This window comes from Pseudooctadecabacter sp., from assembly GCF_020627745.1.
Classification (GTDB): Bacteria; Pseudomonadota; Alphaproteobacteria; order Rhodobacterales; family Rhodobacteraceae; genus Octadecabacter.
This window is the reverse complement of record NZ_JAHDGE010000006.1, coordinates 54,609-143,427: the sequence shown is the minus strand read 5'-3', so window position 1 is coordinate 143,427 and position 88,819 is coordinate 54,609. Positions and strand designations below refer to the sequence as shown.

The following is an 88,819-nucleotide window of genomic DNA, read 5'->3' as shown; positions in this document are numbered from 1 at the left end:
GGGCGATCAGATAACCGCCTTTTCGCTGAAGGGTTCACCACGCGCGATCCGGTCAAACCCGAACGGGCTAAGGTCAAGGGTCCGGTATGCGCCGTAGACCAACATCTCGGCCGCGCCGCGACCCATGGCGGGGGATTGCTGCAGCCCGTGGCCGGAGAACCCGTTGAGGAAATGGAAATTTGTGATCTCTGGGTGAGGGCCCAGAATTGCATTGTGATCGAAGGTATTAAAATCATAATGCCCGGCCCATTCGGTGATCACCTTGATCGCCTCGAACTGCGGAATGCGGGTCGCGATGGTTGGCCAGATGTGGTTTTCCCATAGCCCGTGATCCATGTTGAAATCGTCAAAATCCACCGCCGGGTCCACATCCGCATGGCCGCCCGCCAGATAGGTCCGCGGCCCGTCTTGCCGGAAATGCACACCCGAGGGGTCAATCGTCAGGGGCAGGTCACGGTCCAAGGGGTGTTCGGCGGAAAAAATCCACGTGAACCGTTTGCGCGGTTCTACCGGAATGGTGATGCCCGCCATCGCAGCCGTCTTCGCACCGCGTGGACCTGTGGCATTGACCACCTGACCGCAGGCAATGACGTCACCCGATGCAAGGGTCACACTTTCGACCTTTGAATTGGCCGTGGTTATATCGACAACCTCTCCGGCCAGATATTCGACGCCCCGTTCGCGCGCGGACCGGCGCCACCAATCAAAGACGGTGCCGCCGTCCCAATAGCCTTCGTCCACAAGGTTGATGGACCCCAGCAGGATGTCGTCCACATTGTAGAAGGGATAAGCGGCCTTGATGTCATCGGGGGACATTAACTGAGTGGCGGCTCCGGCCTGTGCCTGCACCGCATGCGACGCGCGCAACTGATCGGCAAAATCCTCCGTATCGGCCAGATACATGTAGCCGTAGTTCTGGATGGACAATTCAGGGACACGCGGGTCATTGCCCATGAAGTCTTTGAAACCTTTGATGAATTCTGCCCCGAACTGGGAAATCTGGACATTCAGCGGGTTGCTGAACTGTTGACGGATGCACGAATTGGTATGGGCCGTCGCGCATTTTTCATAAGTCGGATCCCGTTCAATCACCAGGATCGAGCCGTCGAAATCGGGATTATCTGTCAAAAACCACGCCACAGCCGACCCGTAGATCGCGCCGCCAATGATGACCACGTCATAACTTTGGCGGCTTGGTGTTGATGTAAATACTGACCGGGCCATAAGACAGTCCTCCCGCATGTGACCAAGCCCAGCCGGCAGCCACGGGTCAAGGAAAATTAATTCCGATAAATTTTGTCAGAATTGCTTGACCAGCTTTACGTGGCCGAGTATCCGACAAAAGAAGTCAGATTTAGTTGGAGCATCAAACATGACACGCCTGACCCTTTCCGCCCTGTTGCTTGCGACCGCAGCACCCGCTTTTGCTGAGGGTGAATTGAACCTTTATTCCTCACGGCATTACGACACGGACGAACGTCTGTATTCCGATTTCGAGGAGATGACAGGCATCACAATCAACCGCATCGAAGGCAATGCGGATGAACTTATCGCGCGGATGCAGGCCGAGGGCCGCAATTCACCCGCCGACATCTTGCTGACCGTCGACACCTCGCGTCTGGAACGCGCCAAGGACACGGGCATTCTGCAGGCCGTTGACAGCAATATTCTTGAGGATCGCATCCCCGCCAACCTGCAAGACAGCGACAACCAATGGTTCGGGTTTTCCCAGCGCGCGCGGGTGATCTTCTTCGACAAAGCGGACGTCAGCAACCCGCCAAGCACCTATCTTGACCTTGCCGATCCGGCTTACGAAGGCATGATCTGCATCCGGTCTTCCACCAACACCTACAACCAGACGCTTCTGGCCTCGATCATCGAAAACCACGGCGAAGACGTGGCACGTATGTGGGCCGAGGGCGTGGTGGCCAACATGGCGCGCGCGCCGCAGGGTGGTGACACGGACCAGCTGCGCGGAATTGTGTCAGGGGAATGCGACATCTCTGTCAGCAATACATATTACTTCGCCCGCGCCATTCGCACCGATGTGGACGGGCTGTCCGACAGCATCGACATGATCGGTTTGCAGTGGCCGTCCCAAGGGGCTGAAGGCGCGCATATGAACCTGTCTGGCGGAGGTGTCGCTGCCTACGCCCCCAACCGCGACAACGCGGTGGCGTTTCTTGAATACCTCGCTTCCGATCAGGCGCAGCAGTACTTTTCCGCCGGCAACGACGAATATCCGGCCGTTGCGGGTGTCACATTGAGTGACGAGGTCGCTTCACTGGGTGAATTTCAGGCTGACGACGTGGACTTGTCCGCTGTCGCCAAGCAACTGCCGCTTGCGTTGACGATCTTCAATGATGTCGGTTGGGAATAAAACGCACGTCCCGACAACCCATGGGGCGCGGCAAAGGCTGCGCCCTTTTGCTATGCGTCGTGCCGCGCAACCCTGCGGCACAGCAAGATGACCGGCAAAAGCCCGATGGCCCCGATCGCAAGGCTGGGCACAGCGGCCCCCGAGAGCCGTTCATCCGAGGCCAAACGGAACGCCTGTACCGCCAGCGTGTCAAAGTTGAAGGGCCGCATGATCAGCGTTGCCGGAAGCTCCTTCATGACATCGACAAAAACGATGAGGGCGGCCGTCAACAGACTGGGCGTCAGCAGCGGCACATGCACGCGCCGGATGGTTCCGACAGACGTTTGCCCCAAGACCCGCGATGCGGCATCAATGTTGCGGCTGACGCTGGCGATCCCGCCTTCGTAAGCCCCAAGGGCCGCGGCAAGAAACCGGATCAGATATGCCCCGATCAACAGCCAGATGGACCCGGTGAACAGCAGCCCGGTGGACACATCAAACGTGTCCCGCATGAAGCTGTCCAAGGCATTGTCGAAGGCCGCAAAGGGCACGATCAGCCCGACCGCGATGACACCACCCGGCACGGCATAACCCACGCGCGCCACATACATCGCCCCCGATGCCGCGCGGGTGTTGCGCAGCCTTGCGAAACTGCCCAGCAGAACAGCCGCGCCGACGGTCACAAGGGCGGCAATCCCCGCCAATGTCAGCGAATTCGCGATGAACCGCAGATAGCGCGGACTGAACAGGTCCTGTTGCGACCCGATCGCCATGACCCCCAGCGCGATGACGGGGATGATGACGCCAAACAGCACCGGCAAGCCGCACAGCGCGAAGGCGGCAATCTTCGCCCCGCCTCTCAGGGGGATGCGGGCGATGGTGTCCTGCCGTTTGCCATTTGAAAACCGCGCGCGGCCCCGATTGGCCCGTTCAAGCATCGCCAGCAACAGCGCAAAGGCCAGCAGCCCCAGCGACAGCTGCGCCGCCGCCCCGCGATCGGCAAGGGAAAACCAGCTGGTATAGATGCCGGTCGCAAAGGTCTGCACGCCGAAATAGGACACCGTGCCGAAATCCGCGATTGTTTCCATCATGGTCAACAGAACGCCTGCCGCGATGGCGGGCCGCGCCAGTGGCAACGAAACAGTCAAAAAAGCGGACAGGGGCGATTTCCCTAAAGACCGCGCCGCCAGAAAGGTCGTGGCGCTTTGACCCAGAAAAGCGGCCCGCGCCAGAAGATAGACATAAGGGTAAAGCACCAGCGACAGCATCGCAGCCGCCCCCCCCAGGCTGCGAATTTCAGGGAACCAATAGTCCCGTGGACCCCATCCCGTCAGATCGCGCAACACCGTTTGCACAATGCCCGGATGATCCAGAACATGGGTATACGCATAGGCCAGCACGTAGGCCGGAAAGGCGAGGGGGATGACCAGCGCGATTTCCAACCATCTGCGCCCCGGAAAGTCGCACATCGTCACCAACCACGCCGCGATGGTCCCGATCAGGAAGGTGGTCAGCCCCACGATCAGAACCAACATCAACGTGTTGCCCGCATAGCGGCCCAATACGGTGTCCGCCAGGTGTCGCAACGTGTCCGTATCGCCGGATATGGAGGCCAGCAAAACCGCAACATGCGGCAGAAGACAAAAGGCCGCGACAAGGAATGCGACCGCGCCGATCGCCTTGTCTGCAAAAAACCACGTCGGCCGGTCCGGCTGTCCGGAAGGGTGAAGGCTGTCGGTCATGCCTGCGGGTTAGCCTATCTGGCGCGACAGGTCCATCTATGGCTGATCGTTTTGGTCGGGATTGCGGCATCTTGCGTTTTCATGTCGCACTGTGCCACCTGAGCCTGACAAGGGGGGAACGTCATGCGCATTGGTCTGGTCTGTCTGGTTCTGGGCTACGTCCTTAGCCAGTTTTATCGTGCCTTTCTGGCCGTACTGACCCCCGCACTCGAGGCTGATTTGGGGGCCACCTCAGCCGATCTGGCCTTTGCCTCGGGCCTTTGGTTTCTGGTCTTCGCCGCCATGCAAATCCCCGTCGGGGAGGCGCTGGACCGTATCGGCCCGCGCATCACGGCAGTGACCCTTTTCGCGGTCGGCGGGGCAGGGGGGGCGATGTTGTTTGCCGTGGCGCAGACGCCCACACATATCACCTTGGCCATGGCGCTGATCGGGGTGGGGTGTTCACCGGTTTTGATGGCGGCCTACTACATTTTCGCCAAGATGTATCCGGCAGCGATGTTTTCGACACTGGCGGGCGCGATGATCGGCTTTGGCAGTTTGGGCAATCTTGCCAGTTCCGCGCCCATGGCATGGGCTGTCGGCGCGCTGGGCTGGCGTGAAACAATGGTCGCATTGGCGGCGCTGACACTGCTTGTATCAGTGGCTTTGTGGTTGACTGTGAAAGACCCGCCCAAGACGACAAGTGGCGCGCCCAAAGGGTCGGTTCTGGACCTTCTGAGGATCAGAGCGCTGTGGCTGATCTTTCCGATGATGTTCGTGAACTACGCCCCCGCCGCAGGCATCCGCGGCCTTTGGGTCGGGCCCTACGGGACAGACCAGTTTGGCGCGGATACCGCGCTGATCGGCACCGTCACATTGGTCATGGGGCTTGCGATGATCGCAGGCAATTTCCTGTACGGACCGGCGGACCGTTGGTTGGGCACCCGCAAATGGGTGGTCTTCGGGGGCAACGGGTTGGGCGCGCTGGGCTGTTTCGCCTTGGTGGTGATGCCCGGCGATGCCTCCATCTGGACGGCCACCGTCTTTTTGTCGTTGATCGGTTTTGCGGGCGGGTCGTTTCCCGTTCTGATCGCCCACGCGCGTCCGTTTTTTCCCGAACACCTGACCGGGCGTGGCGTGACCTTGTTGAACCTGTTCGGGATCGGAGGCGTGGGTGTCATGCAGATCGTCACCGGTCGCCTGTTCACCCTGTGGGAGGACACGACCAACGCCCCGTACGACCTGCTGTTCGGCTTCTATGGCATCCTCATCTGTTGCGGCCTTGCCGTTTACGCCTTCAGTCAAGACAGAACCGACTAGACCCCCTTTCGTTCAGGACGCCCAGCCGCTAAGACGCGCGGGCCTCACCATAGGGGTGAGTCTTGAAAAGGAACCAAGCAGATGGGCTATAAAGTCGTCGTATGTGGTGCCACGGGCAACGTGGGCCGCGAAATGCTCAACATTCTGGCAGAACGCCAGTTTCCAGCCGATGAAGTGGTGGCGCTCGCCTCCCGCAAATCCATGGGCACGGAAGTGACATTTGGCGACACGATCCTGAAAACGAAAGACTTGGACACCTTTGATTTCACGGGCTACGACATCGCGTTTTTCGCAGTCGGGTCCGATGCCACCAAAAAGTACGCGCCTGTGGCCGCCAAGGCCGGTTGCGTCGTCATTGATAACTCATCCCTCTACCGCTACGACCCCGATGTGCCGCTTGTCGTGCCCGAGGTGAACCCCGAAGCCGTCGAAGGCTACCACAAGAAAAACATCATCGCGAACCCGAACTGTTCGACAGCCCAAATGGTTGTCGCCCTCAAGCCGCTGCACGACCGCGCCAAGATCAAGCGCGTCGTGGTGTCGACGTACCAGTCCGTGTCGGGCACCGGCAAGGACGCCGTCGATGAGCTGTGGAACCAGACCAAAGGCGTCTATGTTCCGGGCCAGGAGGTTGCACCGTCGGTCTACCCCAAGCAGATCGCCTTTAACGTGATCCCGCACATCGACGTGTTTATGGAAGACGGGTCCACCAAGGAAGAATGGAAGATGGTCGCGGAGACCAAGAAGATCGTCGATCCGTCGATCAAGGTGACGGCCACCTGCGTCCGCGTGCCTGTGTTCGTGGGCCATTCCGAGGCGATCAACATCGAGTTTGAGGATTTCCTCGACGAAGACGAGGCCCGCGACATCCTGCGCGAAGCCCCCGGCATCATGGTGATCGACAAGCGCGAAAGCGGTGGCTACGTCACGCCTGTTGAATGTGTGGGCGATTTTGCGACCTTCATCAGCCGCATCCGTCAGGACAGCACGATCGAGAACGGCCTGAACCTGTGGTGCGTGTCCGACAACCTGCGCAAGGGTGCGGCCCTGAACGCGGTGCAGATTGCCGAAACACTGGGGGCACGGGTCCTGAAAAAGGGCTAACCCTCCGGACGGTTTTTGATCACGCCCGCCGGGTCCATAACGGGACCGGCGGGCGTTTTTGTTCAGCCCAGGCGATGGTTGATCGCCGCCGCGTTGCGGACCACGGCGTCAAGGGCACCGATGGCGGCATGTCCATTCGGTTGCGCCGGATCAATGTCAATAAAGCGCCCCAGATGCAGGTTGGACCGGATCGCCAGATCCACCGCCTGCGGGTCTTTGTCGACGTTGCCAAGAAGGGTGTTGGCTGATGTGGCAACGGTATTGGCCGCCGCCGCCATATGCGCGGCCTCATCTGTGTCTTGCGTCGCCGAAGCAATAGCGCGCAGGCTGTCCACCAGACGCAAGACGGTTGCCACATGGGCAAAAGCCTCCACTCGGGTATCAAGGTCGCCGATTTGAGCTGCGATCGCGACTTCGGTGTCGGGCATGGCGGGTGTGTCTTCCTTGGCGGTTGACCACGGCGTGTTCCCCAAGGTCTTGATGGTCACCGCGTCGCCGAATGCCTCTGTCCAGGATTGGCAGAAATACTGCGGGCCTCCGCCAACGAGCCACCAGCCCGGGATGGCCTCGCTTTCGTCGTTCATGGCCGGTTGCGATTCGATTTCGCCAAACCACGTCTGAAGGGTGCAGCCTTTCTTGACCGTCAGTTCGGCGACATGGGTGCCTGCATTCCAGACAGGTTCCACTGCGTTGGTGCTGCGCCACTCGCCTTCGGTTTCATCCTTCGCCGGTGCTTCAGGGGCCCAGAACCCGCCTTTCGCCTTGGCCTTGTTCTGGCCGCCAAACACACGGTACAGCTTGTCGCCTTCGGTCAGTGTCATCGCGTGGATCGGGCGCGCTGCCGAATAGGTGACCGTCTGGCTGGGGGCAAGGTCGAAATATCCGGCCTCTTTCAACTCAATGCTGCGCATCCCGATCAGAAGCATCGGGTCCTTCCGCGCACCGGGAAATGGGGGCGTGTCCATCGTCATCTTGTGTCCTTTCAAATCGCAATCCTGAAATCCGTCAGCAGAGTTAACCTGCTCAGACGTCAGAAGACTGTGATCTGGAACACAGACAGTCCGAAGGCCGCGCCATCCCCGACGCGGGCTGCCGCAATGTCAGAACCGTTCGGCGCGCAAAACCTCGACATCGGTGATCGTGACCACGCCGATGTGTTTCTCGACAACTTCGAAAGCGGCCTCAAGCAGGCCGTCAAGACGCTCTTCACGGATGATACAGACCACCTGCACCATCCCTGACGCGCGACTGATCTGGCCCTCGCGGGACCATGCGCCGGACCGGCCAGACCCGCCCAGAACCGGCAGGATGGAGTAGCCCGTGACACCGGCCCCCTCAAGGGTGTCGGTCAGACGTTTCTGCATGATGGCTTCGATGGTGATGACGACCCGTTTTGCCTTATGCGTTTTCATGTCAGCCCCCTGTCACGGCTTGGCTTACCGCCACATAAAGCGGGATACCGATGGTCAGATTGAAGGGGAAAGTGACCCCCAAGGAAAGTGTCAGATACACCGACGGATTGGCCTCGGGCAGGGCCACACGCATGGCTGCTGGCACGGCGATATAGCTGGCCGAGGCCGACAGCACCATCAGCAGGGCCACCCCGCCCGGTGACAGCCCGACCACCATTGCGGCGCCCAGTCCGATCATGCTGCCGATAACGGGCATGATGATACCGAAAGCAACGGCACCCATGTTCAGGATGCCGCGCGATTCCCGCAATCCGCGCCCTGCGACCAGCCCCATGTCCAACAGGAACAGGCACAATACCCCGGTAAAGGGGGCCACGATAAAGCTCGAGATCGAGGCAAGACCCTCCGCGCCGGTGATGGCCCCGATAAAGAATGACCCGACCAGCAGAACGATGGATCCGTTCAACAGAATTTCGCGCATCAATTCGCCATCCATCCGACGGCCCGATCCTCCGGTCGACACCAGCCAAAGGGCAGACAGGATTGCGGGGGCCTCCATCACGGCAGCCACGGCGACCATGTATCCTTCGGACGGTATCGCGCGGCCCTCCAGAACGGATGTGGCTGCCACGAAAGTCACAATGGATATCGACCCGTAGTGACCGGCAACAGCTGCTGCATCTATGCGGCTGAGGTTGGTCAGGATCTGCAACAGAACGAAGGCGACAAATGGCAGAACCGCAGAGAGGACAAACCCCATAGCCAGCGTGGCAATCAGGGTCCCGTCCAGCCCGTTGGCGGCGACAGCAGCCCCCCCCTTAAATCCGATGGCGAACAAAAGGTAGATCGACAACGCCTTGGCGGCCGCCTCCGGAACGCTCAGATCCGACCGTCCGAGCGCCGCTGCAAGGCCAAGCACAAAGGACAAAATAACGGGGGACAACAGGTTCGTTGCTGCCAGATCAAGGATATCAGTCATGGAAACCTCCGGTGATCACGGTAACGCCCTTTTCCATCAGGGGTGACGCAACGGCAAGGCGAAAACGTCAGACTGTCGTAAAGGTCCGTGTTTCGGGATGAAATTGCTGCAACGCACCGCTTGAGATATCGACCCAAAGACCGTGCAGGGAGAGCCGTCCTGCCTCCATGTTTTCGGTCACATAGGGGAAAGTCATCAGGTTGCGCATGGATGTCAGGACCGAACTTTGTTCCAGCTGATGTATCCGTTCGGCGTCATTCCCCTCCGGCAGCGCCTCGTAAGCGGGGCGCAGAATGTCCATCCAGCGCCCGATGAAGCTGTCCTTTTCCTCAAGCTCGGGTGCTTTGCCGGAACACATGTCATAGCACCCTTGCACCCCGCCACACCGCGAATGCCCCAACACGATCAGGTGGTTTATCTTCAAAGCCTTGACCGCGTATTCCACCGCTGCCGATGTCCCGTGGTGGTGCCCGTCCGGATTGTGGGGAGGAACCAGATTGGCGATGTTGCGGTGCACGAAGAACTCCCCCTGATCGGCCCCGAAGATCGGCTCGACATGCACACGACTGTCACAGCATGAAATGACCATGCACCGCGGGTGCTGACCGTCTTCGGCCAGATGCTGATACCACCCTTTGTTCTCCTCATAGGTGGTGGCCTTCCAACCGTGATAGCGGCGCACCAGATATTCGGGCAGCAGTCGGGCAGTCGGCATGGGGCAGGTCCTCTCACATTGTATCAGGCTCCTTTTATTCGATTTTTCATGAATTTCGAGCGATTTGTGCGGCTGCAGATAAACCACTTGGCAATCTTCTGGGCGTAGTCCGTTCGTCGGGGTGCCAAGGAGTGGATGAGATGGATCATCAAAATCAACAAGGGGGTTCGGTTGTCGCGCAACTGGTCCCGAAGGAATCGTTCGGTCAGGATGTCAGGGCATTGTCCCCGTTCGGCATGGACGGCGATGAATTTGACCACAGCGATGTGATCTGTGCCGGGCTTGAGGAAATGTCGCGTCATCTGCGCTGGCTTGATGATGATTATCAGTCTGGGCAATTTGACCGGCTTGAAACCCGTGCCCGCAGTATCGTCCTGCTGGCGGATCAGTTGGGGCTGCGCCGTTTGGGTCAGGTTGCAGCCGATGTTGTCTACTGCATCGACGACCCCGATGAGGTTGCTTTGACGGCCACGCTGTCACGGCTCATGCGATTGATGACCCAAGCGCTGGATCACGCGGCTGGCCCGATTTCGACCTATTGATGCGTGGCCCTTCGTGCGGCCTTGGTCTAGGGTTCGGCTGACCCACAATGCCGAGGCCCTATGTCCCCCACGTTTTCCCCCCCGACGCCTGATGCCATCCCCCTGATTGCGGTCGCATCTGACGACCTGTCAGCGGTCATGGCATCCGCACCCCACGCAACGGCAAGCTGGCTTAAGGCCAACGGCTTTACCGCGGCGATCGGGGCGTGTTGCGTTGTGCCGAAAGACAGCGGTGATATCGACGCGGTCTATGTCGGCCTTGGCGCAAAGGCGCAGACCCGCGCACGGTTCGTGCTGGCAGCCGGTGCTGCAAAACTGCCTGCAGGAACATATCAGCTTAAATCGGACTTAACGGGGTCGGCCCTGAACGAGGCGGCTTTGGGCCTCCTTTTGTCGCTTTACCGGTTCGACCGTTACAAATCGCAGACGTCATCCGGCGTCTCGTTTACGGCACCGCACGGGATCGACGCCCACCGGGTTGAGGCTATCGCCGCAGGGGAATGCCTGACCCGCGATCTGATCAACACGCCGGCGTCGGACATGGGACCGGAACATCTGGCCGCGGCTGCCGCAGACCTGTCGGACACCCATGGCGCATCCCTTCGGATTATCGAAGGCGACGATCTGTTAGATCAAAACCTGCCGCTGATCCACACCGTCGGACGCGCCTCTGCGCGCGCGCCGCGGTTGATCGACATGTCATGGGGGGCAAGCGGTCCGAAACTGACCCTTGTTGGCAAAGGCGTTGTATTTGACACCGGCGGTCTGAACCTCAAGCCCGGCGCGTCGATGGGCCTGATGAAAAAGGACATGGGCGGTGCTGCGAATGTCCTTGGCCTTGCGCATATGATTATGGCGCTGAAGATACCTCTGCGCCTGCGGGTCCTTATTCCGGCGGTTGAAAATTCTGTCGATGGTTCGGCCTTCCGGCCTGGTGATGTCCTGACAAGCCGGAAGGGGTTGACGGTAGAGATCAACAATACCGATGCCGAGGGCCGTCTGGTTCTGGCAGATGCGCTTGCTCTGGCGGAAGAGGACACACCGGATCATATCGTTTCAATGGCAACACTGACGGGGGCCGCGCGGGTCGCTGTCGGCCCTGATCTGGCGCCCTTCTACACCACAGATGACGCCATGGCGCGTGCCCTTCCGCAAGCCGCCGGTGAGGTTGCCGACCCTGTCTGGCAAATGCCGTTTCACGACCCTTACGAGGCCATGATCGAACCGCAAATTGCCGACCTCGACAATGCCCCATCAGGGGGGTTTGCAGGGTCGATCACCGCTGCGTTGTTCCTGCGCCGCTTTGTGACGGACACGCCATACACGCATTTTGACATCTACGGCTGGAATCCCGCTGCGGCCCCTGCGCGGCCCAAGGGCGGTGCCTGCCAAGGCGCACGCGCGTTGCTTGCGGCCTTGCCGGACGTGTTGGGCCTGTGACCGACCGCCGGTTGACCCCTGCCAACGGACGCGTGGCCGCCGCCCATCTGACCGGAAGCATCACGGCCGACGCCTTCGTTGTGGGCGAGGCGGCCAGCGTCGCACAAAGTGTCGTTGATCTTTGCGCGGCCCCTGCAGGCAAACGGGACCGGCAGCTGCTGATGGGGGCGGCTGTGACCGTCTATGAACGGCGCGAAGGTTGGGCCTTTGTGCAGTCCAAACGAGACGGGTATGTCGGCTACCTTCGAGAGGCAGCATTGGGCGCCGACCGTGCGCCGACCCATCGCGTGGCAACCCTTGCCACACACGCCTATGACACCGAAAGTTTCAAATCTGCCGATCTGGTCCATCTGTCCTTTGGATCACAGGTCACCGTCGTGGATGAACGTCACAAGATGTTCGAAACCAATCTCGGGTTCATCCCCAAAAAACATCTGCGTCCTCTTGGACAACCGTTTTCTGACCCCGCCACTGTCGCCCAGCTGTTCTTTGGCACACCCTACCTGTGGGGCGGAAATTCGGCGGTCGGGATAGATTGTTCGGGGCTCGTACAGGCGGGGTATCTGGCGTGCGGGCATGTCTGCCCCGCCGACAGTGATTTGCAACGGGACGGCTTTGGCACCGACGTGGCTGCTGACAGCCCTCTCCAGCGGGGCGATCTGATTTTCTGGAAAGGTCACGTGGCCATGATGGTGGATGCCGAAACCATGATCCACGCCAATGCCCACCACATGGCGGTGGTCTATGAAGGGTTGGCGCAGGCAACGCTGCGGATCAAAGCACAGGGCGATGGGGATATCCTTGCGCGCAAACGTCTGGCTTAATCGACAGCGCGGATCAGTTTGCGTTCCAGCACCCGCAGCACCTGACGCAGGTCGTTGCCCCGTTTGAGGATCTGACCCTCCATTCCCAACACGACGTATTGCCCTTGCTTCATGCGCAAGGCGGGGCGTTTTTCGATCCGGTACATCGGATGCTCTGCAGTGCGCCGAAAGACCGAAAAGACAGCAACGTCTTTCAGATGCGAAATGCCGTAGTCCCGCCATTCACCGGCAGCCACAAAGCGACCATATAAGGACAGGATCACGTTAAGTTCGGTGCGATGGAAAGCGACCTGCGCTGGGGGCTTTCCGGGGAAGGGTGTGGGCGCGTTCATACCACCAAAGTTGCGCCCTTTCCCCGCCAAATCAACCCGCGGCGGTAAATCCGTCCAAAATGGTCACGGGCCGATCCAACAGGTGCCACATTTGCCCGCCACATGTGTCCTATCGCAAGTCCCTCGGGCGCATTCATTAGCCCCCACCCAGTGATGTGCCTGAGGTGACTTCGATGATCTCAATTACAAGAAATTGACGTGATCCGGTTGTCCGGCCCGATAGTGAAATTGATCCGGTCGGGACGGAAATCCATCGTCACAGCCTGCCCGGGACGGATCAGTCGGACAGGCGCCAGGATCAGCACCCGTTCAAGCGCCGTTGCATCCTGACCAACCAGACCCGCGTGCCGACCGGCATTGCAGGTGTCGTCTGTGGCAGCAGGCACCGGCGGCAGCGCAGGCGTTGGCGGAACAGGCGCGGCGCAGGCGGCCAGACCCAGCAAAAGGGCGATGATCAAGGATTGTCTCATAGGGCGAGTATCCACCGTCGCGATTATTGACGCAACGGGGATTGCATGGGTCAGCCGTTTCCCACAGGTTAGCCGCACATACAGGAGGACACATCATGCGTACACGCGCCGCCGTAGCCACCCAAGCGGGCAAACCCCTTGAGGTGATGGAGGTCAATCTGGACGGTCCCCGCGCAGGCGAGGTTTTGGTTGAAATCAAGGCCACCGGCATTTGTCACACCGACGAATTCACCCTGTCTGGCGCGGACCCTGAGGGGCTGTTTCCGGCCATTCTGGGGCATGAGGGCGCGGGCGTGGTCGTCGATGTGGGCCCTGACGTGACGACGCTTAAAAAGGGGGATCATGTCATTCCCCTCTACACCCCCGAATGTCGGGAATGTGACTATTGTCTGAACCCTAAAACCAACCTGTGTCAGTCGATCCGCAGCACCCAAGGTCAGGGCCTGATGCCTGACGGGTCATCACGGTTCACAACCCTCGATGGCGACCCGATCCTGCATTACATGGGCTGTTCGACCTTTGCGAACCACACCGTGGTGCCAGAAATCGCGCTGGCCAAGGTCCGCGAAGATGCGCCCTTTGACAAGATTTGCTACATCGGATGCGGTGTGACGACCGGCATCGGTGCGGTGATCAACACCGCCAAAGTCGAAATCGGCAGCCGCGCGATTGTCTTTGGTCTGGGGGGCATTGGCCTGAACGTCATCCAGGGGCTGCGGTTGGCCGGTGCTGACCAGATCGTCGGTGTTGATCTGAACCCGTCCAAAGTCGAGATGGCGACGCGGTTCGGCATGACCGACTTCGTGAACCCGAAAGATGTGGATGGCGATATGGTGGCCCATCTTGTGGCACTTACCAAGGGCGGGGCGGATTACACCTTTGACGCCACGGGCAACGTCGACGTCATGCGCACGGCGCTGGAATCCGCGCACAAAGGATGGGGCGAAAGCATTATCATCGGGGTCGCGCCAGCGGGTGCCGAAATCTCGACCCGTCCGTTCCAGTTGGTCACAGGGCGCAGCTGGCGCGGCACGGCCTTTGGCGGGGCACGGGGCCGGACAGATGTGCCGCAGATCGTCGACTGGTACATGGAGGGCAAGATCGAGATTGACCCGATGATCACCCACACCATGGGTCTGGACGACATCAACAAAGGCTTTGATCTGATGCACAAGGGCGAAAGTATCCGGTCGGTCGTCCTCTATTGATTGCGGACCTTGATAAACTGGCCCGGTCTGTCCAGCAGTCCGGGCCTTTTGCGTTTTGCGGCATTGCCGTATCCCGTGGCGGCCCGCCCGCCTTTGCCACCGCCTGCGCCGACGGTGTGACCGCCGACGAAAAGACGGTTTTCCGCGTCGCATCAGTGTCCAAGATCGTCACCGCCGCCGCGTTTGAAGTCGCGGCAGGGGGCGCGGGGCTGGATCGCCCCTATGCTGTGGACGCGGGGGAGATACTGGGCCTCGATCTGCGCCATCCTCAGTTCCCCGACACAACGGTGACTTTGGGCATGTTGATGACCCACACATCGGGTCTGTCGGATGCACAGGGATACGGGTTTGACGGTACGCTGGCTGAGGGGTGGGCGGCGGACACGGCCTTTGGCCCGCACGCGCCGGGGTCGTTCTTTGAATATTCCAATCTGGGCTACATCCTGTTGGCCGCCGCAGCCGAGGTTCTGTCAGGGCAGCGTTTCGATCTGTTGGTCGCCGACGTCCTGTCGCCCCATGGGATCGAGGCCGGGTTTAACTGGGTGGGCCTGTCCGACTCGCCGTCTTTGCCGACCTTCCGTCGGGATGGGGCTGAGTTTGTTGCAATGATTGATGCCCCGCCGAACGAAGTGCGTATTGATGACAGCTATGTTCTTGGCCAACACACGGCACGGTTTTCGCCCCAAGGCGGGTTGCGGATGTCCCTTCAGGGCATGTTGACGCTGGCGATGGCCGGCGCGGGCGTTGCGCGCAGGCCCCTGTGGCGAAAGACGGACGGTCCCGGCGCATACGAAAACGGCCTGTTTCAGGACTACGGCGCGGGCGAGCAAATTTTGCCCGACCCGCCGTTCTATCCCCGCCCACTGGTCGGGCACTTTGGCAATGCCTACGGGTTCAACGGCGGGGTATGGTGGGATGCCGAGGCTGATTTGTGCTTCGCCTATGCCCTTAACGGTGTGCCCATGGGGGAGGAAAGCGATGCCTTGTCAGCGGCTGAGCTGGCGATCTTCGATGCGATCGCTCAGCTTCCGTAGCGGGCCATGAACGTGTCGACCGCGCCATCGACGATGCGCTTTTTCTGGGCGTCGTTGAACGATGTGTCCATGCAGAACACCAGACGTGGGAACAGGTCGGCCTTGCACAATTCACCGAATTGATCGGCCGCCAGCGGCAGATCATCAATCACCAACTGACCCCGCGCGATACCGGCTTGCATGAATTCGATCATCCGCTGCCGGGCCAGGGCCGGTCCGCTTTCGTAAAACTCCCGTCCCAGTTCGGGGAACCGGTCGCTTTCGGCCACGCACAGACGAAACACCCGTTGGCCAAAGTCGGACGTAAAGAACGACACCATTTGCCATGCGGCCTCGGTCAGGATTGTGCGCACGTCCTGATCCATGCTGACGGTGTCAAATGCCTCTTCGGCTTGCCGCAGACATTCCGCTTTGGCCACTTCCATGAACAGCAGGCGCTTGTCGGGAAAGTAGGAATACAACGTCGCCTTGGACACGCCAGCGGCGCGCGCAATATCATCGACGCTGGCCCCTTCGAACCCGTCGGACATGAAAATATCCGTCGCTCCGGCCAGCACCTGATCGAATTTGCGCCCACGTTTGACCGTGGGTTGTCCGTCTGCCATGCGTCTCTCCCTGATCCGGTATCTTAAACTGGTCCGTTCAGTGTGGACAAGTCAGGTAGGGTGACATCAGTGCGATACAAGGTCCTTGAACCTTGTCAGGAGCCCTCTACATTAGAAACATTCTAAACTGAGGTGCATTATGATCCCCGGAGTATCCCACCGCCGTCGCTTTGCCGACCTGACCGAGCAAGAGGTCATCGCCCTTGCGATTTCGTCGGAGGAGGACGATGCCCGCATTTACCGCACCTACGCCGACCGGATGCGCGAGGATTATCCCGCGTCGGCCTCGGTCTTTGCGGCAATGGCCGCAGAGGAGGACGAACACCGGCGGCGGTTGATTGACCTGCATCAGGCGCGGTTCGGGGACGTGATCCCCCTGATCCGGCGTGAACATGTGGCGGGGTTCTATGCGCGTCGTCCGGTCTGGCTTATCGAAAACCTCGGCCTTGAGAGGATGCGGGATGAAGCGCGCCAGATGGAGCGCGACGCCCAGCGGTTTTATGAAGCCGCCGCCGCGCGCACGTCCGACGCGGCCACACGTGCCTTGCTGGGCGATCTGGCCGCAGCAGAAGCGGGCCATTCCGACAAGGCCGATTCCCTGATGGACGCCACGGTGACGCCGGACGTTGATCGCGATGAAAAGGACGCGGCCCACCGACAGTTTGTTTTGACATGGGTCCAGCCTGGCTTGGCAGGGCTGATGGATGGATCGGTTTCGACCCTCGCCCCCATTTTTGCCACGGCCTTTGCGACACAGGACACCTGGACGACCTTCTTGGTCGGCCTCGCGGCCTCTGTCGGGGCAGGAATTTCCATGGGGTTCACCGAAGCCGCCAGTGACGACGGACAGATTTCGGGACGCGGATCGCCTGTGAAACGCGGCTTTGCATCGGGTGTGATGACGACTTTGGGCGGGTTGGGGCATGCGCTGCCCTACCTGATCACCGATTTCTGGACGGCGACCGTCATCGCCATCGCCGTTGTGTTTGTTGAACTTTGGGCGATTGCGTGGATTCAGAACCGTTACATGCAAACGCCTTTCTTTCGTGCAGCCCTTCAGGTCGTGGTGGGTGGCGCGCTGGTTTTGGGCGTGGGTATTTTGATCGGCAGCGGTTAGCCGCTTTAGTACGCGGCCTGAGGGTGCTAACCCTAAGTCATGTGGGACATTTTTCTTCAGACGCTGCCGTTTTTTGCCCTGATCGGGCTGGGCTATGGCGCGGGGCGCACGGGCTTTTTCACGCCTGAGGCGACGGCCTATCTGACGAAATTCGTCTTTTACTTCGCGCTTTCGGCCATGCTGTTCCGGTTTTCGGCGAACCTGTCGCTGGCGGCGATTTTCGATCTGCCCTTTGTGCTGGCCTATCTGTGGGGCACGCTGTTTGTGTACCTGTTGGCCACCGGCGTGGCGTTGATCCGCAAACGCGGGATTGAGGAAGCAGCCGTTGAGGCGCAATGCGCGGTCATCGGCAATGTCGGCTTTTTGGGCATCCCGATGTTGGTGTTGTTGCTGGGTGAACAGGCCATCGGACCTGTGATGTTGGTCCTGGCGGTGGACCTGATCGTCTTCGGGTCCCTCATCGTGATCCTGATCACCGGGTCCCGCGACGGGCGCATGTCCTTGGGCGTGCTGCGGACCGTGGGGCTGGGATTGCTGAAAAACCCGATGATCGTTTCGATCTCGCTGGGGTTGATCGTCTCAGGCCTTGGCCTGCCGATCCCCAAACCGGCAAATGAATTTCTGTCCATCCTCGGGGCCGCAGCCACGCCGGGTGCATTGTTTGCGATCGGGGCGTCGCTGGCCACCAAGTCTGCCGAAAAGGTCGCCGTCGCGGGCTGGCTGTCCTTTGCAAAGCTGGTGTTGCATCCGGCGGCTGTGGCCTTTGCCGCTTTGGTGATGCTGCCCGTCGATCCTTATGCCGCCGGTGTGATGATTGCTGCTGCGGCCTTGCCCGTCGCGGGAAATGTCTACATCTTGGCGCAGCATTACGGGGTCGCGCCTGCGCGCGTCTCTGCCTCTATTCTTGTTTCGACAGCGGCCAGCGTTGTGACGGTCTCTGTCGTGATTGCCGCCGTCAGCCTGTAGGACATCACCATGACCGACCAATCCCCCCCAACCTATCAGGCGCTGCCCCTGCCCGACCGTGCCGACTACGACGATGCGCAGATGCAGGCCGAGGCCGAGCGGTTCTATGACCACGTCCGCACCCGCCATTCCATCCGCGACTATATCGACCGCCCCGTTCCACGCGCGGTGATTGAGGCCTGTGTAAAGGCCGCAGGCACCGCCCCCAGCGGGGCCAACCAGCAGCCGTGGCATTTCGTGGCGATCAGTGACCCGGCCATGAAAGCGCGCATTCGCAAGGCGGCCGAGGACGAAGAACAGAAATTCTACGGCGGCGGCGGGGGCGATGCGTGGCTCAAGGCGCTGGAACCCATCGGCACCGATGCCTCCAAACCGCACCTTGATATCGCCCCTTGGCTCATTGTGATTTTCGCCCAACGGTGGGGCATGCGCGACGGGGAACGGGTGAAGCATTACTACGTGCCCGAAAGCGTGGGCATCGCCACGGGCATGTTGATCACCGCCCTGCACACCGCCGGACTGTCGTGCCTGACGCACACGCCCAATCCGATGAAGTTTCTGAATGAGCTTTGCGACAGGCCAGAGAACGAAAAGCCGATCATGATCCTGGCCGTGGGTCACCCAGCAGACAGTGCGACAGTCCCCGCCGTCGCCAAACAAAAGAAACCACTGGATGAAATTATGACCACCTATGATGGGTCCGCCTGATGGAAACCGTATCCGAAAACACCTGTTTTGGCGGCACCCAAGGCGTCTACAAACACGCATCGACCGCCACGGGCACGGACATGACCTTTGGCCTGTTTCTGCCTGCGGAAGCGCAGGACGGCCCCGTGCCACTGTTGTGGTTTCTGTCGGGCCTGACCTGCACCCATGAGAACGCCATGACCAAGGCCGGCGCACAGGCCTGGGCAGCGGATCAGGGCATCGCACTTGTGTTTCCCGACACCTCCCCCCGTGGTGAGGGCGTCCCCGATGACGACGCCTATGATCTGGGCCAAGGCGCGGGATTCTACATCGACGCGACCGAGGCGCCGTGGTCCGAGCATTTCAAGATGTGGACCTATGTGGCCGAGGAACTGCCCGCACTGTTGGGCGCGCATTTTGCCCTCGACATGGATCGACAGTCGATCACCGGCCATTCCATGGGCGGGCACGGGGCGTTGACGATGGCGATGGCGCTGAAGGGGCGGTTCCGGTCTGCGTCCGCCTTCGCACCGATCTGCAACCCGACGGTCAGCGATTGGGGCCGCAAACAATTCGCGGCCTATTGGGGGGATGAGGCGAACTGGGGTCCACATGACGCGACGCTGCTGATGCAGGGCGGGGGCTTCGACGGCCCGATGTTGATTGATACGGGAACCAGCGACCAATTCTGGGACCTGCTGGGCACCGAGGCTTTCGCGGGTGCCTTTGCCGCCGCCAAACAAGACGGCCAGGTGCGTCTGCAAAAAGGCTATGATCACAGCTATTTCTTCATCTCGACCTTTATGGAAGACCACGTGAATTTCCACGCCGAGGCGTTGTGGCGGTGATCTACGTTGATGCCGATGCCTGCCCCGTGAAGGCAGAGGTCGAAAAGGTCGGCACCCGTCATGGCGTGCAGATGTTCATTGTGTCCAATGGTGGACTGCGCCCGTCGCAGAACCCGCTGGTCGACACGGTGATCGTGCCCGACGGGCCGGACGTTGCCGACATGTGGATCGCGGACCGCGCCAAGGCGGGCGACATTGTCATCACCGGTGACATTCCCTTGGCCGCCAGATGTGTCGAGGCGGGGGCGCGGGTCCTCAAACACAACGGGGAGGCGCTGACGGCAGCGAATATTGGCAACGTTTTGGCCACCCGTGACCTGATGGCCGACATCCGCGCGGCAGACCCGTTTCGCACAGGCGGCGGGCGCGCCTTTTCCAAAGCCGACAGGTCGCGGTTTCTGGATGCGCTTGAACGTGAACTCAGGGCGGCCAAACGTCTTTGACATTTGCGTAAACCTGATACCCTGACCCAAACATAAAAGGCTAATGATATGGGCGTGCGCGCTGTTGTTTTTGACATTGGGAATGTGCTGATCGAATGGCAGCCCGAACGGTTTTATGATGCTGCAATCGGCCCCGACCGGCGAAAGGCGTTCTTTGCCGCGATTGATTTGCACGCCATGAACGACCGCGTTGATCAGGGCCAGAATTTTGAGGCCGTGATCCGCGAAACGGCCCAAGCCAACCCTGATTGGGCCGACGAAGTGATGATGTGGCATGACCGCTGGATCGACATGGCCGCCCCCGTGATTGATCACTCCGTCCGTATTCTGCGGGCGCTGCGACGGGCGGGTGTGCCTGTGTTTGCCCTGTCCAATTTCGGCGTCGAAACCTTTGACATCGGCGTGCGGGAATATCCGTTCCTCGAAGAATTCGACCGGCGCTATATCTCCGGCCATATGGGCGTCACCAAACCGGATGCGCGCATTTACGAAATGGTTGAAGCCGATTGCGGCGTGCCCGCGGATGGATTGCTGTTTGCCGATGACCGGCAGGAAAACCTTGATGCCGCCGCCGCACGGGGCTGGCAGGTCCATTTGTTCGAGACCCCGCAGGGCTGGGAGGACCGCCTGATTGCCGAAGGCCTGCTGACGAAAGAGGCCATGACATGACGGTGATGATCCCGTTCGAGGACGGCCAGAAGGGCCTTGACTGGATCGCGCTGACCGATGCGCTGGCAGCGGGGCACGACCTGCCCAAGGGCAAGGTTGAGGACGTGTTTTTGTATCGCGATCCGGACACGTTGCTGAACCGGTCAGCCTGGATTGACGGGATGGGGCTGGCCATCAAATGCGCGACGATTTTTCCGCAAAACCGCGCGTCCGGTCAGCCGATGATCCACGGCGCTGTGAACCTGTTTTCCGACCAGAACGGCCAGCTTGAGGCGATCCTCGATTTCCACCTTGTCACCAAATGGAAGACCGCAGGCGACAGCCTTTTGGCCGCCCGCCGTCTGGCACGACCGGACAGCAAACACATTCTGATCGTCGGCGCGGGCACGGTTGGCCGGTCCCTGTGGCAAGCCTATTCGGCAGCCTTTCCTGACGCGGTCTTTACAGTCTGGAACCGCTCGGCAGAGGGCGCACAGGCCTTCGCGCGTGATTGCCTTGGCGTGTCGGTGGCGGACGATCTGGAAGCCGCAGTCAAAGCCGCTGACATTGTAACCTCCGCCACGATGACGACAGAACCACTGTTGAAAGGCGCGTGGTTCCAGCCCGGACAGCACATCGACCTGATCGGCGCGTATCGGCCGGACATGCGCGAGGCGGATGACGAGGCGCTGCAGCGAACGCGGGTGTTTGTCGACAGTTTCGACACCACGCTGGGTCACATCGGAGAACTTAAAATCCCGTTGTCGACGGGCGCGATTGCCAAGGGTGATGTGCTGGCGGACTACTACGACCTGCCGTCTTTTGTTCGGCAGAAAGATGACGAGATCACTTTGTTCAAGAACGGCGGCGGCGCACATCTGGACCTGATGACCAGCCGCTACATTCTTGATGTCTGGAAAGGGCGGCAGGCATGATGGGGTGGGTCATCCCCTTGATTTTGGTGGGCGGGCTGGCTGCCTTGCCGTGGCTTGCTGAGCGCAGACGCCACGGGGCAGAGGCGTTTCGTGCCAAAGCCCCCGGTCGGTTTGCCAAACTGGGTAGCGGGGTCACGCATTATCAGTGGCTCGGGTCGGGCAGGGGGCCGGTGGTGGTCTGTGTGCACGGGCTGACCACCCCCAGCCCGGTCTGGTACGCGCTGGCCACAGGCATGGGCCAGTTGGGTTTTCGCGTTCTGATCTACGACCTTTACGGTCGCGGATTTTCCGATGCCCCGCGCGGCAAGCAGGATACGACATTTTTTGTGCGGCAGCTTAAAGACCTCCTCGACCACCAGAACTTGAGGGATGAGGTGACGTTGATCGGCTATTCCATGGGGGGCGCCATCGCGACGGCCTTCACCGCGCAACATTCAAGTTATGTCCGCCGCCTTGTACTGCTGGCAAGCGCGGGTATCTGGTTGCGCGAAAGCCGCCTGACCGAATGGGCGCGGGGCGTTCCGGTTTTAGGGGATTGGGTGCATCATGTGATCCTGGCACGGCGCGACCGGCGGGCGCTCAGACAACAGCTGGGTGACAGTTTCGACATCCGTGGGATCATCGAATTGCAGCTTGCGGAATACGAAAGCCGCGGTTTTTTGCGGTCCGTGTTGTCCAGTCGCCGGTATGCCCTTGCCGAACGCCTTGAGGATGCGCACCGCACCATCGGGCGCGAGGGCATTCCGGTTGTGGGATTGTGGGCAGAGCACGATGACATCATCCCCCTCAAATCCTTGGGGACCCTGACGCAGTGGAACAGGTCAGTCCGGCAAGAGGTTATAAACGGGGCCGATCACCGGTTTCCCTATACCCATGCGGCGGAAACGACGCAGGTTCTTGCGTCCGTCCTGAGGGAGGATTTGGGCCGCGGGGTCTGATAAAGATGTCGCGCGTCTGCTAGGCCGTGTTGGCGACAACGGGGGACCGTGTTTCCCGGATCGGCAGGTGAACGACTGCCGAAAACGCCCCGACAGCAACGCCAACCCACCAGACCGCCGTGTAGGATCCATAGGCATCATACAACCGACCGCCCAGCCAGACGCCCAGAAAGCTGCCCAACTGGTGCGAGAAGAAGACGATACCATACAGTGTCCCCATATAACGCAGACCGTAGATATGCGCGACAAGACCGCTGGTCAGGGGCACTGTGGCCAGCCACAATGATCCCATCACGACAGAGAATAGAATGACCGTTGTGGGGGTGATCGGAAAGGCAATGAACACAGCGGCGGCGATGGTCCGGCCCGTATAAATTCCGGCCAGAAGGTATTTCTTCGAATACCTTTTGCCCGCCCATCCTGCCAGCAGCGTGCCCGCGATATTGGCAAGCCCGATAAGCGAAATCGCGATTGCACCCAAGGCCGATGTCGTGGTGATGCCCATGTTGTGCAATGCGCCACCGGGCAGGATCGGGCCGCACATTTCGGTGATCATGGCGGGGAAATGGGCGGTGATAAACGCCAGTTGATACCCGCAGGAGAAAAAGCCCAGAAAGATCAGAGTGTAGGACGGGTCGCGAAAGGCCCGCGTGATGACCTGACCGATGCTCTCCTCCAATTCCTGCCGGTTGGCCGTCGCGGGGGCTTTCATCATCGGCAATGTCATGAGGGACGCAAGGACAAGCCCCGCGAACACCAGAAATACCGATTGCCATGACATAAAGCTCAGCAGGTATTCCGCCAAGGGAGCCCCGAAAACCTGTCCTGCGGACCCCGCAGCGGTGGCGATGGCCAGTGCCATGGACCGGTGCTCGTCCGAGGCGGCCCGTCCGACCACAGCAAGGATCACCCCGAACCCCGTTCCGGCAATGCCGAACCCGACAAGCCAGGCATAGGTCTGGTGTCCGATCGGAGAGATCGAATTGGCGGACAGCACAAGGCCGATGGCATAGATCAGCGCCCCCATGATGATGGCCTTCCGGTCCGTCAGACGTTCCGCCAGCGCGCCAAAGATCGGCTGTCCGATCCCCCACGCAAGGTTCTGGATCGCAATTGCGAGAGAGAATTCTGCCCGCGCCCAACCGAATTCATCGGCAATCGGGATCTGAAACACCCCGAATGACGCGCGCACGGCAAAGCTGACCATGATGATGATACAGCCTGCGACAAGAACAGGGGTGACAAGGTTTGGTGGGGTGGGGCTGGACGTGGTCATGACCGGACTTTGGGCCGGGATCGACCTGCGGTCAATTTGCAAGATGTGATGGCGGGCATCAGAAATCTTGGCCTAACACCAGAATTCCCGAATTTGATGACCTGTAAGTCAAGAAAGCTGTTGCCTCTGGCGGGGATATTTTTGAGACAAAGACAAAGGGGACCCACATGGTATCGGTCATCGAGGAGTATCAGGCACGGGTGGCATCGGGTGCGCTGCACGATGATCCGGTGCAGCGCGCTGCTTTGCCGGCGTTGGAACGTGTGCGCACCGCTGTGCTGGACGCACCCGCCGCGCCAAAATCCGGCTGGTTTCGCAAAGCAGCACCGGTAGACGGGCCCAAGGGGCTTTACCTGTGGGGCGGTGTCGGGCGGGGCAAATCCATGCTGATGGATTTGCTGTATGATCTAATCGAGGTCCCAAAGGAGCGCCAGCATTTCCACGCCTTCATGCAATGGGTTCATGAAGCCATCGCGCAGGCCCGCACCGAGGGGGTGGAAGACGCAATCGCACCGGTGGCGGCGGATTTGGCAGGGCGGGTCCGGTTTCTGGCATTCGATGAAATGCAGATCAGCGACATCACCGATGCGATGATTGTCGGTCGCCTGTTCGAGGCACTATTTGCCGCCGGTGTCACAGTGGTCACAACCTCAAACCGCGTGCCCGACGATCTGTACAAGGACGGGCTGAACCGGCAGTTGTTTCTGCCGTTCATCGCCCTGCTGAAGGACCGGATGCAGGTCCATGAACTGGCCAGCGATGTTGACTACAGACAGGGCAAACTGGATGGGACGCCGACCTACTTCACCCCGCTGACCGCGCAGGCCCGCGCCCGGATCGAGGCCATCTGGACAGATTTGGTCAAGGGGGACGCCGCGCCTTTGACCTTGCGCGTCAAGGGACGTGACGTGGTGCTGCCCGCCTTTTCCAACGGGGTCGGGCGCGCCAAATTCAGGGATCTGTGCGGCGTCTTTCTGGGGGCTGCCGATTATCTGGCGATTGCCGATGCTGTCCGTGTTCTTGTGCTTGAGGACATCCCGCGACTTGGCCGGTCAAATTTCAACGAGGCCAAACGGTTTGTGACCCTGATCGACACCCTTTACGAAGCGAAAGTGCGATTGATCGCCTCTGCCGCCGCCGCGCCTGAGATGCTGTACCTCGAAGGGGAGGGCGTTTTTGAATTCGAACGCACCGCCAGCCGCCTGCGCGAAATGCAAAGCAGCGACTGGGGCCGGACCGGTTAGATCAGACACTGTCGATCTGCGGGATGACCAGACGTTGGCCCACACGAATGCGGTCGGGGCTGGATAGAAGACCGCGGTTGGCCTCGAAGATCGCTTCGTAATGTTCGATGGACCCGAAAAATTTGATCGAAATGGCACCGAGGCTGTCACCACGCTGAACCGTGTAAAACCGTGCCTGAACGGCTTCGGTCGCCTGTTGGACGATGCGTACTTCCATGCCGTCAACTTCATCGGGGGACACGTCAGGGATTGCAGGTGCGGACCCGCCAGCGGCAATCTGCGCCTGAACCACAATGTTGTTCAGCAGAACGTGCGTGTCCACGCGCCCATCTGACGTGACAAGGATTTCCGGCACCGCAACGGTGCCTGCGGCCGCCGCGTCGTTGACCATAGCGTCGATATCTTCGTCCGATGTGCCGGACCGCAATGCGGCAATCACGATCGCCTCAAGCGTATCGCGTTCTTGCAGCACGGACCTCTGGCCTGTTGCGGCCTCGATCCCGGCCAGAATCTCCGACGTTGATTGACGCAGAACCTGACTGTTTGTCGTCACTGGTTCGACCCCCGCAAACCCCAGTTCGGCAAGGACATTGTTTGTCATGTCGGACAGGCGGGTGTCATCGGTATTTGGACGCGGCACATCAATACGACGCGGAGCGTCGATCAGGCCGGTTTCCGGCTCGATGGTCAAAGGGGTTGTCGCCGCCAGCGCATTGTCGACGATGGATGTGATGTCCGGCGTGGCCGCGCGTGTGACGTCTTCGGCCACGGGTGTGGTCGCAGCCTCGACCGGGGTGCCAAGCCGGTCTGCCACATCTGCTGTGTCCCCTGCGAAGGGACGGAAGACAATCAGCGCGCACAGGACAACGGCGAAGGCGGTAAGGGCGACAACAATACGGATCATGGGTCAGGTACTTTCAGTGCGTTAGCCGTTGGGCGACAAAAGGATCGACAGGCCGACAGACAGCCACGCCTGCATTCCGCCGCGATAATAAAACAGTTTTGAGGCCGGATAGCCTGCCTCGATAAGTTGGGTGATGGCGTCGGGTGCATCCGCCGACCAGGTCCCGCCGCTGTAGAACGCAAGGTCCATGGCGTTGGAAAAGTCCAGTGACCCGTCTGACCGGTCCGACGCCCCCAAGGCGCGCAGGATGTCTTTGCGAAAGCGGTTTGTTTCGGACAGGGTCAGCGTGGGGATGTTCACTGAACCCGGGATGGCCCCTGTGGCGTAGTCTTCGGGGGCACGGGCATCAACCAGCAGGCCCCGCCCGTCGGTGACGGTGGTTTCCAGAAACGCCAGAACCTCGAGTTCACCCAACGTCGCCACACCCGTGGCAGCAACCATTGGCTGGATACAATCGGTCGGGCAGGGGCGTGATGTGCGTGCAAAATCGCCCGTAATCACAGCGTTCACATCGGGGTTGCGGAACACCGTGTAGCTTTCGCCATTCAGGCTGAATGTGCTGGATTGTTTGAAGGTCGTGATCCTCACGTCCTGTGCCAAAACCGGTGGGGCCACGACCATCAGACCAGCGCAAGCTGCCGCTTTGATAAACTGTCCCATCTTGCCCTTTCCTCTGATCGTGACGTTGCACGTTTGGCCATTCGGCCTTTGGTATCTCGTGGGGCGCGCCTTAAACTTTTCTGCGGTGGTCCGGACGCGCCCCATAGCGGCCACCGTTGCCTGTTGAAACAGAAGGACGAGCCCAAGGCTCGCCCCCCCGCCCTGCCAAGATCGTATGGCGCACGGCTGCGCCAAATCATGTGCCCTTAGTGCGACGGCAGTGCGCACGTAAAGGAGAGGAACGCGCGCGTGAGGGTCATTGCGCGGTCCCTGCTGTTGTCAGTCCCAAAGTCGTCCAGACCTGCATCCCGCCCCGGTAGTAGCTGATCTTTTCGGGCGGATACCCCGCAGCCAGCATGTCGGTGATGAAAGTCGGGGCGTCTTGTGTCGCGGGTCCATCGTCAAAAATGATCAGGTCCATCGCGCCATCGAAGTTGAAGATGCCTTGATAGTGGTCTGCACCCAGCGCCATCAGGATTTCGTCGCGGAACGGGTTGGTTTCGGCCACCGTCGCGGCCGGAATGTTCACTGACGCCGGGATGTGTGCCGCGGCGCGCGCATCGGGCAGGCGCGCATCCACCAGAAGGCCGTGGCCCTCTTCGATGGCGGTGGACATGAAATTGATCACATCCAGCTCACCCACTGTGGCCACATTTTGCGCGGCCGTCATGGGCGACAAACACGGTTGCACACACTCCGACAAGGCACGGCTGACGACGTCGAAACTGGTGTCGGGCAGGGTCGCCGAGCGGGAAATCGTGATTTCCTGACCATTGAACAAGAAAACCGCATCCTCGGTCACGGGAAGGGATTGCGCCAGGGCGGTGGTTGTCAGTCCTGTGAAAATGCACGCCGAAATTGCGTGTTTCATCCCTCGTCCCCCAACGACATGAGCGCAATATGTGGTGGTTCGGCTGACAGGCCAACGCTCAAATAGACTTAAAAACAAGATATAGAGCGTTTGCGAATCACTCGTCAAAGGAAAAACGAATCTGGTGATTCGTTTTTTTGAGAATGGGGGCTATTGAAGGGCGGCGGGCCGAACCTCTGGCAGACCGCTAAGCAGTGCGGTGCCGCCACAATCCAACACGGTCGTGCCTGCCTCAAACACTGGAAATCGGGTGTAGCGCGAAATCATGCTGTCGGTGCGCCAGACATTATTGACGCAAAGGTCCTGTGCGTTGGTGCCGGAATTGAACCCGAACCCCGGATCGCCGCAATCATCGGCACCACCCCCTGCGTTCCATGCCTGTCCCTTGGGGCTGTCGTGCATCCCGCCTGTGGGAAACACCATGCCGCGTGGATCAAAGCTGAGGTTCCATGACGTCTGCGGTGTCAACTGCGACAGATCCCACGCGCCCAATGGCACGTCGTCCTTGAACCCTTGAATGAAAAAGGCGCTGACATCGTCATGGGTGATCAATGCGCGGTCCATCAGCGCATCGGGGACCGTCATGAACCCTTCCATCCGGTAGCCGTTGTCACCTTCCCAGCAGAATTCGAAATCGGCGGCCTGCGCCGGCAGCGCGAGGGCGGCAACAAAGGCGGCTGTGCGGATCATGTGTTTTCCCGAATGACATGGCCCGCAAAGTACAGCGACCCGCAGATCAGGATGCGCGCATTGGGCGTCTGTGCGGTGATCGCATCAAGGGCCGCATAAAGATCGGACGCGGTTTGGGCAGGAATGCCAGCCTTGGCGGCGGCGTCGGCGGTGTCTTCGGCAGGCAGCGTGTTCTTCTCACCGGGGATCGACACGGCGGTGAGGGACGCCGCGTGGGGCTGCAACGGCACCATGAACCCCGTGACGTCCTTGGTGTTAAGCATCCCGCAGATCAGATGCGTCGGCCTTTCGGGAAGCGTCGCAAGCGTCGCGGCAATCGCATGACCTGCGGCGGGGTTGTGACCCCCATCAAGCCAGATTTCCGCCGCGCTGTACCGATCCACGAGGGGGCCTGACGTGATCCGCTGCATCCGCGCAGGCCATTCGGCCTGCGTCATCGCGGCCTCACATGCGGCCTCATCCGCGCCAAGGTGGGTCAGCGCGGCCAGAACAGCGCCCGCGTTCTGGATTTGGTGGGGGCCGGGCAGGGCGGGCAGGGACAGATCAAGAAGGCGGGTTTCGTCCTGATAGACCAGCCGGTCATGTTCGCGGGTGACGTGAAACTGTTGGCCATAGGCCAGCACCGGCGCGCTTTCGCGCAGGGCTTTGCGTTCAATCACATCCATCGCGTCATCTTGTTGCGGACCAACGATCACGGGCACGCCACGTTTGATAATCCCCGCCTTTTCGCCTGCAATTTCAGCCAGGGTATCACCTAGGAATTGTTGGTGGTCCAGATCGACCGGTGTGATAATCGACAAACGGGGTGTCATGACGTTCGTGGCATCCAGCCGCCCGCCCAAGCCCACCTCAAGCAGGGTGTAGTCAGCAGGTGTCTCGGCAAAGGCCAGAAGGGCGGCGCAGGTGGTAATTTCAAAATAGGTGATGTCCTGGCCGTCATTGGCGGCATAGCAGCGGTCGAGCGCTTCGGTCAGCGCCTCTTCGGTAATCAGCGTGCCTGCCAGCCGGATGCGTTCATGAAACCGCGCCAGATGGGGGGACGTATAGGCGTGGACCTTGGCGCCCGTCGCCTCAAGCCCTGCGCGGATCATGGCCTGCGTGCTGCCTTTGCCATTGGTGCCCGCAATGTGAATGACAGGCGGCAGACGGTCCTGCGGGTTGCCCAAAGCGCCCAGCAGCCGCCACATGCGGTCCAGTGTCAGGTCAATCACCTTGGGATGCAGCGCCATCATGCGTTCAAGGATCAGGTCGGAGGATTGGGGCATCTCGGCGGGCCTTTGTGCAGGGTGGAAAGCGGCCCTCCGGGGGGAGTTTTTCGGGCCAGATGAAACAGGGGACCCGTCAGGCCGGAATCCGCTGGGTTTTGATCAAAAACAAGAGCAGAGCACCCGCGACGACGTCAAGTCCGCCGCACATGGCGGGCCACCAAACAGGGCCGGGGTGGCCTGTCAGCAAGGTTGCGGCGTCAAACAGCCCGTGCGCGATGATGCCTGCGGCGAGCACGGTCGCGCTGGTCTTGAAGCCGTAGGCGGCCAGCGCACTGAAGGCCAGAAAGACGGCGCAGTGCAGGATGATCGTGGCGGTCCCTGCCTCAGCCTGAAAGGCGAAGACGGGCCAGAACAGGGCGATGGCGCCCAGCAAGACGGCGATGCCGCTGCGGTCCTCAAGCGCGCCCAAACGGTAGAGCGTACCGATGAGGACCGCGCCGAGCCCAGCCCCGATCAAAAGGGCGGTCATTCGGTGGTGTCTTCGCCTGTCGCCGCTTCAAGAATGTCCTCGACCTCGGTCTTCTCAGCGGGTGCTGGCAAGTCGCCCGCGACAGCCGGATCAAGGTTCATCAGCATGCGGGTGATCGTGATCAGTTCATCGCGCATCTTGCCGCGTTCTGTGACGCGGTCGAGCATCCCGTGATCCAGCAGGTATTCCGCTCTTTGGAACCCTTCGGGCAGTTTCTCGCGGATGGTCTGTTCGATGACGCGGGGGCCGGCAAAGCAGATCAGCGCGTTGGGTTCTGCAATATGCACATCGCCCAACATGGCGTAGCTGGCGGTGACACCGCCGGTGGTCGGATGGGTCAGGACCACGATGTAGGGCAGGTTCGCCTCTTTCAGCATTTCGATCGCCACGGTGGTGCGCGGCATCTGCATCAGGCTGAGGATGCCCTCCTGCATGCGCGCGCCACCGGCGGCGGAAAACAGGATCAGCGGACACTGGCGTTCGACCGCCTTTTCAGCGGCCGCAATGATCGCGTTGCCCACGTACATACCCATGGACCCGGCCATAAAGCTGAAATCCTGACAGGCGGCCACAATGGGTGTCCGGCCCATGTCGCCGGTGGCCACCAACATCGCCTCTTTTTCGTCGGTCTGTTTCTGGGCGGCTTTCAGACGGTCGGGATAGCGTTTCTGATCCCGGAAGTTGAGCGGGTCAACCGTCGGCGCAGGCACCGCAACTTCAGAAAAGGCGCCGCCATCAAACAGATTCGCGAACCTGTCGCGGGGGCTGATCTGCATGTGATGACCACATGAGGTACAGACATTCAGGTTTTCAGCCAGTTCGCGGTGAAACAGCATCGTGCCGCATTCGCTGCATTTCGACCACAGGTTTTCGGGCACCTCGCGGCGCGAAAAGATCGAATTGATGCGCGGTCGGACGTAGTTGGAAATCCAGTTCATGGGGGCCTCGAATGGTGGTTGTTTTCAGATAAGCCGCCAGCGGGCCAAATGCAATCAGCGGCGCAGGGCCAATCGTGCCGCCAGCCAGACGCAGAGCAGAAACAGCGCCTCATAAGGGACCCACGGCACCCAGGGTGCGCCGTTCGTGGGCCAGACATAAAGCGCTGCGCCGTAAAGCCAGTCATCTGCGGCCAGCACAAATATCGCGAAGAAATTATTGACAGCATGAATGGCCAGGGCGGGGCCAAGGCTGCCGTGCCGCGCTGTGACATCTGCACACACAAGGCCAAGTGCCGTGGCCCAGACGACGTAGGCCCACGCAGAATAGGCCGGTTGCGTCCCGTCATAGTGGATCAGGCCGAACAGCACCGACGGCACAACCATCCAGACAACCGGTCGATGCGACAGCGCGGCCAGATGGCTTTGCAGGTAGCCGCGAAAGACCAGTTCTTCCGCACCAATTTGTACAAACATCAACGGGAGGGTCAGGGGCAGGATACCGATCCAGTCTGCAACAGCCATCTGCTGGATGACCGACGGGTCCCGTATCGACGGGGCAAGGGCAAACACATACAGCGGTGTCAGCCACAGCGCGACCATGACACCCGCCCGAAGCGCGGCGGCCGGAGGGCCGATCAACGGGGCAAGCGTCATCCGGTGCAGCAGGCGCAGGACACCCCAGAGTAGCACGATATAGACTGCGAACAGCGCAAGGTTCCAGCGCACGGCCAACGGGGTTGATCCGGTATAGAATGCATCGGCGATGGCGGGATTTTCGGTGATCCGCGGACTGTAGGCCCAAACGGTGAGAACCGGGGCCACCAGCAGCACAAAACCGAAATAAAGGATCACGGATGCCATCACAACATAGGTCCAGCGCGCGGTGTCCTGAAATGCCGCCGCACGGGTGACCATCGCCGGATAGCTGTCAGACAACGACATGGCCGGCTTCCGTCAAAAGGGAACGCACCTTTGGCAATGTCGCGTGCCGGACCAGCAGGTAGTCGCGCAGATGGGTGGATATGACAAAGACGCCCAGTCCTGCCGCAGCTATCGGGGCCACTGCCGCCATAACCACCCCCGGTTCGTCAAGCGCGGCGAGGGTGTCGACACGCAGGGTCGCGTAGCCCTGCTCTGCTTTGACAGACGGCGGCACGCGGTCTGACGGGCAGACAATCGACACCTCGTCTTCGGCCATGGTGACATTGATTAGCCCCGGCCCCTTGACCCAGGCGGGCGTGAGCGAGGCGGCGGGCAGCCGCACGATAGCGTACAGGTCGGGCAGGGGCGTGAAGGACAGCTGCATCGCATCACCCTGACCTGTCGCTGCAACGATGCCAAGTCACTTGCGACTTGTCCCTACAGCCTTGCCGAATTAGACCGTTGCGCAACGCTTGTTCCTTGGGAGGATGCCGTCATGGCGAAAGATCACAACAACCGCACCGACAAGACCAATCTGCCCAGCCGTCACGTGACAATCGGGCCCGCGCGCGCGCCACACCGGTCCTATTACTACGCCATGGGTATGACCGAGGAAGAGATTTACCAACCGCTGGTGGGTGTCGCCACCTGCTGGAACGAAGCTGCACCGTGTAACATCGCCCTCAACCGTCAGGCGCAATCGGTGAAGCTGGGCGTTAAGACTGCCAAGGGTACGCCGCGCGAATTTACCACGATCACCGTCACCGACGGCATTGCCATGGGCCACGAAGGGATGCGGTCATCGCTTGCGTCCCGTGAGGCGATTGCCGACACGGTTGAACTGACCATGCGCGGCCATTCCTATGACGCGATTGTCGGTCTCGCAGGCTGTGACAAATCCCTGCCCGGCATGATGATGGCCATGGTGCGTCTCAACACGCCGTCTGTCTTTATCTACGGCGGGTCGATCCTGCCGGGTCGTGCGCCTGCGGGTGCTGATGTGCCAGCCGATTTCGCCAATCGCGACCTGACTGTGCAGGACATGTTTGAGGCCGTAGGCCGCCAGCAGAACGGCACCTTGTCCGAGGAAGCCTTGGAAGTGTTGGAACGGGTGGCCTGCCCGTCGGCCGGTGCCTGCGGTGGCCAGTTTACCGCCAACACCATGGCTTGCGTGTCCGAGGCGATTGGTCTGGCATTGCCGAATTCTTCTTCGGCACCTGCCCCATACGAAAGCCGCGATCAGTACGGCAAGGCGTCTGGGGAGGCAGTCATGAACCTGATCGCCAAGAACATCCGCGCGCGGGATATCGTGACACGTCAGTCGCTTGAGAATGCGGCGCGTGTGGTCGCCTGTACCGGCGGATCAACCAACGCCGGTCTGCACCTGCCTGCAATTGCGCACGAGGCCGGAATTGATTTTGACCTGATGGACGTCTGCGACATCTTCCGTGACACGCCCTATTTCGTCGACCTGAAACCGGGCGGTCAGTACGTGGCCAAAGACCTGTATGAGGTCGGCGGCGTGCCCGTTGTCATGCGCGAGCTGCGCAAGGCCGGTCTGGTTCATGAGGATTGCATCACCGCCACGGGCGAAAGCATCGGGCATGAACTGGACCTTATTGAGCGTAACGCCGACGGCAAGGTCATCTATCCGGTCGAGACCCCGATCACTGCAACTGGCGGCGTAGTCGGCCTTAAGGGCAATCTGGCCCCCGAAGGCGCCATCGTGAAGGTCGCCGGAATGTCTGCCGAAGAACAATCTTTCACCGGTCCCGCCCGTGTGTTCGAAAGCGAAGAAGAGGCGTTCGAGGCCGTCAAAAAGCGCGAATACAAAGAGGGTGAAGTTCTGGTCATCCGCAACGAAGGCCCCTCTGGCGGGCCGGGTATGCGCGAAATGCTGGCGACGACGGCGGCCCTGTCCGGTCAGGGCATGGGCAAGAAAGTGGCGCTGATCACCGACGGCCGTTTTTCAGGCGCGACACGCGGGTTCTGTGTGGGCCACGTCGGGCCAGAGGCCGCGCATTGTGGCCCCATCGGTCTGTTGCAGCATGGCGATATGATCACCATCAATGCCGTCACCGGCGAACTTTCTGTCGATCTGACAGACGACGAACTGGCCGCGCGCAAGGCCGATTGGAAAGGCCCGAAAGAGACGATCTATGCCTCGGGTGCGCTGTGGAAATACGCCCAGCTGGTCGGGGGGGCCCAAAAAGGTGCGGTGACGCATCCGGGTGCCAAGGAAGAACGTCACATCTACATGGATATCTAATCCGATGCCGGGTCGGGTGATCGCGATGTGCGCCGCGATGGCGCTGTCGGGCTGTGCGGATATGTCGACAGGTCTGGCCGACACGTTGGCCGGATTTGGGTCCTCCCGCGATGCGACAAACGAAGGCATCCGCACGCTGGCGCTTTTGGGTGGGGATGTGCGGGTGCGCGGCCCCGAAGGCTACTGCATTGACCAAGCCGCCAGCGACGCACGGCGCGGGTTCGCTGTTCTGGCGGGCTGTGCCCTTTTGTCGGACGAAGCGGCGGTCATGCCAAACCCTGACGGATTGATCCTTGTCCAGTTCGGAGACGCGGATACGGCCAGCGTCACGGACAATGAAGAGGTCTTCGCGGCCTTTATTGCATCCGAGCAAGGCCGTGCCATCCTGTCGTCTGATGGTGACCCCGCAAAGATTGCCTCCGTTTCGACCGTGACCGACCGTGCCGGTGTGCTGGCACGGTTCGAGGATACAACCGGCCCGTCCTTTGCAGGCACCAGCGGCGCGCAATGGCGTGGATTTCTGGATGTGCAGGGGCGCCTGACAACGGTGTCGGTCCTCAGCTTTGATCGCAACCCCCTGAGTGCCGCTGCGGGGGAACGCCTTCTGGTGGTGACCATGGCCGAACTGGCCGAGGCGAATACACTGTCCACGGAAGTCGCACTCGCCAACTAATTCCCTGTATTCGCCCGTATAATTGTTTCCTTTTTCGAAACAATTTGTCAGGTATGGTCGCGACAACCGAAACCGACCGGCAATCACTATGGTGCACTACAAAAGCGGGATATTGGAGCGCGTCCTGATGCGTCGCGCGCGGGCCTTTTGGGCGCGTGCGGCCAATGCCGCGCCCACGACCGATCTGGCCGTCCTGCGGCGGCGTCGCAATCAGGCACGGATATTGCGTCAGAAACTGGATGAACTGACACATACGGCGGACAGCCGTCTGGCCTTGCCGCGCATCGGTTCATCGTCGTTTCCCAAGCCGCCCGGCACGGATTGGGCGTGGCGGCCACAACTGTGGCGTGGTGCATTGCCCGTCAAGGGGATGGCGTCGGTCGAAAGCAAAACCATGCTGGGCGATGAGGTGACGGTGTTTCACGATTGCCACATTTCCGAGTTGACCCTGCGCCAGTTGCGCAACATCCGCGAGGCCGATCTGGCCCCTTACGGGTTGCGCATGGATGTGTTCCGGTTTGACGGTTCGTTCCTCAGCCTTGTTCTCAATCTGCCCGACGCCAGCTGCAACGGTCTGCTGCGAACCCATCTTTTGCGACTGGAAGCCATCGTCGAAGTCGAAAAGCCGCTTGAAATTTTCGCGCGTCTGAACGTGCGACACGGGCCCAACACCGAACAGATCGTACGCGAGCTGCCGCTGAATGACGATCATATCATGGTTGAATTCGACCTGGCCTATACAAAGCTGAACGAAAAGCGTGTGGATTCCATGTGGGTCGATTTGATCTTTGAAGGGCCCGAAATGAACCAGGTCACGATCCGCGACGTGACCCTGTCGCGCAATCCGCGCGCCGAACTATAGGGGATGTCCATGTCGAACGATATCGAACTGACAAAATTGCGGCTGGCCGAAGGGGTCTGGACCGGCGCATTGCGCCACACCGGACAGGCGCAGTGGCAGCCCGACATCAAGGTCACCCATCTGGACGAGGTGCTGGACGGCATCGAGGTGACGGAAGATCGCGTCGAGGAACACTGGATCGTATCCGTGCCGGTTCCGGCGGATCGTATAGCCGACGGGGTGCAGACCTTTGTCATTTCCGATGGTGCATCCAACACGGTTCTGGGAAGTTTTTCCATCGTTGCGGGCGATGCTCTTGCCGAAGACATCCGCGCCGAAATGTCGTTGCTGCGGGCCGAGTTGGATATGTTGAAAAAGGCCTTTCGCAGGCATTGTGTCGAAACCTTGGGGTAAGGGTTTCGAATTGGCTGCGCCAATCCGATCCGCGCCGCTGCGCGGCGCAGTGGTCTGACCCGATCACCCGGCGCGTGACGCAATCGAAGAATTTAGGTATTTGAGAACCAGAGAAGAGGGTGACGTCGCGTTTGGGGTGACGTTTGCGTAAAGCTGCAGCACTGTGTCCCGGATTAAGGAGACGTTCCATGACTCACTACCCTCACCTTCTGGCGCCCCTCGATCTGGGCTTCACCACATTGAAGAACCGCGTGTTGATGGGGTCGATGCACACAGGTCTTGAGGAGACACGCGACTGGAACCGCGTGGCGGAATTCTATGCCGCCCGGGCGCGTGGTGGTGTTGCGCTGATGGTGACGGGCGGGATGGCCCCCAACGCCGAGGGCGGGGTCTTTCCGGGCGCTGCCGGATTGTTTTCCGATCGCGATATCGCCAACCACAAGATTGTCACAGACCGTGTACATGACGCAGGTGGCAAGATCGCCATGCAGATCCTCCATGCAGGGCGCTACGCCTATTCGAAAGACTGCGTGGCACCGTCACCGGTTAAATCCCCGATCTCGCCGTTTCCCCCGCGCGCATTGGATGAGGCGGGCATCGAACAGCAGATCACCGACATGGTCACAGCCGCCCGGCGCGCGCGCGAGGCAGGCTATGACGGTGTCGAGGTCATGGGGTCCGAAGGCTATTTCCTGAATCAGTTCCTCGTCACGCACACCAACAAACGCGAGGACCGCTGGGGCGGGTCCTATGAAAACCGGATGCGTCTTCCGGTCGAGGTTGTCCGGCGTGTCCGGGAGGCTGTCGGCCCCGATTTCATCGTGATCTACCGGCTGTCCATGATCGACCTTATCCCTGACGGGTCAACGTGGGAGGAGGTTGTTCAACTTGCGCGCGCTATCGAAGCCGCCGGTGCCACGATCCTCAATACCGGTATCGGCTGGCACGAGGCCCGTATTCCCACCATTGCCACCTCGGTGCCGCGGCGGGCCTTTACGTGGGTCACCAAGAAACTGATGGGTGAGGTGGGCATTCCCGTCATCACCTCAAACCGGATCAATACCCCTCAGGTGGGTGAGGATGTTCTTGCGGACGGATGCGCCGACATGGTCAGCATGGCGCGTCCGTTTCTGGCCGATCCCGATTTTGTGGCCAAGGCGCAGGCTGGTCGGGCCGATGTGATTGCCCCCTGCATTGCCTGCAATCAGGCCTGTCTGGATCACACGTTTTCCATGAAGATCGCGTCGTGTCTGGTCAATCCCAAGGCCGCACATGAAACCGAACTGGTGATGACGCCGTCCTCGAAATCCGTCGGCATCGTCGGGGCGGGGCCGGCCGGACTGGCGGCAGCGCTGGCTGCGGCGGAACGGGGCATGTCCGTGACCGTTTTTGACCGGGAAAAGGAAATTGGCGGGCAGCTTAACATGGCAAAGCAGGTCCCGGGCAAAGAGGAGTTCTGGGGTCTGGTTGATTATTACCGTGCCGCCGTGGCCGAAGCCGGGATCACCCTTGAACTGGGGGCCGAGGCAACACCAGACGATCTGGCAGGCTTTGATGAGGTGATCATCGCCACCGGCGTGATCCCCCGTGACCCGCAGATCGACGGGCAGGACATGCCCCATGTGCTGTCCTACATCGACGTTCTGCGCGGCAAGGCGAAGGTCGGCCAAAAGGTCGCCATCATCGGGGCTGGGGGTATCGGTTTTGATGTGGCGGATTATCTGGTGACAGACGATAGCCCGACCGAGGATCTGGCCGAATGGCTGGAGGAATGGGGCGTCGGCGACCCCGAAGAGGTGCGCGGCGGTCTGCGCCCCGAAGGTCCGCAGCCTGACCCTGCTATCCGGCAGGTGACATTGCTGCAACGCAAGGCGCAAAAGCTGGGCAAGGGCCTCGGTAAGACAACGGGTTGGATTCACCGCGCGGCCCTCAAGATGAAGAATGTCGAAATGGTCGGCGGCGTGAATTACGAACGGATCGACGGGGCGGGATTGCATATCAGTTTCGGGGAGGCGCGGGAGAACCCGACGTTGATCGAGGCGGATACGATCGTGTTGTGCGCCGGACAACTGCCGCAGCGGTCGCTGGCTGATGCGCTTGAGGCAAAGGGCATCAAGGCGCATGTGATCGGCGGTGCGGACGTTGCCGCCGAACTGGATGCAAAGCGCGCCATTGATCAGGGGACGCGCTTGGTCGCAGGTCTCTAGCGGGGTTGACCCGACGGGTGGCGGCCTAGGTCTTGGTGTCAAGGAGCGTACCATGACCGAAGCCGATACATCTGCCGTCATCGAAATGGCATTGAGTGATCACATCCCGTTTTCCACGATCCACGCGGAATTCGGATTGACCGAGAAAGAGGTTGTCGCGCTGATGCGGGCGAACCTCAAACCCGGCAGCTATCGGGCGTGGCGCAAACGGGTGCATGATTTCGGATCGCGCCGGGAACACTATAAATGAGGATTGCAGCGGTTCTGGCCGGTGCGATCCTGACAGGTTGCGTGGTTATAGCGCCGCCGGTTGACACAGATGCGGACGTCTTGGCCATTGGCGACAGCATTCTTGCGTGGCATCGCGGAAAAGGTGCATCCATTCCGGCGGTGGTCGAGGGGCGGACCGGTCAGAACGTCACCAATCAATCCATCGCCGGTGCGACATTTATCGGATCGCGCGGCATCCCGACACAATTTGTCGCCGGCGATTGGGACGTGGTTTTAATCAACGGCGGCGGTAATGACATTGGCGATGTCTGCGGCACCCCTCGTGAGGCCGCAGTGCTGGAACAGCTGATATCGTCGGACGGTCAGCGCGGTGCGATTCCGCAATTTGTCCGCTCTCTCCGGTCTGGTGGTGCCGAGGTCATTTGGCTGGGCTATTACCCCATCAGCGTTGCGGGCGGTCCGTTTTCTCCCTGTCGCGACACACTTGATCTGTTGAAGGCGCGGCAACGCGCCATGGCTGTATCCCTTGATGGGGTGGCCTTTGTTGATCCGGCCCGCGTGATCGCGCCGGATAACCTGACGCTGTACGACAGGGATCTGGTGCATCCATCCGTGGACGGTGCGGCGCGGATCGGGGGACTTGTCGCTTCCGTGATGTCGGGACTTTCGCAACCCTAGCTGGAACATCGTCCGCCAAGTCGCGTTGTGTCTTCAAGCAACTTAAAGGAGATCGAAATGCCGACTATCGACGCATCCAAAATCCTCATCGTCTCGACCCACGGGTTTGAACAATCCGAACTCGAGTTTCCCCGCGACCAGTTGCGTGCCAAAGGGGCCACCGTGCATGTGGCCACACTGGACGGCAACGCCATTAAAGGGTGGGAAGGCGACGACTGGGGTCGGGAAGCCGAGGCAGACCTGAAAATCGCGGACGCGAAGGTCGAAGATTATGACGCCCTTGTGCTGCCCGGCGGCCAGATCAACCCCGACCTTTTGCGGGTCGACAAGGACACAATGCTTCTGATCCGCGCCTTTGCGGACGCTGGCAAGATTATCGCCGCAGTCTGTCATGCCCCATGGCTGCTGGTCGAGGCAGGCATCGCCAAAGGGCGCGAAATGACGTCCTATCACTCGATCCGCACGGACGTTGAAAACGCCGGTGCCAACTGGGTTGATCAATCCGTCGCCATCAGCAACGGGATCATCACCAGCCGTAATCCCGACGATCTGAAGGACTTTGTGTCCAAGATCGTGGAAGAGGTGGAAGAGGGTAAACACCCCCGCGACATCGCGGCCTGATCACCACATCACGACCAACCGCCCCGCCCTCAAAGCGGGGCGGTTTTGCGTTTCCTGCCTCGCAACAGTCGTGCAGAAACCGCGTAATTGTCAGGCCAGCGTCTCAGTCCTGCCCGATTTCGACCCGATAGATGATCCTCGAACAAAGACGCAAACCGAGGACGACGCATGGATCGCCTGACCGAAATGGAAGCCTTTGCCACTGTCGTGGACCAGGGTGGATTTACCGACGCAGCCAAGAAGATGGGGATTTCGAAATCCGCCGTGTCCAAGCATGTGTCCTCTCTCGAAGCGCGCCTTGGTGCCCGCCTTTTGAACCGCACGACCCGTCGGGTCAGCCCGACAGAAATCGGCCTTGCCTATTACGACCGCGCCCGTCGCGTTCTGAATGACGCAGGTGAGGCAGACGCCCTTGTCACGTCAATGCAAAGCGCACCGTCCGGTCTGCTGCGCATCTCGGTTGCCACTGATTTCGGCGTTAATCATCTGTCCCCGGTCTTGGGTGATTTCCTTGGCGAATTTCCTGACATCACGGTCAACATGGTCCTCAACAACCGTTATGTCGAACTGATTTCCGAAGGGTTCGACATGGCCGTCCGTATTGGTGAGCTGGAAGACAGCACCTTGAGGGCACGCAAATTGACCGAAACCTCCCGCAGGATGGTCGCGTCGCCTGCTTATTTCGAACAATACGGCCGCCCCGAAAAGATCGACGATCTGAATGAACACAAACTGCTGCATTATTCCAATCAGGCCAATTCCGCGGTCTGGAAACTGACAGCGCCTTCAGGCGAGAAACGTCAGGTTCGCACGGCTGGTTGGTTGACGGTGAACGACGGTCAGTCCTTGTTGAATGCCGCAATCTCGGGCCTTGGCATCGCCTATCTGCCGTCCTTCCTTTACGCTGATGCAATGGAAAAAGGCCTGATCGAAGAGGCGATCCCCGACCTGCCGGTGGAAACCCAAGGTATTTACGCGGTCTATCCGCCCGGTCGTTTCACACAGCCCAAGGTCCGCGCCTTTATCGACTTTCTGGTGCATGCCTTTGCCGAAAAAGGCCCGGACGCCTGGTAGATCACCAAGCTTTGGTCATGAATTCCCATGGGTGCTATCGCCCGACCTGACGCAGCCTTCGGGCTGCGTTTTTTTTATTCGGTCGATGTGATGATGACCTCGACCCGCCGGTTCGCATCGCGGCCCTCGTCTGTCACGTTCGTGGCCACCGGTGCCAGATACCCCATCCCCTGTGCGTCCAGCTGGCGGCGGGGGATATTGTACCGCGTCACAAGGCGTTCCAGAACCGATCCGGCACGCCGTTTTGACAGCGCGATATTCCCGTCGAGAGACCCGACCGCATCCGTATGCCCCACAAGGGCGACCTGCCGGTCCGGGTTTGCTGTCAGATATTCCGCCAGCCTCTGCAAGCTGTCGAAGGACGCCTCCCCCAACTGCGCCGATCCGGTTTCGAATGTCAGGTCCGACAAGACGAAACGGCCCGTCGTTTCCAGTTCGAGCGCCAGATCACCGGTGACAACCGGTGCCTGCGCCCGGACCGCCGGTGCGCCTGTCGTCGCCAAAGCCTCAGAGATTCCGCCGACGCGGGTGATCTGGACAAATCCCGCCGTTGACGTCCGGCTGGCCAGAAGGCTGACAACCTCGTCCCCGTCGCCCGACACGCGCTGCGCTGCAAGATAGCGGTAGTCGCCGAAATTGACCTGCATATCCGGTGCGGGGAGCACCCGTGTCCCGAACCTGAAATCAAATCCGCCACAGACATCATCGGTGCAGGTAAAAACAACCTCGAAACCGGCCTCAACCAGCTGCGTTTCAAGCGGTTCGATGATCTGGAAAGTGGTCAGTCCCGTAGCCTCGATGCGCCACGCCTGCTGGGTGACAGCCCCGGTGGCCGTGCGTGTCGGCAACCCATCAATCGTCCAGCTGCCAACGGGCATGTCGTAGCTGTCCGCCGCGCTCGCCTCTTCCGCCGTCAGCACCGCATTGGCCGGCATATCGAGCGTGACAGCCAGCGCAGGCAGCGGCAAAAGGGACAGAAGCGCGGCACGGATCATCTGTTTTGCGCGTGATAATCGTCGTTCGGGCGCATGTCAGTCGCCGACGCCATGCGGTTCGTCATGTTGAAAAACCCGACCACTGCGGTGATGTCCCAAATGTCGCGGTCGGTAAATCCGGCGGTGCGCAGGGCGGTGCGATCATCCTCTGTGACCTCCGCGCTGGCCTTGGTGACTTTCTCGGCAAAGCCCAACATCGCCGTTTGACGCCCGTCCAGATCGGCCACCCGCCAGTTCATCACAAGCATCTCCCCCAGCTTGGGATCACCCGACAGGGCGCGCACGGCTTGGCCATGGGCCGTCAGGCAATAGAAACATTTGTTGATGGAGGACACGACCACCGCGATCATCTCCCTCTCCAGCTTTGTCAGGCCCGACTCCGCCAGCATCAGATCGTTGTACATGGCCGAAAACGCATCGAACTTGGCCCCGTCAAAGGCATAGGCCCGCAGGACGTTGGGCACGAAGCCCAGCTTGTCGTCACATACGTCAAAGTATTTCCCGATGTGGTCCGGCAGCGGATCCTGTGCAGGCAGGTTCAGGGCGGTTGGCAGTTTGGTCATCTCAGGCCTCCGGGTGGATGCGGTAGTGGTATCCTCCCACAGGGGTCATGCCGAGGGAAGTGTAGAGGGCATTTGCCCCCACATTGGCCTTTGTCACCAACAGCGCAATCTGGGCAGCTTCGTGGTCCTGCGCCCAGAACGCCAAGGCGCGGATCATGTGGCGGGCAAGCCCGTTGCGGCGAAAGGCGTGGGCGGTTTCAATCGCGTGAAGCATGGCGGTGCCGTCATGGATCGCGGCAAAGGCCGTGCCTGCGGGCGTGTCGTGGATGCGACCCAACACGCATGTCTTCGGGCCAGCGGCACGGGCCATCACGGCCAGCCGCGCGTCATCAACACCGCCTGCGTCCCAAATCTCGGCCTGCGTGGCCAGCGGGGGCCAGACCTGAAAACAGGTGACAGCCGGGGGGCGTTCCGCGGCCAATGTCGCAGTCGGGGCGGTGTAATATGTGACGGGGTCCTTGATGGCATAGCCATCGGCCTCAAGCGCGGCATCCAGCGCGTCTTCGCCGTGGCGGACCATGAACAACGGGCGTTGCCCCAAGGCGCGCATGGAGGCTTCCGCTTGTCCGCGTTCGTTGATCTTGGCCGTGGGCGTCGCCGTGGCCGCCGACACGCGACTGCCGCCGCCCGCGCCCTCACGGATGGTCCAGCCTGCCACGTCCGTCATGGATTTGGCGGGCCAAGTGGCATCAATCAGCGCGGTCAGGGCCTCAGGCGTCATTCGGGAAACGCGGCCCGCAAATCGGCCAGGGCCGCATCAATCCGGGCGCGGTCCTGCCCACGGATCACGATGTTCGCGCCATACTGTCCCGTGCCGCTTTGGAACGGGTAGGAGCCCAGCGACAAATCGGGGTACATGGCGTCAACCTCCCCCAAGGGGCCTGCGATATCGCCCTCACCGCGATCCACACGCAGCGTTTCCGAAATCAGTGGCGCGCCCCCCGTCAAGGTCGGCAGAACCGACGCCACCATGGCGCGGAACACCGACGGCACGCCTGCCATCACATGCACATTGCGCACCGTAAACCCAGGCGCCACGGACACCGGATTGTCGATCAACGTGGCCGAGGCCGGAATGCGCGCCATGCGTTGACGGGCGGCGTTAAATTCTTTGCCATCACGGTCATAGTGGGCCTGCAACAAAGCACGCGCATCATCGCGGATGTCGATGGTGTCGCCAAAGGCCTCAGCGATGCAATCGGCGGTGATGTCATCATGGGTGGGGCCGATCCCGCCAGAAGTGAACACGCTGTCATACCCCGTCGACAGGGCCTGCACGGCGGCGATGATTGCGGCGGCGTCATCACTGACCACGCGCACTTCCTTCAGGTCGATACCATGGGCCGTCAGCTCGTTTGCCAAATGATGCATATTCGCGTCGCGGGTCCGGCCTGAAAGGATTTCGTCGCCGATCACAAGCATCGCAGCGGTTGGGTTTGGCATGGTATTCTCCTGTCCTGTCTGATGGTATATGGGGCGAATATGCGCTTTGCCACTCCCCTTGTGTCCGGTCGTCTGATCCGCCGTTACATGCGGTTTTTGTGTGATGTGGAATTGGAAGACGGGCGGGTTGTAAAGGCCCATTGCCCCAACCCCGGGTCCATGATGGGCCTGAAAGACGAAGGGTTGCGTGTCTGGCTGGAGGGGAACAACGACCCCCGCAAAAAGCTGGATTGGGGGTGGCGCATTGTTGAGGCGGATGGCGCACTGGTGGGCATCGACACAGGGGCCGCCAATGGCATCGTGGCCGAGGCTTTGGCGTCAGGACTGACGGACCTCGACGGTTACGACACCCTCCGGCCGGAAGTGAAATACCGCGACAAAAGTCGTGTGGATTTTCTGCTGTCCGGTGCGGGCCGCCGCGATTGTTATCTGGAGGTCAAATCCGTGACCTTGATGCGCCAAAGCGGTCTTGCCGAATTCCCTGATTCTGTCACCGCACGCGGGGCCAAGCATCTGGGTGATCTGGCGGCCATGGTCGCCGAAGGCCACCGCGCGGTTTTGCTGTTCCTGATCCAGCGCGGCGATTGTGACCGCGTGGCGGTGGCCGCCGACATTGACCCCGCCTATGCGGCGGCGTTTGCAGCCGCCACAGCCGCAGGCGTTGAGGTCATGTGCTTTGATTGCGACGTAACGCCCGAGGGTGTGGCGTTGCGGCGGCCTGTCGCCTTTGGCTGATCGACCCTCCGGGGGGAGTTGTATGGGCCAAGATGAAGGCAGGGGGTTTAGAACCGCCCCGCGATGTCTTATCTGAAGGGCGAGTGAGAAGGATTGAACACGTGAGCACCAACAAAGCGCGCCTGACCAAGGATGGCATTCGACTGTACGACCCGAGCGATTTTGCAGGCATGCACGCAGCAGGGCGTTTGGCTGCCGAAATTCTGGACCGGATAGCCGAGCATGTGGAACCGGGTGTCACGACCGGCCATCTGGATCAGTTGATCACAGACTGGGTGACCGACGCCGGTGCGACCTCTGCCACGATCGGTTACAAAGGGTATCAACATGCCAGCTGCATTTCGATCAATCACGTGGTGTGTCACGGCATTCCGTCCGACAAAAAGCTGAAATCCGGCGACATTCTGAATATCGACGTGACCGTGATTGTTGACGGCTGGTTCGGGGACACCAGCCGGATGTATGTGGCAGGCGGCAAGCCAAACCGAAAGGCCGAACGTCTGATGCAGGTGACCCACGACGCCCTGATGTTGGGGATCGAAGCCGCCAAACCCGGCAATACCTTTGGTGACATCGGCCATGCGATCCAATCTTACGTCGAGGCGCAGCGCATGTCTGTTGTGCGCGATTTTTGCGGGCACGGGCTGGGACTGGTGTTTCATGCGCCGCCTAACGTGTTGCACTACGGGCGTGCGGGCACGGGCCCCGTGCTGGAGGAAGGCATGTTCTTCACCATCGAACCGATGGTGAATCTTGGCAGGCCTGAAACCAAAATCCTCGCTGACGACTGGACTGCTGTGACGCGGGACAAATCCCTGTCGGCGCAGTTTGAACATTCCATCGGGATTACCTCGGGCGGCGCGGATATCTTTACGCTGTCGCCCAAGGGCATGTTCCACCCGACCTACAAAATGACCTAATCGGGCCGGTCGTCCTGATCAAAGCGTTGCCAGAGCAAGGACAGCACCGTTTGCCCGCACAATGACGTGCTGCAATCGCTGATCAACACCGGCAAGCCGAAAGGCTGCGGCGCTGGCAGGGGGATATGTGCCTCCCGCCGGACGTGGTGGCTGTCGGTGATGTCGGAAAAGGTGCTCATCCCCGAACGTTAGCACAGGCGCGCGTTATTGCAAAATCAGGGCGCGGCCATGAGGGTGATGTAGGTGTCGCCGTAGCGGCGCAAATCCACCTGAACAAAGCCCGCCAGCGGCTGCGGCGCATTGTCTTCCACCACAATCAACGCATCAGAGGCCAGCCAGCCGCCGGCCTTGGCGGACGTTACGGCGTTGGCGGCCAGCCCCTTGCCGTAGGGCGGATCGAGAAACACCAGATCGCAAGGCGCGGGTGCCGCTGGTAGCTTGTCCGCCGCACAGGTCAGAAGGGTGGCGTCGTCTTCGCGGCGCGTCTTGGCAATGTTTTCGCGGATCAGTTTTTGTGCGGTGCGGCCGTTGTCGACGAAGGTGCAGTGGGTGGCGCCACGCGACAGCGCCTCCAATCCCAACGCACCGGTGCCTGCGAACAAGTCCAGCACCCGCGCGCCTTGGGGCAATCCATGGCCCATCAGCACGTTGAACAGACTTTCGCGCACGCGGTCGGGCGTGGGCCGCAGGTGGGCCGCTGCATCCCCTTTGCCAACCGAGGCCAGCGTCAAACCGCGATGCTGACCGGCGATGATCCTCATGGGCGCAACAGGGCTTTCATGTCCGTCTCGGGGTCTTGGATCAGCGGTTTGGCGGGGGATTTCCCGGCCTCGATCAACCGCTTTCCGATCATGTAATTGCGCGGGTCGTTCATGGCGTCCACGGCCAGCAACTGATCGCCACGGAAATACCAATGGGATTGCGCGTCGCCGGTCTGGCGCACGACCACATCGTCGTAGCCGAGGTTCAGCCCCGCGATCTGCAGTTTGATGTCGTATTGATCCGACCAGAACCACGGTTTCGGGGCGTAGGGCACATCCGCCCCCAGCATGTTGCGCGCCACGCATTCGGCCTGATCAATGGCGTTGCCGACGCTTTCGAGACGGATCTGTTGCCCGTACCAATCCAGCGTGGCGCAATCACCTGCGGCCCAGATGCCGGGCACGCTGGTCTGGCCGTAAATATTTGTCTGGATGCCGTTGTCACAGGCCACGCCCGCGCCTTCGGCCAAGGCGGTCGCGGGGTAAATGCCCACGCCGACGATGGCGAAATCCACGTCCAGCGTGGAGCCATCTGACAAAACCGCGCCGGTCACGCGGTCCTCGCCCGTCAGCCGGTCCAGCCCCGTGCCTTCGCGAATGTCGACGCCGTGGGCTGCGTGCAGGTCGCGGAAATAGTCCGAGGTTTGGGGCGCTGCGACACGTTGCAAAATGCGGTCCGCCATTTCCACCAGCACCACCTGCAGGCCCAGCTTGGCCGCGACCGCCGCAGCCTCAAGCCCGATATAGCCGCCCCCGATAATCAACAGCCTGCGGCCTGCAACAAATTCGGGCATCATTGCATCCGCATCCGCCAGATTGCGCACCTGATAAACACCGTCCAGATTGCCGCCAATGGCATCGGGCAGCAGGCGCGGGTGTGACCCGGTGGTAAAGGCCAGCTGATCGTAATGCAGCACCTCATCCCCCTCCAGCGTAACGGTCCTTGCAGTGCCATCCACCGCGACAGCGCGGGTGCCGGTGCGAAGGTCAATGTCGTTGCCATCATACCAGTCACGGGGCCGCAGAAAGAGGCGCTCACGCTCCATCTCACCCAGAAGGTATGCTTTGGACAGCGCAGGGCGTTGGTAGGGGGGGCCGTCTTCAGCCCCCAATAGGGTGATGTCGCCGTCATACCCTTCGGTGCGCAATTTCCCGACCAACGACGCACCGGCCTGTCCGGCCCCGATCACAACAATATGGCCCATGATACGTTCCTGTCTGGTTCCCGCCACGCTGGACCCTATATGGTGGGGCGATACAGATGCAAATGCCGAAAGGGGCTGCGAATGACGATTTCAGTGGGTGACAAACTTCCCGATGCGATGCTGGTAAAGATGGGCGATGAGGGGCCGGAACAGGTTTCTGTGTCGACGCTGACCGAAGGCCGCAACGTCGTCATTTTCGCGGTGCCAGGTGCCTACACCGGCGTTTGCACCACGGCCCATGTCCCGTCTTTCATCCGCACCCAGGACCAGTTCAAGGACCGCGGTGTTGAGGAAATCATCTGCGTGTCCGTCAATGACCCCTTCGTGATGAGCAACTGGGGAGAGGCCACAGGTGCCACCGACGCAGGCATCACCATGGTCGGGGATGCCGCTGCCGAATTCACCAAAGCGCTGGGCATGGATTTCACGGCCCCGCCTGCGGGCCTGATCAACCGGTCAAAACGCTATGCGATGCTGGTTATGGATGGCGAAGTGAAGGTGCTGAACGTCGAAGACAGCCCCGGTGAATGCGGTATCTCGGCTGGCGAAGGTCTGCTGGACGATATGGGCTAAGCGCCGCCTGCAAGCGCGTCCATTTTCTGGGCCAGCTTCAAATCAAGATCTGACAACCCGCCTGTGTCGTGGGTTGTCAACTTTACCTCGACGGTTTTGTAGACATTGAACCACTCCGGATGGTGGTTCAGTTTTTCGGCCACAATCGCGGCGGACGTCATCCAGCCAAAGGCCTCGATGAAATTGCCGAAGGTGAAGGTTTTTTTGGCGGAGGTTTCCCCAACCTCCCAACCTGCTGCGGTCAAAGCGTCTTTGCCTGCTTGGTCCAATGGGTCGCTCATTGCTGTTCCTCCACGTCGATTTTCTTGAACGGTCCATAAGATGTCAGGACCTCGATTTCTTCGTCAATGGCCGCGCGCTCGGCCTTGAGGTAATCCGCCACGGCACCACGGAACCCTGCATCGCTGAACCAATGCAGCGAATGGGTTGTGACAGGCAGATAGCCACGCGCGAGTTTATGTTCGCCCTGCGCGCCCGCTTCGACGCGCGCCATGTCGTGGGCAATGGCGTAGTCGATGGCCTGATAATAGCAGACCTCGAAATGCAGGCAGGGGTGGTGTTCTGAACAGCCCCAATAGCGGCCATAGAGCGTGTCACGTCCGATAAAGTTCAGCGCGCCTGCCACGGGCACGCCGTCGCGCATGGCGAACACCAACAGCATGTCATCGCGCAGGGTGTCTTGCGCGATGTCGAAGAACCGCCGCGTCAGATAGGGCTGCCCCCATTTGCGCGCGCCGGTGTCTTGATAGAACGTCCAAAAGGCATCCCAGTGGTGTGGTTCAATCTGATCACCGGTCAGTTGCACGATTTCCCCGCCGAAGTCCTGCGCCGTGGCACGTTCCTTGCGCAGGGTTTTTCTTTTGCGCGACGACAGCGCGGTCAGAAATCCGTCCCAATCTGCGTAGCCGTCATTTGCCCAATGGTACTGTTGCGACGTGCGGTGCAGCAGGCCCATTTCCGCGCCTGCCAATGCTTCACCTTCGGTGCAAAAGGTGGCGTGCAATGATGACAGATCATTGTCAGATGCAATCTGTACAGCCCCCTGCACCAAGGCCCCCATACCGATGCTTTCATACCCCGGTCGGGTCAGAAAACGGCGCCCTGTTGCGGGCGTAAATGGCACGGCAATCTGCAATTTGGGGTAGTACCGCCCGCCCGAGCGTTCAAACGCATGGGCGAAGTTATGGTCGAACATATATTCGCCCTGACTGTGGGATTTACCATATAGGGGGGCCACCGCGATCAGCTGACCGTCTTGCCGTGCGGCCAGATAGTGCGGGTCCCAACCGGTGCCCGCGCCCACGCTGCCACTGTCTTCAAGCGCCTTGAGGAACCGGTAGGTCGTGAAAGGATCAATGGCGCGTCCCTCGCCTGCCTCCGGACAGGCGCAGGCATCCCATTCGGCGGCGTCAATCCGGCCAAGGGTCGTGTGCGTGGTGATTTCGATTGCGCTGCCGTCCATATCCTTCAGGTGGCGCAGGCGCGCGCAAGTTCAAGCACGGTAACCTTCGAAAGTGATGTTATCCGCGATCTTGCGGGCCTCCGCCTCCATCTGTCTGGACCGGATCGTCCAGCACAGGATCGGCACATCGCGCGCCCGCAACTGTGCCACATGGGGCGAATTCAGATCATCCTGCTGGTGGCTGATAAAACAGGCCCCCACGCGGTCGAAATCCGGAATGGCCGCCTGTTCGTGCCGGACCTTGGCAGGAACGGTCGGCCAGTCTTCCGCGGGATAGGGGCAGGTCGTCAGTCCACGTGGGATGTCAGGCGCATATTGCGCGCAGGCAGCCACGGAATGCGGATTGAACGACATCAGCGCCGCATCCCCGTTGTATCCATCAAGAACAGCGCAAACCGCTTCTTCCAAGGGTCCTACGGCAGGGCCAAGGCCCCCGTCCTGATCCTTGATTTCAATTAGCAGGGGAACGGCGCCCGCGACCTCCGCCAGAACCTGTTGGAGGGTCGGAATGGTGCCGCCACCGGTTAAGGCAATGGTGCCAAGTTGGGCTGCGGTCTTGCCCGCGACCGGGCCGGACTGTCCCGTCAGACGGGCCATGTCGTAGTCATGAAACACCATCGGCACCCCGTCCGCCGACGGCTGGATATCGACCTCTATCCCGTACCCGCTGGCAACGGCGGCCCGCACGGCCTCAAGGGAATTTTCCGCCCATTGGCCGTCATGCAGGGCGCGATGGGCGATGGGCCGTTTCAGAAAGCTTCGGGGCAGGGTCATGCGATTTCGAAAATGGCTTCAATTTCGACGGCCACGCCAAAGGGCAGCGATGCGGCGGACACGGCGCTGCGGGCGTGGCGGCCCTTGTCGCCCAAGGCTTCGACCATAAAGTCGGAGGCCCCGTTGATGACCTTTGGCTGGTCGTGAAAATCGGATGTCGAATTGACGAAGCCTACAAGCTTGACCACCCGCACCAGCCGGTCAATCTCTCCGTCGCAGCCTGCTTTGAGTTGCGCCAAAAGGCTGATGGCGCAGGCTTTGGCCGCTTTCGCCCCCGCCTCGGCGTCCATATCCGCGCCCAATTTTCCTGTGATGAACCCATCGGCATCCGCTGAAATCTGGCCCGACACGAACAGTTGGTTGCCGGTCCGGACCCAAGGGACGTAGTTGGCCGCCGGTGCAGGCGCGTCCGGCAGGGTGACGCCCAGTTCGGCAAGGCGGGTTTCGATGGTGGACATAACGCTTCCTTTCGTCGGTTTGCGCCGACGCTAGACTGCCTTGTCCTGCGCCGCAATCATCCGTCGCGGAATGTCCGCGCGATGTAATCGGTCAGGGGGCGCACGAGGTAGTTCATGGGCGTGCGATCTGCGGTGCGGATGAACGCCTCCACCGGCATGCCGGGGATCAGTGTCGCGGTTTCCGGCAATCGGGCCAGTTCTCCGTCGTTGAGTGTGATTTCCGCCCGATAATACGATGCGCGCGTGGCGTCATCCGTAAAGGCATCAGCCGAGACAAGCGCCACGGTGCCGTAGAGTTCCGGCGTCGTCCGCTGATCCAGCGCAGAAAACCGGACGCTGACCTCCTGTCCGATGGTCAGGGCGTCAATATCGGTCGGTTGCACACGGGTCGCAATGACGAGGGGACGGTCCTGCGGGACAATAAACAGCAACGGATCGGCGGGTCGGATAACAGCGCCTGTGCCGAAAACCGTCAGCCCGTAGACAATGCCACCCACAGGTGCCCGAATATCAAGACGGTCAAGCTGCCGCACCAAAGATACCCGCTGTTCGCGCAGTTCAAGTTCATTGAACTGCAAGTCCCGCAAACGCGTGATCGCTTCCTCGCGACGTGTGGTTTGCAGACCCAGAATCTCAAGGTCGATTTCAGTGATCCGTTCGGCGGCACCGGCCATGGCGGCCATCAGTTCCCCGACCTGTCCGCGCAACCGTGCCTGTTCCCGTTGCAGGTTCAGGATCGTTGACGCCTGTGCCAGCCCGCGATCTAGCAGGGACTGCTGGTTCGAAAGTTCCTCTTCGATAAGCTCAAGCTGGGTTTCAAGGGCGGTCAGTTGTGCTTCCACGCCGTTTATCTGTGCGGCGATCTGGTCCTTGCGGTTCAAAAGCTGCTCGGTGCGCTGCTGTTCACTTTCGCGACGCGCCTCGAACAGGTTGATCTGGCCCGCTTTGAGGTCTGAAATCATGTCCGGATCACCGTCTTCAAGAAGCGGATCAAAGGTCAGTTCCGTTGTGCTGTCACGCTCTGCCTCGAACCGTGCGCTGCGGGCCAGAATTTCGAACAACTGCCCTTCGATGACAGATAAAGAGGCTTCCAGATCCTGGGAATCGAGGCGCAACAACAGCTCCCCCGCTTCGACGGTCCCGCCTTCATCAACCGAAATTTCCGTGATCACGCCCCCGTCGGGATGCTGGACGATCTGCCGGTTCTGGTCGACCTCAATCAGGCCACTGGCGATGACCGCACCGGTGATGCGGGCCGTCACGGCCCAGCCGCCAAAGCCGCCCACAAGGATCAGCAAACCCACCAGCCCGAGGGTCAGGGGCCGTCGTGCGGACCAGTCGGTTTTCATGTGACCCCTCCTCCCTTGCCTTTGCCTTTGTCAATCTGCTGACGATTGGCGAGGATTTTGGCCTTCACCTCTTCAGTGGGGCCAAAGGCCTTCAGGATACCGCCGTCAATATACATCAGTTTGTTGCACTGTTCGATCGCCGCCGGACGGTGGGCCATGACAAACACGGACCGGCCTTCGGCCCGCATCATCCGGATCGCCATGTTCACAGCGATAGACCCTTCATTGTCTAGGTTTGAATTCGGCTCGTCCAGAATCAGAAAGACAGGATCACCATAAAGCGCGCGGGCCAGCCCGATGCGCTGCACCTGACCGCCGGACAAACGCCCGCCCGACCCGTCAATCACAGTATCGTATCCCTCGGGCAGTTGCAGGATCATGTCGTGCGCTGCAGCGCTTTTGGCGGCCTTGATCACTGATGCATGATCCGGATCGGTCGCCATGCGCGCGATGTTGTCGCGGATCGTGCCGGACAGCAGCGTCACGGTCTGCGGCAGATATCCGACATAGCTGCCCAGCGTGTCCGCGTCGTATTGATCAAGAGACGCCCCGTCCAGCCGGATCGTCCCGCCGGCGGGATGCCACAACCCGGCCAGTGCCCGCGCGAGGGTGGATTTCCCCGCACCCGATGGCCCGATGACGCCGACTGCATCACCGGGATCAACCTTGAAGGACACCATCCGCAGGCTCGCCTTTGTCTCTCCGGGGGGAAGGATAGTGACCTGATCGGCCACGATCTTGGCGGCGGGGCGGGGCAGTTCCGTGCGCGCCTGCGGCACCGGAACAGCGCCCAGCAATCGGGTCAGGTTGATCCACCCGATGCGCGCACGCTCCAGTATCGCCCACTGGTTGATCAACTGCTCGATCGGGGCGAGTGCGCGGCCCATCAGGATGGACCCTGCGATCATGGCACCCGGCGTCAACTCGCCCTGCAGAACCAGATACGCCCCGACGCCCAGCATCGCAGATTGCAAGAACAGCCGGAATGATTTGGTGATGCTGCCATATGTACCCCCAAGATCACCGGCCTTGATGCCTGCCTTGAGGGATTTGTTGCGCAGATCAAGCCACCGCTGGAATGCCGCGCGGCGCATCCCGAGAGCCTGAATGGTGTCCGCCCCGCTGCGCAACTGCTCCCCCATGGCTTCGGCGCGGAACGTGGCCTCGTTTGCGTTGTCCAAGGGTTTCCGGCTCGTCATCTGGTTCAGCAGTGCCACCGTTATCAGAATGGTGCCGCCGCCCACGGCCAGATAGCCCAGAAAGGGATGGAAAATGAAAATGCCGACCATAAAGATAATGGCCCACGGCAGGTCGAACGGGGCCAATGCCACCGGTGAGGTGATGGCCCGTTGAATAGCCTGCAGGTCGCGCTGGGCAGTTTCGGCCTCGACCGGGGCGCGGCCGGACGCCTTGGCGCGCAGGGCCGCATTGAACACCCGTTCATCCAGATCGGTCTGAAACTGTGCCCCGATCCGCCCCATGATCCGCCCGCGGGCATAATCCAGAATGCCCATCATCAGGTACATAAACCCCACGATGACGGACAGCGCGATCAGCGTCTCCAGCGATCTGGACCCCAACACACGGTCATAGACATTCAGCATATACAGCGGTCCGGTCAGCATCAGCGCGTTCACGAAGCTGCTGAAAATCCCCACAAACCAGTAAAGGGCACGCGATCTGGACCGCACCGCCACCAGTTCGGCGCGGCCTGCTTTAAGTTCTGCCTTCGTCGGCTCCTTTTGCATCATGAGCGCAAAATCGCCTTTCCCTATGCGACGGGCCACAGATGTGGCACCTTGGGGTTGAAAGTGGCACCGGTTTCGATCACGCCATGCCACGCCATTCTAAGTCCTGAGGGCCCGAATAGACCAAAGGATCATTTCATAAGTCTTACCAACAGCTGCACCGGATAGACCATTGCCACGCACATATTTTCTTTTCTTTCGCCCGTTCTGCGTCCTAATCGCCATAGCCGGTCTTGCTGCCTGCACGGTCGGGGATCCGTCACTGTCAATCAATGACCCTTACGAGGCAACCAACCGGCAAATCCACGCTTTCAACAAGGGTCTGGACCGATCGGCGCTGCGGCCCTCCGGTCGTGTGACAGATTCCATTCCGCGTGAATACACCCAGCCGATTACCAACTTCGCTGACAATGTAGGGCTGCCTGCGGCAGTGGCCAACGGACTTTTGCAGGCAGACATCGGCGGGGCTGCGACCAACACGATGCGGTTTTTGATCAATACGACGGTGGGCATCGGCGGCCTGTTCGATCCGGCAGGGGCCATCGGGCTGACCGAACAGAAAACCGACTTCGGGGAAACATTGCATGTCTGGGGCGTGGGCGAAGGCGCCTATATCGAACTGCCGCTTCTGGGGCCCAGCAACCAGCGAGATGCGGTCGGTGAACTGGTCGAATTGCTGTTCGACCCGCTGGATCAAGTGGGCACCGCCCCCCAGATCGCGTACGGCACCTATGCACGCGCCGCCGATCTGGCGGTCAACCGCGGTGATCTGTTCGAAACGATTGACGGCGTTCTTTACGACAGCGCTGACAGCTACGAACAGGCCCGTCTGATCGCCTTGCAAAACCGCCGTTTCGAATTAGGTCAGGCTGCACCGGCGGAGGATGCGATTGATCCGTTTGCCGGTGACGTAAGCCTTGAAGGGTTCGAATAATGACCGCTCTGACCTTTGATCGTCGACGTTTCATCGCCTTGGGCGCGGCACCGTTGATGGCTGCCTGTCCGATGCCGGCGTTTGCGCTGACAGGTGCGCAGGCCGAAACCCTCGTGGATCGCGCCGTGGCTGAAATCAACGGCGTCATCGCCTCCGGTGCGGCTTTGCCGTCCATGATCAACAGCTTCAAAGGTATTTTCGACCGTTACGCCGACACCGCGTATCTGGCGGCCTACGCCTTGGGCAATGACGGGCGTTCGGCCTCGTCTGCGCAAAAGCAGGCCTTCGCCGATGCATTCGGGTTCTACCTTGCGAACAAATATGGCCGCCGTTTCAATGAATTTGTAGGCGGCCAGATCGAGGTTCAGGGATCACAACCGGTGAATTCCTATATCGAGGTGCAGACACGCGCCCTTTTACCAAACCAATCCCCCTTGCAGGTGGATTTTCACGTGACCGACCGTCCGGGCCGCCCGGTGTTTTTCAACCTGATCGTTGAAGGCATCAACATGTTGCTCAGCGAACGCGCCGAAATCGGCGCCATGCTGGATGCACGCGGCGGCAATCTGGACGCTTTGATCAGGGATTTGACATGACACGACTAGCTTTGGCGATGATCCTCGCCCCCGCGATTGCTGCGGCCACCCCCTATGATGGCGTCTACCGTCAGAACGCCAACGCCGAATGTGCGCTGGTGGGGGTCGATGGCGGCGCTCTTCGGATTGAAGACGGAATTTTTTACGGGGTTGAGGTGGAATGCCGGATGACCAGACCCGTCAACGTCGTCGATATGGATGCCACCCTTTATACCATGAACTGCTCCGGCAATGATGAGGTCTGGACCGAACGGGCCATGCTGATGAACGACGCCGAAGAAGGCGGCATCATCATGATCTGGGACGGCTACGCCTTTCGCTATTCTCAATGTCCTGACCCGTCTGCGGCCCCCGTCGATGCCAGCGCCCAAGAAGAGACACCCGCAGACGAAGTGGCCAGCGACGGCTGATCACCTGCCGTTCAGGATAAGTTCCAGAAGCAGGTTTTCGATGATGTCTCCGGCCTCTTCCTCGGAATATCCAAGACCCTGACCATTCTGGCCGGACTGTCCGCCCTGACCGGTCTGACCCTGCGGCTGCTGTGTAACCCCGGCAGGCACCGTCATCGGCAGGGGGGAAACAGGCAAGCCCTCAAGGACGCGCACCATCGTCTCGTGCCAGATCTCGGCGGGAAGTCCGGACCCGGTCACGCCGGTCAGCGGTGTGTTGTCGTCATAGCCCATCCAGACCCCGGCGACGTAATCGCCGGAAAATCCGATGAACCATGCGTCCCGCGCCCCTTGGGTGGTGCCCGTCTTTCCCGCGATCTCCCAGCCGTCAACGGCGGCCCGGCGGCCCGAACCGCCCTCCACGACCTGATACATCATCCACGTCAGCTGCCGCGCGGCGCTTTCCTGAATGACCCGTTCACGAATCCCGCCGGTGGCCTCCAGCACCGGCAAGTCGTCCCCCATCAGGCGCAATTCGACCAGCCCGTAGGGCTTGACCGCCGATCCCCCGTTGAGTATGCCCGCATAGGCACCCGTCATCTCAAGCAGGGTACTTTCCGACGCGCCAAGCGCCAGCGCAGGACCATTCGCCAAATCACTGACGATGCCGAAATTTTCCGCGACCGTGCGGACATTTTCACGGCCCACGGTTTCGGACAGCGCCACTGCCGGAATGTTCAACGATTGCTGCAAGGCTTCGGTCAGGGTCACAGGGCCCTGAAATTCATTGGTGTAGTTGCGCGGACAGTATTCGCCCGATCCGGGCACCGTCCAGCAGCGCGGCTCGTCAACCAGAACGTCCAGCGGCGACATGCCCAGTTCCAGCGCCGTGCCATAGACAAACGGTTTGAACGCCGATCCTGTCTGCCGCAGCGCCTGCGTTGCGCGGTTGAACGCACCGGCAACCGTCAGATCGCGTCCACCGACCATGCCCCGCACGGCACCATCCGCCGACATCACGACAATCGCTGCTTGCGCCTGCGATCCTTCACGGACCTTGTTTTCAAAGACCCAGACCAATGCGGCTTCCGCTGCGTTCTGTATGCGGGGGTCCAGCGTGGTCTTGATGATCACATCTTCGGTCGTCTGTTCGGTAAAGAAATTTGGCCCGCTGTCCATGACCCAATCGGCAAAATAGCCGCCCGCACGGCGGCGCGCCGCCTCGGACAGGGTGGCTGGATTGGCCTGTGCAATGGCCTCCTCTTGCGGGGTCAGATACCCCGCTTCCCGCATCAGGCGCAAAACCGTCGCGCCCCGATCCTGCGCTGTCTGCAGGTTCCGCGTGGGCGAGAAACTTGACGGCGCCTTCAAAAGTCCTGCCAGCATCGCCGCCTGTGGCGGGGTCACCTCTGCCGCCGAAATCCCGAAATACCGCTGCGCGGCGGCCTCGAACCCGCGTGATCCGGCACCCAGATAGGCGCGGTTCATATAGATCGTCAGGATTTCATCCTTGGTATAACGGGTCTCCATCGCCATGGCGTAGGTCATCTCGACGATTTTGCGCCAAAGGGTCGTGCTGCGGCAGTCCTGTTCGTAGGCGGCCTCGTCTTCCCACTGATCGGGGTCAAACGGCTGGCCGAAACACAGCAGCTTTGCCGTTTGTTGGGTGATCGAGGACCCGCCTGCGCCACGGAACGGGTGCCCGTTCAGCCGCTGGTTGCGAACCATGGCCGCGCCGGTCGCGTAGAAATCGACGCCGATGTGATACCAGTTGTAAAACCGCTTGTCCTCGGTGGCGACAATGGCGTTGCGCAAATGGGGGCTGACGGTCTGTGCCGTGACCATCCCGCCAAACTGGTCCCCGCGCCACGCGAATGTCTCTCCGCGCACGTCCAGCAGGGTAACGGACCCGCGGGTCCGGCCATCAACAAGGTCTTCGAACGGCGGCAGGGTCGATGCGTAGTAAAGGACCGCCAGACCCACGATCGCCCCGACAACCAGCGCCCCGCGCCACGCCAGACGCCACAGCAGGATCAACAGCCATTTGAAAGGCCACAGGAGTGTGCCCAGCACCCCGCGCGGCTTTGTCTTGGGACGTCGCGCCGGTTTACGCTTTTTGGGCGCAGCTTTGCTGCGCTTGTCCGCCACCAGCGGTGCGCGTGATCCTCGTTTACCAGCCATTCTGCCCACTCTCGCTTGCGTCTTTTCGACGTCGCTTTCGCCCATGTTACTGCCGCTGATTCCAAAAGTAGAGAAACTTCGACACAGTTTAAGCGGTTTTCTGCCTGATTAATTTTTAGTCAAAAGGATCAAATTGTGCATTTTTTGTGCAAAACTTAAGTTGGCGCGCGCCAAATGCGGCGTCACTCGCTTGAGATACGTCACCCCTTGCGACCTTTTGTGACCAGCGCGGGCCTTCGGGGGTCTGCCAAGACGAAAACCGGAAGGGACAATCGTGAAACTCATTATTGCAACAATCAAACCGTTCAAGCTGGAAGAGGTCCGAGAGGCCCTGACAGCCATTGGCGTTCGCGGGATGATGGTCACCGAGATCAAGGGCTTCGGCTCTCAGTCCGGGCACACCGAAATCTACCGCGGCGCGGAATATGCCGTGAACTTCGTGCCAAAGGTGAAGCTGGAAATCGTCGTGGCCTCTGCCATGGCCGAACAGGTGGTCGAAACCATCGCCAGCACCGCCAAGACCGACAAAATCGGTGACGGCAAAATCTTTACACTCGATGTGCAAAGCGCCCTGCGCGTCCGCACCGGTGAAATCAACGACGACGCGATTTAAGCGGCTCATAGAGGAACTCAAACAGATGAAATTTCTGAAAACACTATCGGTCGCGGGTGCAGTTGCAGCACTTCCGACCCTCGCGCTGGCGCAAGATGCCGCTCCCGGCTTCGATGAAATCGGCCCCTATATCATGACCACCCTGCTGTTCCTTGTGGGCGGTTTTCTGGTGTTCTGGATGGCTGCAGGCTTTGCCATGCTTGAGGCCGGCCTCGTGCGGTCCAAGAACGTCACAATGCAGCTGACCAAGAACATCGCATTGTTCTCATTGGCGGCGATCATGTACTGGCTGGTTGGTTTCAACCTGATGTACCCAGGTGACTTTAACGGCTACTTCGCCTTCAACTTTGTCCCAACGGTGCTTGAACCGGTCGGTCTGTCTGCTGCTGACGCATCACTTGATTATGCGTCCGTTGCGTCCGACTTCTTCTTCCAGCTGATGTTTGTGGCTGCCACGGCGTCCATCGTGTCCGGCGCTTTGGCCGAACGCATCAAACTGTGGCCCTTCCTGATCTTCGTGATTGTGCTGACTGGTATCCTCTACCCGATTTCCGGCTCCTGGCAGTGGGGCGGCGGCTTCTTGTCCGAGATGGGCTTCTATGACTTCGCGGGTTCCACTGTTGTGCACTCCGTGGGTGGCTGGGCTGCTTTGGCTGGCGCACTGATCCTCGGGCCACGTCTGGGCAAGTACAAAGACGGCCGCGTGAACCCGATGCCTGGTTCCAACCTGGCCCTCGCAACGCTTGGTACGTTCATCCTGTGGCTGGGTTGGTTCGGCTTCAACGGCGGCTCCCAACTTGCTGCGGGCACTGTGGGTGACATCACCGACGTGGGTCGTATCTTTGCCAACACCAACATGGCGGCTGCCTCCGGTGCTGTTGCGGCCCTGATCCTGACGCAGATCATGTACAAAAAGGTCGACCTGACCATGGTGCTGAACGGCTGTCTGGCGGGCCTCGTGTCCATCACGGCGTCCCCGCTTGAACCCTCCATGTTCGGGTCCCTGTGGATCGGTGCTGTTGGTGGTCTGATCGTGGTCTTCACTGTGCCGCTTCTGGACAAGCTGAAGATCGACGATGTCGTCGGCGCCATTCCGGTACACCTCTTTGCAGGTATCTGGGGCACCATCGCCGTGGTCTTCTACACCCCTGAGACAAGCCTGATCACACAGCTGACAGCCATCGTCTGCTACGGTGTGTTCACCTTCGTTGCCGCAGGCATCGTGTGGTTCATCCTGAAAGCCACCACAGGCATCCGCGTCTCCGAAGAGGCAGAGATTCAGGGTCTCGATACGTCCGAGCTGGGCATGGAAGCCTACCCCGACTTCACCAAAGGCTAATTCTCCCTGACATAGCCTTACCAAAGAGGGCCCCGCTTTCACCGGCGGGGCCCTTTTTGCATGTCTTGCCGTATTCAGGGGCGGCAATCGGATAAAGTCCTTGGTTCGGCGCGACCTTTGCGCCCATAGTGCCACAAAGGCCCGATCAACAAAATTGGCAAACACCATGACAGCAGACGACATGCCCCCTTGGGCGGAGAACCTAAACAAGATGATGGTGCGCCTGAACCGGCGGATGGAATATCAAAACCAGCTGATTGCATTCGGCAACTTGGGGCCCGACCACATCGTTGACATCAGCCATCGGGGCGATCCGTTTCGCATCTATGTCCCCTTCGGCGACCGCGACCTTATCCAGCGGCACCTGATCGCAGACCGCGATTTCTACGAATCCGAATACCTCAACAAACTGAGAGAGATGGATATCGTGCCCGAAGGTCAGGTCATCATTGATGCCGGTGCGAACATCGGAAACCATACCGTCTATTTTGATCACTACTTCAAACCGTCGCGGCTTTATTGCTTCGAACCCCAGCGTACTGTGTTCGACGCGCTGCAACGCAATATCGAACTGAACGCAAAAGGCCGCGATATCCGTGCGACAAACGCCCTTCTGGGGGCCGCAAAAGGCACGGGGTCGCTGGCGTCCTACAAACAGGGCAATTTGGGGGCCGCATCATTTTCGCACGATAACAATGGCCAGACCCCGATGGTCTCTCTGGATGATACGCTGACCAAGGCGGACCTCAAAAAGGTCGGCTTTGTAAAAATTGACGTCGAAGGCTACCAGATCGAGGTGCTGCGCGGCGCCCACAACATCCTGACGCAAAGCAAGCCCACCTTGTGGATCGAGGTGTTTCGCCATGAACGCGAGGAGTGCGATGCCTTCCTCGCGGACTATGGCTACAGCGGGACGGAATTGTACCGCAGCAACGTCATCTATCAGGCAAGCTGACGTCGCGCGGTTGTCACTTCGACTGCATCTTCTCGACCATTTTCAAAACGGTCCGGCGCGGCAGGAACGGCGTAATCCACCCCAGCATGAATGACAGACGTTTGTCATTGATCGCCACAAGATCGCCGTTCATCATCGCGTTATATCCGTATTCCGCCACGCTTTCAGGGGTCGCGCCCGACTTGACCAGATCGGTCCCGTCCAGATCGGCGCGGTCCGCAAACTCCGTTTCGACGTAACCGGGTGCCAGAACCGTTACGGTGACACCCTTGTCGCGCAATTCATGATCGACCGCCTGGCTAAACGAATTCACAAACGCCTTGGTGGCGAAATAGACGGCCTGCAATGGTCCGGGCATGAACCCTGCCGTGGACCCGACATTCAAAATCCTGCCGCCGCCCTTGGCCGCCATTTTAGAACCAAACGCATGGGTCAACGTCACCAGCGCCTTGACGTTCAGATCAATCATCGCCTGTTCATCGGCAAGATCGCGGTCAATCAGCCGCCCGTGACCGCCGAAGCCCGCGTTGTTGATCAAAATATCAACCGTCATATCAAAGCCCTCGACAGCCTCGACCAGACTTTCCGCGCCATTGGCGGTTCCCAGATCCAGCGCGACAACCCGCACGGTGACCCCGTGCGCAGCCTCCAGTTCATCTTTCAATGCGTTCAAGGCATCCACGCGACGTGCGGTCAGGATCAGATCACCACCGGTCTTTGCATGAAAACGGGCCAAAGCCGCGCCAATCCCGGAGGAGGCGCCTGTGATAAGGGCAGTGTTGGGCATGATCTTCTCCGGTAATGGCAAGGGGCGTCCCCTTGATATGGGAACGCCCCTGTTGTGTTACGAGGGCGCAGGCATCTTTATGAAAACCTGTCCGCAACGCCTTTGATAAGGCGTTGCTACACCCCTGCGTCGATGATCGCTTGCGCCAGTACGGGAACGGTTTCGGCGTTCAGACCGGCAATGTTCATCCGGCTGTCACCCACCATGTAAATCCCGTGATCGGCACGCAGCGCCTCGACCTTGTCAGGGCTGGTGCCCAAACGGCTGAACATGCCGCGATGTTCCGCCAGAAAATCGAACCGGTCGGAATTGGACAGGCGGCGCAGTTCAGCGGCCAACTGCTGACGCAGGTCCAGCATGCCAAGGCGCACCTCTTCCAGCTCGGCCTCCCAATCGGCACGCAGTTCAGGATCATTCAGGATCGTGGACACGATCCGGGCACCATGATCGGGCGGGAAGCTGAAATTCTGGCGGTTGAGGAAGGCAAGGTTCTGCTGCGCCAGATCGCGCTGCGCCTCATCCTTGGCAATCGCCATCAGAATGCCCGTGCGTTCGCGGTAAATGCCGAAGTTCTTGGAACAGCTGGCCGCAATCAGCACGTTGTCGAAGCTCTCCGCAACCATGCGGGTCGCCGCCCCGTCCTTGTCCAATCCGTCGCCAAAGCCCTGATAGGCAATGTCGATGAATGGCATCGCGGACTTTTCCTTCAGCAGGTCGATGACACCTTTCCACTGGGGCATCGTCAGGTTCGCACCGGTCGGGTTGTGGCAGCAGCCGTGCAGCAGCACGACGTCACCAGGCATCACCTGACCCAGATCGGTCAGCATCCCGACATAGTCGACCTGACCGGTTTCGCTGTCGAAATACCGGTAAGACTTCGACTTCATCCCGAGGTATTTGATGATCGACGGATGGTTCGGCCACGTGGGGTCCGACAGCCAGACGGTCGCACCGGGGGCAGCCATCTTGATCAGCTCCAACGCCTGACGGATCGCACCGGTGCCACCGGGGGTGGCCACAGCCGCCACGCGGTTGCGCGCCACAGCCCCATCCAGCACCAGATCAATCATCGCATCGGAGAACGCAGGATCGCCCGCCAGACCCGTGTAGGCCTTTGTCGTTTGCTCGGCGTTGATCCGGCGTTCGGCCTCTTTCACAGCGCGCATGACGGGCGTGTTGCCGGACGCGTCTTTGTAAACGCCCACGCCGAGGTCGATCTTGGTTTCACGCTCATCCGCGCGGTAGGCCGCCATCAGGGCGAGGATTTTGTCTTTAGGTTGGTCTTTCAGATGCTCAAGCATCATGCGTCTCCGGTTTGGATGGGAAGGTCAGGGAAGAGGCCCCATTCGGACCAGCTTCCGTCGTAAACAGCGTGATCGGTCTTGCCCATGCGTTCCATGGCAAGCGCAAGGATCGCGGCAGTGACGCCGGACCCGCACGACAAAATCGCAGGTTTCGACAGATCAACGCCAGCGGCTTCAAAGATGCGGCGCGTGGCGTCAGGGGATTTCATGGTGCCGTCTGGGTTCAGCAGATCGCGGTAAAACACGTTGCGGCTGTTCGGGATGTGGCCCGCGCGCAGCCCTTCACGGGGTTCGGGCACGTCGCCACGAAACCTCTCCGGCGCGCGGGCATCGACAATCACGTAGTCCCCCAGCTTTGAGGCGGCGGCCACCTGTGTGACATCCTTGACCATCTGGTTCTGGCGGCTGGTCGTCATGTGGCGGTCGCGGATTACGGGGGGCAGATCCTCGACCGGATGCCCCTCCGCCTGCCATTTGGGGAAACCGCCATCCAGCACCGCAATGTCTGTCTTGCCCATCAGACGGAACATCCACCACACGCGCGCTGCGCTGAAAATGCCCATGCCGTCATAGACCACAATCTGATGACCGTCGCCTACGCCCATCTTGCGCATCCGGCTCATGAATTTCTCGGTCGACGGCATCATGTGCGGCAGTTCTGACCGCTGGTCGCTGATCTCGTCTATGTCGAAAAACCGTGCGCCGGGGATGTGGCCTGCCTCGTATTCGCCCTGCGCATCCCGCGCCTCCGCTGGCATAAACCATGTCGCATCCAACACCCGCAGATCTGGGTCTTTCAGATGGTCGGCCAGCCAAGTGGTCGACACGAGTGTTCTTGGATCGTCAGAGGCCATGGGCACACCCTCTCTCAGCCATGAAAAACGGGCAAATTGGTTGCGTCGTCCCTACCGCTGCAATGGGTCCAGCGCAAGGGAACAACCAAAAAAGGGCGCCCCCGAAGGAACGCCCGACCCACATTTATACAGGTCTGTCTTTACTTGTTCATCGCAGATTTGATGACACCCACGATGGACGCCAGAACGCCACCACCGGCAGCGCCTCCACCCACAGCGCCGATAAGGGCGCCGATGTCCATGCCGCCCGCCGCGTCTGCTGCACCGTCAACCATGGACGCATCCATGCCCAGCTGGCTGAGGATCGTTCCAGCGCCCGCGCCGCCGATTGCGCCCATGACAGTGTTCAACACCCCGCCTGCATTCAACGCTTCGGAAATCTTGCCTGTAATATTGCCGCCCACTGCGCCTGAAATCGCGGGGATCAGCAGTCCCATAATCATTTCCATAGTTCCCAATCCTTCCTGAGGGGGGCGAATATTCAAATTCGCACAGGCTCCGCCCACCAAAGCATGTGCTGCGCGCAGGCTAACAGAAGTCGGTTTTCAATCAATAGGGGAGCTTGCGCCGCCTATTCCCCGTGGCGCAGAAGCCGGGCCTTTTGACGCCCCCAGTCGCGCTTGGCCTCCGTGGCGCGCTTGTCCTGCTTCTGTTTGCCTTTCGCGATGGCGATCTTCACCTTCACACGGCCTTTGTGATTGAAATACATGACCAGCGGGACAAGGGTCATCCCCTGCCGCTGGGTCGCATTCCACAACCGCGCCAGTTCCCGCCGCGACACCAGCAGCTTGCGCCGCGCGCGTTCCTCATGGGGAAACATCGCCTGTTTGTAGGGCGCGATATAAGCGTTGGTCAGCCACAACTCCCCATCCTCGACCGAGGCATAACTGTCCGCGATGTTGGATTGTCCCGTGCGCAGGGATTTCACCTCGGACCCCGACAGCATGATCCCGCACTCAAGGTCATCCTCGATGGCGTAATCGTACCGTGCCCGCCGGTTTTCGGCGATCACCTTGTAATTCGGATTGTCGTCTTTTTTGGCCATGATCCGTTGCAGATAGGGGATGGCATAGGGCGCGGCAACCCGTAGCATGCCTGAAACCACGCCAAGGATGCCCATGACCCGCCCCCTGATCGACAATCAAACAGCGCGCCGCCTGTTTCTGGACCGACACCTTTTGCTGGGCCCCCGCAGCGGGCCGGGCAAGGGCGCCGACCTTCAACAGGTCATCGACGATCTCGGGTTCGTGCAGGTCGACAGCGTCAACACACTGGCCCGCGCGCATGACCTGATCCTGTGGTCGCGCCGGCAGCAATACCGTCCCCCGAACCTGCCCCGTCTGATGAAGACACGCGGTGCGTTTGAACACTGGACGCACGATGCCTCCGTTATCCCCATGACCCGCTTTCCCGTCTGGCGGCACAAATTCGCGCGGGACAAAGCGCACATGGATGCCAAATGGGATGCATGGCGACGCGACGGGTTTCGCGACCAACTCGACGCGGTAATGCGGCAAATCGCAGACGCCGGTGCCTGTTCCTCCATGGATGTCGGCGAAAACGAAGACCGGACATCAGGCGGCTGGTGGGATTGGCACCCGTCCAAAACCGCCCTCGAATACCTCTGGCGCTCGGGCGACCTTTCCGTCTGCCACCGGCGCGGGTTTCGCAAATACTATGACCTGACCGAACGGGTTATTCCCCCCGAACACCTCAACGCCCGCGTGCCGCAGGAGGAGATGGTCGACTGGGCCTGCCGCACGGCCCTCGACCGCTTGGGTTTTGCGACCTCCGGCGAACTGGCGGCCTTTTACGCCATCGCCACCCCCGCACAGGCCAAGGCATGGTGCGCCCGTGCGCTCACCTCCCGAACCATCATCGAGGCGGACATCCAGTCTCACGATGGCACGCTCCGCCGCTGCTTCGTTTTGCCGGAAATACTCAATAGCGCCCCGCCAGAGCCGAACGCACGGGTGCGGCTTCTCTCCCCCTTCGATCCCGCCCTGCGCGACCGCAAACGTGCCGAACGCCTTTGGGGCTTTCGCTACCGCATCGAAATTTTCGTGCCCGCGCCAAAACGCCAGTATGGCTACTACGTTTTCCCCGTGATGCAGGGGGATCGCATCATTGGCCGCATCGACACCAGACGCGACGGTGATCGCACTCTGGTCACGGCCTTCTGGCCCGAACAGGGCATCCGCATGGGCAAAGCGCGCGTCGCAGCACTCGCGGCTGAAATCGAACGTGTCGCCACCTTTGTGGGCAGCTGTGATGTGGAATGGTCGCCGGAATGGCTCAAATCCGGCAAAGCGGGCTAGTTCAACAGGCCCGCATGAACCATGGCATCGCGCATCTTGGTTTTGGTGCTGTCTTCCAGACCTGTAAGGGGCGAACGCACCTCGTCCGAACACAGGCCCAGAAGGGACATCCCGTATTTCGCACCAACCAGCCCCGGTTCTGTAAAGATCGCCTTGTGCAGCGGCATCAACCGGTCGTTCAGCGCCAGCGCGGCGGGGTAATCGCCGGCCAAAGTGGCCTCCTGCATTTGCGCGCACAGGGCGGGCGCAACATTGGCCGTCACCGAAATACAGCCCACCCCGCCTTGGGCATTGAACCCGATGGCAGTGGGGTCCTCGCCCGACAGCTGGACAAAGTCCGTGCCGCAACTCAGCCGTTGGTTGGGCACCCGCGCCAGATCACCGGTGGCATCCTTGACGCCAAGGATGTTCTCGTGCTGCGCCAGAACGCCCATCGTCTCGGGCGTCATGTCGACAACAGACCGGCCTGGAATGTTGTAAATCACAATCGGCAACCCGCAGTCGGCGGCGGCGGTAAAATGCGCGATCAACCCGCGCTGGGTGGGCTTGTTGTAGTAGGGCGTCACGACCAACGCCGCGTCGGCCCCGGCGACCTTGGCCGCCTTCACCAGACGCACGGTTTCCGCGGTGTTGTTTGACCCCGCACCAGCGACCACGGGGATACGCCCCGCAGCGGCCTTGACCACCGTTTCAACCACCAGATCGTGTTCCGCATGGGTCAGGGTCGGGCTTTCGCCGGTCGTGCCCACCGGCACCAGACCATGACTGCCCTGTTCGATATGCCACTCCACCAGTTTTTTCAGCGTATCAAGATCCAACTGGCCGTCCTTGAACGGCGTCACCAAAGCGGGGAGAGAACCCTTCAGCATGATACGCATCCTTTCAGTTGGGGGGCAGTGCCCGTGAATCCCACGTCCCCTAACGGGGTTTTCCGCCTTTGCCAAGTTTGTGAGTTGTAGCCCGCTCAAGTCGACTTAGATTTGTTGTAACCACAACAGCACCCGCCCCGCGCGGCGTCCAGTCATCCGGAGCAGGAGGCGACCAGATGTTCAGAAAATTCGGCCCGTCCCTCGTGGCGGCCATGGCCCTTTTGGGCAGCCCCACATCGGGCCAGCCCGTCTCGTCCCCGGAATTTTTCGAGGCTGTTGCGCAGCTCCGGTCCGGCGACGGTGACGCCGTCTTCTCTGTCGAACCGGAAATCGACCCGCTTGAACGCGATGTGGTGCAATGGCTTTACCTGCGGGACGACGATACAACCGGCGTGCCGTTTGAAACCTACATGGACTTTCTGGCCAGCCGCCCTGACTGGCCCGGTCTGTCACGCATCCGCGCGGCGGCTGAACGGCGGATTAATGCAAATGTCTCCGACATCGACATTCTGACGTTTTTTGATGGTCATGACGTCGAAACCGGCGAAGGTGCTGCGGCCTATGCAGGCGCGCTGATCCGGGCCGGTCGCCGGACGGAGGCCGAAACGATGCTTGCCGCAGTCTGGACGACATCCGGCCTGACGCGCTTCGGCTTCCAGACAATTCTTGACGCCTATCCCGATGTGGTGGCCCCGTTGCATGACGCGCGCGCCGATATGCTACTGTGGCGCTGGCGTACTTCGGATGCCCTTAATGTTTTGCCGCTGCTGGACGAAGGCACCGCCGCACTGGTGCGCGCGCGCATCGGCTACATCACCAAGGCGGGCGATCTTGAAGACCGGCGCGCCCTTGTGCCCGAACGGCTCCGGTCCGATCCGGGGCTGGCCTATGACCGCTTCAACTGGCTGGCGGACCGCAGCGACTGGACGAATGCGTCAGAACTGCTGCTGGCCCAATCCACCTCGGCTGAAGCGCTGGGCGTGCCGTGGCGCTGGGGGTCCTGGCGGCGCACGCTGGCCCGCTGGCAGATGCGCGAAGGCAACGTGGATCGCGCCTATGCCATGGCCGCAAACCACTTTATCGACCCCGAAGAGGCGAATTATTCCGATCTTGAATGGCTCGCCGGATACATCGCGCTGACCTACCAGCGCGATTTTGAACGCGCCTTGCGCCATTTTGAGGCGTTCGATGCCTCTGTGACGTCTCCCATATCCAAGGGCCGCGCGGGCTACTGGCTGGGCCGCGCCCACGAGGGGCTCGGCAATGCAGAGGCCGCGGTGGCATCCTTTCAGGCCGGTGCGCAGCATCAAACATCTTTCTACGGGCTGTTGTCGGCAGAACGTCTTGGGCTGACGCTGGATCCGGATCTGGCGGGCGGCGACGATTTTGGCGATTGGCGCACGGGGCGCGTTTTGCAAAACGATCTGGTGCGGGCCGGACTGGCCCTTTTGGATGCGGGTGAACGCGGGTCTGCCGTCTTGTTCATCCGCGATGCAGCGGCGGATATGTCGCGACAGGACCTTGGCCAACTGGGCGAGATGCTTATGGATCTCGACGAACCGTTCTACACTGTCCTCGCCGCCAAGACCGCCGTGCGCGAAGGCACCGTCGTGCACGACGTCTATTTTCCCATCCACCCCATGGCTGGCCTCGACCTTCCGGTTGAACCGGCCCTTGCCTTGTCCATTGCACGGCAGGAATCCGAATTCCGGCTCGATGCGGGCAGTTCTGTCGGCGCGCTGGGATTGATGCAACTGATGCCGGGAACGGCCAGCGACGTGGCCGGTTGGCTCGATCTGCCCTACAACAGGGGTCGGCTGACGACGGACTGGCAGTACAACGTGGCCCTGGGGTCCGAATACCTCGCTTATCTGACGCGGCTTTTCGGGAACAGCCCCGTGATGATCGCGGCCGGATACAACGCAGGCCCCGGACGGCCCCGCACCTGGATGGAGGACCGAGGCGATCCGCGTCGCACCGTCAGCGGCGGTGACCGGGTCGATATTGTCGACTGGATCGAACACATCCCGTTCCGCGAGACCCGCAATTACGTCATGCGCGTGACCGAAGGGATCCCTGTCTACCGCGCGCGTCTGACGGGGGGCACAGGCCCCGTTCGGTTCACCGACCTTCTGATCGGAGAAGTCCCCTTGATCCGTCCCGTGGCGCGTCCGGACAGACCGGCACGGCAGGCACAGCCTGACCTCTCTGATCCCGTCATTGAACCCGTTTCCGACCCCGCGTCGACACCCCAACCAGAACCCTCTCCGGCGCCGGTGTCCGTGCCGCTATCCGACCGGACGCCCGATGCGCCTCCGGCCCCGTCGGGCCCGGCCCCGGTGCGACCGGTGGCACGCGCGGGCGAATAGACGATCAGGCCGCCTTTTGGGCGCGCCACAGGGTAAACAACCCCGCCGCAACAACCAGCCCCGCACCGATAGCGACGTTCAGGGCCAGCACCTCACCGAAGATCACCAGTCCGATGGCGCTGGCGAAAACCAGTTGCAGATAGGCAAAAGGCTGCACCGAACTGGCCTCCGCCACCTCATAGGTCTTGATCAACAACCAATGACCAGACGCGCCGGTGATACACAGCGCACCCATCCAGACCCAATCTGTGCGGATCATCGGCTCCCACGCCCAAAGACCCAACGGGGTCATCATCACGGCACCCGTCACACCTGTCCAAAAGAACGACGTCGCGGTGCTGTCGCGTCGCGCCACGTAGCGCGTCAACAGCCCGTACAGCGCAAACATGAACGCCGCCAATAATGGCACCGCCGCCGCCGGACTGAAGACAGCGATCCCCGGTTGCAGAATAATCAGAACCCCCACAAACCCTACGCCAATCGCCGCCCAACGTCGCCAGCCCACGCGTTCGCCCAACACCGGACCGGACAAGGCGGCCACCAACAGTGGATAGCACGTAAAGACCGCGTGCGCCTCCACCAGACCCAACAACACAAAGGCCCAGACCATGACGCAAATCTCAGCCGCCAAAAGCAGCCCCCGAAATCCCTGCACCAACGGCTGCGACGTGGCCGCTGCCGCACGGATGGACCCCGCCTGCCGCCGCGCAATCGCAATAACGAAGGCGGCAAAGAACCAGTACCGGATCGCCACGATCATCAGCACGTTGTATTCGCCTGCCAGATGGCGGCTGATCCCGTCCTGCACCGCGAAGACAAAGGTCGTGGCCACCATCAGCCAGATGCCCAACCGGTCGCCCTTCATCGTTTGACCCCACGGGTCATGTGCCTTTTGCGCCCGAAACCGGGGGTCCGCATGATGTCGAACCCCGCCGCCTCAAGCCCGCGCCGCACAAAACCGGCGGCAGTGTAAGTCGCACAGGTGCCACCCGTCACGGTATGCGCACCCACCTCGGCCAGCAGCGGATCGCCCCAAAGTTCGGGGTTCTTGGCAGGCGAAAATCCGTCCAGAAACCACGCATCCGCCATACCGTTCCAGATCGCCAAAGTGTCCCGCGCATCGCCATAGACCACATGCAGGTCGTAGTCGGGCCCGCTTAGGCGCGCGGGGATCACATCATCCTCAATCGCAAACACCTCAACCGGAAGCCCGTCATGCGCGGACAAAGCCTCGACCATCTCTGAAACGCGCATGGGGAAGGCCTCAAAGCTGGTGAACTGCAACCGTCCCGGCACGCCCGACGTCCGCCACGCGGCCAATGTCACCAGAAAGTTCAAACCCGTGCCAAAGCCCAATTCGGCCACATGAAAGCCGCCCCTGAACCGCGTGGGCAGATCGTTGCCAGCCAGAAACACGTGCCGCGTTTCTGCCACGCCGTCATCAAGGGAAAAGTAAGGGTCGTCGAACTGGCGCGACACCGGCACGCCGCCCTCGCGCCAGTCCAGATCTGCCCGCTGGTTTGTCATGTCTTTGTGTCCTATGTCTCGCCCAGACCATGAAAGCAGGGGGCGGCAATGGCAATGCCAGACGTGACAGTGCGCGGGGCAGGGGTGTTTGGTCTGGCCACGGCCTGGGCCCTGCTGAAACGTGGGCTTTGTGTTCAGGTGATCGACCCCAACGGCGTTGCCTCCGGCGCATCCGGCGGGATCGTGGGCGCGCTTGCCCCCCATGTTCCCGAACAATGGAACCCGAAAAAAGCATTTCAACTGGAAAGCCTGTTGATGGCCGACGATTGGTGGGCCGATGTCGCAGCCTGCGGCGGGTGCGATCCGGGATATGCCCGCACGGGACGGGTGCAACCTCTGGCCGAGGCGGGGGTTGCGTTGGCCAAGGACCGCGCCAAGGGGGCAGACACCCTATGGCAGGGCCGCGCCCGCTGGCAGGTCACCGACCAGCCGGGCGATTTCGCGCCGCCCTCCGCGTCCGGCCTGTGGGTCCATGACACCCTGTCCGCCCGTATCCATCCCCGTCAGGCCTGCGATGCCTTGGCCGCCGCGGTCTGCGCCAAAGGGGGTGAGATCAGCACCGGTGACATCCGCCACGGCGGCCCCACTGTCTGGGCCACCGGTCACGAGGGTCTGGCAGACCTGACAGCGCGCCATACCCGCCTTGTGGGCGCGGGCATCAAAGGTCAGGCCGTACTGCTGGCACACGATGCACGCGATGCCCCGCAGGTATTCATCGACGGGTTGCATATCATCCCCCACGGCGACGGGACCACAGCCATCGGGTCCACCACAGAACGCGACTTCGACGATGGTACTGCGACGGATACCCAGTGCGATGCGCTGCTCGACAAGGCCCGCGCCCTGATGCCTGTGCTGCGTGATGCCCCCGAACTCATCCGCTGGGCCGGTGTCCGCCCCCGCGCCCGAACGCGCGCACCCATGCTGGGCCGTCACCCGTTCCGCCAAGGGGACTTCATCGCCAACGGAGGCTTCAAGATCGGCTTCGGCATGGCACCCCTTGCTGCCGAACAGCTCGCGCACTTGATCACCACCGGCGAAAACCTGATCCCAGAGGATTTTGCACCCGACCGCAGCCTCTAGCGTATCTGCGCAATCATGCATTGCACCCCGTCAGGGTCGCGCACCCATGCGGTGCCATCGGCCCAACACAAGGTGGCCGACCGGGGCAGTGTCAGGGGCGATGTCGCACGATAGGTTACGTCCGTCAAAGGCCGCGCCAGCATCCTCTCGCCCATCAGCATCAACCGCTGGGCCAACAATGGCCCGTGGCTGACCAGGCCGTCATAGCCTTCAACCTCGCGGGCATAATCCGCGTCATAATGGATGCGGTGCCCGTTGAACGTCAGCGCGGAATACCGAAACAAAAGCGTGCTGTCGAAATGTGCCTCCTCGCGGTGGGTCTCGTCGACACGCGCATCGGGCGCGACACCGGCGCTCCCACCCTCTTCACGGTACACCAGATCTTGCCATTCCGTCAGCACGACCGCGCCCCGTTGCCAAATATCATGGCGGACGCGCACAAAGGCCAACGGCCCCGACCGGCCGGCCTTGCGTGTCACCCCGTCAATCACGCTGCGCTTCTCGGCCTGTATTCCCGCCAGCACCGGTGCGTGAAACAGCAAACGTCCGGCGGCCCACATCCGGCGTGGTAGTCCCACGTCGGGCATGAAATCCCCCACCGCCGGATGGCCGTCACGACCAAGGGCACCGGGGGGCTGGGGGTCCCAGAAATAGATGTGGTGAAAGAACGGGGGCAGAGCGCCCCCTGTGTCAGCCGTCACCCGAAGGCCCAAAGTTGCCTGCAAGGCCCGCGCACGGGCGGGATCCATCACGTCGGTCAGTGTTGTGACGCCGTCTTTCATGCCCTCAGGCTGGCGAAAAGACACCCCTCATGCAAGCACTAGCCGCGCGCGACCTCGGCCTTCAATGCCTCCATCAGGTTGGTCACCGTCTTGATGTTCATCTCGCCGGTCAGATCGCCGGCATCGTCGAATTGCTGACCGCTCGCCGCAACAAGAACCTCCGGCGTCTGGATGATCCGCGTGCCGAACGGCACCATGCACAGCCGCAACGCATATTGTGCACGCTCGCCGCCCGCGCGCCCGGCTGTGGCCGACATGATGGCAACCGGCTTGTCCTTCCACGGGCTGCCGTCCGTCCGGCTGACCCAGTCCAACGCGTTTTTCAGAACCCCGGACAGGGATTTGTTGTATTCTGGGGTAGAGATGATCACAGCTTCGGCACCCTTGATCTGATCCGACAGCGTCTGGACCGGTGCGGGAATACCCTCTGCCTCTTCCAGATCACCGTCATAAAGCGGCATCCGAAGATGACCCTCGTGAAACGCGCCGCCATACACCTTTGCTGCCGCACGGATCAGTTTGGTGTTTGTAGATTCCCCGCGCAGCGAGCCTGAAATGCCAAGAAGATAGGACATGATCCCTCCGTTCGATTGTCCCGCAGTAACCTAGGGGCTTTCCCCCGCGCGGCCAGTGCGCAAAGGTGCAGACCAGCAGGAAAGGCCACAACATGCGACACGGCGGACAAATTCTGGTGGATCAGCTGGTGAAACTCGGCGTGCGTCGGGTCTTCAGCGTGCCGGGGGAAAGTTTTCTGGCCGCCCTCGACGGGCTTTACGACGCAGGCATCGACAATATCGTAGGCCGTCAGGAGGGCGGCGTAGCGATGATGGCTGAGGCCTATGGCAAAATGACCGGCCAGCCCGGCGTGGCCTTTGTGACCCGTGGCCCCGGTGCCACCAATGCCTCCGCCGGGCTGCACATCGCCCAGCAGGACAGCACACCGATGGTGCTATTTGTGGGCCAGATCGACAACCGCCACACTGATCGCGAAACCTTTCAGGAGGTGGATTACAAGGCGCTGTTTGGCGGCCTTGTGAAATGGGTCGCGCAGGTCGATCACACGGACCGCCTGCCCGAATACATCGCCCGCGCCTTCCGCGTGGCCCAGACCGGACGGCCCGGCCCGGTGGTGCTGGCGCTGCCGGAAAACATGCTCAGCGCGCAGGCAGATGTGGCTGATTTCACGGGCGTTGTTGTGCCGGACATGGCAGGCAGCCCCGACAGCGCGGCCCCCTTCGCCATGGCGCTGGCTCAGGCTGAACGCCCCCTTATTGTCGTGGGCGGCCCCCATTGGGACCTCACGACAGCCCGTGCGGCAGCCCAACTGGCCGAGGCCGCCCAAGCCCCCGTCATTACCTCCTTTCGCCGTCAGGATTATGTGGACAACCGGCACAGTCACTACGCAGGTGATCTGAACGTCGGTATCAACCCTCGACTGGCCGACCGTATCCGCGCCGCCGATTGTCTGGTGCTGATCGGCACGCGCTTTGGCGACATCGACACGCAGGGCTACACCCTTGTCGATCCTGCGGACCCGCGAAAGACCGTCCTGCATATCCATCCCGACGTCGCCGAAATCGGGCGCGTCTATGGTGCGACCCACGGCTGGGTCGAAACCGCCCCCCGCGCCATCCCCGCGCTGCTGCAAACGGTCCGGTCCACGGACATCCCCGACCGACGCGCGTGGATCACCTCTGCCCGCGCCGACTACGACGCATGGACGACCCCGCAAAACTCACCGGGTGAGGCCAAGCTGGAACAGGTCATCAAGCACCTGTCTGAAATCCTGCCCGAGGACGCAATCGTGACCAACGGGGCAGGCAACTACGCCGCCTGGCTGCACCGCTATTTCACGTATAAAACCCACGGCACGCAACTGGCCCCCACGTCCGGTTCCATGGGCTACGGCTTTCCCGCAGCGATATCCGCCTCGCTCGAATACCCTGACAAGACCGTCGTTTGCCTTGCCGGGGATGGCTGCTTTCAAATGACGCTGAACGAACTCTCTACCGCCGCGCAGCATAGCGCGACACCCATCGTGATCGTTGTTAACAACGGCCGCTACGGCACAATCCGCATGCATCAGGAAAAGACCTATCCCGGTCGCGTCTCCGGCACGATGCTGGCCAACCCCGACTTCGCAGCCCTCGCGCGTGCCTATGGCGGCCACGGCGAAACAGTGACAACAACCGCCGATTTTGCCCTGGCCTTCGACCGCGCCCGCGCCAGCGGCAGTTTCGCTGTCATCGACTTGCACGTTGACGAAGACGCCCTGTCCCCCGCGCTCACGCTTTCGGGGCTCGCCAAGGCCTGAGGTTTCGTTTTGCCCTCAATACTCCGGGGGAGGCGCCGAAGGCGACGGGGGCAGCGCCCCGTCATTACCCCGCCAGCACAGATCGCAACTTTGCGCCGACCTCATCCACATGGTCTTGCGTGATCGTCAGCGGAGGGGACAGGGCCAGCGCGTCCCCGATGGGTCGCACGATCAGTCCCGCATCCCAGAGGGCCGCATGGGCGGCACGTCCCGCATCGCCCACCGCACCGCTTTGACGCAGTTGCACCGCACCGATGATCCCGCAGTTGCGCACGTCGACCACAGCGTCGATATCGGCCAGCCCGTGCAACATCTCCTCCCACGGGGATGCCATCCGCGCGGCGTTGCCGAAGATATCCTCGTCCCGATAGACATCCAGCGTGGCGATACAGGCGGCGGACGCCAAGGGGTGGCCTGAATAGGTGTAGCCATGAAACAGATCGGGCATTTTGCTGGGGGCCTGACGGAAGGCCTCACGCACAGCGCCGGTCGCCAACACGCCGCCCATAGGCACTGTGGCGTTGGTCATGCCCTTTGCGCAGGTCACCAGATCGGGCTGCACATCGAAGGCCTCATAGGCAAAGGGCGTGCCCATACGGCCAAAGCCGGTGATGACCTCATCAAAGATCAGCAAAATCCCGTGGGCGTCACAAATCTCGCGCAGCCGTTCGAGGTATCCAATGGGCGGTGGAAAGACCCCGCCCGCCCCGGACACGGGCTCTACAATGACCGCCGCAATCGTGTGCCCGCCGTGCAGATCGCACAGCCGTTGCAAATCCTCGGCCAGATGCGCGCCATGCTCTGGCATCCCACGGCTGAAGTGGTTTTCTTCTAACCAAGTGTGCCGCAAATGCGCGGTGGAGGGATAGAGCGTGCCAAACTGCCCCTTGTTCAAGCCGATCCCGCCCACGCTGAGCCCGCCAAAATTGATCCCGTGATAAGCCTTTTCGCGCCCCACCAACATCCGCCGCCCGCCGTCCCCGCGTGCGGCGTGATAGGCCAGCGCGATCTTCAGCGCGGTATCCACGGCCTCGGACCCGGAGTTTGTGAAAAACACGTGATCCATGCCGGGCGCCAGATCGACAACTCGTGCCGCCGCCTCAAACGCAATCGGATGGCCTTGGCCAAAGTTATGGGCGAAATCCAGATCGGCCGCTTGCCGCTGGATCGCCTCTACAATGCGCGGATGGTTGTGGCCCGCGTTGCAACACCACAGTCCGCCCGTGCCGTCAAATTTCTCGGCTCCGTCGACGGTCACATAGCGCACGCCGTCGGCTTTGTGGATCAAACGCGGCGCATCCTGAAAGGCGCGGCTCGGTGTGAACGGCATCCAGAAACTGTCCAGATCATTGGGGATACGAACGTCATCAGGCATGGCAAATCTCCTTTGCCCGAAATCCTGACATGGGTGCTAAACCCGTTCTAGCCCTGAAACGGCAAAAACGCCTCAACTGCGGCAGAGGCTATGACGATCACAGTGCCATTGTCCGGATTGGTCACGTTCAGGCCGCCTTTGACGGCCTGCACCTCGGCCCGCCCACGGGGGAGCTTAGCGGCCAATGCTGCGCAATCGACTGCCTCCGGGTCCTGAACGCCCACAGTCACCTGCACCCGCATGGCATCATGGGACAGGCCTGTGGCCTCAAACAGGGGGAGCGAGGAATGGCGCAAGGCGTCCTCAATCGCGCGCGCGGCGGCCTTGGTGTAATCCTGACCATACAGGTCATTGCCCATGCCCATTTCGATGATGAACCGCTGATCGCTCATGTATTCAACTCCAACGCGACGGACAGGGCGACATTGGCGATGACCGTGGGTTCCCCATCAGGGCGCGGCACATCCAGCCCGCCTTCGACGACCGAAAAGTTCAGTTGCCCGTAAGGGAAGATGTCACGCAAGGCGTCTGTGTCGACGGCTTCGGGGCGCTGCACGCCGATCTCAACGGTGATCTGCATGGCCTCTTTCGGCTTGCCGTAAAGTTCCGCCAGATTGATCGAGTTGTGCCACAGCGCATCCTGCAACGCACGGCGCGCGGCCTGCGTGTAATCGCGCCTGCGCAGTGATGTGCCCATCCCGAATTCCGTCAACAGCCGTGTTGCCATCCTGTCCTCCACGCCACGCCAAAATTCGCGAATTTTAGCCGTCCTCTTTCAGGGGGTCGTGCCCCCAGTTCATCAGGGAATACCGCCAGGCCGACGTTTCCACATCCTCGTCAGGTCCGCCCTGCGACGTATGCCGTTTGATATAGCCCACAACCTTGCCCATGTGCGACCACTGATCGTCGCTCAGATCGTCCTTGTTGGTGCGCTTGATCTTCACGATCCGCCGCCCCGACTTATGACCGGTGCTTTCGCCATCCTCGGTGTCGCCGACCGACTTGCTCTCGTCCGTATCCAGCCAGTCGTCCAACTCCTGCGGCGCCATATTCACCAGATCACGCCATTCGTCCCAAACCTGTTCGCGGTCCTTGCTCATCTCTGCTCTCCTGAAAGTTCAGGCAAACAACTGACAGGACAGGTCAACGGTTCCCTAGTATTCCACGCCAATCTGCGCCTTGATCCCGGACCGGAAGGGATGTTTGACCAGTTCCATCTCCGTCACCAGATCGGCAATTTCGATCAGATCTTCATGCGCGTTGCGCCCCGTCAGAACCACATGGGTCATGTCGGGCTTTTCTTCAGCCAGAAACTGCACAACCTCGGCGATGGGAACATAATCGTAGCGGATCGCGATGTTGATCTCATCCAGAAGGACCATCGAATTGCCGTCATCGCGGATCAGTTCCTTGGCCTTTTCCCATGCCGCCATGGCCATCTCTGTGTCGCGCGTTTTGTCCTGCGTTTCCCAAGTGAACCCTTCGCCCATGGTATGAAACGCGCATTCATTCGAGAATTTGTCCAAGATCAGATCACGTTCGCCGGTGGACATCCCCCCTTTGATGAACTGCACAACAGCACATTTCATCCCGTGGGCGATGTGGCGGAAAATCATCCCGAAGGCGGCAGAGGATTTACCTTTGCCCTTGCCAGTGTGGACAATGATCAGACCTTTCTTGTCGGTCTTCGTTGCCATGATCTTGTCGCGCGCGGCCTTCTTCTTGGCCATCTTCATCGCGTGGCGGTCGGCGTCGTCTGTCATTGCAAATCTCCTTGGCATGGGCGGGCGTTGCCGCACATTAGTCCCGCGTTTGCCGGCGCTTGCCAATGCCTAATCCGCCAAAATCGCAGCCGATTTTACAACCAGAAGGTTCGGGGCAATTCTTTTTGTTATTCCCCTGAACCTTTTCGCCCGAACCGGTGTTAATGCGTCAGGAGGGCAGCTGAATGCGAATTTTTTCCTTGTTTATCTTGTTTGCGTATCTGGGCGTTGCGGCGGTTGCTGCGGGGCTCTAGCACCGGCTGCCCTCACCTTTTGGGCTGACGACAGATTGCGGCGTGCGATCTAGCTGGACAGGTCCGAAATGCGCACCCGCGCCGAATTGCTGCGCGGCGTCCAAAGGCCGCGTTCGATTGCTTCTTGCAGGCGCTGGGCGATTTCGCGCAGCGCGGGTGCGTTGTGGTCCGCGATGAAGGTGCGCGTGTCGTCATCGGCCAGAAAAGCCTCTTCGACCAGATCGAAATGGTGGTTTTTGACCGCACCGGTGGTGGCTGCAAAAGCAAACAGATAATCAACCGTTGCCGCCATCTCGAACGCGCCTTTGTAGCCGTGCCGTTTGACGCCCTCGATCCATTTGGGGTTCACCACGCGCGATCGCACAACCCGCCCGATCTCATCATCCAATGTGCGGATGACAGGCCGTTCAGGACGCGAATGATCGTTGTGATAGATGGGCCGGTCGCGCCCCTGAAGGGAGGCCACCGCTGCAGCCGCGCCCCCCTCGAACTGGTAATAATCGTCGCTGTCCAACACGTCGTGTTCGCGATTGTCCTGATTCTGGACAATCGCCTCAACCTGCCCCAATCGCGCCTCGAACCCTGTCCGGTCGCGCACGCCGTCTTGGGCAGCGGAATAGGCATAGCCGCCCCATTCCAGATAGGCGTCTGCCAAATCGGCGCGGTCCGCCCAAAGCCTTTCGTCGATCATCGCCTGCAGTCCCGCACCGTAAGCCCCCGGTTTTGACCCATAGACCCGCGCCGTCCCTTCGCCCGCTTGCACGCGTGCTGCGGCGGGGTTTTGCGCCGGCGTCTCATCCAGCGCCTGAACAGCCCGCGCAGCGCTATCAAACAGCGCGATCAGCTGTGGAAAGGCATCGCGGAAAAAGCCGCTGATGCGCAGGGTGACATCGACGCGGGGGCGGCCCAATGCGCCTTCGGGGATGATCTCGAACCCCGTAACGCGCCGGTTGGCGGCGTCCCATTTGGGTTTCACCCCCATCAGCGCCATGGCCTGCGCAATGTCGTCCCCGCCAGTGCGCATGTTGGCTGTGCCCCAGGCCGTGACCAACATCGCGCGCGGCCAGTCGCCATGGTCCTGCAGGTGTTTTTCAATCAACAGGTTTGCGGATTTCCACCCCAGTGCCCATGCCGTGGGCGTGGGCACCGCGCGTGCATCGACGGAATAGAAATTCCCGCCCGTGGGCAACACATCCAGCCGCCCACGTGTGGGGGCACCCGACGGGGCGGGGGCTACGAACTGCCCCGCGAGGGCGCGGAGCAACCCGTGCCCTTCGCGCGGCCCACAGGCGGCAACTGTGTCTGCAATCGCGCCCCGCATCTCAGCCGCAACGGCATCGGACGCAGGACCGGGGCCCTCTCTGCCCTCCATCAGGGCAATCGCCAACAGCTCCAACCGCTCGACAGTGTCGCCCAGCGTGCGCCAGCTGTCCGGGGTCAGGTCCGCCAATAGGGCCGGTTTGTCTTCGGCCGGTGCGGCCATATCGCAATCCAGCGGATCAAACCCGAGGCCCAAATCAGATGCCAAGGCGCGCAAAATGGATGCATCCCCGCCCTGACCATCGCCGCGAGGAATGCGGGCCAAGGCGATCACCAGATCGCGCAGCTGCTCGCCCTCGGGTGATTGTCCGAAGATATGCAACCCGTCGCGGATCTGCGCCTCTTTCAACTCACACAGGTAGGCGTCCAGCTTGGCCAGATCGCCGTCCTCATCCCCGTCAAAGCCCACATCGGCCGCCAGTCCGGTCACATCAGACAGCGACAGGATCTCGCGCCGCAGATGGTCGATCCGGCGGGGGTCCACGCCCGCAGCCTCATAGTACTCGTCGACCAAAGCCTCCAGATCGCGCAGGGGGCCGTAGCTTTCGGCGCGGGTGAGGGGGGGCGTCAGATGGTCGATGATCACCGCAGCCGCGCGGCGTTTGGCCTGCGTGCCTTCGCCGGGGTCGTTGACGATGAAGGGATAGACGTGCGGCGTGGGGCCAAGAACCACTTCGGGCCAGCAGGCCTCGGATAGGGCTGTGGCCTTGCCTGGCAGCCATTCAAGGTTGCCATGTTTGCCCATATGTACGATCGCATCCGCGCCCCAGTGGTGGCGCAGCCAAAAATAGAACGCCAGATAGTTGTGCGGCGGCACCAGATCAGGGCTGTGGTAGGTGTCTGTCGGATCGACGTTATATCCACGCGCCGGTTGCAGCCCGACGATGGCGTTGCCGTAGCGATGAATGGAGAGGGCGAAGCCTGCCTCTGACCGACCCTCCGGGGGGAGTTTTTCTGGCCAGATGAAGAACGGATCCTCCTCCGGCGGGCCCCAGCGTGTGATGATCTGGTCTTTGACGGCCCAAGGCAGTGCATCAAAATGGGCGCGGTAGATGTCAAGGGGGAGGGTTTCGCCCCCCTGTCGGTCGGCGCGGTCGGTGAGCCAGTTTGTAGGCCCCGCCATCATGCGATCCATCAGCGATTGCGCGTCCGCAGGCGGTGTCACGTCATAGCCTGCCTGCGCCAGAAGGGTCAGCGTGTGGACCGTTGCCGCAGGGGTATCGAGGCCCACGCCATTGGCCAGCCGCCCGTCCTTGTTGGGGTAGTTTGCCACGACCAGTGCGACTTTGCGCTGTGCCGCGGGTTTCGCGCGCAAATCGGCCCAGTTGCGCGCCAGTTGCACGACGAAATCAACCCGGTCGCCCACGGCGCGGTAGGTGGCGATGGGGCATTCGGTGGCCTCGTCGAAATAGGCCTCCCCTTTGAAACTGATCGCACGGGACAGCACGCGGCCATCGACCTCAGGCAGGGCCACGTTCATGGCGATATCGCGGGAGGACAGGCCGGTCAGCCCTTCGGACCATGCGTCTTCGGAGGAGGCCGCGAGGACGACCTGAAATACCGGCGCTGCGTTGGCGTAGTCTGCCGCCAGCGGGTTCAACGCTGCTGTATCGCCTGCATGGGGGGAGCCGACGGCAAAGCTGGTGCAGTTCAGGATCACATCGGGCGGGGCTGCGTGGAACAGGCTTTCAAGCGTGGCTTGCGACAACGGGTCCTTTAGTGAGGCAACGAACACCGGAAGCGGGTTCAGGCCAGCCCGCAGTAGGCTTTTGACCAACCGATTGATCGGATTCAGCCCCGCACCCTGCACCAAAGCACGATAGAATACGATCGGTATAACGGGCGCGCCGTCGGTCCACTCGGCTTGTGCGGTCGCAAGATCGCTCACGCCCGCGCCGGGCCAATAGACCCCGGCCTTGAGCAGGGGGCGCGCGGGATCGGGACGCGCGGTCCCCTCTAACATCGCAGTTGCATAGCGCAGAAAATTCGTAGAATTTTCGGGGCCGCCTTCGACAAGGTAGGACCACAATGCGTCGTAGTCCGCATCGGCGACCGTAGACAGCGCGCGCAATTCCGCATCCGGTTTGTCGTCGCCCGGCAGCAGGGCCAAAGGCACGCCCGCCGCGCGCAGCCGTGCTGCATATTGTTCGACGCCATAGGTCCAGTAACCGACGCCGCCCAGCACCCGTGCAATCACAAGCCGCGATTTGGTGGCACAGCTGTCCAGATGCAGATCGACCGACATCGGATGCATCAGATGCATCAGGCTGGCCAATCGCAGGCCGGGTGCATCGGCCATCTCGCCCCTTGCCGCGGACAGCGCCGCCAGTTCCGTATCGGCCGCAGAAATCACCACCACATCCGCAGGCGTCTGCCCCAGATCGACGGGTTCCTTCCCGTCGTCAATCGCACCCGGCGCTGCGGCTAAAAGGTGCATGGCTGAACCTTTCTGCGACCTGCTCCGTTGATGACGCAAAGGAGATTATCATGACCAAAGACCTGCCCAACCCGATGCCCGATCCAAAACCCGCACCCGGCAAGGATTTGCCCGATCCGATGCCGGACCACCCCAAGGCCATGGCCGACCGCGATATTCCGGCGCCCCTGAAAGACGACAAAGCAGGCCAGACCGCCATAGACGAACGGGGCGGCAAGGCCATACGCGGCTGGGAAAACATCGACCAGAAAGGTCATGATCAAAGCAACGGCGACGCACCAGAGGACAGAGACGGCACAATCGGACATTAAAGCGTCTTTTCGAAAAACAGCGAATAGGGGCTTGCGTCGTAGCTGCCAAAGGGTCCGCATTCGGTGAACCCGAAACGGCGGTACAGCCGATGGGCCGCATCCAGCCCCGTGCCTGTTTCCAGCCGCAACAGTGGCAGGCCTTCGGCGCGTGCGGTGTCTTCGATCATCCGCAGCACGGCAGCGGCCACGCCTTTGCCACGCCCTGCCTCGTCTGTGAACATGGACTTGACCTCACCATAGCCGTCCATGACTGCCAGTGCGCCTGTCCCCAGAACTAAGTCCCCCTCGCGTGCCGCAAAGAACCGGATGTGGTCGGCGCACAGCGCATCAAGATCCAGATAATGACAGGCATCAGCCGGAAACATCGCGTTCATCAAGGCATGACTTTGGCCCAGCAAGGCGGCAGGGCCAGGGGCCTTCGGGTCAGCGGGTTCAACCGAAATCATGCGCGCAGGGCGGCGTCAATTGCCGCACGATCCAGACCCGCCTGACCGATCACGACCAACCGCGTGATGCGGGGCGCGGCGCCAAAGGGGCGGTCAAAATACGTATCGACCCGAGGGCCCACGGCCTGCAGGGTCAACCGCATAGGCTTGCCTTCGATGGCAGCAAACCCTTTGAGGCGTAAAATGTCGTGGGCGCGGATTACGTCGGCCACCTGTTCGGCAAAGGCCGTGGCGTCTGCGATCTCACCCCGTTCGACTACGAAGCTTTCGAACTCGTCATGGCCGTGTTCGTGTTCATGATCGTGGTGGTGATGGTCGTCTGCGTGATCATCATGGTGATCGTCGTCGTGATGGTGGTGGTGATGGACCTCATGGCGGGCGTCCAGATCGCCTTCGGCGCCGACACCCTGACCCAGCAGCACATCCACCGGCAGCGCGCCCATCGTTGCGGTCACCACCTGCACGCCGTCACGGGCATCCGATTTCAACGCGGCGCGCAGATTATCGGCTTGTCCGGCTTCCAGCAGATCGGCCTTGTTGACCACGATCATATCGGCACAGGCGATCTGGTCCTCGAACAGCTCACTCAGCGGGGTTTCGTGATCGAGGTTTTCGTCCAGCTTGCGCTGGGCGTCCACGGCCTCAACGGAATGGGCGAACCGTCCGTCCGTCACGGCGCGTCCGTCCACGACCGTCACCACGCCGTCCACGGTCACCTTGGTCGAAATGCCGGGCCAGTTGAATGCGCGCACCAAGGGCTGCGGCAAGGCCAGACCTGACGTTTCAATCACAATGTGATCGGGCGGGTTGTCGCGCCCCAGAAGCTTTTCCATGGTGGGGATGAAGTCATCGGCCACGGTGCAGCAGATGCAGCCGTTGGACAGCTCCATAATATCGTCTTCGGTGCAGGTTTCATCGCCGCAGCCTTTCAGGATGTCCCCATCGACGCCCAGATCACCGAATTCATTGATGATCAACGCGATGCGGCGCCCTTGCGAATTTTCCAGCATGTGGCGGATCAATGTGGTCTTGCCGGCCCCCAGAAAACCGGTGACGACGGTGGCAGGAATCTTGGCAGGCATGTGTTTCGTCCTTATGTCATGTGGCGCAAGGCGCGCGAAAGGAAGTCCAATGGCCCCCACGACCGGAGACCGCTTTATCATTTGCACCGGCTGTACCGGCGGCGCGGATCTGGCCCGCGCATTGAAGGGCCGCGTGCCGGTGGAAACCACCGACTGCATGAACGTCTGCGACAGCCCTGTGTCTTTGGCCGTTCGGGCCGAGGGCAAGGCCGCCTATCTGTTCACCGGCGTGGACCCCGACGCCCCTGAGGACATCGAGGCCTTTGCCAAACTTTATGCCGCAGCATCCGACGGGCAGATTATGGACGCACGGCCCGCAGGCAATCTGCGGTTTTGTCTGGTTGGGCGTATCCCCGCCTAAGCCTCCCGCGTCCAGAAATAGGCGCAGAAAAAGCCCAGACAGGTCCAGCCCACCGCCGCCGCCCCCAGTGAATAGGTCACAAATTGCGCGGCCAGTTCCGGTGGGGCCACGCCCCAATAGGTGTCCAGCCGCGGTGCCCCGATCAACTGTGGTGCGGCCAACAGCGCCACACCCACCAGCGCCAATGGCCCACGGACAAAGGCGATCATCCACAATCCTAGGCCGGACGCAATCAGCGTACCCAGCCACCAAGCCTGCCGCGCCTCAACCTCGGCCCCGATGGTGCCGGGCAATACAGGCGGCAGGCCAATCGCGGGGGCCAGCTGGATCGCGATGAAACCGCACAGGCCCCAGATGATCCCCTGACGGGCCGTGATTGTGGTAAACCCCTTCATCTCGGTCAGGGCCATCGCGGCGAGCATCAAAAACCCGAAGCCCACATAAGTCACGATGTTGAAGCCGACCGTCATCAGATGACGGCCCCATTCGCCGCCCAAACCGGGCACACCCCGTTCGGATTGTGGCGATCCGTCGGCACCGAAATGCACGCGAGTGCCGCCCTCGAACAACTCACCCTCCAGCAACGTCGGGATGACAAAATAAAACTGCAACGCGGCGGCAATCAGCCCCGCTGCAAGCCCAGCGAACACCGCGCTGGTCAGCAATTTTTGTGACATGGTTTTACGCTGTCTGCCTTAGTGGCAGGGGAACGCCATGGCGTGACGCTGATCATGCGCCGCATCATGCAGCACAGACGCCTGCGCGTAGCCTGAGGCCAGCAGCAACATCGCACCGGCAAGGGCCGCGAATACGATGGGCATCAGTTGCACGTCAGCGCGGGCGATTGTTTTGGTGGTCGCGTTCATAGTCTACTCTCCTGTTCCGTCATCCCCGACGGTTGGTTTCAGTCTCGCATGGCAGGTCTCCTGGCTTGCGGGTCATTGTGGTTTGCGCCCTCCTTCCCGGTTACCCAGTGGATTTGGACGCACACTCACCGCTTACAGTCGCGGGGGCGGCTGTGGCATTCGGCCTCCTGCTTGGATCGGCCCGCACCACATTCCCTTTTGATCCCCTTTCCGGCTTGGCCGGTCAGAGTGGAACCATGCCCGTCTGTTGTGCGCCTTTGTCGCACGGTGGGTCAAGGAGGATTCCGGCGTCATTGGGGCGAAAACGACAGCGCTCTTGGCAGGCGGCGTCCTAAAATTCGTGAATTTTAGGGCCTCCGGTGGAGGTATTTTTGGACCAGAGATGCCCAAAATACCCGATATCTTGTGGATAACCGCCCATTTCGATCCATATCCGGTGTGGTTTCGTTGACTCGCGGGTCTTCTGCCGCGCAGCATAGACCTCTGACGCAGAATCAACGCGAGCCTTCTTCATGCGGTTTTCCCGCCTCCGCCTCAACGGCTTCAAAAGCTTCGTCGATCCGACCGACCTGATCATTCAGGACGGGCTGACCGGCGTTGTGGGCCCGAATGGCTGCGGCAAGTCCAATCTGCTGGAGGCGCTGCGCTGGGTCATGGGGGAGAATCGCCCCAAAGCCATGCGCGGTGGCGGGATGGAGGACGTGATCTTTGCCGGTGCCTCTACGCGGCCGGCGCGCAATTTCGCGGAAGTCAGCCTGATTATCGACAATGCCGAACGGCTGGCCCCAGCGGCGTTCAACGACAGCGATAACCTCGAAATCGTGCGCCGGATCACCCGTGATGTGGGGTCCGCCTATAAGGTCGGCACCAAGGACGTGCGGGCGCGCGATGTGCAGATGTTGTTTGCGGATGCGTCGACAGGGGCGCATTCCCCCGCGCTTGTGCGGCAGGGCCAGATTTCCGAACTGATCAATTCCAAACCCAAAGCCCGCCGTCGCATTCTGGAGGAGGCCGCTGGTATCTCTGGCCTCTACCAACGGCGTCATGAGGCGGAGTTGAAGCTGAAAGGGTCCGAACAGAACCTTGCCCGTGTAGATGATGTGATCGAACAGCTGGCCAGCCAGTTGGGGCAGTTGGCGCGGCAGGCCCGGCAGGCGGCGCGGTATCGTGCCATCGGGGATGAGTTGCGGCAGGCCGAAGGGCTGTTGCTTTACCGTCGTTGGAAAGAGGCGGACGAGGCGCGCGCCGCCGCCGCCGATCAGTTGCGTGAACGCACGACCGCCGCTGCCGCTGCCGAAACCGCCGCCCGCCAATCGGGCAAGGCCCGTCAGGCCGCCGAAGATGCTCTGCCCCCCCTGCGCGAGGAGGAGGCGATTGCCGCCGCCGTTCTGCAACGGCTCAACGTGCAGCGCGACACGCTCACCGATCAGGAAGCCCGCGCCAGACAGACCATCGAAACCCTGACCAATCGCATTGAACAGCTGGCCCGCGATATGGAGCGTGAGGCCGGTCTGAACAAGGACGCAGGCGAGACGATTGAACGGCTTGAATGGGAAGCCACCGAAATTGCCAAGGCCCATGAGGGCCATGCGGACCGTCTGGAAGAGGCCCGCGTGGCCTCCACCGATGGGGCGCAGATTTTGGCGGATCGCGAAGCGGACCTCAGCCAGATGACCGAGGACGTGGCCCGCCTTGCGGCCCGTCACCAGTCCGCACAACGGTTGATCGACGACTACCGCAAGACACTGGAAAAGAACGAGGCCGACGCCCAACGTGCCCTGGCCGCCCGCGCTGAAGCGCAAACCGCTTTGGAACGCGCCGCACAGGATTTTGAACGCGCCCGAGCGGATGAGGCCACCGCCCGCGCGACGGCAGAAAAGGCCGAAACTGTTCTGACCGAAGCCGAAGCCGCCCGCGCCGACACCCAAGCCCGTGAGGCCGACGCCCGTGCCCTGCGATCAGAGGCCGAGGGCGAGGCAAACGCCCTGCGTGCCGAAACCGCCGCCCTGGCCAAACTGGTAGACCGCGACAGTGCCGAAGGCAGCCAGATCCTCGACCAGCTGCGCGTCGAAGGCGGCTATGAAAAGGCGCTGGGGGCTGCTCTGTCCGACGACCTGAAGGCGCCGGCTGTGACGGACGACATGGGATCCGGCTGGGTCGCGCTGCCGGGCTATAGCCAGCCGCAAACCCTGCCCACGGGCGTTAAGGCGCTGACCAACTATGTCTCGGTGCCGGAAGTTCTGGTGCGCCGTATGGGGCAGGTGGGGCTGGTGGAGGCCGCCGATGGGCCGCGCCTGCAAAAAGACCTCGCCCCCGGACAGCGCCTTGTGTCGCTGGACGGTGATCTGTGGCGCTGGGACGGCTTTCGTGCCGCCGCCGAGGATGCGCCCTCTGCTGCGGCCTTGCGTCTGCAACAGTTGAACCGGCTTGAGGGTCTCAAGAAAGACCTCAACGACGCGGTCGCCAAGGCCGACGGCATGGCGCAGGCGCATGATATGTTGACCGCGCGGCTTGCCGAACTTGCGCAGGCGGATAAAGCCGCCCGTGACGCCCGCCGTGCCGCTGATGCTGCGGTGGCCGATGCCAACCGCGCGCTCAGCCGTGCTGAGGCAGATCGCAACCTGTCGGAAAGCAAACTCGACAGTTCCGGCCTTGCGGTGTCGCGCCACGAAGAGGAGGCCATGACCGCGCGCACGGCCCTGACCGAGGCTGAGGCTGCGGCTAAATCCCTCGCCCCGCTGGATGACGCCCGTGCCAAAGTCGAGGACGTCAAAATGACCGTCGAAGCCGCGCGCATGACGATGATGGCCAAACGGTCCGGCTATGATGAGGTCCGCCGCGAGGGCGAAGCCCGCACCAAACGCGCGCAGGAAATCACCAAAGAGGTCAGCGGCTGGAAACACCGGCTTGAGACCGCGAACAAACGCTCATCCGAACTGGCCGAACGTAAGGACACGTCCGAGGCGGAACTTCAGGATGCAATGACGGCCCCAGATGACATCGCCGCCAAACGCGACGAACTGGCCACCGCCATAGAGGAGGCCGAAGGCCGCCGCCGCACCGCCGCCGACACGCTGGCCACCGCAGAAACCACTTTGCGTGACGCCACCATGGCGGAACGCGACGCCGAACGCGCAGCATCCGAGGCCCGTGAGGCCCGCGCGCGGTCCGAGGCCCGTGCCGATGCCGCCCGTGAAACCATGGACGCCGCCGCCGCGCGCATTATGGAGGCGCAGGAAACCACCCCTGACAAGCTGTTGGATCAGTTGGATGTGGACCCCGACAAAATGCCCGCGTCCGAGGCGATCGAAAACGACGTCAACCGTCTGAAACGTCAACGCGACGCGCTGGGCGCTGTGAACCTGCGGGCTGAAGAAGACGCCAAAGAAGTGCAGGAAGAACACGATCTGCTGGTCAGCGAGAAGACCGATCTTGAGGAGGCGATTCGCGCCCTGCGCACGGGCATCGCCTCGCTCAACAAAGAAGGTCGCGAACGTCTGCTGACGGC

The 88,819-nt window shown here is 61.1% G+C and carries 95 protein-coding genes and 1 riboswitch (1 of these 96 running past the window's edge); of the genes, 42 read left to right on the top strand and 53 right to left on the bottom strand.

All coding sequences use genetic code 11. The annotated features are described in order from the left end of the window. Positions 1 to 6: 6 nt before the first annotated feature. A complete protein-coding gene (locus QZ653_RS04965; protein ID WP_296418150.1) occupies positions 7 to 1,224 on the bottom strand; it encodes an NAD(P)/FAD-dependent oxidoreductase in 1,218 nt (405 codons plus the stop codon). Between the two features lie 148 nt (positions 1,225 to 1,372). On the opposite strand from QZ653_RS04965, the gene QZ653_RS04960 reads away from it, so the two are divergent. Then, positions 1,373 to 2,380, top strand: coding sequence for an extracellular solute-binding protein (locus tag QZ653_RS04960; RefSeq protein WP_296418149.1), 1,008 nt, complete (start codon positions 1,373 to 1,375; stop codon positions 2,378 to 2,380). Positions 2,381 to 2,430: 50 nt separating this feature from the next. Here QZ653_RS04960 and QZ653_RS04955 read toward each other — a convergent pair whose 3' ends face one another. Further along, positions 2,431 to 4,101, bottom strand: coding sequence for an ABC transporter permease (locus QZ653_RS04955; protein WP_296418147.1), 1,671 nt, complete (start codon positions 4,099 to 4,101; stop codon positions 2,431 to 2,433). Positions 4,102 to 4,224: 123 nt separating this feature from the next. Between QZ653_RS04955 and QZ653_RS04950 the strand changes: the two genes are divergently transcribed. Together QZ653_RS04950 and QZ653_RS04945 are read left to right on the top strand one after the other, a co-directional pair. Continuing rightward, positions 4,225 to 5,400, top strand: a complete 1,176-nt coding sequence (locus QZ653_RS04950; protein ID WP_296418145.1) for an MFS transporter — start codon at positions 4,225 to 4,227, stop codon at positions 5,398 to 5,400. An 81-nt stretch (positions 5,401 to 5,481) separates the two neighbouring features. Beyond that, positions 5,482 to 6,504, top strand: coding sequence for an aspartate-semialdehyde dehydrogenase (locus tag QZ653_RS04945; protein ID WP_296418144.1), 1,023 nt, complete (start codon positions 5,482 to 5,484; stop codon positions 6,502 to 6,504). Between the two features lie 62 nt (positions 6,505 to 6,566). Here QZ653_RS04945 and QZ653_RS04940 read toward each other — a convergent pair whose 3' ends face one another. From QZ653_RS04940 to QZ653_RS04925, 4 genes are all read right to left on the bottom strand, one after another. Next, a complete protein-coding gene (locus QZ653_RS04940; protein ID WP_296418142.1) occupies positions 6,567 to 7,475 on the bottom strand; it encodes a hypothetical protein in 909 nt (302 codons plus the stop codon). A gap of 129 nt (positions 7,476 to 7,604) precedes the next feature. Continuing rightward, on the bottom strand, positions 7,605 to 7,916 hold the full coding sequence (locus QZ653_RS04935; protein ID WP_296418140.1) for a P-II family nitrogen regulator: 312 nt from the start codon (positions 7,914 to 7,916) through the stop codon (positions 7,605 to 7,607). A gap of 1 nt (position 7,917) precedes the next feature. Continuing rightward, complete coding sequence (locus tag QZ653_RS04930) at positions 7,918 to 8,895, bottom strand: sodium-dependent bicarbonate transport family permease (protein ID WP_296418138.1); 978 nt, start codon at positions 8,893 to 8,895, stop codon at positions 7,918 to 7,920. A 67-nt stretch (positions 8,896 to 8,962) separates the two neighbouring features. Continuing rightward, positions 8,963 to 9,610 carry a carbonic anhydrase gene (locus tag QZ653_RS04925; RefSeq protein ID WP_296418137.1) on the bottom strand — a complete coding sequence of 216 codons (648 nt, stop codon included), beginning with the start codon at positions 9,608 to 9,610 and terminating at the stop codon, positions 8,963 to 8,965. 140 nt (positions 9,611 to 9,750) lie between these two features. Here QZ653_RS04925 and QZ653_RS04920 point away from each other — a divergent pair, with 140 nt between their 5' ends. The 3 genes from QZ653_RS04920 to QZ653_RS04910 are packed head-to-tail and all read left to right on the top strand — an operon-like array spanning position 9,751 to position 12,416. Continuing rightward, positions 9,751 to 10,152: a hypothetical protein gene (locus tag QZ653_RS04920; protein ID WP_296418134.1), complete on the top strand. Its 402-nt coding sequence runs from the start codon at positions 9,751 to 9,753 to the stop codon at positions 10,150 to 10,152. A gap of 60 nt (positions 10,153 to 10,212) precedes the next feature. Beyond that, positions 10,213 to 11,592: a leucyl aminopeptidase family protein gene (locus QZ653_RS04915; protein ID WP_296418132.1), complete on the top strand. Its 1,380-nt coding sequence runs from the start codon at positions 10,213 to 10,215 to the stop codon at positions 11,590 to 11,592. Next, positions 11,589 to 12,416 (top strand): C40 family peptidase, encoded by an 828-nt coding sequence (locus tag QZ653_RS04910; RefSeq protein ID WP_296418130.1) that lies wholly within the window; start codon positions 11,589 to 11,591, stop codon positions 12,414 to 12,416. Before QZ653_RS04915 ends, QZ653_RS04910 begins: the two co-directional genes overlap by 4 nt. On the opposite strand, the gene QZ653_RS04905 is transcribed toward QZ653_RS04910, so the two are convergent. Next, the gene (locus QZ653_RS04905; RefSeq protein WP_296418128.1) at positions 12,413 to 12,748 is read right to left on the bottom strand and encodes a DUF2794 domain-containing protein; all 336 of its coding nucleotides are present in this window, start codon (positions 12,746 to 12,748) and stop codon (positions 12,413 to 12,415) included. The two genes, QZ653_RS04910 and QZ653_RS04905, sit on opposite strands and share 4 nt — an antisense overlap. A 179-nt stretch (positions 12,749 to 12,927) precedes the next feature. Further along, positions 12,928 to 13,218, bottom strand: coding sequence for an I78 family peptidase inhibitor (locus QZ653_RS04900; RefSeq protein ID WP_296418126.1), 291 nt, complete (start codon positions 13,216 to 13,218; stop codon positions 12,928 to 12,930). Between the two features lie 95 nt (positions 13,219 to 13,313). Here QZ653_RS04900 and QZ653_RS04895 point away from each other — a divergent pair, with 95 nt between their 5' ends. Then, entirely contained in the window at positions 13,314 to 14,426 is a 1,113-nt protein-coding gene (locus QZ653_RS04895; RefSeq protein ID WP_296418124.1) for an S-(hydroxymethyl)glutathione dehydrogenase/class III alcohol dehydrogenase, read from the top strand. Further along, positions 14,423 to 15,460 carry a serine hydrolase domain-containing protein gene (locus QZ653_RS04890; protein ID WP_296418123.1) on the top strand — a complete coding sequence of 346 codons (1,038 nt, stop codon included), beginning with the start codon at positions 14,423 to 14,425 and terminating at the stop codon, positions 15,458 to 15,460. The genes QZ653_RS04895 and QZ653_RS04890 overlap by 4 nt, the downstream gene beginning before the upstream one ends. Here the strand turns inward: QZ653_RS04890 and QZ653_RS04885 are convergent. Further along, complete coding sequence (locus QZ653_RS04885; protein WP_296418121.1) at positions 15,448 to 16,065, bottom strand: TetR/AcrR family transcriptional regulator; 618 nt, start codon at positions 16,063 to 16,065, stop codon at positions 15,448 to 15,450. The two genes, QZ653_RS04890 and QZ653_RS04885, sit on opposite strands and share 13 nt — an antisense overlap. Before the next feature lie 139 nt (positions 16,066 to 16,204). Here QZ653_RS04885 and mbfA point away from each other — a divergent pair, with 139 nt between their 5' ends. Genes mbfA through QZ653_RS04845 form a run of 8 tightly spaced genes read left to right on the top strand, consistent with a single transcriptional unit; the run spans position 16,205 to position 22,647 of the window. Further along, positions 16,205 to 17,182 carry an iron exporter MbfA gene (gene mbfA / locus QZ653_RS04880; protein ID WP_296418120.1) on the top strand — a complete coding sequence of 326 codons (978 nt, stop codon included), beginning with the start codon at positions 16,205 to 16,207 and terminating at the stop codon, positions 17,180 to 17,182. A gap of 39 nt (positions 17,183 to 17,221) precedes the next feature. Beyond that, positions 17,222 to 18,148: an AEC family transporter gene (locus QZ653_RS04875; protein WP_296418118.1), complete on the top strand. Its 927-nt coding sequence runs from the start codon at positions 17,222 to 17,224 to the stop codon at positions 18,146 to 18,148. 9 nt (positions 18,149 to 18,157) lie between these two features. Further along, positions 18,158 to 18,856 (top strand): nitroreductase family protein, encoded by a 699-nt coding sequence (locus QZ653_RS04870; protein ID WP_296418117.1) that lies wholly within the window; start codon positions 18,158 to 18,160, stop codon positions 18,854 to 18,856. After that, entirely contained in the window at positions 18,856 to 19,683 is an 828-nt protein-coding gene (gene fghA, locus QZ653_RS04865) for an S-formylglutathione hydrolase (protein WP_296418115.1), read from the top strand. The genes QZ653_RS04870 and fghA overlap by 1 nt, the downstream gene beginning before the upstream one ends. Continuing rightward, entirely contained in the window at positions 19,674 to 20,126 is a 453-nt protein-coding gene (locus QZ653_RS04860) for a YaiI/YqxD family protein (protein ID WP_296418113.1), read from the top strand. The genes fghA and QZ653_RS04860 overlap by 10 nt, the downstream gene beginning before the upstream one ends. Positions 20,127 to 20,174: 48 nt before the next feature. Next, entirely contained in the window at positions 20,175 to 20,795 is a 621-nt protein-coding gene (locus QZ653_RS04855; RefSeq protein WP_296418111.1) for an HAD family hydrolase, read from the top strand. After that, positions 20,792 to 21,709, top strand: a complete 918-nt coding sequence (locus QZ653_RS04850; RefSeq protein WP_296418109.1) for an ornithine cyclodeaminase family protein — start codon at positions 20,792 to 20,794, stop codon at positions 21,707 to 21,709. The genes QZ653_RS04855 and QZ653_RS04850 overlap by 4 nt, the downstream gene beginning before the upstream one ends. After that, positions 21,706 to 22,647: an alpha/beta fold hydrolase gene (locus QZ653_RS04845; protein ID WP_296418107.1), complete on the top strand. Its 942-nt coding sequence runs from the start codon at positions 21,706 to 21,708 to the stop codon at positions 22,645 to 22,647. The genes QZ653_RS04850 and QZ653_RS04845 overlap by 4 nt, the downstream gene beginning before the upstream one ends. A 19-nt stretch (positions 22,648 to 22,666) precedes the next feature. On the opposite strand, the gene QZ653_RS04840 is transcribed toward QZ653_RS04845, so the two are convergent. Next, positions 22,667 to 23,923: an MFS transporter gene (locus tag QZ653_RS04840; protein ID WP_296418105.1), complete on the bottom strand. Its 1,257-nt coding sequence runs from the start codon at positions 23,921 to 23,923 to the stop codon at positions 22,667 to 22,669. A 167-nt stretch (positions 23,924 to 24,090) separates the two neighbouring features. Here QZ653_RS04840 and zapE point away from each other — a divergent pair, with 167 nt between their 5' ends. Beyond that, entirely contained in the window at positions 24,091 to 25,167 is a 1,077-nt protein-coding gene (gene zapE, locus QZ653_RS04835) for a cell division protein ZapE (RefSeq protein WP_296418103.1), read from the top strand. A 1-nt stretch (position 25,168) separates the two neighbouring features. Here zapE and QZ653_RS04830 read toward each other — a convergent pair whose 3' ends face one another. From QZ653_RS04830 to QZ653_RS04790, 9 genes are all read right to left on the bottom strand, one after another. Beyond that, a complete protein-coding gene (locus tag QZ653_RS04830; protein ID WP_296418101.1) occupies positions 25,169 to 26,071 on the bottom strand; it encodes a LysM peptidoglycan-binding domain-containing protein in 903 nt (300 codons plus the stop codon). Between the two features lie 21 nt (positions 26,072 to 26,092). After that, positions 26,093 to 26,731 carry a rhodanese-like domain-containing protein gene (locus QZ653_RS04825; protein ID WP_296418099.1) on the bottom strand — a complete coding sequence of 213 codons (639 nt, stop codon included), beginning with the start codon at positions 26,729 to 26,731 and terminating at the stop codon, positions 26,093 to 26,095. A 256-nt stretch (positions 26,732 to 26,987) separates the two neighbouring features. Further along, positions 26,988 to 27,602: a rhodanese-like domain-containing protein gene (locus QZ653_RS04820; RefSeq protein ID WP_296418097.1), complete on the bottom strand. Its 615-nt coding sequence runs from the start codon at positions 27,600 to 27,602 to the stop codon at positions 26,988 to 26,990. A 150-nt stretch (positions 27,603 to 27,752) separates the two neighbouring features. Then, positions 27,753 to 28,292 (bottom strand): hypothetical protein, encoded by a 540-nt coding sequence (locus QZ653_RS04815; RefSeq protein ID WP_296418095.1) that lies wholly within the window; start codon positions 28,290 to 28,292, stop codon positions 27,753 to 27,755. Beyond that, positions 28,289 to 29,557: a bifunctional folylpolyglutamate synthase/dihydrofolate synthase gene (locus QZ653_RS04810; RefSeq protein WP_296418093.1), complete on the bottom strand. Its 1,269-nt coding sequence runs from the start codon at positions 29,555 to 29,557 to the stop codon at positions 28,289 to 28,291. The genes QZ653_RS04815 and QZ653_RS04810 overlap by 4 nt, the downstream gene beginning before the upstream one ends. 76 nt (positions 29,558 to 29,633) lie before the next feature. Then, positions 29,634 to 30,029 (bottom strand): hypothetical protein, encoded by a 396-nt coding sequence (locus QZ653_RS04805; RefSeq protein ID WP_296418091.1) that lies wholly within the window; start codon positions 30,027 to 30,029, stop codon positions 29,634 to 29,636. Next, positions 30,026 to 30,967: an acetyl-CoA carboxylase, carboxyltransferase subunit beta gene (accD, locus tag QZ653_RS04800; protein ID WP_296418090.1), complete on the bottom strand. Its 942-nt coding sequence runs from the start codon at positions 30,965 to 30,967 to the stop codon at positions 30,026 to 30,028. Before accD ends, QZ653_RS04805 begins: the two co-directional genes overlap by 4 nt. 54 nt (positions 30,968 to 31,021) lie before the next feature. Next, positions 31,022 to 31,909 (bottom strand): CPBP family intramembrane glutamic endopeptidase, encoded by an 888-nt coding sequence (locus tag QZ653_RS04795; protein WP_296418088.1) that lies wholly within the window; start codon positions 31,907 to 31,909, stop codon positions 31,022 to 31,024. Next, a complete protein-coding gene (locus tag QZ653_RS04790; protein ID WP_296418085.1) occupies positions 31,896 to 32,273 on the bottom strand; it encodes an ACT domain-containing protein in 378 nt (125 codons plus the stop codon). Before QZ653_RS04790 ends, QZ653_RS04795 begins: the two co-directional genes overlap by 14 nt. Before the next feature lie 111 nt (positions 32,274 to 32,384). Here QZ653_RS04790 and ilvD point away from each other — a divergent pair, with 111 nt between their 5' ends. The 9 genes from ilvD (at position 32,385) to QZ653_RS04745 (ending at position 40,896) form a co-directional block, all read left to right on the top strand. Next, the gene (gene ilvD, locus QZ653_RS04785; RefSeq protein WP_296418082.1) at positions 32,385 to 34,157 is read left to right on the top strand and encodes a dihydroxy-acid dehydratase; all 1,773 of its coding nucleotides are present in this window, start codon (positions 32,385 to 32,387) and stop codon (positions 34,155 to 34,157) included. Between the two features lie 4 nt (positions 34,158 to 34,161). Continuing rightward, a complete protein-coding gene (locus tag QZ653_RS04780) occupies positions 34,162 to 34,830 on the top strand; it encodes a hypothetical protein (RefSeq protein ID WP_296418080.1) in 669 nt (222 codons plus the stop codon). 88 nt (positions 34,831 to 34,918) lie between these two features. Next, entirely contained in the window at positions 34,919 to 35,692 is a 774-nt protein-coding gene (locus QZ653_RS04775) for a DUF6478 family protein (protein ID WP_296418078.1), read from the top strand. A gap of 9 nt (positions 35,693 to 35,701) precedes the next feature. After that, a complete protein-coding gene (locus QZ653_RS04770; RefSeq protein ID WP_296418075.1) occupies positions 35,702 to 36,085 on the top strand; it encodes a hypothetical protein in 384 nt (127 codons plus the stop codon). A gap of 188 nt (positions 36,086 to 36,273) precedes the next feature. Further along, positions 36,274 to 38,292: an NADPH-dependent 2,4-dienoyl-CoA reductase gene (locus QZ653_RS04765; RefSeq protein ID WP_296418073.1), complete on the top strand. Its 2,019-nt coding sequence runs from the start codon at positions 36,274 to 36,276 to the stop codon at positions 38,290 to 38,292. Positions 38,293 to 38,344: 52 nt separating this feature from the next. Beyond that, positions 38,345 to 38,542: a TIGR03643 family protein gene (locus QZ653_RS04760; RefSeq protein WP_296418072.1), complete on the top strand. Its 198-nt coding sequence runs from the start codon at positions 38,345 to 38,347 to the stop codon at positions 38,540 to 38,542. Continuing rightward, positions 38,539 to 39,201, top strand: a complete 663-nt coding sequence (locus tag QZ653_RS04755; RefSeq protein WP_296418071.1) for an SGNH/GDSL hydrolase family protein — start codon at positions 38,539 to 38,541, stop codon at positions 39,199 to 39,201. The genes QZ653_RS04760 and QZ653_RS04755 overlap by 4 nt, the downstream gene beginning before the upstream one ends. A gap of 57 nt (positions 39,202 to 39,258) precedes the next feature. Then, positions 39,259 to 39,822: a type 1 glutamine amidotransferase domain-containing protein gene (locus QZ653_RS04750; protein WP_296418069.1), complete on the top strand. Its 564-nt coding sequence runs from the start codon at positions 39,259 to 39,261 to the stop codon at positions 39,820 to 39,822. Positions 39,823 to 39,990: 168 nt separating this feature from the next. Then, positions 39,991 to 40,896, top strand: a complete 906-nt coding sequence (locus QZ653_RS04745; protein ID WP_296418067.1) for a LysR family transcriptional regulator — start codon at positions 39,991 to 39,993, stop codon at positions 40,894 to 40,896. 74 nt (positions 40,897 to 40,970) lie between these two features. Here the strand turns inward: QZ653_RS04745 and QZ653_RS04740 are convergent, their stop codons facing one another. From QZ653_RS04740 to QZ653_RS04725, 4 genes are read right to left on the bottom strand one after another with little or no spacing between them, the layout of a single operon-like run. Continuing rightward, entirely contained in the window at positions 40,971 to 41,891 is a 921-nt protein-coding gene (locus tag QZ653_RS04740) for an OmpA family protein (RefSeq protein ID WP_296418066.1), read from the bottom strand. Further along, positions 41,888 to 42,454 carry a peroxidase-related enzyme gene (locus QZ653_RS04735; RefSeq protein WP_296418064.1) on the bottom strand — a complete coding sequence of 189 codons (567 nt, stop codon included), beginning with the start codon at positions 42,452 to 42,454 and terminating at the stop codon, positions 41,888 to 41,890. The genes QZ653_RS04740 and QZ653_RS04735 overlap by 4 nt, the downstream gene beginning before the upstream one ends. A gap of 1 nt (position 42,455) precedes the next feature. Beyond that, a complete protein-coding gene (locus QZ653_RS04730; protein ID WP_296418063.1) occupies positions 42,456 to 43,175 on the bottom strand; it encodes a GNAT family N-acetyltransferase in 720 nt (239 codons plus the stop codon). Then, on the bottom strand, positions 43,172 to 43,897 hold the full coding sequence (locus tag QZ653_RS04725) for a competence/damage-inducible protein A (protein ID WP_296418061.1): 726 nt from the start codon (positions 43,895 to 43,897) through the stop codon (positions 43,172 to 43,174). The genes QZ653_RS04730 and QZ653_RS04725 overlap by 4 nt, the downstream gene beginning before the upstream one ends. A 39-nt stretch (positions 43,898 to 43,936) precedes the next feature. On the opposite strand from QZ653_RS04725, the gene sfsA reads away from it, so the two are divergent. Further along, the gene (sfsA, locus tag QZ653_RS04720) at positions 43,937 to 44,632 is read left to right on the top strand and encodes a DNA/RNA nuclease SfsA (protein ID WP_296418060.1); all 696 of its coding nucleotides are present in this window, start codon (positions 43,937 to 43,939) and stop codon (positions 44,630 to 44,632) included. A 101-nt stretch (positions 44,633 to 44,733) separates the two neighbouring features. After that, positions 44,734 to 45,552 (top strand): type I methionyl aminopeptidase, encoded by an 819-nt coding sequence (gene map, locus QZ653_RS04715; RefSeq protein ID WP_412765990.1) that lies wholly within the window; start codon positions 44,734 to 44,736, stop codon positions 45,550 to 45,552. On the opposite strand, the gene QZ653_RS04710 is transcribed toward map, so the two are convergent. Genes QZ653_RS04710 through QZ653_RS04700 form a run of 3 tightly spaced genes read right to left on the bottom strand, consistent with a single transcriptional unit; the run spans position 45,549 to position 47,518 of the window. Next, positions 45,549 to 45,731, bottom strand: a complete 183-nt coding sequence (locus QZ653_RS04710; RefSeq protein WP_296418058.1) for a hypothetical protein — start codon at positions 45,729 to 45,731, stop codon at positions 45,549 to 45,551. The two genes, map and QZ653_RS04710, sit on opposite strands and share 4 nt — an antisense overlap. Positions 45,732 to 45,767: 36 nt before the next feature. Continuing rightward, positions 45,768 to 46,313, bottom strand: a complete 546-nt coding sequence (gene rsmD / locus QZ653_RS04705; protein WP_296418057.1) for a 16S rRNA (guanine(966)-N(2))-methyltransferase RsmD — start codon at positions 46,311 to 46,313, stop codon at positions 45,768 to 45,770. Beyond that, positions 46,310 to 47,518, bottom strand: a complete 1,209-nt coding sequence (locus QZ653_RS04700) for an NAD(P)/FAD-dependent oxidoreductase (RefSeq protein ID WP_296418056.1) — start codon at positions 47,516 to 47,518, stop codon at positions 46,310 to 46,312. The genes rsmD and QZ653_RS04700 overlap by 4 nt, the downstream gene beginning before the upstream one ends. An 81-nt stretch (positions 47,519 to 47,599) precedes the next feature. On the opposite strand from QZ653_RS04700, the gene QZ653_RS04695 reads away from it, so the two are divergent. After that, a complete protein-coding gene (locus tag QZ653_RS04695) occupies positions 47,600 to 48,091 on the top strand; it encodes a peroxiredoxin (RefSeq protein WP_296418055.1) in 492 nt (163 codons plus the stop codon). On the opposite strand, the gene QZ653_RS04690 is transcribed toward QZ653_RS04695, so the two are convergent. Genes QZ653_RS04690 through QZ653_RS04665 form a run of 6 tightly spaced genes read right to left on the bottom strand, consistent with a single transcriptional unit; the run spans position 48,088 to position 53,885 of the window. Continuing rightward, a complete protein-coding gene (locus QZ653_RS04690) occupies positions 48,088 to 48,372 on the bottom strand; it encodes a 4a-hydroxytetrahydrobiopterin dehydratase (protein WP_296418053.1) in 285 nt (94 codons plus the stop codon). The genes QZ653_RS04695 and QZ653_RS04690 overlap by 4 nt on opposite strands. Further along, positions 48,369 to 49,553, bottom strand: a complete 1,185-nt coding sequence (locus tag QZ653_RS04685) for a GNAT family N-acetyltransferase (RefSeq protein ID WP_296418052.1) — start codon at positions 49,551 to 49,553, stop codon at positions 48,369 to 48,371. Before QZ653_RS04685 ends, QZ653_RS04690 begins: the two co-directional genes overlap by 4 nt. A gap of 30 nt (positions 49,554 to 49,583) precedes the next feature. Further along, complete coding sequence (locus QZ653_RS04680; protein WP_296418050.1) at positions 49,584 to 50,327, bottom strand: glycerophosphodiester phosphodiesterase family protein; 744 nt, start codon at positions 50,325 to 50,327, stop codon at positions 49,584 to 49,586. Further along, positions 50,324 to 50,785, bottom strand: a complete 462-nt coding sequence (locus QZ653_RS04675) for a RidA family protein (RefSeq protein WP_296418048.1) — start codon at positions 50,783 to 50,785, stop codon at positions 50,324 to 50,326. Before QZ653_RS04675 ends, QZ653_RS04680 begins: the two co-directional genes overlap by 4 nt. A 56-nt stretch (positions 50,786 to 50,841) precedes the next feature. Next, on the bottom strand, positions 50,842 to 52,134 hold the full coding sequence (locus QZ653_RS04670) for an HlyD family type I secretion periplasmic adaptor subunit (protein WP_296418046.1): 1,293 nt from the start codon (positions 52,132 to 52,134) through the stop codon (positions 50,842 to 50,844). Continuing rightward, entirely contained in the window at positions 52,131 to 53,885 is a 1,755-nt protein-coding gene (locus tag QZ653_RS04665; protein ID WP_296418045.1) for a type I secretion system permease/ATPase, read from the bottom strand. Before QZ653_RS04665 ends, QZ653_RS04670 begins: the two co-directional genes overlap by 4 nt. A 169-nt stretch (positions 53,886 to 54,054) precedes the next feature. On the opposite strand from QZ653_RS04665, the gene QZ653_RS04660 reads away from it, so the two are divergent. From QZ653_RS04660 to QZ653_RS04650, 3 genes are read left to right on the top strand one after another with little or no spacing between them, the layout of a single operon-like run. Further along, positions 54,055 to 54,816, top strand: coding sequence for a VacJ family lipoprotein (locus QZ653_RS04660; protein WP_296418043.1), 762 nt, complete (start codon positions 54,055 to 54,057; stop codon positions 54,814 to 54,816). Next, entirely contained in the window at positions 54,816 to 55,412 is a 597-nt protein-coding gene (locus QZ653_RS04655) for a phospholipid-binding protein MlaC (RefSeq protein ID WP_366933048.1), read from the top strand. The genes QZ653_RS04660 and QZ653_RS04655 overlap by 1 nt, the downstream gene beginning before the upstream one ends. Continuing rightward, positions 55,409 to 55,822: a hypothetical protein gene (locus tag QZ653_RS04650; RefSeq protein WP_296418041.1), complete on the top strand. Its 414-nt coding sequence runs from the start codon at positions 55,409 to 55,411 to the stop codon at positions 55,820 to 55,822. Before QZ653_RS04655 ends, QZ653_RS04650 begins: the two co-directional genes overlap by 4 nt. Here QZ653_RS04650 and QZ653_RS04645 read toward each other — a convergent pair whose 3' ends face one another. Next, positions 55,823 to 57,982 (bottom strand): transglycosylase domain-containing protein, encoded by a 2,160-nt coding sequence (locus QZ653_RS04645; protein WP_296418038.1) that lies wholly within the window; start codon positions 57,980 to 57,982, stop codon positions 55,823 to 55,825. Positions 57,983 to 58,256: 274 nt separating this feature from the next. Here QZ653_RS04645 and QZ653_RS04640 point away from each other — a divergent pair, with 274 nt between their 5' ends. The 3 genes from QZ653_RS04640 (at position 58,257) to QZ653_RS04630 (ending at position 60,889) form a co-directional block, all read left to right on the top strand. Then, on the top strand, positions 58,257 to 58,595 hold the full coding sequence (locus QZ653_RS04640; protein WP_296418037.1) for a P-II family nitrogen regulator: 339 nt from the start codon (positions 58,257 to 58,259) through the stop codon (positions 58,593 to 58,595). Between the two features lie 25 nt (positions 58,596 to 58,620). Continuing rightward, a complete protein-coding gene (locus QZ653_RS04635) occupies positions 58,621 to 59,934 on the top strand; it encodes an ammonium transporter (RefSeq protein WP_296418035.1) in 1,314 nt (437 codons plus the stop codon). 166 nt (positions 59,935 to 60,100) lie between these two features. Next, positions 60,101 to 60,889 carry an FkbM family methyltransferase gene (locus tag QZ653_RS04630; protein WP_296418033.1) on the top strand — a complete coding sequence of 263 codons (789 nt, stop codon included), beginning with the start codon at positions 60,101 to 60,103 and terminating at the stop codon, positions 60,887 to 60,889. Positions 60,890 to 60,902: 13 nt separating this feature from the next. On the opposite strand, the gene QZ653_RS04625 is transcribed toward QZ653_RS04630, so the two are convergent. The 5 genes from QZ653_RS04625 to smpB all read right to left on the bottom strand — a co-directional run bounded on the left by QZ653_RS04625 (position 60,903) and on the right by smpB (position 64,879). Then, positions 60,903 to 61,676 carry an SDR family NAD(P)-dependent oxidoreductase gene (locus tag QZ653_RS04625; protein WP_296418031.1) on the bottom strand — a complete coding sequence of 258 codons (774 nt, stop codon included), beginning with the start codon at positions 61,674 to 61,676 and terminating at the stop codon, positions 60,903 to 60,905. Between the two features lie 116 nt (positions 61,677 to 61,792). Beyond that, on the bottom strand, positions 61,793 to 62,977 hold the full coding sequence (locus QZ653_RS04620) for an aromatic amino acid transaminase (RefSeq protein ID WP_296418157.1): 1,185 nt from the start codon (positions 62,975 to 62,977) through the stop codon (positions 61,793 to 61,795). Continuing rightward, positions 62,977 to 63,834: a 3-mercaptopyruvate sulfurtransferase gene (gene sseA / locus QZ653_RS04615; RefSeq protein ID WP_296418030.1), complete on the bottom strand. Its 858-nt coding sequence runs from the start codon at positions 63,832 to 63,834 to the stop codon at positions 62,977 to 62,979. The genes QZ653_RS04620 and sseA overlap by 1 nt, the downstream gene beginning before the upstream one ends. A gap of 140 nt (positions 63,835 to 63,974) precedes the next feature. Beyond that, positions 63,975 to 64,283: a hypothetical protein gene (locus tag QZ653_RS04610; RefSeq protein WP_296418028.1), complete on the bottom strand. Its 309-nt coding sequence runs from the start codon at positions 64,281 to 64,283 to the stop codon at positions 63,975 to 63,977. Between the two features lie 122 nt (positions 64,284 to 64,405). Next, complete coding sequence (gene smpB, locus QZ653_RS04605) at positions 64,406 to 64,879, bottom strand: SsrA-binding protein SmpB (protein WP_296418156.1); 474 nt, start codon at positions 64,877 to 64,879, stop codon at positions 64,406 to 64,408. A 73-nt stretch (positions 64,880 to 64,952) separates the two neighbouring features. Between smpB and QZ653_RS04600 the strand changes: the two genes are divergently transcribed. Then, positions 64,953 to 66,152, top strand: a complete 1,200-nt coding sequence (locus QZ653_RS04600) for a winged helix-turn-helix domain-containing protein (RefSeq protein WP_296418026.1) — start codon at positions 64,953 to 64,955, stop codon at positions 66,150 to 66,152. On the opposite strand, the gene dapA is transcribed toward QZ653_RS04600, so the two are convergent. Beyond that, entirely contained in the window at positions 66,149 to 67,021 is an 873-nt protein-coding gene (dapA, locus tag QZ653_RS04595) for a 4-hydroxy-tetrahydrodipicolinate synthase (RefSeq protein ID WP_296418025.1), read from the bottom strand. The two genes, QZ653_RS04600 and dapA, sit on opposite strands and share 4 nt — an antisense overlap. A 176-nt stretch (positions 67,022 to 67,197) precedes the next feature. Here dapA and QZ653_RS04590 point away from each other — a divergent pair, with 176 nt between their 5' ends. Then, entirely contained in the window at positions 67,198 to 69,390 is a 2,193-nt protein-coding gene (locus QZ653_RS04590; protein WP_296418023.1) for a transglycosylase SLT domain-containing protein, read from the top strand. Positions 69,391 to 69,394: 4 nt separating this feature from the next. Here the strand turns inward: QZ653_RS04590 and QZ653_RS04585 are convergent, their stop codons facing one another. Both QZ653_RS04585 and mnmD read right to left on the bottom strand, forming a co-directional pair. Then, a complete protein-coding gene (locus tag QZ653_RS04585) occupies positions 69,395 to 70,255 on the bottom strand; it encodes a DMT family transporter (RefSeq protein WP_296418021.1) in 861 nt (286 codons plus the stop codon). Further along, positions 70,252 to 70,917 carry a tRNA (5-methylaminomethyl-2-thiouridine)(34)-methyltransferase MnmD gene (gene mnmD, locus QZ653_RS04580; RefSeq protein ID WP_296418019.1) on the bottom strand — a complete coding sequence of 222 codons (666 nt, stop codon included), beginning with the start codon at positions 70,915 to 70,917 and terminating at the stop codon, positions 70,252 to 70,254. The genes QZ653_RS04585 and mnmD overlap by 4 nt, the downstream gene beginning before the upstream one ends. 48 nt (positions 70,918 to 70,965) lie before the next feature. Between mnmD and QZ653_RS04575 the strand changes: the two genes are divergently transcribed. Continuing rightward, the gene (locus QZ653_RS04575) at positions 70,966 to 72,000 is read left to right on the top strand and encodes an NAD(P)/FAD-dependent oxidoreductase (protein ID WP_296418018.1); all 1,035 of its coding nucleotides are present in this window, start codon (positions 70,966 to 70,968) and stop codon (positions 71,998 to 72,000) included. On the opposite strand, the gene QZ653_RS04570 is transcribed toward QZ653_RS04575, so the two are convergent. Together QZ653_RS04570 and QZ653_RS04565 are read right to left on the bottom strand one after the other, a co-directional pair. Next, the gene (locus QZ653_RS04570) at positions 71,997 to 72,782 is read right to left on the bottom strand and encodes a MaoC family dehydratase N-terminal domain-containing protein (protein WP_296418016.1); all 786 of its coding nucleotides are present in this window, start codon (positions 72,780 to 72,782) and stop codon (positions 71,997 to 71,999) included. The two genes, QZ653_RS04575 and QZ653_RS04570, sit on opposite strands and share 4 nt — an antisense overlap. A gap of 38 nt (positions 72,783 to 72,820) precedes the next feature. Then, positions 72,821 to 73,357 (bottom strand): NADPH-dependent FMN reductase, encoded by a 537-nt coding sequence (locus tag QZ653_RS04565; protein ID WP_296418014.1) that lies wholly within the window; start codon positions 73,355 to 73,357, stop codon positions 72,821 to 72,823. Positions 73,358 to 73,449: 92 nt separating this feature from the next. Between QZ653_RS04565 and QZ653_RS04560 the strand changes: the two genes are divergently transcribed. Further along, a complete protein-coding gene (locus QZ653_RS04560; protein WP_296418013.1) occupies positions 73,450 to 75,096 on the top strand; it encodes a thiamine pyrophosphate-binding protein in 1,647 nt (548 codons plus the stop codon). A 64-nt stretch (positions 75,097 to 75,160) separates the two neighbouring features. On the opposite strand, the gene QZ653_RS04555 is transcribed toward QZ653_RS04560, so the two are convergent. The 6 genes from QZ653_RS04555 to cobN form a co-directional block, all read right to left on the bottom strand. Further along, entirely contained in the window at positions 75,161 to 76,471 is a 1,311-nt protein-coding gene (locus QZ653_RS04555) for an aminotransferase class III-fold pyridoxal phosphate-dependent enzyme (RefSeq protein WP_296418011.1), read from the bottom strand. 47 nt (positions 76,472 to 76,518) lie between these two features. Further along, positions 76,519 to 76,863, bottom strand: coding sequence for a Lin0512 family protein (locus QZ653_RS04550; protein WP_296418009.1), 345 nt, complete (start codon positions 76,861 to 76,863; stop codon positions 76,519 to 76,521). After that, positions 76,860 to 77,198, bottom strand: coding sequence for a Lin0512 family protein (locus tag QZ653_RS04545; protein ID WP_296418008.1), 339 nt, complete (start codon positions 77,196 to 77,198; stop codon positions 76,860 to 76,862). Before QZ653_RS04545 ends, QZ653_RS04550 begins: the two co-directional genes overlap by 4 nt. Before the next feature lie 34 nt (positions 77,199 to 77,232). Next, a complete protein-coding gene (locus QZ653_RS04540) occupies positions 77,233 to 77,571 on the bottom strand; it encodes a DUF3140 domain-containing protein (protein ID WP_296418006.1) in 339 nt (112 codons plus the stop codon). Positions 77,572 to 77,625: 54 nt separating this feature from the next. After that, complete coding sequence (cobO, locus tag QZ653_RS04535; protein WP_296418004.1) at positions 77,626 to 78,234, bottom strand: cob(I)yrinic acid a,c-diamide adenosyltransferase; 609 nt, start codon at positions 78,232 to 78,234, stop codon at positions 77,626 to 77,628. Positions 78,235 to 78,537: 303 nt separating this feature from the next. After that, the gene (cobN, locus tag QZ653_RS04530) at positions 78,538 to 82,245 is read right to left on the bottom strand and encodes a cobaltochelatase subunit CobN (RefSeq protein ID WP_296418003.1); all 3,708 of its coding nucleotides are present in this window, start codon (positions 82,243 to 82,245) and stop codon (positions 78,538 to 78,540) included. Between the two features lie 50 nt (positions 82,246 to 82,295). Here cobN and QZ653_RS04525 point away from each other — a divergent pair, with 50 nt between their 5' ends. Next, positions 82,296 to 82,556, top strand: coding sequence for a hypothetical protein (locus QZ653_RS04525; RefSeq protein ID WP_296418001.1), 261 nt, complete (start codon positions 82,296 to 82,298; stop codon positions 82,554 to 82,556). Here the strand turns inward: QZ653_RS04525 and QZ653_RS04520 are convergent. Then, the gene (locus QZ653_RS04520) at positions 82,553 to 83,002 is read right to left on the bottom strand and encodes a GNAT family N-acetyltransferase (RefSeq protein WP_296418000.1); all 450 of its coding nucleotides are present in this window, start codon (positions 83,000 to 83,002) and stop codon (positions 82,553 to 82,555) included. The two genes, QZ653_RS04525 and QZ653_RS04520, sit on opposite strands and share 4 nt — an antisense overlap. Continuing rightward, positions 82,999 to 84,084 (bottom strand): cobalamin biosynthesis protein CobW, encoded by a 1,086-nt coding sequence (gene cobW / locus QZ653_RS04515; protein ID WP_296417998.1) that lies wholly within the window; start codon positions 84,082 to 84,084, stop codon positions 82,999 to 83,001. Before cobW ends, QZ653_RS04520 begins: the two co-directional genes overlap by 4 nt. Between cobW and QZ653_RS04510 the strand changes: the two genes are divergently transcribed. Next, a complete protein-coding gene (locus tag QZ653_RS04510; protein WP_366933047.1) occupies positions 83,972 to 84,445 on the top strand; it encodes a DUF1636 family protein in 474 nt (157 codons plus the stop codon). The two genes, cobW and QZ653_RS04510, sit on opposite strands and share 113 nt — an antisense overlap. Here the strand turns inward: QZ653_RS04510 and QZ653_RS04505 are convergent. After that, on the bottom strand, positions 84,442 to 85,122 hold the full coding sequence (locus QZ653_RS04505; protein WP_296417994.1) for a CbtA family protein: 681 nt from the start codon (positions 85,120 to 85,122) through the stop codon (positions 84,442 to 84,444). The two genes, QZ653_RS04510 and QZ653_RS04505, sit on opposite strands and share 4 nt — an antisense overlap. Positions 85,123 to 85,140: 18 nt before the next feature. Then, entirely contained in the window at positions 85,141 to 85,311 is a 171-nt protein-coding gene (locus QZ653_RS04500; protein ID WP_296417993.1) for a CbtB domain-containing protein, read from the bottom strand. A 32-nt stretch (positions 85,312 to 85,343) separates the two neighbouring features. Beyond that, positions 85,344 to 85,565: riboswitch (cobalamin riboswitch) on the bottom strand. A 258-nt stretch (positions 85,566 to 85,823) separates the two neighbouring features. Here QZ653_RS04500 and smc point away from each other — a divergent pair. After that, a protein-coding gene (gene smc, locus QZ653_RS04495) for a chromosome segregation protein SMC (RefSeq protein WP_296417992.1) crosses the window boundary here: on the top strand, positions 85,824 to 88,819 show its 5' portion. 460 nt of this gene lie beyond the right edge of the window; only the first 2,996 of its 3,456 coding nucleotides appear in the window; its start codon is at positions 85,824 to 85,826; the stop codon falls past the right edge of the window.

Coding starts and splice junctions, on each gene's coding strand:
- QZ653_RS04805 (WP_296418091.1), bottom strand. CDS start 30,029: ATGACCGCCCTTTTGATCGGGGCTGGGCTCGGCGCGGTCCTCATCGGT.
- QZ653_RS04760 (WP_296418072.1), top strand. CDS start 38,345: ATGACCGAAGCCGATACATCTGCCGTCATCGAAATGGCATTGAGTGAT.
- QZ653_RS04740 (WP_296418066.1), bottom strand. CDS start 41,891: ATGATCCGTGCCGCGCTTCTGTCCCTTTTGCCGCTGCCTGCGCTGGCT.
- QZ653_RS04635 (WP_296418035.1), top strand. CDS start 58,621: ATGAAATTTCTGAAAACACTATCGGTCGCGGGTGCAGTTGCAGCACTT.
- QZ653_RS04900 (WP_296418126.1), bottom strand. CDS start 13,218: ATGAGACAATCCTTGATCATCGCCCTTTTGCTGGGTCTGGCCGCCTGC.
- QZ653_RS04680 (WP_296418050.1), bottom strand. CDS start 50,327: ATGACCCTGCCCCGAAGCTTTCTGAAACGGCCCATCGCCCATCGCGCC.
- QZ653_RS04700 (WP_296418056.1), bottom strand. CDS start 47,518: ATGGGCCATATTGTTGTGATCGGGGCCGGACAGGCCGGTGCGTCGTTG.
- QZ653_RS04585 (WP_296418021.1), bottom strand. CDS start 70,255: ATGAAGGGCGACCGGTTGGGCATCTGGCTGATGGTGGCCACGACCTTT.
- QZ653_RS04815 (WP_296418095.1), bottom strand. CDS start 28,292: ATGATCCGCACAGCCGCCTTTGTTGCCGCCCTCGCGCTGCCGGCGCAG.
- QZ653_RS04960 (WP_296418149.1), top strand. CDS start 1,373: ATGACACGCCTGACCCTTTCCGCCCTGTTGCTTGCGACCGCAGCACCC.
- QZ653_RS04795 (WP_296418088.1), bottom strand. CDS start 31,909: ATGTCGTTGTCTGACAGCTATCCGGCGATGGTCACCCGTGCGGCGGCA.
- QZ653_RS04725 (WP_296418061.1), bottom strand. CDS start 43,897: ATGCCAAACCCAACCGCTGCGATGCTTGTGATCGGCGACGAAATCCTT.
- QZ653_RS04570 (WP_296418016.1), bottom strand. CDS start 72,782: ATGAAAGACGGCGTCACAACACTGACCGACGTGATGGATCCCGCCCGT.
- QZ653_RS04655 (WP_366933048.1), top strand. CDS start 54,816: ATGACCGCTCTGACCTTTGATCGTCGACGTTTCATCGCCTTGGGCGCG.
- QZ653_RS04850 (WP_296418109.1), top strand. CDS start 20,792: ATGACGGTGATGATCCCGTTCGAGGACGGCCAGAAGGGCCTTGACTGG.
- QZ653_RS04665 (WP_296418045.1), bottom strand. CDS start 53,885: ATGATGCAAAAGGAGCCGACGAAGGCAGAACTTAAAGCAGGCCGCGCC.
- QZ653_RS04965 (WP_296418150.1), bottom strand. CDS start 1,224: ATGGCCCGGTCAGTATTTACATCAACACCAAGCCGCCAAAGTTATGAC.
- fghA (WP_296418115.1), top strand. CDS start 18,856: ATGGAAACCGTATCCGAAAACACCTGTTTTGGCGGCACCCAAGGCGTC.
- mbfA (WP_296418120.1), top strand. CDS start 16,205: ATGATCCCCGGAGTATCCCACCGCCGTCGCTTTGCCGACCTGACCGAG.
- QZ653_RS04520 (WP_296418000.1), bottom strand. CDS start 83,002: ATGATTTCGGTTGAACCCGCTGACCCGAAGGCCCCTGGCCCTGCCGCC.
- QZ653_RS04885 (WP_296418121.1), bottom strand. CDS start 16,065: ATGGCAGACGGACAACCCACGGTCAAACGTGGGCGCAAATTCGATCAG.
- QZ653_RS04600 (WP_296418026.1), top strand. CDS start 64,953: ATGACCCGCCCCCTGATCGACAATCAAACAGCGCGCCGCCTGTTTCTG.
- QZ653_RS04775 (WP_296418078.1), top strand. CDS start 34,919: ATGGTGCACTACAAAAGCGGGATATTGGAGCGCGTCCTGATGCGTCGC.
- QZ653_RS04870 (WP_296418117.1), top strand. CDS start 18,158: ATGACCGACCAATCCCCCCCAACCTATCAGGCGCTGCCCCTGCCCGAC.
- mnmD (WP_296418019.1), bottom strand. CDS start 70,917: ATGACAAACCAGCGGGCAGATCTGGACTGGCGCGAGGGCGGCGTGCCG.
- zapE (WP_296418103.1), top strand. CDS start 24,091: ATGGTATCGGTCATCGAGGAGTATCAGGCACGGGTGGCATCGGGTGCG.
- QZ653_RS04500 (WP_296417993.1), bottom strand. CDS start 85,311: ATGAACGCGACCACCAAAACAATCGCCCGCGCTGACGTGCAACTGATG.
- sfsA (WP_296418060.1), top strand. CDS start 43,937: ATGCGCTTTGCCACTCCCCTTGTGTCCGGTCGTCTGATCCGCCGTTAC.
- QZ653_RS04565 (WP_296418014.1), bottom strand. CDS start 73,357: ATGTCCTATCTTCTTGGCATTTCAGGCTCGCTGCGCGGGGAATCTACA.
- QZ653_RS04825 (WP_296418099.1), bottom strand. CDS start 26,731: ATGGGACAGTTTATCAAAGCGGCAGCTTGCGCTGGTCTGATGGTCGTG.
- QZ653_RS04505 (WP_296417994.1), bottom strand. CDS start 85,122: ATGTCACAAAAATTGCTGACCAGCGCGGTGTTCGCTGGGCTTGCAGCG.
- QZ653_RS04780 (WP_296418080.1), top strand. CDS start 34,162: ATGCCGGGTCGGGTGATCGCGATGTGCGCCGCGATGGCGCTGTCGGGC.
- QZ653_RS04625 (WP_296418031.1), bottom strand. CDS start 61,676: ATGCCCAACACTGCCCTTATCACAGGCGCCTCCTCCGGGATTGGCGCG.
- QZ653_RS04575 (WP_296418018.1), top strand. CDS start 70,966: ATGGCAATGCCAGACGTGACAGTGCGCGGGGCAGGGGTGTTTGGTCTG.
- QZ653_RS04875 (WP_296418118.1), top strand. CDS start 17,222: ATGTGGGACATTTTTCTTCAGACGCTGCCGTTTTTTGCCCTGATCGGG.
- QZ653_RS04765 (WP_296418073.1), top strand. CDS start 36,274: ATGACTCACTACCCTCACCTTCTGGCGCCCCTCGATCTGGGCTTCACC.
- QZ653_RS04730 (WP_296418063.1), bottom strand. CDS start 43,175: ATGACGCCTGAGGCCCTGACCGCGCTGATTGATGCCACTTGGCCCGCC.
- QZ653_RS04690 (WP_296418053.1), bottom strand. CDS start 48,372: ATGAGCGACCCATTGGACCAAGCAGGCAAAGACGCTTTGACCGCAGCA.
- QZ653_RS04845 (WP_296418107.1), top strand. CDS start 21,706: ATGATGGGGTGGGTCATCCCCTTGATTTTGGTGGGCGGGCTGGCTGCC.
- cobO (WP_296418004.1), bottom strand. CDS start 78,234: ATGACAGACGACGCCGACCGCCACGCGATGAAGATGGCCAAGAAGAAG.
- QZ653_RS04950 (WP_296418145.1), top strand. CDS start 4,225: ATGCGCATTGGTCTGGTCTGTCTGGTTCTGGGCTACGTCCTTAGCCAG.
- QZ653_RS04755 (WP_296418071.1), top strand. CDS start 38,539: ATGAGGATTGCAGCGGTTCTGGCCGGTGCGATCCTGACAGGTTGCGTG.
- QZ653_RS04670 (WP_296418046.1), bottom strand. CDS start 52,134: ATGAAAACCGACTGGTCCGCACGACGGCCCCTGACCCTCGGGCTGGTG.
- rsmD (WP_296418057.1), bottom strand. CDS start 46,313: ATGAGGATCATCGCCGGTCAGCATCGCGGTTTGACGCTGGCCTCGGTT.
- QZ653_RS04540 (WP_296418006.1), bottom strand. CDS start 77,571: ATGAGCAAGGACCGCGAACAGGTTTGGGACGAATGGCGTGATCTGGTG.
- QZ653_RS04555 (WP_296418011.1), bottom strand. CDS start 76,471: ATGCCTGATGACGTTCGTATCCCCAATGATCTGGACAGTTTCTGGATG.
- QZ653_RS04525 (WP_296418001.1), top strand. CDS start 82,296: ATGACCAAAGACCTGCCCAACCCGATGCCCGATCCAAAACCCGCACCC.
- QZ653_RS04510 (WP_366933047.1), top strand. CDS start 83,972: ATGATCAACGCGATGCGGCGCCCTTGCGAATTTTCCAGCATGTGGCGG.
- QZ653_RS04830 (WP_296418101.1), bottom strand. CDS start 26,071: ATGATCCGTATTGTTGTCGCCCTTACCGCCTTCGCCGTTGTCCTGTGC.
- QZ653_RS04675 (WP_296418048.1), bottom strand. CDS start 50,785: ATGTCCACCATCGAAACCCGCCTTGCCGAACTGGGCGTCACCCTGCCG.
- QZ653_RS04650 (WP_296418041.1), top strand. CDS start 55,409: ATGACACGACTAGCTTTGGCGATGATCCTCGCCCCCGCGATTGCTGCG.
- QZ653_RS04840 (WP_296418105.1), bottom strand. CDS start 23,923: ATGACCACGTCCAGCCCCACCCCACCAAACCTTGTCACCCCTGTTCTT.
- QZ653_RS04940 (WP_296418142.1), bottom strand. CDS start 7,475: ATGACGATGGACACGCCCCCATTTCCCGGTGCGCGGAAGGACCCGATG.
- QZ653_RS04925 (WP_296418137.1), bottom strand. CDS start 9,610: ATGCCGACTGCCCGACTGCTGCCCGAATATCTGGTGCGCCGCTATCAC.
- QZ653_RS04745 (WP_296418067.1), top strand. CDS start 39,991: ATGGATCGCCTGACCGAAATGGAAGCCTTTGCCACTGTCGTGGACCAG.
- QZ653_RS04695 (WP_296418055.1), top strand. CDS start 47,600: ATGACGATTTCAGTGGGTGACAAACTTCCCGATGCGATGCTGGTAAAG.
- ilvD (WP_296418082.1), top strand. CDS start 32,385: ATGGCGAAAGATCACAACAACCGCACCGACAAGACCAATCTGCCCAGC.
- QZ653_RS04645 (WP_296418038.1), bottom strand. CDS start 57,982: ATGGCTGGTAAACGAGGATCACGCGCACCGCTGGTGGCGGACAAGCGC.
- accD (WP_296418090.1), bottom strand. CDS start 30,967: ATGAACTGGATTTCCAACTACGTCCGACCGCGCATCAATTCGATCTTT.
- QZ653_RS04895 (WP_296418124.1), top strand. CDS start 13,314: ATGCGTACACGCGCCGCCGTAGCCACCCAAGCGGGCAAACCCCTTGAG.
- QZ653_RS04855 (WP_296418111.1), top strand. CDS start 20,175: ATGGGCGTGCGCGCTGTTGTTTTTGACATTGGGAATGTGCTGATCGAA.
- QZ653_RS04770 (WP_296418075.1), top strand. CDS start 35,702: ATGTCGAACGATATCGAACTGACAAAATTGCGGCTGGCCGAAGGGGTC.
- cobN (WP_296418003.1), bottom strand. CDS start 82,245: ATGCACCTTTTAGCCGCAGCGCCGGGTGCGATTGACGACGGGAAGGAA.
- QZ653_RS04620 (WP_296418157.1), bottom strand. CDS start 62,977: ATGCTTGAGCATCTGAAAGACCAACCTAAAGACAAAATCCTCGCCCTG.
- QZ653_RS04710 (WP_296418058.1), bottom strand. CDS start 45,731: ATGAGCACCTTTTCCGACATCACCGACAGCCACCACGTCCGGCGGGAG.
- QZ653_RS04930 (WP_296418138.1), bottom strand. CDS start 8,895: ATGACTGATATCCTTGATCTGGCAGCAACGAACCTGTTGTCCCCCGTT.
- dapA (WP_296418025.1), bottom strand. CDS start 67,021: ATGCTGAAGGGTTCTCTCCCCGCTTTGGTGACGCCGTTCAAGGACGGC.
- QZ653_RS04610 (WP_296418028.1), bottom strand. CDS start 64,283: ATGGAAATGATTATGGGACTGCTGATCCCCGCGATTTCAGGCGCAGTG.
- QZ653_RS04685 (WP_296418052.1), bottom strand. CDS start 49,553: ATGGACGGCAGCGCAATCGAAATCACCACGCACACGACCCTTGGCCGG.
- QZ653_RS04590 (WP_296418023.1), top strand. CDS start 67,198: ATGTTCAGAAAATTCGGCCCGTCCCTCGTGGCGGCCATGGCCCTTTTG.
- sseA (WP_296418030.1), bottom strand. CDS start 63,834: ATGGCCTCTGACGATCCAAGAACACTCGTGTCGACCACTTGGCTGGCC.
- QZ653_RS04935 (WP_296418140.1), bottom strand. CDS start 7,916: ATGAAAACGCATAAGGCAAAACGGGTCGTCATCACCATCGAAGCCATC.
- QZ653_RS04820 (WP_296418097.1), bottom strand. CDS start 27,602: ATGAAACACGCAATTTCGGCGTGCATTTTCACAGGACTGACAACCACC.
- QZ653_RS04550 (WP_296418009.1), bottom strand. CDS start 76,863: ATGAGCGATCAGCGGTTCATCATCGAAATGGGCATGGGCAATGACCTG.
- cobW (WP_296417998.1), bottom strand. CDS start 84,084: ATGCCTGCCAAGATTCCTGCCACCGTCGTCACCGGTTTTCTGGGGGCC.
- QZ653_RS04810 (WP_296418093.1), bottom strand. CDS start 29,557: ATGCCCCAATCCTCCGACCTGATCCTTGAACGCATGATGGCGCTGCAT.
- QZ653_RS04915 (WP_296418132.1), top strand. CDS start 10,213: ATGTCCCCCACGTTTTCCCCCCCGACGCCTGATGCCATCCCCCTGATT.
- QZ653_RS04750 (WP_296418069.1), top strand. CDS start 39,259: ATGCCGACTATCGACGCATCCAAAATCCTCATCGTCTCGACCCACGGG.
- QZ653_RS04560 (WP_296418013.1), top strand. CDS start 73,450: ATGCGACACGGCGGACAAATTCTGGTGGATCAGCTGGTGAAACTCGGC.
- QZ653_RS04945 (WP_296418144.1), top strand. CDS start 5,482: ATGGGCTATAAAGTCGTCGTATGTGGTGCCACGGGCAACGTGGGCCGC.
- QZ653_RS04630 (WP_296418033.1), top strand. CDS start 60,101: ATGACAGCAGACGACATGCCCCCTTGGGCGGAGAACCTAAACAAGATG.
- QZ653_RS04955 (WP_296418147.1), bottom strand. CDS start 4,101: ATGACCGACAGCCTTCACCCTTCCGGACAGCCGGACCGGCCGACGTGG.
- smpB (WP_296418156.1), bottom strand. CDS start 64,879: ATGGCCAAAAAAGACGACAATCCGAATTACAAGGTGATCGCCGAAAAC.
- QZ653_RS04545 (WP_296418008.1), bottom strand. CDS start 77,198: ATGGCAACACGGCTGTTGACGGAATTCGGGATGGGCACATCACTGCGC.
- QZ653_RS04735 (WP_296418064.1), bottom strand. CDS start 42,454: ATGACCAAACTGCCAACCGCCCTGAACCTGCCTGCACAGGATCCGCTG.
- QZ653_RS04905 (WP_296418128.1), bottom strand. CDS start 12,748: ATGAACGCGCCCACACCCTTCCCCGGAAAGCCCCCAGCGCAGGTCGCT.
- QZ653_RS04790 (WP_296418085.1), bottom strand. CDS start 32,273: ATGCAGCTGTCCTTCACGCCCCTGCCCGACCTGTACGCTATCGTGCGG.
- QZ653_RS04920 (WP_296418134.1), top strand. CDS start 9,751: ATGGATCATCAAAATCAACAAGGGGGTTCGGTTGTCGCGCAACTGGTC.